At 66.3% G+C, this 111,710-nt stretch carries 109 protein-coding genes and 4 tRNA genes (1 of these 113 only partly in view); 82 read left to right on the top strand and 31 right to left on the bottom strand.

Annotated features, from left to right (window positions below; all coding sequences use genetic code 11):
* The first annotated feature begins 92 nt into the window (after window positions 1-92).
* Both AC1RP5_RS23185 and AC1RP5_RS23180 read left to right on the top strand, forming a co-directional pair.
* Window positions 93-512, top strand: coding sequence for a (R)-mandelonitrile lyase (locus AC1RP5_RS23185; protein ID WP_493115249.1), 420 nt, complete (start codon window positions 93-95; stop codon window positions 510-512).
* Between the two features lie 400 nt (window positions 513-912).
* On the top strand, window positions 913-9,159 hold the full coding sequence (locus AC1RP5_RS23180; protein WP_493114639.1) for a M10 family metallopeptidase C-terminal domain-containing protein: 8,247 nt from the start codon (window positions 913-915) through the stop codon (window positions 9,157-9,159).
* A gap of 17 nt (window positions 9,160-9,176) precedes the next feature.
* On the opposite strand, the gene AC1RP5_RS23175 is transcribed toward AC1RP5_RS23180, so the two are convergent.
* Window positions 9,177-9,251: transfer RNA gene (locus AC1RP5_RS23175), tRNA-Thr, on the bottom strand.
* 178 nt (window positions 9,252-9,429) lie between these two features.
* Between AC1RP5_RS23175 and AC1RP5_RS23170 the strand changes: the two genes are divergently transcribed.
* A complete protein-coding gene (locus AC1RP5_RS23170; protein WP_493114637.1) occupies window positions 9,430-10,161 on the top strand; it encodes a sulfotransferase family protein in 732 nt (243 codons plus the stop codon).
* A 7-nt stretch (window positions 10,162-10,168) separates the two neighbouring features.
* On the opposite strand, the gene AC1RP5_RS23165 is transcribed toward AC1RP5_RS23170, so the two are convergent.
* The gene (locus AC1RP5_RS23165) at window positions 10,169-11,260 is read right to left on the bottom strand and encodes a hypothetical protein (RefSeq protein WP_493114635.1); all 1,092 of its coding nucleotides are present in this window, start codon (window positions 11,258-11,260) and stop codon (window positions 10,169-10,171) included.
* Between the two features lie 158 nt (window positions 11,261-11,418).
* Between AC1RP5_RS23165 and AC1RP5_RS23160 the strand changes: the two genes are divergently transcribed.
* Window positions 11,419-12,192, top strand: coding sequence for a hypothetical protein (locus AC1RP5_RS23160; RefSeq protein ID WP_493114633.1), 774 nt, complete (start codon window positions 11,419-11,421; stop codon window positions 12,190-12,192).
* Between the two features lie 12 nt (window positions 12,193-12,204).
* Here the strand turns inward: AC1RP5_RS23160 and AC1RP5_RS23155 are convergent, their stop codons facing one another.
* The gene (locus tag AC1RP5_RS23155) at window positions 12,205-12,921 is read right to left on the bottom strand and encodes an alpha/beta fold hydrolase domain-containing protein (protein WP_493114631.1); all 717 of its coding nucleotides are present in this window, start codon (window positions 12,919-12,921) and stop codon (window positions 12,205-12,207) included.
* 11 nt (window positions 12,922-12,932) lie between these two features.
* A complete protein-coding gene (gene rlmB, locus AC1RP5_RS23150) occupies window positions 12,933-13,694 on the bottom strand; it encodes a 23S rRNA (guanosine(2251)-2'-O)-methyltransferase RlmB (protein ID WP_493114630.1) in 762 nt (253 codons plus the stop codon).
* 226 nt (window positions 13,695-13,920) lie between these two features.
* Here rlmB and AC1RP5_RS23145 point away from each other — a divergent pair.
* From AC1RP5_RS23145 to AC1RP5_RS22920, 46 genes are all read left to right on the top strand, one after another.
* Window positions 13,921-14,007 (top strand) — tRNA-Tyr (locus AC1RP5_RS23145).
* A 37-nt stretch (window positions 14,008-14,044) separates the two neighbouring features.
* Window positions 14,045-14,118, top strand: a tRNA-Gly gene (locus AC1RP5_RS23140).
* Between the two features lie 70 nt (window positions 14,119-14,188).
* Window positions 14,189-15,379, top strand: coding sequence for an elongation factor Tu (gene tuf, locus AC1RP5_RS23135; protein WP_493114628.1), 1,191 nt, complete (start codon window positions 14,189-14,191; stop codon window positions 15,377-15,379).
* A 45-nt stretch (window positions 15,380-15,424) separates the two neighbouring features.
* A tRNA-Trp gene (locus tag AC1RP5_RS23130) sits at window positions 15,425-15,500 on the top strand.
* A gap of 20 nt (window positions 15,501-15,520) precedes the next feature.
* Window positions 15,521-15,715, top strand: a complete 195-nt coding sequence (gene secE, locus AC1RP5_RS23125) for a preprotein translocase subunit SecE (RefSeq protein ID WP_493114627.1) — start codon at window positions 15,521-15,523, stop codon at window positions 15,713-15,715.
* A 1-nt stretch (window position 15,716) separates the two neighbouring features.
* Window positions 15,717-16,253, top strand: a complete 537-nt coding sequence (gene nusG / locus AC1RP5_RS23120) for a transcription termination/antitermination protein NusG (RefSeq protein WP_493114625.1) — start codon at window positions 15,717-15,719, stop codon at window positions 16,251-16,253.
* Between the two features lie 60 nt (window positions 16,254-16,313).
* Entirely contained in the window at window positions 16,314-16,970 is a 657-nt protein-coding gene (locus tag AC1RP5_RS23115; RefSeq protein ID WP_493114623.1) for a hypothetical protein, read from the top strand.
* Window positions 16,971-17,181: 211 nt separating this feature from the next.
* Window positions 17,182-17,610 carry a 50S ribosomal protein L11 gene (rplK, locus tag AC1RP5_RS23110; protein ID WP_493114621.1) on the top strand — a complete coding sequence of 143 codons (429 nt, stop codon included), beginning with the start codon at window positions 17,182-17,184 and terminating at the stop codon, window positions 17,608-17,610.
* A 4-nt stretch (window positions 17,611-17,614) separates the two neighbouring features.
* The gene (gene rplA, locus AC1RP5_RS23105; protein ID WP_493114620.1) at window positions 17,615-18,310 is read left to right on the top strand and encodes a 50S ribosomal protein L1; all 696 of its coding nucleotides are present in this window, start codon (window positions 17,615-17,617) and stop codon (window positions 18,308-18,310) included.
* Window positions 18,311-18,640: 330 nt separating this feature from the next.
* A complete protein-coding gene (rplJ, locus tag AC1RP5_RS23100; RefSeq protein WP_493114618.1) occupies window positions 18,641-19,168 on the top strand; it encodes a 50S ribosomal protein L10 in 528 nt (175 codons plus the stop codon).
* Window positions 19,169-19,222: 54 nt separating this feature from the next.
* Entirely contained in the window at window positions 19,223-19,594 is a 372-nt protein-coding gene (rplL, locus tag AC1RP5_RS23095) for a 50S ribosomal protein L7/L12 (protein ID WP_493114616.1), read from the top strand.
* A gap of 194 nt (window positions 19,595-19,788) precedes the next feature.
* Window positions 19,789-23,958: a DNA-directed RNA polymerase subunit beta gene (rpoB, locus tag AC1RP5_RS23090; protein ID WP_493114614.1), complete on the top strand. Its 4,170-nt coding sequence runs from the start codon at window positions 19,789-19,791 to the stop codon at window positions 23,956-23,958.
* A gap of 54 nt (window positions 23,959-24,012) precedes the next feature.
* Window positions 24,013-28,185: a DNA-directed RNA polymerase subunit beta' gene (gene rpoC, locus AC1RP5_RS23085; protein WP_493114613.1), complete on the top strand. Its 4,173-nt coding sequence runs from the start codon at window positions 24,013-24,015 to the stop codon at window positions 28,183-28,185.
* Between the two features lie 432 nt (window positions 28,186-28,617).
* Window positions 28,618-28,989: a 30S ribosomal protein S12 gene (gene rpsL, locus AC1RP5_RS23080; protein WP_295145785.1), complete on the top strand. Its 372-nt coding sequence runs from the start codon at window positions 28,618-28,620 to the stop codon at window positions 28,987-28,989.
* A 16-nt stretch (window positions 28,990-29,005) separates the two neighbouring features.
* A complete protein-coding gene (rpsG, locus tag AC1RP5_RS23075; RefSeq protein WP_425065024.1) occupies window positions 29,006-29,476 on the top strand; it encodes a 30S ribosomal protein S7 in 471 nt (156 codons plus the stop codon).
* A gap of 36 nt (window positions 29,477-29,512) precedes the next feature.
* On the top strand, window positions 29,513-31,618 hold the full coding sequence (gene fusA / locus AC1RP5_RS23070; protein WP_493114611.1) for an elongation factor G: 2,106 nt from the start codon (window positions 29,513-29,515) through the stop codon (window positions 31,616-31,618).
* A 28-nt stretch (window positions 31,619-31,646) separates the two neighbouring features.
* Window positions 31,647-32,837, top strand: a complete 1,191-nt coding sequence (gene tuf, locus AC1RP5_RS23065; protein WP_493114609.1) for an elongation factor Tu — start codon at window positions 31,647-31,649, stop codon at window positions 32,835-32,837.
* 34 nt (window positions 32,838-32,871) lie between these two features.
* Window positions 32,872-33,186, top strand: coding sequence for a 30S ribosomal protein S10 (gene rpsJ / locus AC1RP5_RS23060; RefSeq protein WP_068198221.1), 315 nt, complete (start codon window positions 32,872-32,874; stop codon window positions 33,184-33,186).
* Between the two features lie 28 nt (window positions 33,187-33,214).
* Window positions 33,215-33,934, top strand: a complete 720-nt coding sequence (gene rplC / locus AC1RP5_RS23055; RefSeq protein WP_068198224.1) for a 50S ribosomal protein L3 — start codon at window positions 33,215-33,217, stop codon at window positions 33,932-33,934.
* Between the two features lie 10 nt (window positions 33,935-33,944).
* A complete protein-coding gene (gene rplD, locus AC1RP5_RS23050) occupies window positions 33,945-34,565 on the top strand; it encodes a 50S ribosomal protein L4 (protein ID WP_493114607.1) in 621 nt (206 codons plus the stop codon).
* Complete coding sequence (locus AC1RP5_RS23045; RefSeq protein ID WP_493114605.1) at window positions 34,562-34,885, top strand: 50S ribosomal protein L23; 324 nt, start codon at window positions 34,562-34,564, stop codon at window positions 34,883-34,885. Before rplD ends, AC1RP5_RS23045 begins: the two co-directional genes overlap by 4 nt.
* A 16-nt stretch (window positions 34,886-34,901) precedes the next feature.
* On the top strand, window positions 34,902-35,732 hold the full coding sequence (gene rplB / locus AC1RP5_RS23040) for a 50S ribosomal protein L2 (protein ID WP_493114604.1): 831 nt from the start codon (window positions 34,902-34,904) through the stop codon (window positions 35,730-35,732).
* 11 nt (window positions 35,733-35,743) lie between these two features.
* Window positions 35,744-36,022: a 30S ribosomal protein S19 gene (rpsS, locus tag AC1RP5_RS23035; protein ID WP_493114602.1), complete on the top strand. Its 279-nt coding sequence runs from the start codon at window positions 35,744-35,746 to the stop codon at window positions 36,020-36,022.
* Between the two features lie 6 nt (window positions 36,023-36,028).
* Window positions 36,029-36,415 carry a 50S ribosomal protein L22 gene (gene rplV / locus AC1RP5_RS23030; RefSeq protein ID WP_493114601.1) on the top strand — a complete coding sequence of 129 codons (387 nt, stop codon included), beginning with the start codon at window positions 36,029-36,031 and terminating at the stop codon, window positions 36,413-36,415.
* Window positions 36,415-37,134: a 30S ribosomal protein S3 gene (gene rpsC, locus AC1RP5_RS23025; protein ID WP_493114599.1), complete on the top strand. Its 720-nt coding sequence runs from the start codon at window positions 36,415-36,417 to the stop codon at window positions 37,132-37,134. The genes rplV and rpsC overlap by 1 nt, the downstream gene beginning before the upstream one ends.
* Before the next feature lie 6 nt (window positions 37,135-37,140).
* Entirely contained in the window at window positions 37,141-37,560 is a 420-nt protein-coding gene (rplP, locus tag AC1RP5_RS23020; protein WP_216961714.1) for a 50S ribosomal protein L16, read from the top strand.
* 10 nt (window positions 37,561-37,570) lie between these two features.
* Window positions 37,571-37,762 (top strand): 50S ribosomal protein L29, encoded by a 192-nt coding sequence (gene rpmC / locus AC1RP5_RS23015; RefSeq protein ID WP_493114597.1) that lies wholly within the window; start codon window positions 37,571-37,573, stop codon window positions 37,760-37,762.
* A 10-nt stretch (window positions 37,763-37,772) separates the two neighbouring features.
* Window positions 37,773-38,021 (top strand): 30S ribosomal protein S17, encoded by a 249-nt coding sequence (gene rpsQ, locus AC1RP5_RS23010; RefSeq protein WP_298313447.1) that lies wholly within the window; start codon window positions 37,773-37,775, stop codon window positions 38,019-38,021.
* 18 nt (window positions 38,022-38,039) lie between these two features.
* Entirely contained in the window at window positions 38,040-38,408 is a 369-nt protein-coding gene (rplN, locus tag AC1RP5_RS23005) for a 50S ribosomal protein L14 (RefSeq protein ID WP_068188012.1), read from the top strand.
* Between the two features lie 2 nt (window positions 38,409-38,410).
* A complete protein-coding gene (rplX, locus tag AC1RP5_RS23000) occupies window positions 38,411-38,734 on the top strand; it encodes a 50S ribosomal protein L24 (RefSeq protein ID WP_493114595.1) in 324 nt (107 codons plus the stop codon).
* 11 nt (window positions 38,735-38,745) lie between these two features.
* Window positions 38,746-39,288: a 50S ribosomal protein L5 gene (gene rplE / locus AC1RP5_RS22995; protein ID WP_493114594.1), complete on the top strand. Its 543-nt coding sequence runs from the start codon at window positions 38,746-38,748 to the stop codon at window positions 39,286-39,288.
* Between the two features lie 14 nt (window positions 39,289-39,302).
* Window positions 39,303-39,608 carry a 30S ribosomal protein S14 gene (gene rpsN, locus AC1RP5_RS22990; protein ID WP_493114592.1) on the top strand — a complete coding sequence of 102 codons (306 nt, stop codon included), beginning with the start codon at window positions 39,303-39,305 and terminating at the stop codon, window positions 39,606-39,608.
* Window positions 39,609-39,624: 16 nt separating this feature from the next.
* Window positions 39,625-40,023: a 30S ribosomal protein S8 gene (gene rpsH, locus AC1RP5_RS22985; protein WP_493114590.1), complete on the top strand. Its 399-nt coding sequence runs from the start codon at window positions 39,625-39,627 to the stop codon at window positions 40,021-40,023.
* Between the two features lie 2 nt (window positions 40,024-40,025).
* A complete protein-coding gene (rplF, locus tag AC1RP5_RS22980) occupies window positions 40,026-40,559 on the top strand; it encodes a 50S ribosomal protein L6 (RefSeq protein ID WP_493114589.1) in 534 nt (177 codons plus the stop codon).
* Window positions 40,560-40,572: 13 nt separating this feature from the next.
* Window positions 40,573-40,935, top strand: coding sequence for a 50S ribosomal protein L18 (gene rplR / locus AC1RP5_RS22975; protein WP_493114587.1), 363 nt, complete (start codon window positions 40,573-40,575; stop codon window positions 40,933-40,935).
* 14 nt (window positions 40,936-40,949) lie between these two features.
* Complete coding sequence (gene rpsE, locus AC1RP5_RS22970) at window positions 40,950-41,540, top strand: 30S ribosomal protein S5 (protein ID WP_493114585.1); 591 nt, start codon at window positions 40,950-40,952, stop codon at window positions 41,538-41,540.
* 12 nt (window positions 41,541-41,552) lie between these two features.
* A complete protein-coding gene (rpmD, locus tag AC1RP5_RS22965) occupies window positions 41,553-41,741 on the top strand; it encodes a 50S ribosomal protein L30 (RefSeq protein ID WP_068188024.1) in 189 nt (62 codons plus the stop codon).
* A 33-nt stretch (window positions 41,742-41,774) separates the two neighbouring features.
* Window positions 41,775-42,254 carry a 50S ribosomal protein L15 gene (gene rplO, locus AC1RP5_RS22960; RefSeq protein WP_493114583.1) on the top strand — a complete coding sequence of 160 codons (480 nt, stop codon included), beginning with the start codon at window positions 41,775-41,777 and terminating at the stop codon, window positions 42,252-42,254.
* Between the two features lie 59 nt (window positions 42,255-42,313).
* Entirely contained in the window at window positions 42,314-43,660 is a 1,347-nt protein-coding gene (gene secY / locus AC1RP5_RS22955; protein WP_493114582.1) for a preprotein translocase subunit SecY, read from the top strand.
* Window positions 43,657-44,307 (top strand): adenylate kinase, encoded by a 651-nt coding sequence (locus AC1RP5_RS22950; RefSeq protein WP_493114581.1) that lies wholly within the window; start codon window positions 43,657-43,659, stop codon window positions 44,305-44,307. The genes secY and AC1RP5_RS22950 overlap by 4 nt, the downstream gene beginning before the upstream one ends.
* A gap of 121 nt (window positions 44,308-44,428) precedes the next feature.
* The gene (rpsM, locus tag AC1RP5_RS22945) at window positions 44,429-44,806 is read left to right on the top strand and encodes a 30S ribosomal protein S13 (RefSeq protein WP_493114580.1); all 378 of its coding nucleotides are present in this window, start codon (window positions 44,429-44,431) and stop codon (window positions 44,804-44,806) included.
* A gap of 12 nt (window positions 44,807-44,818) precedes the next feature.
* Window positions 44,819-45,226, top strand: coding sequence for a 30S ribosomal protein S11 (rpsK, locus tag AC1RP5_RS22940; protein WP_428664929.1), 408 nt, complete (start codon window positions 44,819-44,821; stop codon window positions 45,224-45,226).
* 44 nt (window positions 45,227-45,270) lie between these two features.
* A complete protein-coding gene (locus AC1RP5_RS22935) occupies window positions 45,271-46,341 on the top strand; it encodes a DNA-directed RNA polymerase subunit alpha (RefSeq protein ID WP_493114578.1) in 1,071 nt (356 codons plus the stop codon).
* A 21-nt stretch (window positions 46,342-46,362) separates the two neighbouring features.
* A complete protein-coding gene (rplQ, locus tag AC1RP5_RS22930) occupies window positions 46,363-46,785 on the top strand; it encodes a 50S ribosomal protein L17 (protein ID WP_493114577.1) in 423 nt (140 codons plus the stop codon).
* Between the two features lie 158 nt (window positions 46,786-46,943).
* On the top strand, window positions 46,944-47,408 hold the full coding sequence (locus tag AC1RP5_RS22925) for a GNAT family N-acetyltransferase (protein ID WP_493114575.1): 465 nt from the start codon (window positions 46,944-46,946) through the stop codon (window positions 47,406-47,408).
* 76 nt (window positions 47,409-47,484) lie between these two features.
* Window positions 47,485-48,642, top strand: a complete 1,158-nt coding sequence (locus tag AC1RP5_RS22920; protein WP_493114573.1) for an MFS transporter — start codon at window positions 47,485-47,487, stop codon at window positions 48,640-48,642.
* On the opposite strand, the gene AC1RP5_RS22915 is transcribed toward AC1RP5_RS22920, so the two are convergent.
* Complete coding sequence (locus AC1RP5_RS22915) at window positions 48,593-50,383, bottom strand: acyl-CoA dehydrogenase (protein WP_493114571.1); 1,791 nt, start codon at window positions 50,381-50,383, stop codon at window positions 48,593-48,595. The two genes, AC1RP5_RS22920 and AC1RP5_RS22915, sit on opposite strands and share 50 nt — an antisense overlap.
* Before the next feature lie 73 nt (window positions 50,384-50,456).
* Here AC1RP5_RS22915 and AC1RP5_RS22910 point away from each other — a divergent pair, with 73 nt between their 5' ends.
* The 6 genes from AC1RP5_RS22910 to AC1RP5_RS22885 all read left to right on the top strand — a co-directional run bounded on the left by AC1RP5_RS22910 (window position 50,457) and on the right by AC1RP5_RS22885 (window position 55,994).
* Window positions 50,457-51,227 carry an enoyl-CoA hydratase/isomerase family protein gene (locus AC1RP5_RS22910; protein WP_493114570.1) on the top strand — a complete coding sequence of 257 codons (771 nt, stop codon included), beginning with the start codon at window positions 50,457-50,459 and terminating at the stop codon, window positions 51,225-51,227.
* Window positions 51,228-51,379: 152 nt separating this feature from the next.
* Window positions 51,380-52,264 carry an adenylate/guanylate cyclase domain-containing protein gene (locus AC1RP5_RS22905; protein WP_493114568.1) on the top strand — a complete coding sequence of 295 codons (885 nt, stop codon included), beginning with the start codon at window positions 51,380-51,382 and terminating at the stop codon, window positions 52,262-52,264.
* A gap of 15 nt (window positions 52,265-52,279) precedes the next feature.
* Window positions 52,280-54,157, top strand: coding sequence for a serine/threonine protein kinase (locus tag AC1RP5_RS22900; RefSeq protein WP_493114567.1), 1,878 nt, complete (start codon window positions 52,280-52,282; stop codon window positions 54,155-54,157).
* Entirely contained in the window at window positions 54,154-54,705 is a 552-nt protein-coding gene (locus AC1RP5_RS22895) for a YMGG-like glycine zipper-containing protein (RefSeq protein ID WP_493114565.1), read from the top strand. The genes AC1RP5_RS22900 and AC1RP5_RS22895 overlap by 4 nt, the downstream gene beginning before the upstream one ends.
* A gap of 117 nt (window positions 54,706-54,822) precedes the next feature.
* A complete protein-coding gene (locus AC1RP5_RS22890) occupies window positions 54,823-55,689 on the top strand; it encodes an isocitrate lyase/PEP mutase family protein (protein WP_493114563.1) in 867 nt (288 codons plus the stop codon).
* Window positions 55,686-55,994: a hypothetical protein gene (locus AC1RP5_RS22885; protein ID WP_493114561.1), complete on the top strand. Its 309-nt coding sequence runs from the start codon at window positions 55,686-55,688 to the stop codon at window positions 55,992-55,994. Before AC1RP5_RS22890 ends, AC1RP5_RS22885 begins: the two co-directional genes overlap by 4 nt.
* A 137-nt stretch (window positions 55,995-56,131) precedes the next feature.
* Here AC1RP5_RS22885 and AC1RP5_RS22880 read toward each other — a convergent pair whose 3' ends face one another.
* From AC1RP5_RS22880 to cysQ, 4 genes are read right to left on the bottom strand one after another with little or no spacing between them, the layout of a single operon-like run.
* Window positions 56,132-57,562: an FAD-binding oxidoreductase gene (locus tag AC1RP5_RS22880; protein WP_493114560.1), complete on the bottom strand. Its 1,431-nt coding sequence runs from the start codon at window positions 57,560-57,562 to the stop codon at window positions 56,132-56,134.
* Entirely contained in the window at window positions 57,562-59,031 is a 1,470-nt protein-coding gene (locus AC1RP5_RS22875; protein ID WP_493114559.1) for an FAD-binding oxidoreductase, read from the bottom strand. Before AC1RP5_RS22875 ends, AC1RP5_RS22880 begins: the two co-directional genes overlap by 1 nt.
* A 24-nt stretch (window positions 59,032-59,055) precedes the next feature.
* Window positions 59,056-60,033, bottom strand: a complete 978-nt coding sequence (locus tag AC1RP5_RS22870; protein ID WP_493114558.1) for an L-threonylcarbamoyladenylate synthase — start codon at window positions 60,031-60,033, stop codon at window positions 59,056-59,058.
* Window positions 60,030-60,824 (bottom strand): 3'(2'),5'-bisphosphate nucleotidase CysQ, encoded by a 795-nt coding sequence (gene cysQ, locus AC1RP5_RS22865; protein ID WP_493114556.1) that lies wholly within the window; start codon window positions 60,822-60,824, stop codon window positions 60,030-60,032. The genes AC1RP5_RS22870 and cysQ overlap by 4 nt, the downstream gene beginning before the upstream one ends.
* A gap of 104 nt (window positions 60,825-60,928) precedes the next feature.
* Here cysQ and AC1RP5_RS22860 point away from each other — a divergent pair, with 104 nt between their 5' ends.
* From AC1RP5_RS22860 to AC1RP5_RS22850, 3 genes are read left to right on the top strand one after another with little or no spacing between them, the layout of a single operon-like run.
* Window positions 60,929-62,005 carry an LLM class flavin-dependent oxidoreductase gene (locus AC1RP5_RS22860; RefSeq protein WP_493114555.1) on the top strand — a complete coding sequence of 359 codons (1,077 nt, stop codon included), beginning with the start codon at window positions 60,929-60,931 and terminating at the stop codon, window positions 62,003-62,005.
* Between the two features lie 49 nt (window positions 62,006-62,054).
* Window positions 62,055-63,038: a Bug family tripartite tricarboxylate transporter substrate binding protein gene (locus AC1RP5_RS22855; protein WP_493114553.1), complete on the top strand. Its 984-nt coding sequence runs from the start codon at window positions 62,055-62,057 to the stop codon at window positions 63,036-63,038.
* A gap of 28 nt (window positions 63,039-63,066) precedes the next feature.
* On the top strand, window positions 63,067-63,822 hold the full coding sequence (locus AC1RP5_RS22850) for an IclR family transcriptional regulator (protein ID WP_493114552.1): 756 nt from the start codon (window positions 63,067-63,069) through the stop codon (window positions 63,820-63,822).
* 3 nt (window positions 63,823-63,825) lie between these two features.
* On the opposite strand, the gene AC1RP5_RS22845 is transcribed toward AC1RP5_RS22850, so the two are convergent.
* Window positions 63,826-64,698, bottom strand: coding sequence for an S-methyl-5'-thioadenosine phosphorylase (locus tag AC1RP5_RS22845; RefSeq protein ID WP_493114550.1), 873 nt, complete (start codon window positions 64,696-64,698; stop codon window positions 63,826-63,828).
* Window positions 64,699-64,755: 57 nt separating this feature from the next.
* Between AC1RP5_RS22845 and AC1RP5_RS22840 the strand changes: the two genes are divergently transcribed.
* Window positions 64,756-65,601 (top strand): SDR family NAD(P)-dependent oxidoreductase, encoded by an 846-nt coding sequence (locus AC1RP5_RS22840; protein ID WP_493114549.1) that lies wholly within the window; start codon window positions 64,756-64,758, stop codon window positions 65,599-65,601.
* Between the two features lies 1 nt (window position 65,602).
* Window positions 65,603-66,334, top strand: coding sequence for an SDR family NAD(P)-dependent oxidoreductase (locus AC1RP5_RS22835; protein WP_493114547.1), 732 nt, complete (start codon window positions 65,603-65,605; stop codon window positions 66,332-66,334).
* Window positions 66,335-66,483: 149 nt separating this feature from the next.
* Here the strand turns inward: AC1RP5_RS22835 and gnd are convergent, their stop codons facing one another.
* Window positions 66,484-67,461, bottom strand: coding sequence for a phosphogluconate dehydrogenase (NAD(+)-dependent, decarboxylating) (gene gnd / locus AC1RP5_RS22830; RefSeq protein WP_493114545.1), 978 nt, complete (start codon window positions 67,459-67,461; stop codon window positions 66,484-66,486).
* A 52-nt stretch (window positions 67,462-67,513) separates the two neighbouring features.
* Between gnd and AC1RP5_RS22825 the strand changes: the two genes are divergently transcribed.
* Genes AC1RP5_RS22825 through AC1RP5_RS22815 form a run of 3 tightly spaced genes read left to right on the top strand, consistent with a single transcriptional unit; the run spans window position 67,514 to window position 69,593 of the window.
* Window positions 67,514-68,020 (top strand): gluconokinase, encoded by a 507-nt coding sequence (locus AC1RP5_RS22825; protein ID WP_493114543.1) that lies wholly within the window; start codon window positions 67,514-67,516, stop codon window positions 68,018-68,020.
* Window positions 68,014-68,610, top strand: a complete 597-nt coding sequence (locus AC1RP5_RS22820; RefSeq protein ID WP_493114541.1) for a glutathione S-transferase family protein — start codon at window positions 68,014-68,016, stop codon at window positions 68,608-68,610. Before AC1RP5_RS22825 ends, AC1RP5_RS22820 begins: the two co-directional genes overlap by 7 nt.
* A gap of 11 nt (window positions 68,611-68,621) precedes the next feature.
* A complete protein-coding gene (locus tag AC1RP5_RS22815) occupies window positions 68,622-69,593 on the top strand; it encodes a Bug family tripartite tricarboxylate transporter substrate binding protein (RefSeq protein WP_493114539.1) in 972 nt (323 codons plus the stop codon).
* Here AC1RP5_RS22815 and AC1RP5_RS22810 read toward each other — a convergent pair.
* The 3 genes from AC1RP5_RS22810 to AC1RP5_RS22800 are packed head-to-tail and all read right to left on the bottom strand — an operon-like array spanning window position 69,580 to window position 72,226.
* Complete coding sequence (locus AC1RP5_RS22810; protein WP_493114538.1) at window positions 69,580-70,929, bottom strand: MmgE/PrpD family protein; 1,350 nt, start codon at window positions 70,927-70,929, stop codon at window positions 69,580-69,582. The genes AC1RP5_RS22815 and AC1RP5_RS22810 overlap by 14 nt on opposite strands.
* Before the next feature lie 27 nt (window positions 70,930-70,956).
* Window positions 70,957-71,445 (bottom strand): hypothetical protein, encoded by a 489-nt coding sequence (locus AC1RP5_RS22805; RefSeq protein ID WP_493114537.1) that lies wholly within the window; start codon window positions 71,443-71,445, stop codon window positions 70,957-70,959.
* A 16-nt stretch (window positions 71,446-71,461) separates the two neighbouring features.
* On the bottom strand, window positions 71,462-72,226 hold the full coding sequence (locus tag AC1RP5_RS22800) for an SDR family NAD(P)-dependent oxidoreductase (protein ID WP_493114535.1): 765 nt from the start codon (window positions 72,224-72,226) through the stop codon (window positions 71,462-71,464).
* An 81-nt stretch (window positions 72,227-72,307) separates the two neighbouring features.
* Between AC1RP5_RS22800 and AC1RP5_RS22795 the strand changes: the two genes are divergently transcribed.
* Window positions 72,308-73,108, top strand: coding sequence for an SDR family NAD(P)-dependent oxidoreductase (locus tag AC1RP5_RS22795; protein WP_493114533.1), 801 nt, complete (start codon window positions 72,308-72,310; stop codon window positions 73,106-73,108).
* Window positions 73,109-73,126: 18 nt separating this feature from the next.
* On the opposite strand, the gene AC1RP5_RS22790 is transcribed toward AC1RP5_RS22795, so the two are convergent.
* The gene (locus tag AC1RP5_RS22790; protein WP_493114531.1) at window positions 73,127-73,885 is read right to left on the bottom strand and encodes a VOC family protein; all 759 of its coding nucleotides are present in this window, start codon (window positions 73,883-73,885) and stop codon (window positions 73,127-73,129) included.
* Between the two features lie 175 nt (window positions 73,886-74,060).
* Here AC1RP5_RS22790 and AC1RP5_RS22785 point away from each other — a divergent pair, with 175 nt between their 5' ends.
* Window positions 74,061-74,909: a CmcJ/NvfI family oxidoreductase gene (locus AC1RP5_RS22785; RefSeq protein ID WP_493114527.1), complete on the top strand. Its 849-nt coding sequence runs from the start codon at window positions 74,061-74,063 to the stop codon at window positions 74,907-74,909.
* 127 nt (window positions 74,910-75,036) lie between these two features.
* Here AC1RP5_RS22785 and AC1RP5_RS22780 read toward each other — a convergent pair whose 3' ends face one another.
* The 3 genes from AC1RP5_RS22780 to AC1RP5_RS22770 are packed head-to-tail and all read right to left on the bottom strand — an operon-like array spanning window position 75,037 to window position 77,198.
* Window positions 75,037-75,591: a tyrosine phosphatase family protein gene (locus AC1RP5_RS22780; protein ID WP_493114525.1), complete on the bottom strand. Its 555-nt coding sequence runs from the start codon at window positions 75,589-75,591 to the stop codon at window positions 75,037-75,039.
* Between the two features lie 9 nt (window positions 75,592-75,600).
* Entirely contained in the window at window positions 75,601-76,338 is a 738-nt protein-coding gene (locus tag AC1RP5_RS22775; protein ID WP_493114523.1) for a sulfite exporter TauE/SafE family protein, read from the bottom strand.
* The gene (locus AC1RP5_RS22770) at window positions 76,338-77,198 is read right to left on the bottom strand and encodes an alpha/beta fold hydrolase (RefSeq protein ID WP_493114521.1); all 861 of its coding nucleotides are present in this window, start codon (window positions 77,196-77,198) and stop codon (window positions 76,338-76,340) included. The genes AC1RP5_RS22775 and AC1RP5_RS22770 overlap by 1 nt, the downstream gene beginning before the upstream one ends.
* A 436-nt stretch (window positions 77,199-77,634) precedes the next feature.
* Between AC1RP5_RS22770 and AC1RP5_RS22765 the strand changes: the two genes are divergently transcribed.
* From AC1RP5_RS22765 to AC1RP5_RS22755, 3 genes are read left to right on the top strand one after another with little or no spacing between them, the layout of a single operon-like run.
* On the top strand, window positions 77,635-80,433 hold the full coding sequence (locus tag AC1RP5_RS22765; protein WP_493114520.1) for a glycosyltransferase: 2,799 nt from the start codon (window positions 77,635-77,637) through the stop codon (window positions 80,431-80,433).
* A gap of 53 nt (window positions 80,434-80,486) precedes the next feature.
* On the top strand, window positions 80,487-81,107 hold the full coding sequence (locus AC1RP5_RS22760) for a class I SAM-dependent methyltransferase (RefSeq protein ID WP_493114519.1): 621 nt from the start codon (window positions 80,487-80,489) through the stop codon (window positions 81,105-81,107).
* On the top strand, window positions 81,104-81,733 hold the full coding sequence (locus AC1RP5_RS22755) for an NUDIX hydrolase (RefSeq protein ID WP_493114517.1): 630 nt from the start codon (window positions 81,104-81,106) through the stop codon (window positions 81,731-81,733). Before AC1RP5_RS22760 ends, AC1RP5_RS22755 begins: the two co-directional genes overlap by 4 nt.
* On the opposite strand, the gene AC1RP5_RS22750 is transcribed toward AC1RP5_RS22755, so the two are convergent.
* Together AC1RP5_RS22750 and AC1RP5_RS22745 are read right to left on the bottom strand one after the other, a co-directional pair.
* Window positions 81,730-82,182, bottom strand: a complete 453-nt coding sequence (locus AC1RP5_RS22750; RefSeq protein WP_493114515.1) for a MaoC family dehydratase — start codon at window positions 82,180-82,182, stop codon at window positions 81,730-81,732. The two genes, AC1RP5_RS22755 and AC1RP5_RS22750, sit on opposite strands and share 4 nt — an antisense overlap.
* Window positions 82,179-82,673, bottom strand: a complete 495-nt coding sequence (locus AC1RP5_RS22745; protein WP_493114513.1) for a GNAT family N-acetyltransferase — start codon at window positions 82,671-82,673, stop codon at window positions 82,179-82,181. Before AC1RP5_RS22745 ends, AC1RP5_RS22750 begins: the two co-directional genes overlap by 4 nt.
* A gap of 61 nt (window positions 82,674-82,734) precedes the next feature.
* Between AC1RP5_RS22745 and AC1RP5_RS22740 the strand changes: the two genes are divergently transcribed.
* The gene (locus AC1RP5_RS22740; protein ID WP_493114512.1) at window positions 82,735-83,730 is read left to right on the top strand and encodes a Bug family tripartite tricarboxylate transporter substrate binding protein; all 996 of its coding nucleotides are present in this window, start codon (window positions 82,735-82,737) and stop codon (window positions 83,728-83,730) included.
* A 150-nt stretch (window positions 83,731-83,880) separates the two neighbouring features.
* On the opposite strand, the gene AC1RP5_RS22735 is transcribed toward AC1RP5_RS22740, so the two are convergent.
* Genes AC1RP5_RS22735 through AC1RP5_RS22725 form a run of 3 tightly spaced genes read right to left on the bottom strand, consistent with a single transcriptional unit; the run spans window position 83,881 to window position 85,972 of the window.
* Window positions 83,881-84,936, bottom strand: coding sequence for a YeiH family protein (locus AC1RP5_RS22735; RefSeq protein WP_493114510.1), 1,056 nt, complete (start codon window positions 84,934-84,936; stop codon window positions 83,881-83,883).
* Complete coding sequence (locus AC1RP5_RS22730; protein WP_493114508.1) at window positions 84,929-85,150, bottom strand: biotin/lipoyl-binding carrier protein; 222 nt, start codon at window positions 85,148-85,150, stop codon at window positions 84,929-84,931. The genes AC1RP5_RS22735 and AC1RP5_RS22730 overlap by 8 nt, the downstream gene beginning before the upstream one ends.
* Window positions 85,151-85,174: 24 nt before the next feature.
* Window positions 85,175-85,972 carry a hypothetical protein gene (locus AC1RP5_RS22725; RefSeq protein WP_493114506.1) on the bottom strand — a complete coding sequence of 266 codons (798 nt, stop codon included), beginning with the start codon at window positions 85,970-85,972 and terminating at the stop codon, window positions 85,175-85,177.
* Window positions 85,973-86,007: 35 nt separating this feature from the next.
* Between AC1RP5_RS22725 and AC1RP5_RS22720 the strand changes: the two genes are divergently transcribed.
* The 4 genes from AC1RP5_RS22720 (at window position 86,008) to AC1RP5_RS22705 (ending at window position 90,764) form a co-directional block, all read left to right on the top strand.
* On the top strand, window positions 86,008-86,616 hold the full coding sequence (locus tag AC1RP5_RS22720) for a tRNA-uridine aminocarboxypropyltransferase (RefSeq protein WP_493114505.1): 609 nt from the start codon (window positions 86,008-86,010) through the stop codon (window positions 86,614-86,616).
* 20 nt (window positions 86,617-86,636) lie between these two features.
* On the top strand, window positions 86,637-88,790 hold the full coding sequence (locus AC1RP5_RS22715) for a thiamine pyrophosphate-dependent enzyme (protein ID WP_493114503.1): 2,154 nt from the start codon (window positions 86,637-86,639) through the stop codon (window positions 88,788-88,790).
* Window positions 88,791-88,863: 73 nt separating this feature from the next.
* Window positions 88,864-90,366, top strand: coding sequence for an indolepyruvate oxidoreductase subunit beta family protein (locus tag AC1RP5_RS22710; RefSeq protein WP_493114502.1), 1,503 nt, complete (start codon window positions 88,864-88,866; stop codon window positions 90,364-90,366).
* A complete protein-coding gene (locus AC1RP5_RS22705; protein WP_493114500.1) occupies window positions 90,363-90,764 on the top strand; it encodes a PaaI family thioesterase in 402 nt (133 codons plus the stop codon). Before AC1RP5_RS22710 ends, AC1RP5_RS22705 begins: the two co-directional genes overlap by 4 nt.
* Window positions 90,765-90,773: 9 nt before the next feature.
* Here AC1RP5_RS22705 and AC1RP5_RS22700 read toward each other — a convergent pair whose 3' ends face one another.
* On the bottom strand, window positions 90,774-92,369 hold the full coding sequence (locus tag AC1RP5_RS22700; protein WP_493114498.1) for a GMC family oxidoreductase: 1,596 nt from the start codon (window positions 92,367-92,369) through the stop codon (window positions 90,774-90,776).
* 164 nt (window positions 92,370-92,533) lie between these two features.
* On the opposite strand from AC1RP5_RS22700, the gene AC1RP5_RS22695 reads away from it, so the two are divergent.
* Genes AC1RP5_RS22695 through AC1RP5_RS22680 form a run of 4 tightly spaced genes read left to right on the top strand, consistent with a single transcriptional unit; the run spans window position 92,534 to window position 99,788 of the window.
* Entirely contained in the window at window positions 92,534-95,734 is a 3,201-nt protein-coding gene (locus AC1RP5_RS22695) for an efflux RND transporter permease subunit (RefSeq protein ID WP_493114496.1), read from the top strand.
* Window positions 95,724-96,905: an efflux RND transporter periplasmic adaptor subunit gene (locus AC1RP5_RS22690; RefSeq protein ID WP_493114494.1), complete on the top strand. Its 1,182-nt coding sequence runs from the start codon at window positions 95,724-95,726 to the stop codon at window positions 96,903-96,905. Before AC1RP5_RS22695 ends, AC1RP5_RS22690 begins: the two co-directional genes overlap by 11 nt.
* Before the next feature lie 33 nt (window positions 96,906-96,938).
* Window positions 96,939-98,039, top strand: a complete 1,101-nt coding sequence (locus tag AC1RP5_RS22685) for an AI-2E family transporter (protein WP_493114492.1) — start codon at window positions 96,939-96,941, stop codon at window positions 98,037-98,039.
* Between the two features lie 57 nt (window positions 98,040-98,096).
* Window positions 98,097-99,788, top strand: a complete 1,692-nt coding sequence (locus AC1RP5_RS22680; RefSeq protein WP_493114490.1) for a vWA domain-containing protein — start codon at window positions 98,097-98,099, stop codon at window positions 99,786-99,788.
* Between the two features lie 146 nt (window positions 99,789-99,934).
* On the opposite strand, the gene AC1RP5_RS22675 is transcribed toward AC1RP5_RS22680, so the two are convergent.
* A complete protein-coding gene (locus tag AC1RP5_RS22675; protein ID WP_493114488.1) occupies window positions 99,935-101,140 on the bottom strand; it encodes a CaiB/BaiF CoA transferase family protein in 1,206 nt (401 codons plus the stop codon).
* Window positions 101,141-101,257: 117 nt separating this feature from the next.
* Here AC1RP5_RS22675 and AC1RP5_RS22670 point away from each other — a divergent pair, with 117 nt between their 5' ends.
* From AC1RP5_RS22670 to AC1RP5_RS22660, 3 genes are all read left to right on the top strand, one after another.
* The gene (locus tag AC1RP5_RS22670) at window positions 101,258-101,959 is read left to right on the top strand and encodes a dienelactone hydrolase family protein (RefSeq protein WP_493114486.1); all 702 of its coding nucleotides are present in this window, start codon (window positions 101,258-101,260) and stop codon (window positions 101,957-101,959) included.
* Between the two features lie 126 nt (window positions 101,960-102,085).
* Window positions 102,086-103,261 (top strand): iron-containing alcohol dehydrogenase, encoded by a 1,176-nt coding sequence (locus AC1RP5_RS22665; RefSeq protein WP_493114484.1) that lies wholly within the window; start codon window positions 102,086-102,088, stop codon window positions 103,259-103,261.
* Between the two features lie 102 nt (window positions 103,262-103,363).
* Window positions 103,364-104,218: a CmcJ/NvfI family oxidoreductase gene (locus AC1RP5_RS22660; RefSeq protein ID WP_493114483.1), complete on the top strand. Its 855-nt coding sequence runs from the start codon at window positions 103,364-103,366 to the stop codon at window positions 104,216-104,218.
* Between the two features lie 138 nt (window positions 104,219-104,356).
* Here the strand turns inward: AC1RP5_RS22660 and AC1RP5_RS22655 are convergent, their stop codons facing one another.
* Window positions 104,357-105,076, bottom strand: a complete 720-nt coding sequence (locus AC1RP5_RS22655) for an alpha/beta fold hydrolase (protein ID WP_493114482.1) — start codon at window positions 105,074-105,076, stop codon at window positions 104,357-104,359.
* A gap of 3 nt (window positions 105,077-105,079) precedes the next feature.
* Window positions 105,080-105,934, bottom strand: a complete 855-nt coding sequence (locus tag AC1RP5_RS22650; RefSeq protein ID WP_493114481.1) for an SDR family oxidoreductase — start codon at window positions 105,932-105,934, stop codon at window positions 105,080-105,082.
* Between the two features lie 138 nt (window positions 105,935-106,072).
* On the opposite strand from AC1RP5_RS22650, the gene AC1RP5_RS22645 reads away from it, so the two are divergent.
* Window positions 106,073-107,461: an amidase gene (locus tag AC1RP5_RS22645; protein WP_493114479.1), complete on the top strand. Its 1,389-nt coding sequence runs from the start codon at window positions 106,073-106,075 to the stop codon at window positions 107,459-107,461.
* Between the two features lie 141 nt (window positions 107,462-107,602).
* Here the strand turns inward: AC1RP5_RS22645 and AC1RP5_RS22640 are convergent, their stop codons facing one another.
* The 4 genes in view from AC1RP5_RS22640 to AC1RP5_RS22625 are tightly spaced (at most 43 nt apart) and all read right to left on the bottom strand, a layout consistent with a single transcriptional unit that may run on beyond the window.
* Entirely contained in the window at window positions 107,603-108,574 is a 972-nt protein-coding gene (locus AC1RP5_RS22640) for a Bug family tripartite tricarboxylate transporter substrate binding protein (protein ID WP_493114477.1), read from the bottom strand.
* A gap of 43 nt (window positions 108,575-108,617) precedes the next feature.
* Window positions 108,618-110,477, bottom strand: coding sequence for an acetyl/propionyl/methylcrotonyl-CoA carboxylase subunit alpha (locus AC1RP5_RS22635; RefSeq protein ID WP_493114476.1), 1,860 nt, complete (start codon window positions 110,475-110,477; stop codon window positions 108,618-108,620).
* A complete protein-coding gene (locus AC1RP5_RS22630) occupies window positions 110,477-111,295 on the bottom strand; it encodes an enoyl-CoA hydratase/isomerase family protein (protein WP_493114474.1) in 819 nt (272 codons plus the stop codon). The genes AC1RP5_RS22635 and AC1RP5_RS22630 overlap by 1 nt, the downstream gene beginning before the upstream one ends.
* 14 nt (window positions 111,296-111,309) lie before the next feature.
* A protein-coding gene (locus tag AC1RP5_RS22625) for an acyl-CoA dehydrogenase family protein (protein ID WP_493114472.1) crosses the window boundary here: on the bottom strand, window positions 111,310-111,710 show its final stretch. 760 nt of this gene lie beyond the right edge of the window; 401 of the gene's 1,161 nt are visible here — the last part of the coding sequence; its start codon lies off the right edge, out of view; the stop codon is at window positions 111,310-111,312.

Here is a 111,710-nt window from a genome sequence, read left to right as displayed (position 1 = left end):
TATGAGGGGCGGCGCTTCACGAAAGGGAATGACCCGTGAAATTCCTCGCCGCCACGCTCGCCTCGACCCTGACTTCTTTGCTGCCCTTTGCCGTGGCCGCTCAGGCCGAAGCCGGGCTCGAGATCAAACGCAATGGCTCCCAGCCCTCCGGGAAGGGGCCCGCCCAATTCTTCACCGGCACGGTGCGTGTCGATCCGCTGTTCCAGGGGGACGCGCCCTGGCAGTCGCGCGGCGGCGCGGTGACTTTCGAGCCCGGCGCCCGCACGGTCTGGCACACCCATCCGGTCGGCCAGATCCTGATCGTGACGGCCGGTGCGGGCCGCGTTCAGCGCTGGGGCAGTCCGGTGCAGGAGATCGGGCCGGGCGATGTCGTGTGGATTCCAGCCGGCGCGAAACATTGGCACGGCGCCGCGCCGACGACCGCGATGACACACATCGCCATCACCGAGGGCAAGGACGGCAAGGTCGTGGAGTGGCTGGAGGGGGTGACGGACGACCAGTACGGCAAATAGCTCGGGTCTTTGCGTCGAAGCCCGCCGCCGCAAACCACGAGAATTTTACTTTTCCGCCTGATCAATCGCTCGCCCGGTTCACAACTGGTCGACACGCCTGCCTGTAGTTTCGGCTCGGGAAGTCATTGGGTGTGCAGGGGAAAAGCGTCTGGGAAGCCGGATCGGCGGCGCTTTCTTGATTTGCACTGTATGTGAAAACGCGCCAGTCGCGTCAACCCGCATGGGTGAAGCGCGCTCGCGGCCTTGGGGTTGAGCGATGTGCATCTTTTGTGGTGACGACAGCAAGGGCCTCTCTCACTGGGGGTGGGGCAGCTTCGAGAATTTCGCCAGTTCGTCCACGGAATCTGCGGGCGGTTCCTCCTCCGCATCGCCAAAGGGACCGTCCCCTACGTCGGCGCCGGTGACCCCCAGCTTCGAGCAGGAAGTCACCTTCATCACCGGCGTGAACGCCGACGGTACGATATCGAACAACTCCTACTGGGGATCGACCGGTCGGACGGCCCACAAGTTCGGCGACACCACCGCCGGCACCGGCGCGACGATCACCTACGGGTTCGATGCGGCGTCGACCTGGACGGCAACGGAGAAGGCCACCTTCGTCACGGCGATGGACATGTGGTCGGCCATCGCCAACGTCACCTTCACCTTGGGCGTCGGCGGCGCCGACGTCCTGCTGGTGCGCGGACCGGAAGGCGCCGGTGCCAAGGCCGGTGGTCCCTTCACCGTGGGAAGCGGCAGCTCGCTCGGCCAAAGCAACGGCCAGTGGATCATCAACATGGAGACTTCGGTCTTCGGTTGGGATCTCAGCGGCTCGTTCGTCGAAGCGCAGGCCTACGGGCTGAACACGATCCTTCACGAGGTGGGACACGTGCTCGGGCTCGGGCATGGCGGCGCCTACAACATGTCGGCCGACGAATCGACGCAGCAGTTCAGCGCATATGACGAGCGCATGTGGACGTCGATGTCCTACATCGGCTGGGACAGCCGCTCCACGTCGCTTTACCGCGCCAGCTACGACTACACCAACACCCGCTGGGTGACCGACGGTAACGATACTATCGAAACCGGCTCGACCTGGATGCCGATCGACATCATCGCCATCCAGCGGCTCTACGGTACGGCCACGGATTCGCCGTTCGACGGCGGCGACGTGTTCGGCTTCAACACCAACATCACCGGCTCGATCGCCAAGTTCTTCGACTTCACGATCAACACCAATCCCGTCATCACGATCTATGACGAGGGCGTCCACAACACGCTCGACCTGTCGGGCTTCAACGACGCGGCCAGGGTCTCGCTTATCGACGGCAGCTTCAGCAGCGCCGGGGGCCTCACCAACAACATCGCCATCGCCTTCGGCACCGTGATCGAAACGGCGATCACCGGCGGCGGCAACGACACGCTGATCGGCAACGCTTCCGACAATTTCTTCGACGGCGGCGCCGGCGGCGACACGTTCGATGGCGGCGCGGGCAGCGACACGGTGACCTTCATCCGGTCCAATGCCGCCGTCGACATCGATCTCGGGCGCCAGGACACGCGTGCGCCGTCGGGCGGCCATGCCCAGGGCGACCATTTCACGTCCATCGAGAACCTGATCGGCAGCAACTTCGACGACCGGCTGGTTGCGGCCAGCGGCGTGGGCGGGGCCAAGCTCGAAGGCGTCAAGGGCAACGACACGCTGTTCGGCAGCGCCGAGAACGACGTCATTCGCGGCGGCCTCGGCAACGACGTGATCGTCGGCAATGAAGGCGACGACCATCTCTACGGCGCCGACACCAACCTGATCATCAACGGCGGCTTCGAAGTGGTGGCGCCGCCCACCATCGACGGCAACGGCTATTCGAACTACCTGCCCGACCTCGAGGGCTGGACGCTGCTGTCCGGCCCGGGCCGCGAACTGTTCACGTCGGCGGTGGTCGGTGCGGCGCCCTTCGAGGGCAAGTACGGCATCGACCTCGAAGGCAAGACGGTCGGCACTAATGTCAGCATCACCCAGAAAGTCGACAGGGCCGAGGACGGCGTCTCGTACCGCATCGCCTTCGAGGCGCGGAAGCTCGACGCCTCCACCGCGGCGCGCCTGGAAGTCTATTGGGGTGGCACCAAGCTCACCTGGTTCGAGAGTCACCAGACCTACGTCGATCCCACGACCGGCTACGTCACCTATTACATCGACGTGACCGGCGGCGCGGGCACGAGCACCGACAAGAACCGTCTCACCTTCGTCGAGATCGGCGGCGCCGACGGCAACGGCACCCTGCTGGACAATGTCCGCATGTATCGCGCCGACCACGCCACGGCGAAGGCCGACGACCAGGATCCCGGCAACGACGGCAACGACACGTTCTCGCCCGGCACCGGCTCGGACACGGTGTTCGGCCATGGCGGCGACGACCGCGTGACCTTCGACGACATCGGCGGCGGCAACGACCATTTTGACGGCGGCTCGGGCGTCGATACGCTGGTGATGGACTGGCACAACGCGACGACCTCGATCATCTATCGCGGGCTGAACGTCGCCAATTCGTCCGAAATCGGCATGGCGGAGAGCTATCAGCGCACGCCGGCCGTCATCGGCGACGCGGCGCAGAACCTGTTCTTCAAGGAAGTCGAGCGCTTCGAGCTGACCGGCGGCTCGGCCGGCGACACGCTGCGCGGCGGCGAGTTCAACGACATCCTGATCGGCAACGGCGGCGACGACGTTCTGCTGGGCGGCGGCGGTGTCGACATCCTGAACGGCGGCGCCGGGTTCGACCGCGCGGTCCTGAAACTGTCAGGCGGCAACAACACGATCCGCCTGGTCGACACGATGGGATCGGGCAGCGTCACGCTCGGCAACGGCACGCAGCTCATCTCGATCGAAGCGGTCAACCTCGAGGCGGGTGACGGCAACGACTATCTCGATGTGCGCGGGACGATCTCCAATCCGGTCGATCCCTACCAGAACCGCACGTCGACCTATTTCGCGGGCTTCGGGGGCGACGATACGCTGGCGGTCGATTTCGCGACGTCCTATGGCGCGACCTTCGACGGCGGCGCCGGCAGCAACGACCTGCTGATCATGGACTGGTCGGCGTCGCAGCGGGATATCTACCGCAACGTCGATGAGCCCAACATCTACCGGAGCTTCTCGCACACGGTCACGACCACCGTCGAGGGTGTCCCGTCGACGATTCACTACTACTACACGATGACGTTCAACAACGTCGAACGGTTCGAGCTGACCGGCGGCATGGGCAACGACACCCTGGCTGGCGGCGCGCTCGACGACGTGCTGAAGACGATCGGCGGCCGCGACACGCTGACGGCGGGTGCGGGTAACGATCTTCTCGTCGTCGACTGGTCGCAGATCGATCGCGGCATAGGGACCTACGATTCGACGGGCGTTGGTGGGGTGCCGCTGACGGGCTCACTGGCCGAAGGCTATTCGGGCATCTATTTCGGCGACCATCCGAGCTACTACAACCGCGTCGATTTCAGCGGCATCGAGCGTTTCGACATCAAGGGCGCCAACCGCAACGACGGCATCCTCACCGGCGACGGCGACGACATCGTGTCGAGCGCCGGCGGCAACGACTACATCAACACCGGCAAGGGCATCGACATCGTCGACGGTGGCGCGGACGCCGACCGCTGGGAAGCCGACAAGTCGTTCGCGACGGCGGCCCAGGCGATCAACATCGATCTCAACCAGGCGGGCGTGCAACTCAGCTACATGGGCGGCGCGACGGTGCGCGGCATCGAGATGCTGACGCTCAAGACCGGCGCGGCCAACGACACGATCCTCACCTATGCGACCGTAACCGGTATCACCGACACGTTCGGCTACAACGACGTGATCGAGACCAACGCCGGCAACGATGCGGTCACGATCACCGGCGGTCGTGACACCGTCTCGATGGGAACCGGTATCGACACGCTGACCGTCGACTGGTCGCTGATCGGTCGCTCCATGTCGACCTACGACGCGAACGGCGTCGGCGGCGTGGCGCTGACTGGCTCACTGGCGACCGGCTATTCGGGCATCTATTTCGGCGACCACCCGAGCTACTACAACCGGCTCGACTTCAGCGGCGTCGAGCACTTCATCATCAAGAGCGGCAGCGGCAACGACTATATCCGCACGGGCGACGGCAACGACACGGTCACCAGCGGCATCGGCGACGACTATCTCAGTACCGGCCAGGGCGTCGACACCATCGACGGTGGCGGGGGCAACGACCGCTGGGAGGCCGACAAGTCCTTCGCGACCGCGTCGCAGGCCATCAACATCGACCTCAAGTTGCCCGGCACCCAGCTCACCTACCTGGGCACCGCCACGGTGCGCGGCATCGAGATGCTGACGCTCAAGACCGGTGCGGGCAACGATACGATCCTGACCTCCGCGACGGTCATCGGCATCACCGACACGTTCGGCTACAACGACGTGATCGAGACCAATGCCGGCAACGACGCGGTCACTGTCACGGGCGGCCGCGACACCGTCTCCATGGGAACCGGCACCGACACGCTGACCGTCGACTGGTCGCTGATCGGCCGCGGCATGGGAAGCTACGACAGCACCGGTGCCGCCAACGTGGCGCTGACCGGATCGCTGGCGACCGGCTACTCGGGAATTTTCTACGGCGACAACCCGAACTACTACAACCGGGTCGACTTCAGCGGCGTCGAGCACTTCATCATCAGCACCGGTAGGGGCGGCGACGGCATCCGCACCGGCGACGGCGACGATACGGTCAGCAGCGGCGCGGGCAACGACTACATCAACACCGGCAAGGGCATCGATACCATCGACGGCGGCGACGGTGCGGACCGCTGGGAGGCCGACAAGTCCTACGCGACGGCGGCTCAGCCGGTCAGCATCAAGCTCGACCTCGCGGGCACGCAGCTTACCTACATGGGCCGCGCGACGGTGCGCGGCATCGAGATGCTGACCCTCAAGACCGGCGCGGGCGACGACATCATCCGCACGGCGCCGACGGTGCTGAGCGACACCGGGCGCTTCGGCTACGACGACCAGATCGAGACCAATGCCGGCAACGACGAGGTCACCGTCACCGGCGGCTGGGACACGGTCGCCATGGGCGCCGACACCGACACGCTGACCGTGGACTGGTCGCAGATCAATCGCGCGACCGTAACCCTGGACGCCACCGGCGCCGGTGGCGTGGCGCTGACCGGTTCGCTGGCGACGGGCTACTCGGGCATCTTCTACGGCGACCACCCGAGCTACTACAATCGCGTCGATTTCAGCGGCGTCGAGCACTTCATCATCAAGACCGGCAGCGGCGGCGACAGCATCCGCACCGGCGACGGCAACGACACGGTCGCGAGTGGCGACGGCAACGACTACATCAACACGGGCAAGGGCATCGATACCGTCGATGGCGGCCTCGGCGTCGATCGCTGGGAGGCCGACAAGTCCTTCACGACGGCGGCGCAGCCGCTCAGCATCAATCTCAACCTGGCGGGCACGCAGCTCAATTATCTCGGTGCCAAGGTCAGTGGCATCGAGGCGCTGACCCTGAAGACCGGCGCGGGCAACGACACGATCCAGACCCTGGCGACGGTCATCGGCATCACCAACACGTTCGGCTACGACGACGTGATCGAGACCAATGCCGGCAATGACGCCGTCACCGTCACCGGCGGCCGCGACACCGTGGCGATGGGCGCCGGAACCGACACGCTGACCGTCGACTGGTCGCTGATCAATCGCGCGGTCGGGACCTGCGACCCCATCGGCACCTGGATGACGCTGAGCGGCTCGCTGGCGACAGGCTATTCGGGCATCTACTACGGCGACGACAGCCGCTTCTACAATCGCGTCGACTTCAGCGACGTCGAGAACTTCGTTGTCCGCACCGGCGCGGGCAACGACAGCGTCCGCACCGGCGACGGCAACGACACCGTCTCGGGCGGCGACGGCAACGACTACCTGATGACCGGCAAGGGCACCGACATCGTCGATGGCGGTGCCGGCTTCGATCGCTGGGACGCCGACAAGTCGGCGGCGACGGCGGCGCAGGCGATCAAGATCAACCTCAACGCGACCGGAACGCAGCTCACCTACATGGGCACCGCCACGGTGCGCGGGATCGAGATGCTGACGCTTAAGACGGGCGCCGCCGCCGATACGGTCCTCACCTACGCGACCGATCTCGGCAACACGCAGACGCACGGCTACGACGACTTCATCGAGACCAATGCCGGCACCGACGCCGTCACGGTCACGGGCGGTCGCGACACCGTCAGCATGGGTACAGGCACCGACACGCTGACCATCGACTGGTCGCTGATCGATCGCCATGTCGGCACGCTCGACGTCACCGGCTCCGGTGCGGGGCTGACCGGCTCGCTGGCAGCGGGCTATTCGGGCATCCTCTACGGCGACGACAGCCGCTTCTACAATCGCGTCGACTTCAGCGGCGTCGAGAATTTCATCATCAAGACCGGCAACGGCAACGACTTCATTCGCACCGGCGACGGCAACGACACCGTCGTGAGCGGCGGCGGCAACGACCACCTGATCACCGGCAAAGGCATCGACATCGTCGATGGCGGCGCCGGCATCGATCGCTGGGAGGCCGACAAGTCGTTCGCCACGGCCGAGCAGGCGATCAACATCAACCTCGACCTGACCGGCGTGCAGCTCACCTACATGGGCAGCGCGACGGTGCGCGGGATCGAGTCGCTGACGCTCAAGACCGGCGACGGCAACGACAGGATCCAGACCCTGGCGACGGTCACGACCAACACGCAGACGCACGGCCATGACGACGTGATCGAGACCAATGCCGGCGACGATGCCGTCACGGTCACCGGCGGCCGCGACACCGTGGCGATGGGCACCGGCACCGACACCTTGACGGTCGACTGGTCGCTGATCGACCGGTCGATCTCGACCTGGGACGCCAGTGGCGCCAGCGGCGTGGCGCTTACGGGCTCGCTGCCACGAGGCTACTCCGGAGCCTTTTTCGGCGACAACCCGAACTACAACAACCGCGTCGATTTCAGCGGCGTCGAGAACTTCGTGTTCCGTGCCGGCGGCGGCAACGACGGCATCCGCACCGGCGACGGCAACGACTTCATCTACGGCGGCGCGGGCAACGATACGCTGAACGGGGCCGGCGGCGACGACTGGCTGATGGGTGGAGCCGGCAACGACGACCTGACCGGCGGCAGCGGCATCGATACCGCCGACTACAGCGACAAGACGGTCTCGGTTTCGGTCAAGCTCGCCGCATCGGCCTCCGTGGTCGTGAAGGTGGACGGTGTTGCCGAGGATACGATCAACCGCATCGAGAACCTGGTGGGCGGATCGGGCGACGATTCCTTCATCGGCGACAACCAGCTCAACCGCTTCGACGGCGGCGCGGGTAACGACATCCTGCAGGGTGGGGCGGCCGAGGACATGCTGCTGGGCGGCCTGGGCGACGACGTGCTGAAGGGCGGCACGGAGAATGACATCCTGGACGGCGGCGCGGGGATCGACACCGCCGACTACAGCGACAAGACCGTCTCGGTGGTCGCCACCCTCAACCGCGCGGCCCTGGTCAGTGTGATGGTCGGCGGCATCGCCGAGGACACGATCAACAACATCGAGAACCTGATCGGCGGCACGGGCGCGGACACGCTCACCGGCGACGTACTGGCCAACCGTCTCGATGGCGGAGCGGGCAACGACGTCCTGTGGGGCGGCGCCGGCGAAGACGTGCTGCTGGGCGGCACGGGCGACGACGTGCTGCGCGGCAGCACGGGCAACGACGTGCTGGACGGCGGCAGCGGCATCGACACAGCCGACTACAGCGACAAGCGGGTGGCGATCGCCGTCACGCTTAACGGATCGACCGCGGCGACCGTGACAATCGACGGCGTCGCCGAGGACACGGTCAGCAACGTCGAGAACGTGGTCGGCGGCTTCGGCAACGACGTCATCACCGGCGATGGCCTCGCCAACCGCTTCGACGGCGGCGCGGGCGACGACGTCCTGTCGGGCGGCGGCGGCGCCGATGTCCTGACGGGCGATGCCGGCGCCGACATCCTGAAGGGCGGTCTCGGCAACGACACGCTCGACGGCGGCACGGGCGTCGACACCGCCGACTACAGCGACAAGACGGCCTCGGTGAGCGTCACGCTCACGGGCGCTACGGTGGCCACCGTGAAGGTCAACGGCGTCGCCGAGGACACGGTCGTCAACGTCGAGAACGTGATCGGCGGCTCGGGCGCCGACACGCTGACCGGCGATACGCTGGCCAACCGCCTGGAGGGCGGCGCGGGCAACGACACGTTGGCGGGCGGAACCGGCAAGGACACGCTGGTCGGTGGCGACGGGAACGACACGTTCCTCTTCAACACCGCCGTGGCGACGAACAATGTCGACACGATCCTCGACTTCACGGTGGGCAGCGACCTGATCGCCCTCGACAAGGCGATCTTCACCGCCTTCGGCGCCGCCGGGGCGCTCGCCGCCGCGGCCTTCCATGCCGGCAGCGCCTCGCACGATGCCGACGACCGCATTCTCTACGACGCGGCCACCGGCAACGTGATGTACGACGCCGACGGCACCGGCTCGGGCGCGGCCAAGACCTTCGCCGTGATCTCGACCGGCCTTGCGCTGGACCACAACGCCTTCTTCGTCGTCTGATCGGAGGGGAAGAAGGCTGGTGCCGGGTGAGGGGATCGAACCCCCGACCTTCGGTTTACAAAACCGCTGCACTACCGCTGTGCTAACCCGGCATTTCCAGCATTGTCGTCATTTCCGGGCCACGTGGCGGCCCGACCGGGGCCCTTTTAGCGACCGGATCGGGCCAAGCCAATAAAAAGCCCGCTGTCGTTCCGGCGCGGCTTTTCGTTGCCCGGCCGGCTGGTCTATGGAACCTGCCGAACCGTTGCGACATCCATATCAGGCGGCCTTGTGTCTTCACCTCTGCTCATCGTCGGAGCGCCCCGCAGCGGTACGACCTTGCTGCTCAACCTGCTGCGCGGTCATCCAGATGTCGTTCATGCCGGTCCGGCGTCGCTTGGCCTCACGAATCGCGATCCGAAAAGCCTCGAGACCGCCGCGTTCGTCCCGGCCTCGGGCCTGTCGGACGAAGATCTGGTGCGCGCCTTCGAGACGCTCGGCCGGGCGAACCCGGGCAGGCGGATCGTCGAGAAGACGCCGGCGCACTTATTCCACCTGGAACGCGCGCGACGGCTCCTGCAGCCGGTCGTCCTGTGCACGGTCCGCGATCCGCTCGATGTCGTGGCCTCGCTCCTGAAGGCCGGCCGCGGTCCCGATCCCTGGTGGCCGGGCGCGCCGAAGACGGTCGATGCGGCGGCGAAGTTCGCGCGCCGGTTCCTGGCGGCCACGCTGGTGGCGCTCGACCATCCGGAGACGGTGCGGGTCCGGTATGGCGATCTCTATGGCGACACACGGAACTGCCTGGCTGCGCTGCAGAGCCGGGTCGGTCTTTCAAACGATCATCTCGACGCCCAGCAGGCCTTTGCCGGCGACCGCGGCAATCTTCCGTTCGAGGGCGTCTGGAACGACGGCACGCCGGGCGCCGGCGGACGCGACCTGTCGGAGAGCGAACGCGCCCGGGCGGGCAAGTTCATCGGCCTCGAATTGATGGCCGACATCCGCGCGATGTCGGACGCCGGTTAGGCGTAGGCTAGGCGGGTTGGCGCGCGGCGTTGGCGGCCGCCAGTTCAAGGGTCAGCTTGCCGTTCAGGAGAACCTGCTGGCGGGCGTACCGGGCCATCAGCCGCTCGCGCTCGACGGCGGGGCCCATCTGTTCGAGACGGGCGCGGCGGGTGTCGTTGCTGGTCGGGCTCTTCTGCACCAGTCGGTCGAGCTGGTGGGAGAGGCGAAAGGGCAGGAGCTGTTCGGGCGTGATCGATTCCGAGAAGCTTCGGCCGGCGGCATAGTTCTGCAGGATTTCGGCGGCCACCTCCTCGCCCGAGCGGATGTTGGTGGTGCAGCGGCCGGAGAAGTTGAAATCCGAAGCGCGCTGGAAGTTGGCCTTGTTGAGATAGCCCGGCCCGCCGAAGCGATCGTAGACGAACACCGGCGTATGCCCGGCGAGCGCGTACTGCACGGTCTTGCCGATGCTCACTACGAGATCGTGGGCCTGGATCATCGGCGGTATGACGGGAGCGATCTCGCTGCCGGACTGGCCAACATGCTTGACCTCGATCGACTGCTTGCGCAGCGCCTCGGCGGCTTCCAGCAGCGATGGCGTCTTGTGGTTGGACACGAAGAGCACCGACCGCGGCCGGCTGGTGGGGAGCTTGCGGCGGCGGGGCAGGTGGTAGGAGTCGGGCGCGGCGTTGTGGAAGATGTCGACCGGCAGGGCGTTGCCCGAAGCGGCAATGGCGTCGGCCGTCTCCTTCGAGTTGGCGAGCATGAGATCGCCCAGCGCCTGGTCGTGCGCCCAGCCAGAGGATTCGAGGAAGGTCGATCCCAGCCTGCCGAAAACGAAAAGCGAGGCCGCGCGATCGTCGACGTGCGACGCGTAGTCGAACAGGCCGGCGACCTGATGCTGCAGATATACGACGTCGAAGGAGAAGGGCCGGATCGCGTGCTGGTCCTTCAGCAACTGCATTTTGGCGCGGCGGAAGCGGATCTGCAGCGGATTGCGCACGCGGTTGGCAAAGACGACGACTTCGCAGCCCTTGTTCTGGAAGTGCTGGGCGAATTCGAAAGCGACGGTTCCCGAACCGGAAAGCAGGCAGATGTCGTGGGTGGCAATCAGGATGCGCAAGGTTCGGCCTTCGCCAGAGGGCGGATGTCGTTGTGATGATTGCTGGCGGGAAGGGGACTGGCAACCCTGAGCCGTCGCGGTCGCGTGCGCTGGAACGCTATTGCGTCATAGACCTGGATGGCTCAGGACATGAGTGGCGGATCGTGCGGAGGGAAGGGTTGCCCAGCAACAACCGGGTCGTCGTGTTTCCCCATGTGCCGAAGACCGGCGGCACGTCGTTCTATCTGGGGCTGAAGGAGCTGTTCAAGCCGGGCTTCCTCAGGCTGAAGCTCTTCGTCGAGACCCAGCAGCTCCAGGCGATTGCGCCGGAGAAGCGGGCGCGCATCACCTGCCTCAGCGGTCATTTCACCTTTGCCCATGCGCGCGATGAACTGGTGCCATTGATTGGCAAGGAGGCGGTCTTCGTCTGCACCGTGCGCGATCCGGTGACGCGAGCGCAGTCGATCTATTCCTACCTGCGTGCGACCTACGAGCGGCCCGAGGACCGGTCGAAGCGGCTGCGCGTACAATACGACGACGACATCAACGTCGTCATGCAGCGCTGGTTCGACGAAGGCGACGAGAAGATCTGGAACTCGCAGTGCCGCAACCTTTGCGGCACGACCGATCCCAAGGAAGCCGTGGTCTTCCTTGAGAAGAAGTATCTCGCCGCCGCGACGCCGGCGGCGATCAATCCGCTGCTGCAGGTGATGGCGTCGACCGTTGGCCGATCGCTGCCGGCCTTCCACATGAAGGAATCCAACTCGGCGCAATATGCGCTGCGCCCCGCCCTCGTGCGCCGGCTGCGCAAGGCCAACGCGGCGGATCAGTATCTCTACGACTGGGTCGGCGCCAACCAAGAGCGGATCATCGCCAGGGCAGCCGATGGTTTCGGGAGCGGCGAAGCCCGGCCCACGCGTAAGGCGCCTCAGAGCCACCTGTACGAGATGTGAGCGTCGCCCGGGCTAACGCCGGGCACGGGGCTCGTGGAAGCTGACGTCGATCTGCCGCTCCTTCATGAGGCCGGCAATCGCCTCGGCGCCTTCGTTCTGCACGAAAACCAGATCGAGTACCTCGGTCAGGCATCCGCGCTCCTTCAGGAGGTTCGCGGTCCCGTGCTTGGCGCCGTCGATCATGTAGAGCGCCATGCCGGGCAGGCGGTTGGCGAGATAGAGGTCGGCGTGGGCGATGTCGCCGCTGGGGCGGCCATAGAAGAGGTGCGCCTGGAGCGCGCTGCCTTCACCGGAGAGCGCGTGGGGGATCGGCCAGTCCGCGATCCCGTCGCGCCATTCCTTCCATCGCTTCTCTTTCGGCACGATCTCCGGATGCACCGAGTATTGCGCGCCGAACGCGACGGCGGCCGTGCATTTCGGAATCTGCCGCCCGAAGTAGATGGCGCCGAAGCCGCCCATCGAATTGCCGAGTGTAAAGACCTTGTCGAATTTCTCGAGCGACGGGGACAGCCGGTCGAGGATTTCCGGCGCCGTCGCGTTGTACCAGCTGCGCAACTTGTCGATGACGAAGAACTGGTCGTGCCGGTTGCCCGACAGGGTCTTCACGAATTCCTCCTGCGGGAGGCCGCCGAGCTGCAATCCGACGCCGGCAAAGGAGATCACGGCGCTGCCGGTGTTGCCCGCCCGATGCGAGATCGTCACCCGTGGACTGTCGTGGATGACATCCATGGCGCCGCCCCTCACTTCGGGCGCTGGCGGGCCCATTCGTAGGCCGCGACGGCGGCGGCGTTGGAGACGTTGAGGGCGGAGAGGGCGTCGCTGGTGGGAATTGTCACCAGCCGGTCGCATTTCTCGGCGGTCAGGCGGCGCAGGCCTTCGCCTTCGGCGCCGAGCACGATGCAGGTCCGGCCCTTGAGGTCGAGATTGCTGATGCTGGTGTCGCCCGACTCGGCCAGCCCGTAGGTCCAGAAACCAGCTTCCTTGAGCTGGTCCAGGGTGCGGGCGAGGTTGACGGCACGCACCAGCGGCACGACTTCGAGCGCGCCCGAGGCGGATTTGGCCAGGGTGCCGGTGTCGGACGGCGTATGGCGGTCGGTAACGATCACGCCGGCTGCGCCAAAGGCGGCCGCCGAGCGCAGGATGGCGCCGACGTTATGAGGATCGCTCACCTGGTCGAGCGCCAGGACCAGGGCGTCGTCGCCACAGCGGGCCAGGACGTCCTCGATGGCGGCATCTTCCAGCGGCGCCACGAGGGCCGCGATGCCCTGATGGACCGAGCCGTTGGGCAGGCGCTGGTTCAGGTCTTCGCGCGACGTGATGGTCATGGGCGTCTTGCCGATCTCGCCGGAGTGGGTGTCGGCCATATCCTTGATGGCGAACACCCGCTCGATGCGCCGGTCGGGGTTGGCGAGGGCGGCCAGCACCGCGTGACGGCCGAAAATCCAGATGGACTGGTTGCCGGTGCGGGACTGGCGGTGGGGACGATTGGGACGGGGAGCCATGCCGAGCCTTGTATGGTGCCGGCGGCAGGTGGGCAAATCCCCCTCCAAATTCTCCGGCGAATCACCGGGGATGCCGGTAAGATGCGGGTTGGAGGCTTTTCGGCATCCGCCAGAACCTTCCCCTTCCGTTCCTTGCCCGCGGTCTTGCAAGGAAGTGCTTGCAGCCGGTCGGGAGGCACTGTAAACCCGCGCGCCTACAGGCTTTTTCCGTTTTGCCCGTTGGGACGGAGGGGTGGCCGAGCGGTCAATGGCAGCAGACTGTAAATCTGCCGACTTCGCGTCTACGAAGGTTCGAATCCTTCCCCCTCCACCATCGGACCACAGCGCGGGATTGGTTCTGTTCGGGCGTTGCGGGTGTAGCTCAATGGTAGAGCAGAAGCCTTCCAAGCTTACGACAAGGGTTCGATTCCCTTCATCCGCTCCAGGTTTGGCTTAAGTCGGCCAGTCAAGTTGGTCTGTGTAGAAGCTGCAAGCATCACGAGGGTCGTGACACCATGGGCAAAGCTAAATTCGAGCGGAACAAGCCGCACTGCAACATCGGCACGATCGGTCACGTCGATCACGGCAAGACGTCTTTGACGGCGGCGATCACGAAGATCCTGGCGAAGACGGGTGGTGCCACGTTCACGGCGTACGACCAGATCGACAAGGCCCCGGAAGAGCGCGAGCGCGGAATCACGATCTCGACGGCGCATGTCGAGTACGAGACGCAGAACCGCCACTACGCGCACGTGGATTGCCCCGGACACGCCGACTACGTGAAGAACATGATCACGGGCGCGGCGCAGATGGACGGCGCGATCCTGGTCGTGTCGGCTGCCGATGGCCCGATGCCGCAGACCCGCGAGCACATCCTGCTGGCGCGCCAGGTCGGCGTTCCGGCGCTGGTCGTGTTCATGAACAAGTGCGACATGGTCGACGATCCGGAGCTCCTGGACCTCGTTGAGCTGGAAGTGCGCGAGCTGCTGAAGAGCTACCAGTTCCCGGGCGATGACCTGCCGGTGATCCGCGGTTCGGCGCTGATGGCGCTGGAAGACAAGTCGCCGGAGCTGGGCGAGCAGGCCGTTCTGAAGCTGATGGAAGAGGTCGACAAGTACATTCCGCAGCCGGCGCGCGACAAGGACAAGCCGTTCCTGATGCCGATCGAGGACGTGTTCTCGATCTCGGGCCGCGGCACGGTGGTGACGGGTCGCGTCGAGCGCGGCATCGTGAAGGTCGGCGAGGAAGTCGAGATCGTCGGTCTGAAGGCCACGACCAAGACGACGGTGACCGGCGTCGAGATGTTCCGCAAGCTGCTGGACTCGGGCGAGGCGGGCGACAACATCGGCGCGCTGCTGCGCGGCGTTGGCCGTGAAGACGTGGAGCGCGGCCAGGTTCTGTCGAAGCCGGGCGCGATCACGCCGCACACCAACTTCGAGGCGGAAGCCTACATCCTGAACAAGGAAGAGGGCGGCCGTCACACGCCGTTCTTCACGAACTACCGTCCGCAGTTCTATTTCCGCACGACGGACGTGACGGGTGTGGTGACCCTGCCGGAAGGCACGGAGATGGTGATGCCGGGCGACAACGCCCGCCTGATCGTCGAGCTGATCCAGCCGATCGCGATGGACGAAGGCCTGCGTTTCGCGATCCGCGAAGGCGGTCGCACCGTCGGCGCCGGCGTCGTCACCAAAGTCGTAAAGTAGTGCTATAGAGGCTCACCGCCGTCACCAAACGGCGGTGATTTCTGCAGGAGTGTAGCTCAGTTGGTAGAGCATCGGTCTCCAAAACCGAGGGTCGGGGGTTCGAGCCCCTCCGCTCCTGCCATTTTTTGAAGATTGGCGATCATGACGACAAAGAATCCGATCGAGTTCGCCCGGGAAGTCAGGGCCGAAGTGGCCCGGGTGTCCTGGCCGACGCGACGCGAGACGATGATCACCACCAGCATGGTGTTCATCTTCGTCGTCATTTCCTCGCTGTTCTTCCTCGTGGCCGACAAGGTCATTGGCTTCGTCGTGAAGCTTCTGCTCGGGGTTTCCTGACATGGCTCATCGCTGGTACGTCGTTCACGCCTACTCGGGCTTCGAGAACAAGGTCGCCCAGTCGATCCGCGAACAGGCCGGAAAGAAGGGCCTCGACGACGAAATCACCGAGGTCATCGTGCCGACCGAGGAAGTCGTGGAAATCCGCCGCGGCGCCAAGGTGAACACCGAGCGCAAGTTCTTCCCGGGCTACGTGCTCGTGAAAATGGACCTCACGGACGACTCCTGGCACCTGGTCAAGAACACGGCCAAGGTCACGGGCTTCCTGGGCGGCGGTGGCCGCGGCAAGCCGGTGCCGATCTCCGATGGCGAGGCCAATCGCATCCTGAAGCAGGTTCAGGAAGGCGTTGAGCGTCCCAAGCCCGCCGTCAGCTTCGAGATCGGCGAGCAGGTGAAGGTGGCCGACGGCCCGTTCGCCTCGTTCAACGGCACGGTCGAGGATGTGGACGAGGAGCGCGCCCGCCTGAAGGTCGCCGTCTCGATCTTCGGCCGCTCGACCCCCGTCGAACTCGACTACGCGCAGGTCGAGAAGATCTGATTTCCTGCTACCTCCGGGTGGAATGGCTGTAGGCTGTTCCCCCATTCCGGGAGGTGGTTCGTGCGCTCCAGCATTCTTGCGGTCGTTTTCGCCCTGATGGGCACGGCATCGGCGTGGGCCGATGCCCAGAGCGACCTGGCCAGGTTCCTGAACACGCCGGGCGAGCAGCAGGCGGTCCGTGAAGCCGCGATCGCCGACTGGAACCTGACCTCCGCGCCCTGTCCGACGGCCCAGGGAAGCGTGGTCGACGTCGCCTTCTACAAGATGCCGACCTTCAACGCGGCGGGGGCCCCCACGTCGGGCGTCTGGAAGCTGGCGACCAAATGGACCGGCTGCGGCAAGTCCAGGATCGTCAATCTGTTCTACAACATCGTGCCGGGCGGCCAGTCGTCCCGGACGACCCTGCTGTCGGGGACGACCATCGCCGATCCGCTGCTGCAGCGGGACGGCATCGCCTATGCGAAGCTGTCCGCGGAGGCCAACAACGCCAAGCCGCCGGGCTGCAACACCCTTCGGGTCGTCGACACCGCCTTTGGGGCCTATGGCGAGGCCTCGCCGAAGGTCCGGCCCGGGGTCGACCCGAGGTCGTGGACCGAGAAGTGGACGGTCGATGCCTGCGGGACCGCCACCATCGTGACGGTCAGGTTCTTGCCGGATGCCACCGGCACCACCATATCCACCAGCGTGGACAGGGCAGGGAAGCCCCCGGCCCGTTAGGCCGGGCCTGTATGATTCAGGGAAATCAGGGGGTTGTGGCGCACCGGGGAGTTTGCTAAACCCCGCGCCCTTGAGGGGCTGGCCGCGTGCCAGCCTTTTCTCATGCGGTAGGTTGAGGCCAAAAATCCTTATGGATCAAGGGCTTGACCATAGTTTGGTGCGGGAGGCCTGCCATGGCCGGACCGCGCCACCCACAGTGTAAGGGGTATGCATGGCTAAAAAGATCCAAGCCTACGTCAAGCTGCAAGTGCCGGCTGGCAAGGCCAATCCGTCTCCGCCGATCGGGCCTGCGCTCGGTCAGCAGGGCGTCAACATCATGGAATTCTGCAAGCAGTTCAACGCGAAGACGCAGAAGATGGAACCGGGCATGCCGATCCCGGTCGTCATCACCGTTTTCCAGGACCGCAGCTTCACGTTCGTCACCAAGACGCCGCCGGTGACCTACTTCCTCAAGAAGGCCGCCGGCATCGAGTCGGGCGCCAAGACGGTCGGCACGCAGATTGTCGGCAAGGTCACGAAGAAGCAGGTTAAGGAGATCGCCGAGCAGAAGATGCCCGATCTCAACTGCGACAGCGTCGAGTCGGCGATGGCCCAGATCGTGGGTTCGGCCCGCTCGATGGGCCTCCAGGTGGTGGAGTAGGACCATGACCCAGGGCAAGCGTTACAAGACGGCCTCGGCCACGGTCGACCGCGAGAAGATGTACCCGCTCGATGAGGCGGTGAAGATCGTCAAGGCGAACGCCAAGGCGAAGTTCGACGAGACCATCGAGGTCGCGATGAACCTCGGCATCGATCCGCGCCACGCTGACCAGGCGGTGCGCGGCATGATCGAGCTGCCGAACGGCACCGGCAAGTCGGTGCGCGTGGCGGTGTTTGCTCGCGGCCCGAAGGCCGACGAGGCGAAGGCCGCCGGCGCCGATCTGGTGGGCGCCGAGGACCTCGCCGAGAAGATCAACGGCGGCGAGATGGCGTTCGAGCGCTGCATCGCCACGCCGGACATGATGGGCATCGTCGGCCGTCTCGGTAAGGTGCTGGGCCCGCGCGGCCTGATGCCGAACCCGAAGCTCGGCACGGTGACGCAGGACGTGACCGCCGCGGTGAAGGCCGCCAAGGCCGGCTCGATCGAGTTCCGCGCCGAGAAGGCTGGCATCATTCATGCTGGCGTCGGCAAGGCCTCGTTCAGCGAGGAGGCGATCGCCGCCAACGTCAAGGCGTTGGTGTCGGCCATCAACCGCGCCAAGCCGTCGGGCGCCAAGGGTACCTTCATCAAGAAGGTCTCGCTGAGCTCGACGATGGGTCCGGGCATCAAGCTCGACCCGGCCACCGCCCTCACGACCTGAGGCGCGGCTAAAGAGTTTTAGAGTTTCCGCCGTAGGCTGAAAGGCCCGCGGCGGAGGGAGCGAAGAGACCGCAAGGTTTCGAGCTCCACCTGTCCGAGACCGCCGGTACTTGTCCTTCGGGGCAAGTCTAATGGGGAAACCCGCCAGCGCAGACGGGGGCAAGGGAATCGACGCTGCATCTTTCGATGCGCGCACGCGCCCGAACTTCCGGGGCAGGCGAACCGGACCGCAAGGTCTCCGTTCGCGCTAACCCGCAACGGAGGCTGCGCAGTCTGTAACGCAGCCGGTCTGGCCTGGATCCCCCGGGTTGGACCTTAGTTGGAGAAAGCCGTGAATCGTTCGGAAAAGGCCGAAGCGATCGTCGAGCTGAACCAGATCTTCAAGGACGCCAGCCTGATGGTGATTACTCGCCAGTCCGGTCTGACCGTCCAGGAAGTGACGGACCTGCGTCGCAAGATCAGGGCAGCCGGCGCTAGCTACAAGGTCACGAAGAACCGGCTCACGCTCCGTGCCCTCGAGGGTACGGCCTTCACGGCGCTCGGTCCCATGTTCACGGGTCCGACTGCCATCGCTTATTCCAAGGATCCGGTCGCAGCGGCGAAAGTCGTCGCGGCCTATGCCAAGGGCAACGAAAAGCTGACGATCGTCGGCGGTTCTCTGGATGGTGAGACATTGGACGTCGCTGGCGTCCAGGCCCTCGCCACCCTGCCGTCCCTCGACGCTCTGCGCGGCAAGATCATCGGTCTCCTGCAGGCTCCCGCGACCAAGGTCGCTGGTGTTCTGGTGGCGCCGGCCGGTCAGCTCGCTCGTGTGTTCGGGGCTTACGGAGCCAAGGAAGACGGCGCGAAGGCGGCGTAAGTCGCTATCAAATCGACGTCACGAAATCGAAGTTCGGGTTACTAGGAGACTAAAATGGCTAATCTCGAGAAGCTGGTCGAAGAATTGTCGGCCCTGACGGTCCTCGAGGCCGCTCAGCTCAGCAAGTTGCTTGAAGAGAAGTGGGGCGTCAGCGCCGCCGCTCCGGTCGCCGTCGCCGCCGCTGGTGGCGCTGCTGCCGCTCCGGCCGAGGTGAAGGACGAGTTCAGCGTCGTTCTCGCCGCCGCCGGCGACAAGAAGATCAACGTCATCAAGGTGGTCCGCGAGATCACCGGCCTCGGCCTCAAGGAAGCCAAGGATCTGGTCGAGGCCGCGCCGAAGCCGATCAAGGAAGGCGTGCCGAAGGCCGATGCCGAGAAGCTCAAGGCGAAGCTCGAGGCCGAAGGCGCCAAGGTCGAGCTCAAGTAAGAACGTTTACCGGCCGGGCCGGCTTCCTTCGGGAGGTCGGCCCGTTCGGGCCTCTTTTCCGAACGGACGTCCCTCGGGATGTCCTTTCCGACAAGTGGCCCTCTGCGACGGATGGGGCGAACGGCTGGCGGGCCGGGAGCTCCGAGAAAGCAGCGGGTGTTTATCTCCGCCCTTGAACCTATCGAGGACGCAGGATGGCCACGGCCTTCAATACGCGCAAAAGGATTCGTCGTTTCTTCGGCCACATCGAATCGGTGGCGCCGATGCCGAACCTCATCGAGGTCCAGAAGAGCTCCTACGAGAGCTTCCTCCAGCGCGTAACGCCGGCTCCCAAGCGCACCCAGTCGGGCCTCCAGGAGGTCTTCCGCGGTGTGTTCCCGATCAAGGACTTCGCCGAGCGCGCCAGCCTCGAGTTCGTCAAGTACGAGTTCGAAGAGCCCAAGTACGACGTCGAGGAGTGCCAGCAGCGCGGCATCACCTACGCCGCGCCGCTGAAGGTCACCCTGCAGCTCGTCGTGTGGGATATCGACGAGGAAGCCGGCTCGCGCTCGATCCGCGATATCAAGGAGCAGGACGTCTACATGGGCGACATGCCGCTCATGACCGACAACGGCACCTTCATCGTGAACGGCACCGAGCGCGTGATCGTCTCGCAGATGCATCGTTCGCCGGGCGTCTTCTTCGACCACGACAAGGGCAAGACCCACAGCTCGGGCAAGTACCTGTTCGCCGCCCGCATCATCCCGTATCGCGGCTCCTGGCTCGACTTCGAGTTCGACGCCAAGGACCTGATCCACGTCCGCATCGACCGTCGCCGCAAGATCCCGGTGACGACGCTGCTGCTGGCGCTCGACAACGACGCGACGTGGAAGAAGCGCGCCGCCGCCGTCGCCAAGAACCAGACGCTCGACCCCAGCGAGGCCCAGGGCCTGTCGCCGGAAGAGATCCTGTCGGCGTTCTACGGCCAGGTCGTCTACACGCGTGAGAAGGACGGCTGGAACACGCCGTTCGAGGCCGAGTCGATGCGCGGCGTGAAGCTGACGCACGACCTGGTGAACGGCAAGACCGGCAAGTCGGTCGCCGATGCCGGCACCAAGATGACGCCGCGCCTGCTGAACAAGCTCAAGGAAGCGGGCCTCAAGGACATCCGCGTCTCGCCGGAAGAGCTGATCGGCCGCTACGCCGCGCTCGACGTCATCAACGAGAAGACGGGCGAGATCTACGTCGAGGCCGGCCAGGAGATCACCGAGGCGGTGCTCGAGCTGTTCAACGAGAACGACATCGACCTGCTGCCGACGCTCGCGATCGACCACGTCAATGTCGGCCCGTACATCCGCAACACGCTGGCCGCCGACAAGAACTCGAACCGCGAAGAAGCGCTGCTCGACATCTATCGCGTCATGCGTCCGGGCGAGCCGCCGACGCTGGAGCAGGCCGAGACCCTGTTCCAGGGCCTGCTGTTCGACATCGACCGCTACGACCTGTCGCCGGTCGGCCGCGTGAAGATGAACATGCGCCTCGAGTTCGAGAATGTCCCCGACACGCAGCGCACGCTGCGCCGCGAGGACATCCTGGCGGTGGTCAAGGTCCTGCACGGCCTCAAGGACGGCCGCGGCGAGATCGACGACATCGACCATCTCGGCAACCGCCGCGTCCGTTCGGTCGGCGAGCTGATGGAGAACCAGTACCGCGTCGGCCTGCTGCGCATGGAGCGGGCGATCCGCGAGCGCATGAGTTCGATCGACATCGACACCGTGATGCCGCACGACCTGATCAACGCCAAGCCGGCGGCGGCGGCGGTGCGCGAGTTCTTCGGATCCTCGCAGCTCTCGCAGTTCATGGACCAGACCAACCCGCTGTCGGAAGTCACCCACAAGCGTCGTCTCTCGGCGCTTGGACCGGGCGGTCTGACGCGCGAGCGCGCCGGCTTCGAGGTGCGCGACGTGCATCCGACGCATTACGGCCGCATCTGCCCGATCGAGACGCCGGAAGGCCCGAACATCGGTCTGATCAACTCGCTGGCGACCTACGCGCGCGTGAACCAGTACGGCTTCATCGAAAGCCCGTACCGCAAGGTCACGGCCGGCCGCGTCAGCGACGAGGTCGTCTATCTGTCGGCGATGGAGGAGGGCCGCTACACGGTCGCCCAGGCCAACGCCGAGATCGACGCCAAGGGCAAGTTCGTGTCCGAGCTGGTGCAGTGCCGCAAGGGCGGCGAGTACATTCTCGGCCGTCCCGAGACGATCGACTTCGTCGACGTCTCGCCCAAGCAGATCGTGTCGGTCGCCGCGGCGCTCATCCCGTTCCTCGAGAACGACGACGCCAACCGCGCGCTGATGGGCTCGAACATGCAGCGCCAGGCGGTGCCGCTCATCCAGGCCGAATCGCCGCTCGTCGGCACCGGCATGGAAGAGGTCGTCGCCCGTGACTCGGGTGTGGCCATCTCGGCCCGCCGCAGCGGCATCGTCGACCAGGTCGACGCGATGCGTATCGTGGTGCGCGCCACCGACGACGTCGGCCCGAACCGGCCGGCGGTCGACATCTACAACCTGCTGAAGTTCCAGCGCTCCAACCAGAGCACCTGCATCACCCAGAAGCCGCTCGTTCGCGTCGGCGACCAGGTGAAGAAGGGCGACATCGTGGCCGACGGCCCGTCGACGCAGAACGGCGAGCTCGCGCTCGGCCGCAACGTGCTCGTCGCGTTCATGCCGTGGAATGGCTACAACTTCGAGGACTCGATCCTCCTTTCCGAGCGCATCGTGCGCGATGACGTCTTCACCTCGATCCACATCGAGGAGTTCGAGGTCATGGCTCGCGACACCAAGCTCGGCCAGGAGGAAATCAGCCGCGACATCCCGAACGTCGGCGAGGAAGCCCTCAAGAACCTCGACGAGGCGGGCATCGTCTACATCGGCGCCGAGGTGAAGGCGGGCGACATCCTGGTCGGCAAGGTGACGCCGAAGGGCGAGAGCCCGATGACCCCGGAAGAGAAGCTGCTGCGCGCCATCTTCGGCGAAAAGGCCGCCGACGTTCGCGACACCTCGCTCAAGGTGCCGCCGGGCGTCGAGGGCACCGTCGTCGAGGTCCGCGTGTTCAACCGCCGCGGCGTCGACAAGGACGAGCGCGCGCTGGCGATCGAGCGTGACGAGATCGAGCGTCTCGCCAAGGACCGTGACGACGAAAAGGCCATCCTCGAGCGCAGCTTCTACAGCCAGCTCCAGGAAATGCTGATGAACCAGGTGGTGGCGGGCGGCCTCAAGGGCCTGAAGCCGGGCACCAAGATCATCGACAAGGTGCTGGGCGAGTACACGCCGGGCCAGTGGCGCCAGATCGCCGTCAAGACGGACAAGAAGCAGTCCGAGATCGAGGCGTTGAACAAGCAGTTCGACGAGTCGATGAAGCGCCTGCAGGACCGGTTCGACAGCAAGGTCGACAAGCTGCAGCGTGGCGACGAGCTGCCGCCGGGCGTGATGAAGATGGTCAAGGTCTTCGTCGCGACCAAGCGCAAGCTGCAGCCGGGCGACAAGATGGCCGGCCGTCACGGCAACAAGGGCGTCATCTCGCGCATCATGCCGCTGGAAGACATGCCGTACCTCGAGGAGGGCGGCCCGGTCGACATCGTGCTGAACCCGCTCGGCGTGCCGTCGCGCATGAACGTCGGTCAGATCCTCGAAACCCATCTCGGCTGGGCCGCGTCGGGTCTCGGCAAGAAGATCGGCAAGATGCTGGAGGATGCCCGCGAGGTCTCCGTCGCGCAGATCAAGAAGCAGCTGCGAGAGGTTTACGGCGAGAAGGCGTTCAAGAACGACATCGCCGACCTCACGGACGAGCAGACGATCGAGCTCGCCCGCAACCTCAGCAAGGGCGTGCCCTTCGCGTCGCCGGTGTTCGACGGCGCGCACGAACCCGACATCGTCGAGATGCTGGAGATGGCCGGTCTCGACCGTTCGGGCCAGGTCACCCTGGTCGACGGCCGCACCGGCGAGCCGTTCGATCGCAAGGTGACCGTCGGCTACATCTACATGCTGAAGCTGCACCATCTCGTGGACGACAAGATCCACGCACGCTCCATCGGCCCGTACTCGCTCGTTACCCAGCAGCCGTTGGGCGGCAAGGCGCAGTTCGGCGGACAGCGCTTCGGCGAAATGGAAGTGTGGGCGCTCGAGGCCTACGGCGCGGCCTACACGCTGCAGGAGATCCTCACCGTCAAGTCGGACGACGTGGCCGGCCGCACCAAGGTCTACGAGGCCATCGTGCGCGGCGACGACACGTTCGAGGCGGGTATCCCGGAATCCTTCAACGTGCTGGTCAAGGAGCTGCGCTCCCTCGGCCTCAACGTCGAACTGAACCAGTCGGCCACCTGAGGGTGGCCGGCCTCCTGACTTCGCGAATTACGTCCACCGAACAGTAGGACAACAATGACCGACCTTATCAACGTACTGGGCCAGCCTCAGGGCACTCCGACCTTCGACGAGATCCGCATCTCGATCGCCAGCCCCGAGCGCATCCGCGCCTGGAGCCACGGCGAGATCAAGAAGCCGGAGACCATCAACTACCGCACGTTCAAGCCGGAGCGTGACGGCCTGTTCTGCGCGCGCATCTTCGGACCGATCAAGGACTACGAGTGCCTGTGCGGCAAGTACAAGCGCATGAAGTTCCGCGGCATCACCTGCGAAAAGTGCGGCGTCGAAGTGACCCTCACCAAGGTGCGCCGCGAACGCATGGGCCATATCGAGCTGGCCTCGCCGGTCGCCCACATCTGGTTCCTGAAGTCGCTGCCGAGCCGCATCGGCCTGCTGCTCGACATGACGCTGCGCGACCTCGAGCGCATCCTGTATTTCGAAAACTACGTCGTCAGCAATCCCGGCCTGACGCCGCTCAAGTACCGTGAGCTGCTGAACGAAGAGCAGTATCTCAACGCGCTCGACGAGTATGGCGAGGGCTCCTTCGAGGCCGAGATCGGCGCCGAGGCGATCCGCGGCATGCTGCAGGCGATCGACCTCAACGAGGAGCGCCCGCGCCTGCGCGAGGAACTCCGCGAGACGACGTCGGAAGCCAAGCGCAAGAAGCTGGTGAAGCGCCTGAAGCTCTGCGAGAACTTCATCGAGTCCGGCGCCCGCCCGGAGTGGATGATCCTCGAGCTGGTTCCGGTCATTCCGCCCGAGCTGCGCCCGCTGGTGCCGCTCGACGGCGGCCGCTTCGCGACGTCGGACCTCAACGACCTGTACCGCCGCGTCATCAACCGCAACAACCGCCTCAAGCGGCTGATCGAGCTGCGCGCGCCCGACATCATCGTGCGCAACGAGAAGCGCATGCTGCAGGAGTCGGTCGACGCCCTGTTCGACAACGGCCGTCGCGGCCGCGTCATCACCGGCGCCAACAAGCGCCCGCTGAAGTCGCTGTCGGACATGCTGAAGGGCAAGCAAGGCCGCTTCCGCCAGAACCTGCTCGGCAAGCGCGTCGACTACTCGGGCCGTTCGGTCATCGTGGTCGGTCCGGAGCTCAAGCTGCACCAGTGCGGCCTGCCGAAGAAGATGGCGCTCGAGCTGTTCAAGCCGTTCATCTACTCGCGCCTGCAGAACTACGGCATGGCCAACACCATCAAGGCCGCCAAGCGCATGGTCGAGAAGGAGCGGCCGGAGGTCTGGGACATCCTCGAGGAGGTCATCCGTGAGCATCCCGTCCTGCTGAACCGCGCGCCGACGCTGCATCGCCTGGGCATCCAGGCGTTCGAGCCGGTGCTGATCGAGGGCAAGGCGATCCAGCTGCATCCGCTGGTCTGCACGGCCTTCAACGCCGACTTCGACGGTGACCAGATGGCGGTGCACGTGCCGCTGTCGCTGGAAGCCCAGCTCGAGGCGCGCGTCCTGATGATGTCGACCAACAACATCCTGTCGCCGGCGTCGGGCAAGCCGATCATCGTGCCGTCGCAGGACATCGTGCTCGGCATCTACTACATCACGCTCGAGCGCGAAGGTGATCCGGGCGAGGGCTCGCTGTTCTCCGACATGGGCGATCTCGAGCACGCGCTGCACAGCCGCAAGCTGTCGATGCATGCCCGCATCAAGATGCGTCTGGAGACGTATGACGACAAGGGCGTGCTCGCCAGCCGCGTGGTCGAGACCACGCCCGGCCGCGTCCTGCTCGCGCAGATCCTGCCCAAGCACGAGAACCTGCCGTTCTCGCTGATCAACCGCCTGCTGACCAAGAAGGACCTGCAGAACGTCATCGACTCCGTCTACCGCCACTGCGGCCAGAAGGAGACGGTGATTTTCGCGGATCGCCTGATGGGTCTCGGCTTCTATCACGCGTGCCGTGCCGGCATCTCGTTCGGCAAGGACGACCTCGTCATCCCCGCCGCCAAGGTGAAGCTGGTTGCCCAGACCACCAAGGAAGTGAAGGAGTACGAGCAGCAGTACCAGGACGGCCTGATCACCTCGGGCGAGAAGTACAACAAGGTCGTCGACGCCTGGTCGCGTTGCTCGGACCGCGTTGCCGAGGAAATGATGAAGGGCATCTCGACGCCGCTGCCGGGCAAGCCGGTCAACGCGGTGTGGATGATGGCGCACTCCGGTGCCCGTGGTTCGGCCACGCAGATGAAGCAGCTCGCGGGCATGCGCGGCCTGATGACCAAGCCTTCGGGCGAGATCATCGAGACGCCGATTCTGTCGAACTTCAAGGAAGGCCTGTCGGTGCTCGAGTACTTCAACTCGACCCACGGCGCCCGCAAGGGACTGGCCGACACCGCGCTCAAGACGGCGAACTCGGGTTACCTGACCCGCCGTCTGGTCGACGTGGCGCAGGACTGCATCATCATCGAGGAGGATTGCGGCACCGAACGCGGCCTCACGATGCGCGCGGTCGTCGACGGTGGCGACGTGATCGAGCCGCTCTCCGAGCGCGTCCTCGGCCGCTCGTCGCTGGACGACATCGTCGATCCGCTGACGGGCGTGGTGATCAGCAAGGCCGGCGAACTCATCGACGAGGTCAAGGTCGAGCAGATCGACAAGGCCGGCATCGAGGAGCTTCGCATCCGCTCGGTGCTGACCTGCGACACCAAGATCGGCGTCTGCGGCAAGTGCTACGGCCGCGACCTGGCCCGCGGCACTCCGGTGAACATCGGCGAAGCGGTGGGCGTCATCGCCGCCCAGTCGATCGGCGAGCCGGGCACGCAGCTGACCATGCGTACCTTCCACATCGGCGGCGCCGCGCAGCGTGGTGCGGAGCAGTCGAACATCGAAGCGAGCCATGACGGCACCATCCAGGTGCGCAACCGCAACGTCGTGATCAACAGCTCGGGCGTGCCGGTCGTGATGGGCCGCAACACCGAGATGGTCCTGATCGACGGCGCCCAGCGCGAGCGTGCCAAGCATCGCGTGCCCTACGGCGCGCGCCTGCTGGTCGACAGCGACACTCCCGTCTCGAAGGGCCAGAAGCTCGCCGAATGGGATCCGTACACCCTGCCGATCATCACTGAAAAGGCGGGTAAGGCGGTCTATGTCGATCTCGTCGAGGGCGTGTCGATGCGCGAGGTGATCGACGACTCGACGGGTATCTCGAACCGCGTCGTGGTCGACTGGAAGGGCCAGCCGCGCGGTGGCGACCTGCGTCCGCGCATCGCCATCCACGATGCCGACGGCAACCCGATCATGCTGGCCAACGGCCAGGAGGCCCGGTACCTGCTGTCGCTCGACTCGGTCCTCTCGGTCGAGAACGGACAGGACGTCAATGCCGGCGACATCCTCGCGCGTATCCCGCGCGAGGGCGGCAAGAACCGCGACATCACGGGCGGTCTACCGCGCGTGGCGGAGCTGTTCGAAGCCCGCAAGCCCAAGGATTTCGCGATCATCTGCGACATCTCGGGCCGCATCGAGTTCGGCAAGGACTACAAGAGCAAGCGCCGCATCCTGATCGTGCCGGAAGGCGAGGGTGCGGAGCCGGTCGAGTACCTGATTCCGAAGGGCAAGCGCATTGCCGTCCAGGAAGGCGACTTCGTTGAGCGCGGCGACCTGCTGATCGACGGCAACCCGGTTCCGCACGACATCCTGCGCGTGCTGGGCATCGAGAAGCTGGCCGAGTACCTGGTGAACGAGATCCAGGAGGTCTATCGACTGCAGGGCGTGAAGATCAACGACAAGCACATCGAGACGATCGCGCGTCAGATGCTGCAGAAGGTCGAGATCACCGAAGCCGGCGATTCGACCTTCCTGATCGGCGAACAGGTCGACAAGGCCGAGTTCGAGATCGAGAACGCCAAGATCGTCGCGGAGAAGCTGAAGCCTGCGAAGGCCGACCCGGTGCTGCTCGGCATCACCAAGGCGTCCTTGCAGACCAAGTCGTTCATCTCGGCCGCCTCCTTCCAGGAGACCACCCGCGTGCTGACCGAGGCGGCCGTCAGCGGCCGCGTCGATACGCTGCAGGGCCTCAAGGAGAACGTCATCGTCGGCCGCCTGATCCCGGCGGGTACCGGCGGCGTCGTGAACCGTCTCAAGGCGATTGCGGCGCAGCGCGACCGGGCGATCCTGGCCGCCGGCGCCGACGGCGAGGACCAGCCGGTCCCGACGCTCGAGGAAGAGCGCGCGGCCGACTGATCCCGGTCGAAGATCGACGAAGAAGTGGAAGGCCGCCCTCGCAAGGGGCGGCCTTCTTCAATTGTGGCTCTCGCGCCACAATGCCACCAGATATGGTTGTTAGATTCTTGCTCCCCTCGCGGCATGCGAGTCAGGAACGAGTCGATTCCAGGCGACTCAGAAATAACCAACGATATCAATGCGAAAAGCACCGGAGCGTGCTTGACGCATAGGAATGGCGGCCATATAAGCGCGCCACCTCGTCGAGGGGCTGGTGGTTGGTGGAAGCCAAAACGCAGCCTGACGCCGAGGACCGCTACAAGTCAGGCCACCAGGCCACAAAGCTATCATCCCGCGCGGGGCAGTGCGTTAGCCGCTATGCCCGCGCATGTGCTTTGTGCCTACGCGTCGATTTGGGCGGACCCGAGACGGCGTTAAGGAAACCGGAAATCAATGCCGACTATTAACCAGTTGATCCGCAAGCAGCGCCACGGCCTGAAGGCCCACAACAAGGTGCCGGCGCTCGAGGCTTGCCCGCAGAAGCGCGGTGTTTGCACCCGCGTGTACACGACGACCCCGAAGAAGCCGAACTCGGCGCTTCGCAAGGTCGCCAAGGTGCGCCTCACCAACGCCTACGAGGTGGTGAGCTACATTCCGGGCGAGGGTCACAATCTTCAGGAGCATTCGGTGGTCATGATCCGCGGTGGTCGCGTGAAGGACCTTCCGGGCGTTCGCTATCACATCATTCGCGGCACCCTCGATACGCAGGGTGTCAAGGACCGCAAGCAACGCCGTTCGAAGTACGGCGCGAAGCGTCCGAAGTAGGCGAGGGAGAAGCAGCATGTCCCGTCGTCGCGCAGCCGAAAAGCGTGAAGTCCTGCCGGACGCCAAGTTCGGCGATATCGTTCTCAGCAAGTTCATGAACACGCTGATGGAACGTGGCAAGAAGTCGGTCGCCGAGCACATCGTCTATGGTGCGCTTGATGAGGTCGAATCCAAGCTCAAGCAGGATCCGGTCCCGGCCTTCCACGAGGCGCTCGAGAACGTAAAGCCCGCCGTCGAAGTGCGTTCGCGCCGCGTCGGTGGCGCCACCTACCAGGTTCCGGTCGAAGTCCGCCCCGAGCGCCGTCAGGCGCTGGCGATCCGCTGGATCATCCAGGCCGCCCGTGACCGGTCGGGCCACAGCATGACCGAGAAGCTCTCCGCCGAGCTGCTCGACGCCTTCAATCGCCGCGGCAACGCGGTGAAGAAGCGCGAGGACACCCACAAGATGGCCGACGCCAACAAGGCGTTCGCTCACTACCGCTGGTAAGCGCCTTCCAGGCACCCTCCAAGAAAGCCCCGTTCCATGGCTCGTACTACTCCCATCGCCGACTACCGTAACATCGGTATCATGGCGCACATCGACGCCGGCAAGACGACGACGACCGAGCGCATCCTGTACTACACCGGCAAGTCGCATAAGATCGGCGAAGTCCATGACGGCGCCGCGACGATGGACTGGATGGAGCAGGAGCAGGAGCGCGGAATCACGATCACGTCCGCCGCCACGACCTGCTTCTGGAAGGTCGAGTCGGGTCCCTACAAGGACGTCAGCTACCGCGTGAACATCATCGACACGCCCGGACACGTCGACTTCACGATCGAAGTCGAGCGTTCGCTGCGCGTGCTCGACGGTGCCGTCTGCGTGTTCGACTCGGTGGCCGGCGTGGAGCCGCAGTCCGAGACCGTGTGGCGCCAGGCCGACAAGTACGGCGTGCCGCGCATCTGCTTCGTCAACAAGATGGACCGCACGGGCGCCAACTTCTATCGCACCGTCGACATGATCGTTGACCGCCTCGGCGCCAAGCCGCTGGTGACGCAGCTCCCGATCGGTTCGGAGAGCGACTACAAGGGCCTGGTCGACCTGGTTTCCAACAAGGCGATCATCTGGCTGGAAGAGACCCTCGGCGCGAAGTTCGAGGTCGTCGAGATCCCGGCCGACATGAAGGAGAAGGCCGCGGAATACCGCGCCAAGCTGCTCGACATGGCCGTCGAGCAGGACGACGACGCCATGCAGAAGTTCCTCGACGGCGAGGAGCCCGACTACGACACGCTGATCAAGTGCATCCGCAAGGGCACGATCAACTACTCGTTCGTTCCGATCCTGTGCGGCTCGGCGTTCAAGAACAAGGGCGTGCAGCCCATGCTCGACGCCGTCGTGAACTACCTGCCCGCGCCGAACGACGTCGAAGACGTCAAGGGCGTGAAGATGGGTTCCGACGAGCCGATCACGCTACCGTCGAGCGACGATGCGCCGATGTCGGCGCTGGCGTTCAAGATCATGACCGACCCGTTCGTGGGCTCGCTCACCTTCGCGCGCGTCTACTCGGGTGTGCTCCAGTCGGCGACCGGCGTGCTGAACAGCACGAAGGACCGCAAGGAGCGTATCGGCCGCATGCTGCTCATGCATGCCAACGATCGTGAGGACGTGAAGGAAGCGCGCGCCGGCGACATCATCGCCCTCGCGGGCCTGAAGAGCGTCACGACCGGCGACACGCTGTGCGATCCGGACAACGCTGTGATCCTCGAGCGCATGGACTTCCCGGATCCGGTCATCGAGCTCGCCATCGAGCCGAAGTCGAAGGCCGACCAGGAGAAGCTCGGCCAGGCGCTGGGCCGTCTCGTCCAGGAAGACCCGACGTTCCGCGTCTCGACCGACCAGGAAACCGGCCAGACCGTCATCAAGGGCATGGGCGAGCTCCATCTCGAGATCAAGGTCGACATCCTGCGCCGCACCTACAAGGTCGACGCCAACGTCGGCGCTCCGCAGGTTGCCTATCGCGAGACGCTCGGCCGCAAGGCCGATATCGACTACACCCACAAGAAGCAGTCCGGCGGCTCGGGCCAGTTCGCCCGCGTCAAGCTGACCTTCGAGCCGGGTGAAGCCGGATCGGGCTACTCGTTCGAGAACAAGATCGTCGGCGGTTCGATCCCCAAGGAATTCATCCCGGGCGTCGAAAAGGGTCTCGAAGCCTCACGCGAGACCGGCGTTCTCGCCGGCTTCCCGGTGATCGACTTCAAGGTCACGCTGACCGACGGCAACTACCATGACGTCGACTCCAGCGTGCTTGCCTTCGAAATCGCCGCCCGCGCGGCATTCAAGGAAGGCCTTCAGAAGGCTCAGTGCAAGTTGCTCGAGCCGATCATGAAGGTCGAAGTGGTGACGCCCGACGACTACATGGGCGACTGCATCGGCGACTTGAACAGCCGCCGCGGCCAGATCCAGGGCATGAATGCTCGCGGCAACGCGCAGGTCATCGATGCCATGGTGCCGCTGGCCAACATGTTCGGCTACGTGAACACGCTGCGTTCGATGACGCAGGGTCGCGCGGCCTACAGCATGACGTTCGACCACTACGCTCCTGTGCCGCAGGCCGAGGCCGACAAGGTCGTCGCCAAGCTGGCTGGCTAGCAAACCGATTTAAGTAAGGAAGACGAACATGGGTAAAGCTAAATTCGAGCGGAACAAGCCGCACTGCAACATCGGCACGATCGGTCACGTCGATCACGGCAAGACGTCTTTGACGGCGGCGATCACGAAGATCCTGGCGAAGACCGGTGGTGCGACGTTCACGGCGTACGACCAGATCGACAAGGCCCCGGAAGAGCGCGAGCGCGGCATCACGATCTCGACGGCGCACGTCGAGTATGAGACGCAGAACCGCCACTACGCGCACGTGGATTGCCCCGGACACGCCGACTACGTGAAGAACATGATCACGGGCGCGGCGCAGATGGACGGCGCGATCCTGGTCGTGTCTGCCGCCGATGGCCCGATGCCGCAGACCCGCGAGCACATCCTGCTGGCCCGCCAGGTCGGCGTCCCGGCGCTGGTCGTGTTCATGAACAAGTGCGACATGGTCGACGATCCGGAGCTCCTGGACCTCGTTGAGCTGGAAGTGCGCGAGCTGCTGAAGAGCTACCAGTTCCCGGGCGACGACCTGCCGGTGATCCGCGGTTCGGCGCTGATGGCGCTGGAAGACAAGAACCCGGAGCTGGGCGAGCAGGCCGTTCTGAAGCTGATGGAAGAGGTCGACAAGTACATTCCGCAGCCGGCGCGCGACAAGGACAAGCCGTTCCTGATGCCGATCGAGGACGTGTTCTCGATCTCGGGCCGCGGCACGGTGGTGACGGGTCGCGTGGAGCGCGGCATCGTCAAGGTCGGCGAGGAAGTCGAGATCGTGGGCCTGAAGGCCACGACCAAGACGACGGTGACCGGCGTCGAGATGTTCCGCAAGCTGCTGGACTCGGGCGAGGCGGGCGACAACATCGGCGCACTGCTGCGCGGCGTTGGCCGTGAGGACGTCGAGCGCGGCCAGGTTCTGTCGAAGCCGGGCGCGATCACGCCGCACACCAACTTCGAGGCGGAAGCCTACATCCTGACGAAGGAAGAGGGCGGCCGTCACACGCCGTTCTTCACGAACTACCGTCCGCAGTTCTACTTCCGCACGACCGACGTGACGGGCGTGGTGACCTTGCCGGAAGGCACGGAGATGGTGATGCCGGGCGACAATGCCCGCCTGGTGGTCGAGCTGATCCAGCCGATCGCGATGGACGAGGGCCTGCGTTTCGCGATCCGCGAAGGCGGCCGCACCGTCGGCGCCGGCGTCGTCACCAAAGTCGTAAAGTAAACGTAACCGACGCGACAAGGCGAATATCATGGCCATGGACAACACAAACATCCGGATCCGGCTGAAGGCCTTCGATCATCGCGTGCTCGATTCGTCGACCAGCGAGATCGTGAGCACGGCCAAGCGGACGGGCGCGCAGGTGCGCGGGCCCATCCCGCTGCCGACCGGAATCGAGAAGTTCACGGTCAACCGCTCGCCGCACATCGACAAGAAGTCGCGTGAGCAGTTCGAAATCCGCACGCACAAGCGTGTGCTCGATATCGTCGATCCGACGCCGCAGACCGTGGACGCGCTGATGAAGCTCGACCTCGCCTCCGGCGTGGACGTCGAAATCAAGCTCGGCGCCTAAGAGCGGACCAGGAAGAAGGAAGAAGACCATGCGTTGCGGTCTCGTCACCCAGAAGGTCGGCATGACCCGCGTCTTCAACGACGCCGGGGAACATGTGCCCGTCACCGTTCTGAAGGTGGATCAGCTGCAGGTTGTTGCTGTCCGCTCTGAAGAGAAGGACAAGTACGTCGCCGTGCAGCTCGGCTACGGCAAGGCCAAGGTTAAGAACGTGACGCAGCCGATGCGCGGTCACTTCGCCAAGGCCAAGGTCGAGCCGAAGAAGAAGCTCGTCGAGTTCCGGGTCGCGAAGGACGCCGTCCTCGAAGTCGGCGCCGAGCTGGTGCCCAGCCACTTCGTGCCGGGCCAGTTCGTCGACGTCGTCGGCACCACGATCGGCCGCGGCTTCACCGGCTCGATGGTCCGTTGGAACTTCCACGGCCTCGAAGCGTCCCACGGCGTGTCGGTCTCGCACCGTTCGCACGGTTCGACCGGTAACCGCCAGGATCCGGGTCGTACGTTCCCGGGCAAGAAGATGGCCGGCCATTACGGCAGCGAGCGCGTGACCACGCAGAACCTGAAGGTCGTCGCCGTCGACGACGAAAAGGGCCTGCTGCTGGTGTCGGGCGCCGTTCCCGGCCCGGCCAACGGCTACATCATCGTCAAGGACGCCTCCAAGCGCGCCCGTCACAAGGATGCCCCGTACCCGGCCGGCCTGCGCAAGGCTGCTGGCGAGGCGGCTCCGGCGGCTGAAGCCGCTCCGCAGGCTTAAGGATCAGGTCATGAAGATCGCGGTCAAGACCATTGAAGGCGGCAGCGCCGGCGAGATCGATCTCGCCGATGCGGTGTTCGCCGTTCCCGTCCGCAAGGACATCCTGCAGCGTTGCGTCGTCTGGCAGCTCTCGCACCGCCAGCAGGGCACGCACAAGTCGAAGGGTCGCGCCGAAGTGACGGCGACGGCCAAGAAGATGTACGCCCAGAAGGGTACCGGCCGCGCCCGTCACGGCAACGAGGCGGCCCCGCAGTTCCGTGGCGGTGGCAAGGCGTTCGGTCCGGTCGTGCGCAGCCATGCCAGCGACCTGCCCAAGAAGGTCCGCAAGCTTGCGCTGCGTACCGCGCTGTCGGCCAAGGCGGCCGAGGGCAAGCTGATCGTTGTCGAGGCGGCGGCTCTGGCCGAGCCGAAGACCTCGCAGCTCAAGGGCCACTTCGGCGCGCTCGGCGTCACCAGCGTCCTGGTGATCGGCGGCGCCGAGATCGACACCAACTTCGCCCGCGCGGCGGCCAACATCGCCCATGTCGATGTGCTGCCGCAGCAGGGCGCGAACGTCTACGACATCCTGCGCCGCGACACGCTGGTGCTCACCAAGGATGCCGTGAAGCACCTCGAGGAGCGTCTGCAATGAGCGCCAAGCGGTACATCCCCGCAACCGTCTCGCGTTCGCGAATGTACGAAGTGATTCGTGCGCCGCTGATCACCGAAAAGACGACCAACGGTTCGGAGCACAGCCAGGTGACCTTCAAGGTCGCGGCCGATGCCACCAAGCCCGAGATCAAGCAGGCCATCGAAGGTCTGTTCAAGGTCAAGGTCAAGGCGATCAACACCGTTACGGTGAAGGGTAAGAGCAAGGTTTTCCGCGGCCGTCCCGGCGTGCGGAGCGACTGGAAGAAGGCGATCGTCTCGCTGGTCGAGGGTCACAAGATCGACGTGACCACGGGCCTGTAGGACGGGAGACAGAACAATGGCCTTGAAGACATACAAGCCGATCACGCCGTCCCTGCGACAGCTGGTCATCGTCGACCGCACCGGCCTCTGGAAGGGCAAGCCGGTCAAGGAACTGACGCGCGGCAAGCACAACACCGGCGGCCGAAACAACCACGGTCACATCACCAGCTACCACATGGGTGGCGGTCACAAGCGTCGCCTGCGCATCATCGACTTCAAGCGTCGCAAGTTCGACGTGACGGCGACGGTCGAGCGCCTGGAGTACGATCCGAACCGCACGGCGTTCATCGCCCTGGTCAAGTACACCGACGGCGAGCAGGCCTACATCCTGGCCCCGCAGCGCCTGAAGGCGGGCGACGAGATCGTCTCGGGCGAGCGCGTCGACATCAAGCCGGGCAATGCCATGCCGCTCGCCAACATGCCGGTCGGCACGATCGTGCATAACGTCGAGCTGAAGAAGGGCCGCGGCGGCCAGCTGGCCCGTTCGGCTGGCAACTACGCCCAGCTCGTCGGCAAGGACGCGGGCTACGCCCAGATCAAGCTGAGCTCGGGCGAACTGCGCCTGGTGCCGGGCGAGTGCCTGGCCACCGTCGGCGCGGTGTCGAACCCCGACAACCAGAACATCGTCATCGGCAAGGCCGGCCGTCAGCGCTGGCTCGGCCGTCGCCCGACTGTCCGCGGCGTCGTGATGAACCCGGTCGATCATCCGCATGGCGGCGGCGAAGGCCGCACCTCGGGTGGCCGTCATCCGGTCACGCCGTGGGGCAAGCCGACCAAGGGCAAGAAGACCCGCAAGAACAAGGCAACGGACAAGCTGATCATCCGTCGCCGGCATGCGACGCGCTAGGAGATAGGACAGTGGCACGTTCCGTTTGGAAGGGCCCCTTCGTTGAAGGCAGCCTGATCAAGAAGGCCGAGAAGTCGCGCGGGACCGTCCGCAGCGAAGTGATCAAGACGTGGTCGCGTCGTTCGACGATCCTGCCGCAGTTCGTCGGTCTGACGTTCGGCGTCTACAACGGCAAGAAGTTCATCCCGGTGAACGTCACCGAGGAAATGGTCGGTCACAAGCTCGGCGAATTCTCGCCGACCCGCACCTTCACCGGTCACTCCGGTGACAAGAAAGTTTCGAAGGATTAACGCGCGATGAGCAAGCCATCCGCTCCCCGCCGCGAGGCGGACAACGAAGCCAAGGCTGTCCTGCGCTCGGTGCGCATCAGCCCGCGTAAGCTCGACCTGGTTGCCGCGACGATCCGCGGCAAGAAGGCGGCGACCGCCGTGAACGAACTCACCTTCTCCAAGAAGCGGATCGCCCGCGACGTGAAGAAGGCCCTGAATTCGGCCATCGCCAACGCCGAGAACAACCACAACCTCGACGTCGACCGCCTGGTCGTCTCCGAGGCGTCGGTCGGCAAGGGACTGGTCATGAAGCGTTTCCAGACGCGCGGCCGCGGCCGTGCGGCCGGCATCGTCAAGCCGTTCGCTCATCTCACCATCGTGGTGCGCGAGCGCGCCGAGGCGGAGGACAAGTAATGGGTCAGAAGGTCAACCCGATCGGCCTGCGGCTCGGTATCAACCGGACCTGGGACTCGCGCTGGTACGCCGAAGGCGCCGAGTACTCGAAGATGCTCCATGAGGACATCCACATCCGCAAGGTGCTGCGCGAGCGGCTGTCCCAGGCGGGTGTCGCGAAGATCGTCATCGAGCGTCCGGCCAAGCGCGCCCGCGTCACGATCCATACCGCCCGTCCGGGCGTCGTGATCGGCCGCAAGGGTGTCGACATCGAGAAGCTGCGTTCCGACCTCGCCAAGATGACCAAGGGTGAAGTGGCCCTGAACATCGTCGAGATCCGCAAGCCCGAGATCGATGCCACGCTGATCGCCGAGAACATCGCCCAGCAGCTGGAGCGCCGCGTCGCCTTCCGTCGCGCCATGAAGCGCGCCGTGCAGTCGTCGATGCGCCTGGGCGCTCTCGGCATCCGCATCAACTGCTCGGGCCGCCTCGGCGGTTCGGAAATCGCCCGCATGGAATGGTATCGCGAAGGTCGCGTGCCGCTGCACACGCTGCGCGCCGACATCGACTATGGCACCGCCACTGCGTTCACCACCTTCGGCACCTGCGGCGTGAAGGTCTGGGTGTTCAAGGGCGAGATCATGGCGCACGACCCGATGGCGCACGACAAGCGCGCCGAGGAAGCCGCGCCGCAACGTACGTCGGCTCGCCCGGAGCGCGCCGAGCAGAGGGACGCGTAAACCACCATGCTGCAACCCAAGCGCACCAAGTACCGCAAGGCCTTCAAGGGCCGTATCAGCGGCGCTGCCAAGGGCGGCTTCAACCTCGACTTCGGCTCCTACGGACTGAAGGCGATGGAGCCGGATCGCCTGACCGCGCGCCAGATCGAAGCGGCCCGCCGCGCCATCACGCGTCACATGAAGCGTGCCGGCCGCGTCTGGATCCGCGTGTTCCCGGACGTGCCGGTGTCGAAGAAGCCGGCCGAAGTCCGCATGGGCTCCGGCAAGGGCGCGCCCGAGTTCTGGGCGGCGCGCGTCAAGCCGGGCCGCATCCTGTTCGAACTCGAGGGCGTGTCGGGCGTGATCGCCAAGGAAGCGCTGGCGCTCGGCGCCGCGAAGCTGCCGATCAAGACCCGCTTCGTCAGCCGCGTCGGCGCCGAAGGTTAGGGAGAACGACATGAAAGCCACCGATCTCCGCCCCAAGACCAATGACGAGCTGAAGAACGAGCTCGGCAACCTCCGCAAGGAAGCGTTCAACTTGCGCTTCCAGAAGGCTGGGGGCCAACTGCAGAAGACTTCCCGTGCGCGCCAGATTCGTCGCGACATCGCCCGCATCAAGACGGTGCAGGGCGAAAAGGCCGCCGGTTAAGGAGCACGAAATGCCGAAGCGTATCCTGGAAGGCGTCGTCGTCAGCGACAAGATGGACAAGACCATCGTCGTGAAGGTCGAGCGCCGCATTCAGCATCCGATCTACAAGAAGTTCATTCGTAAATCGAAGAAGTATCACGCGCACGACGAGGCCAATGCCTACAAGGGCAAGATCGGCGAAATCGTGCGTATCCGCGAGTGCCGTCCGCTGTCCAAGACCAAGAGCTGGGAAGTTCTTGTCGAAGGCGCGAAGGCTTAAGCGGGTCGGAGCACAGTCATGATTCAGATGCGAACCAACCTCGAGGTCGCCGACAATTCGGGTGCCCGTCGAGTCCAGTGCATCAAGGTGCTGGGCGGCTCGCGCCGCAAGTATGCGAGCGTGGGCGACGTGATCGTGGTGTCGATCAAGGAAGCCATTCCGCGCGGCAAGGTGAAGAAGGGCGAGGTGCATCGCGCCGTCGTCGTCCGCACCTCGTTCGCCCTGCGCCGCCCCGACGGCAGCGCCATCCGTTTCGACCGCAACGCCGCCGTGCTCATCAGCAAGCAGGACGAGCCGATCGGCACTCGTATCTTCGGACCGGTGACGCGCGAGCTGCGCGCCAAGAAGTTCATGAAGATCATCTCGCTTGCGCCTGAGGTGCTCTAGCCATGGCAACGAAACTCAAGATCAAGAAGGGCGACCGGGTGAAGGTCATCACCGGTGGCAGCAAGGGCAAGGTGGGCGACGTCCTGAAGGTTCTCCCCAAGGAGAATCGCGTGGTCGTTTCCGGCGTGAACATGATGAAGCGCCACACCAAGCCCAGCCGCGCGGAAGCCGGCGGCATCATCGAACGCGAGGCCACGATCCACGTCTCCAACGTGGCCCTGCTGGATCCCAAATCGGACAAGCCGACGAAAGTCGGGTTCCGGTTCCTGGAAGACGGCCGCAAGGTGCGCGTTGCGCGCGCCTCCGGCGAGACCATCGACCGTTAGGAGAACGGGCCATGCCCGCGCGTCTGCAAGAACACTACACCAAGACCGTGCGTGAAGCGCTGATCAAGGAGTTCTCCTACCAGAACCCCTTCCAGGTGCCGAAGCTCGACAAGATCGTGATCAACATGGGCGTCGGCGAGGCGGTCAACGACCGCAAGGCCGTCGATGGCGCCGTGGCCGACCTTACGGCGATCACCGGCCAGAAGCCGGTCATCACCCGGTCGCGCAAGTCGATCGCGACCTTCAAGCTGCGCGAAGGCATGGCGATCGGCGCCAAGGTCACGCTGCGCCGCGACCGCATGTACGAGTTCATCGATCGCCTGATCACCATCGCCCTGCCGCGCGTCCGCGACTTCCGCGGGCTGAATGGCAAGTCGTTCGACGGCAATGGCAACTACGCCATGGGCCTGAAGGAGCAGATCGTGTTTCCCGAGATCGACTACGACAAGGTCGACCAGGTGCGCGGTATGGACATCATCATCTGCACGACTGCGAAGACGGACGCGGAAGCCAGGTCGCTTCTCCGCGCTTTCGACTTCCCGTTCGTGAACTGAGGCCGGAGACCCGCATGGCCAAGACGAGTTCCATTGAGAAGAACAACCGGCGCGCAAAGATGGCGAAGCAATTCGCCGGCAAGCGCGCCAAGCTGAAGGCGATGGCTGTCGACGACAAGTTGACGCCAGGAGAGCGCTTCGAGGCCCGGCTGAAGCTGGCCGAGCTGCCGCGCAACTCCTCGCCGACGCGCATCCGCAACCGGTGCGAGCTCACGGGCCGTCCGCGCGCGGTGTACCGCAAGTTCAAGCTGTCGCGCATTGCGCTGCGCCAGCTCGCGTCGCTGGGCGCTCTGCCCGGCGTCGTGAAGTCGAGCTGGTAACGGGGGACCGTAGACCATGGCGATGACAGATCCCGTCGGCGATTTGCTGACCCGCATCCGTAACGGCCAGTCGGCGCGCCTCGAAAGCGTGACGGCCCCGGCTTCGCGGCTGCGTTCGAGTGTTCTCGATGTGCTCCAGCGCGAGGGTTACATCCGCGGCTGGTACGAGGAAGAGCTTCGTGCCGGCGTGAAGGAACTCCGTATCGAGCTCAAGTATGACAACGGCCGTCCGGTCATCAAGGAGATCAAGCGCGTCTCCACCCCGGGCCGTCGCGTCTACTCCAAGATCCGCGAGCTGCCGCGCCACTTCAATGGCCTGGGCATCTCGATCCTGTCCACGCCGCGCGGCGTCATGTCCGACGCCGAGGCGCGTGCCGCCAATGTCGGCGGCGAAGTCATCTGCAAGGTATTCTGACCATGTCGCGCGTCGGCAAAAATCCGGTCGTCATCCCGGCCGGTGTCACCATCGAGCTCAAGGGCCAGCACCTCAAGGCCAAGGGCAAGCGGGGCGAACTGCAGCTCACCGTCCATGACGACGTCTCCGTCGCCAAGGAAGGCGAGTCGCTGGTCTTCAAGCCGCGTACTGAAAGCCGCCGCGCCCGCATGCAGTGGGGCACGGCGCGCAACCTGGCGAGCAACGTCGTCCGCGGCGTTTCCGACGGGTTCACGATCAACCTCGAGATCAACGGCGTCGGTTATCGCGCCGCGGCCGATGCCAAGATGCTGAAGATGCAGCTTGGCTTCAGCCACGATGTCGAGATCCCCATTCCCGCCGGCATCCAGATCAAGGCGCTCAAGCCGACCGAGATCGAGATTTCCGGAGCCGATCGTCAGCGCGTTGGCCAGATTGCGTCCGAGATTCGCAGCCTGCGCCCGCCCGAGCCGTACAAGGGCAAGGGCATCAAGTACTCGACGGAGACGATCCGGCGCAAGGAAGGCAAGAAGAAGTAGAGGCGAGAGAATCATGTCCGACCGCAATGCTCTTTTCGCCCGCCGCCAGCGGCGCACGCGCTACGCGCTGCGCCAGGCTGGTGGTGGCCGTCCTCGCCTCAGCGTTTTCCGCTCGGGCAAGCACATCTATGCCCAGGTCATCGACGACCGTAAGGGCGTGACCCTCGCCGCCGCCTCGTCGCTCGACAAGGACGTCCGGGGTTCGCTCAAGACCGGCGCCGACAAGGGCGCCGCCGCCGAAGTTGGCAAGCTCCTGGCCGCCCGCGCTGTCGCGGCCGGCGTCAAGGAAGTCATCTTCGACCGCGGTGGCTACACGTATCACGGCCGCGTCGCTGCGCTGGCCAATGCCGCCCGTGAGGGCGGTCTGTCGTTCTGATCGGGAGTTAGAATATGGCTCGTTCACCCGGTGGTTCCGGCCGTTCCCCGCGCGATCGCGATCGGGGCCATAGCCGCGACCGCGACGAGGAAAATGAACTGACCGACAAGCTGGTCACGATCAATCGCGTCGCGAAGGTCGTGAAGGGCGGTCGTCGCTTCGCCTTTGCCGCCATCGTCGTCGTCGGCGACCAGCGCGGTCGTGTCGGCCACGGCGCCGGCAAGGCCCGTGAGGTTCCCGAGGCGATCCGCAAGGCCACGGAAGCCGCCAAGCGCGGTCTGGTCCGTGTGCCGCTGCGCGACGGTCGCACGCTGCATCACGACGTCAAGGGTCGCTTCGGCGCCGGCAAGGTGACGCTGCGCGCGGCTCCGGCCGGTACCGGCATCATCGCCGGCGGCCCGATGCGCGCCGTCTTCGAGACGCTGGGCATCAAGGACATCGTTGCGAAGTCGGTCGGCACGTCCAACCCGCACAACATGATCAAGGCGACGTTCAAGGCGCTCGAGCAGCTCAACTCGCCGCGCATGGTCGCCACCCGCCGCGGCAAGAAGGTCGGTGACCTGCTCGGCCGTCGTGACGAGACCACCGCGGAAGCGGCGGCTTAAGGAACCCTGACCATGGCCAAGACCGTCAAGATCACTCAGACCGGCAGCCATATCGGCCGTACGGACGATCAGCGCGCGACGCTGATCGGCCTGGGACTGAACAAGCGCCACCGCACCCGCGAGCTCGTGGATACGCCCGAAGTGCGCGGCATGATCAACAAGGTGCGCCATCTCGTGCGCGTCGAAGAGGAAGCGCGCTAAGGCCCCAGGGCTGCGGCGCGGAGGTATAGGACCATGAGACTGAACCAGATCTCCGACAATCCGGGCGCCCGCAAGGGTCGCATGCGCGTCGGCCGTGGCATCGGCTCCGGCAAGGGCAAGACCGCGGGTCGCGGCGTCAAGGGCCAGAAGTCGCGTACTGGCGTCGCCATCAAGGGTTTCGAGGGCGGCCAGATGCCGCTCTACCGGCGCATCCCGAAGCGTGGCTTCCGTCCGCCGCACCAGAAGAGCTACCAGGTCATCAACCTGGGCACGCTGCAGAAGGCGATCGACGACAAGAAGCTCGACGCCGCCAAGGTGATCGACGCCGAGGCGATGCTGGCCGCGGGCCTGTTCAAGAATGCCGCGGACGGTGTCCGCCTCCTTGGCAAGGGCGAGATCAAGACCAAGATCGAAGTGAAGGTTGCGGGCGCCTCGGCGTCGGCGATCGCCGCGGTCGAGAAGGCCGGCGGCAAGGTCGAACTGCCGCCCCAGCCCGTGGCCGAAGCGGCCTGATCCGAACGGCGTCAACGGGGGCGTCGTTTCCCCCTTGTGTCGTTCACGCGTGAGGTTACATGGCATCCGCCGCCGAGCAACTTGCATCCAACCTGAACTGGGGTTCGATCGGTAGGGCGACCGAGCTGAAGAAGCGGCTGTGGTTCACTGTGGCCGCGCTCGTCGTCTTCCGCATCGGCGCCTATATCCCGGTCCCCGGTGTGGATCCGGCCGCCCTGGCCGAGATCTTCAAGCAGAATGCCGGTGGCATCGCAGGCTTGCTCGACGTGTTCTCCGGCGGCTCGATCGGCCGCATGTCGGTGCTGGCGCTCAGCATCATGCCGTACATCTCGGCCTCCATCATCATGCAGATCCTGACGACGGTCGTGCCGTCGCTCGAGGCGCTGAAGAAGGAAGGCGAGGCGGGCCGCAAGAAGATCAACCAGTACACCCGCTACGGCACGGTGATCCTGGCGGCCTTCCAAGCCTACGGCATCGCGGTCGGCCTGGAGAGCCAGGTGGCGGCAGCCGGTCCGGTCGTGATCGATCCGGGCGTGTTCTTCCGTTTCGTCACCATCGTCACCCTGATCGGCGGCACCCTGTTCCTGATGTGGCTGGGCGAGCAGATCACCGCGCGCGGCGTCGGCAACGGCGTCTCGTTGATCATCTTCGCCGGTATCGTCGCGGCCCTGCCGGACGCCCTGGTCCAGACCCTCGAACTCGGCCGCACTGGCGCCCTGTCGGCGCTGTTCATCATCGCGCTGGTCGTGGGCATCGTGTTGGTCGTGGCGGTCGTGGTCTTCGTCGAGACCGCGCAGCGACGGATCGTGGTCCAGTATCCCAAGCGCCAGGTCGGCAACCGCATGTATGGCGGCGAGGCCTCGCATCTGCCGCTCAAGATCAACACCGCCGGCGTCATCCCGCCGATCTTTGCTTCCTCGCTGCTGCTGTTCCCGGCGACCATCGCGTCGTTCCAGGGCAATGCCGGCGAGCCGGGTTGGCTACAGTGGATCTCGACCTATCTGGGCCACGGCCAGCCGCTCTACCTGGTGGCCTATATCGGCCTCATCGTGTTCTTCTGCTTCTTCTACACGACCGTTGTGTTCAATCCGACCGACACGGCCGACAATCTGAAGAAGAACGGCGGCTTCATTCCCGGCATCCGTCCCGGCAAGAACACGGCCGAGTACCTGGAGTACATCCTCAATCGCCTCACGGTGATCGGTGCGCTCTACCTCTCGGCGGTCTGTATCCTGCCCGAACTGCTGATCGCCCGCGGCGGCGTGCCCTTCTACTTCGGCGGCACCAGCCTCCTGATCGTGGTCTCGGTGACGCTCGACACGGTGACCCAGGTGCAGGCGCACCTGCTCGCCCACCAATATGAAGGCCTGATCAAGAAGGCCCGGCTGCGGGGCAAGAATCGATGAACGTCATCCTCCTTGGACCGCCGGGCGCCGGCAAGGGCACCCAGGCCCAGCGGCTGCAGCAGGAGCGGGGCCTGATCCAGCTCTCGACCGGCGACATGCTGCGCGCGGCCGTGGCGTCGGGCAGCGAGCTGGGCCAGAAGGCCAAGGGCATCATGGAGCGGGGCGAACTGGTTCCCGACGAGCTGATGGTCGGCCTGATCAAGGACCGGATCGCCCAGCCGGACTGCGCCAAGGGCTTCATCCTGGACGGTTTTCCGCGTACCGAGGCCCAGGCCAAGGCGCTGGACAAGATGCTGGCCGAATCGGCCAAGAAGCTCGACCGGGTGATCGAGATGGAAGTCGACGAAAAGGCGCTTACCGAGCGCGTCGTCGGCCGGTTTTCCTGCGCCAAGTGCGGCACGGGTTACCACGACAAGTTCAAGCGGCCGAAGGCCGACGGTGTCTGCGACGTCTGCGGGTCGAAGGAATTCACCCGCCGCAAGGACGATAATGCAGAGACCATGAAGACTCGCATGGCCGCCTACCGGGCTCAGACCGAGCCCTTGCTGCCCTACTACAGCGCCCGTGGGGTGCTGCGGAAGGTCGACGGGATGGCCGCGATGGACGAAGTTTACCGCCAGATCACGGGGGTCTTGGCGGGGACTTGACAAGGGTGAGTTCCATTGACTCGGGGGCGCGGGTACATATAATCGCGCGCTTTTCCGGGGCCAGCGGAACGTGTGACGGGCGCGCGCAAGCGCGCCATAAGTCTTTGAAGGAGTTGGGACTTTGGCTCGTATAGCCGGTGTGAACATTCCGACCGCCAAGCGTGTCGTGATCGGGCTGCAATACATCCACGGGATCGGCGCGGCGAAAGCCAAGGAGATCTGTGGAAAAGTTGGGATCGACGAGTCGCGTCGCGTGAACACGCTGAGCGACGACGAGGTCATCCGCATCCGCGAGACGATCGACCACGACTACACCGTCGAGGGCGATCTGCGCCGCGAGGTGGCGATGAACATCAAGCGATTGATGGACCTCGCCTGCTACCGTGGCCTGCGGCATCGCCGCGGCCTGCCGGTCCATGGCCAGCGCACGCATACCAATGCGCGCACCCGCAAGGGTCCGGCCAAGCCGATCGCCGGCAAGAAAAAAGTGACGAAGTAAGGGGATCTGGTCATGGCAAAAGCTGCTGCAGCCGCCACCGGCGCCGCGCGTCCCCGTCGCAAGGAACGCAAGAACATCATCGCGGGCGTCGCTCACGTGAACGCCTCGTTCAACAACACGATCGTCACGATCACCGACGCGCAGGGCAATGCGATTGCCTGGTCGTCGTCGGGCCAGCAGGGTTTCAAGGGTTCGCGCAAGTCGACCCCGTTCGCCGCGCAGATGGCCGCCGAAGGCGCCGGTCGCAAGGCGATGGAACACGGCATGCGCACGATCGAGATCCTCGTGCGCGGTCCGGGTTCGGGCCGCGAGTCGGCGCTGCGCGCGCTGCAGGCCGTCGGCCTCGCCGTGACGTCGATCCGCGACGTGACGCCGATCCCGCACAACGGCTGCCGTCCGCCGAAGCGTCGTCGCGTCTGATTTCGAGCAGAGGCGGCGCTCACCGCGCCGCCCGCTCTTAGAGAATGTGTGGCGAGTCCCGAGGGGCTCGCCTGAACCGGTCTAGAGGGGTAGCCCAAGTGCTTCAGAAGAACTGGCAGGACCTGATCAAGCCGGAGAAGCTTGTCACCGAAGCCGGCGTCGATCCCGGTCGCGTTGCGACCATCGTCGCCGAGCCGCTCGAGCGCGGTTTCGGTCTCACTCTCGGCAATGCGCTGCGTCGCGTCCTGTTGTCGTCGCTGCAGGGTGCCGCCGTCACGTCGATCAAGATCGACAACGTGCTGCATGAATTCTCGTCGATTCCCGGCGTCCGCGAGGACGTGGTCGACATCGTGCTGAACATCAAGGCGATGGCCGTGAAGATGCAGGGCGACCGCCCGCAGCGTCTGTACCTGCGCGCCGTCGGCCCTGGCGAAGTCACCGCCGGCATGATCGAGCTCCCGGGCGACGTCCAGATCATGGACCCGAAGCACCTGATCTGCACGCTCGACGACGGCGCCTCGATCTCGATGGAACTGATGGTCGCCACCGGCAAGGGCTACATCCCGGCCTCGGCGAACCGTCCGGAAGATGCGCCGATCGGCCTGATCCCGGTCGACTCGGTGTTCAGCCCGGTCAAGCGCGTCTCGTACAAGATCGAGAACAGCCGCGTCGGCCAGGTCACCGACTACGATCGCCTGTCGATGACGGTCGAGACCAACGGCACGACGATGCCGGCCGATGCCGTGGCGCTCGCCGCCCGCATCCTGCAGGACCAGCTGCAGCTCTTCATCAACTTCGAAGAGCCGCGCGAAGTCCGCAAGGAAGAGCAGCAGGACGACTTCCCGTTCAACCGCAACCTGCTGCGCAAGGTCGACGAGCTCGAGCTTTCGGTGCGTTCGGCCAACTGCCTGAAGAACGACAACATCATCTACATCGGCGATCTGGTTCAGAAGACCGAGGCGGAGATGCTGCGTACGCCGAACTTCGGCCGCAAGTCGCTGAACGAGATCAAGGAAGTGCTGGCCGGCATGGGCCTCCACCTGGGTATGGAAATCCCGGGCTGGCCGCCGGACAACATCGAGGAAATGGCCAAGCGGCTGGAAGAGCCGTACTAGGCCGGCAGAAGGAAATAAGTCATGCGTCACAATAATCGCGGCCGGAAATTCCACCGCACGGCTGAGCATCGCAAGGCGATGTTCATGAATCTCGCGGGTGCTCTCATCAAGCACGAGCAGATCACGACCACGCTGCACAAGGCGAAGGACCTGCGTCCGATCGTCGAGAAGCTGGTCACGCTCGGCAAGCGCGGCGGTCTGCACGCGCGTCGCCAGGCGATCGGCTTCCTGCGCGATGCCTACATCGCCGACAAGCTGTTCACCACGCTGGGCCCGCGCTACTCCAAGCGCAACGGTGGCTACCTGCGCGTCCTCAAGGCCGGCTACCGCTTCGGCGACGCCGCCGAGATGGCCGTGATCGAGTTCGTCGAGCGCGACACCTCGGCCAAGGGCCAGGACAGCGGTCCGTCGGCCGACAAGGCCGAGCAGCAGGAAGCGGCGTAAAGCCTCTTTCTCCGCATCCAAATCAGAAACGCCCGGTCGAAAGATCGGGCGTTTTCTTTTTGGACCGCGGGCCTCCAGGCCCGCTCATGACTCTGATGCGGGCCTGGAGGCCCGGTCCCCATGAGGACGCGCCGCTAGCGGAGAGCTAATCTCGCGCCATGACCTTCACCTTCCGCCTCGCTCTTCCTTCCGAGTCCGCCGACGCCGACCGCGTCCTGCGCGCGGCGTTCACGCCCTACATGCACAGGTTGGGGCGAGAGATTCCGGCCGACTACTACAAGTGGCTGCCGGCCTCGATCGAACGCGGCGACTTGTTCGTGGCCGAAGAGGGCGGTGCGATCGTCGGCGTCGCGGCGACAGAACGGCGGGAAGCGGGTCTCTACCTCGATCGGCTGGCCGTGGATCCGGCGAAGCAGGGCACAGGTCTTGGACGCTTCCTTCTCCAGAGGCTCGACGAGATCGCCCGTGCGCGCGGCGACCGTACCTTGTCGCTGATTACCGCCGAGATGATGGACCATCTCATCAAGCTCTACCGCAGCCACGGCATGGAGATCGTCCATCGCGGCCTGCCGGACCACGGCAGGGACGCGCACATGCGTGTCCATATGGTGAAGACGCTGTAATACGCTGCAACGATCGGTAACGCGCGGCAATGATTTGTGTTTTCCCTGCCGTGCGCGTTCGGTCGACGCTGAGCGCGTGCAGTCGGCTATCGTCCTGTTCGCGGTCTTCGCGGCCACCATGGCCAACGGCGCCGTCTTCGCAACGCTCGGCCTGTTCGGCCGCGAGATCGGCCTCGGCGAATTCGAGGTCGGCACGATCTTCGCCTCCTCCGGAGTGCTGTTCTTCCTGACCGCATCGTCCTGGGGCCGGCTGTCGGATCGCTTCGGCCGGGTGCCGGTCATGGCGGCGGGACTCACCGCGACCGCGCTGTCGCTCGCCCTGTTCGCAAGCATCTACGTGACGCGCTGGCCTTATGCTTTCCTTTGGCTGCTTGTCGCCCGCATCGTCTACGGCCTGTTCGCGGGTGGCCTCCAGCCGGCGGCGATCGCCTGGACGGTCGATGTGACGCCGCGCGAGCGACGGCAGGGCGGCATCGCCCTGGTCGGCGCGGCGGTGAGCGTCGGCAGCGTGCTGGGGCCGGCCTTCGTGGCGCTTCTGGTGGGCCTGGGCTTCGCCTGGCCGGTGGGCTTTGCCGCGCTGCTGGTCGTGTTGGCCGCCCTGGCGATGGCCGGCGTGGGCGAGGGCGTCCGGCCTGTCGCAACGGCGCAGGTCGAGGCCGCACCGGTCGAGGGTCTTGCGGGATATGCGCTGCTCGCCTTCGTGATGGTCCTGGGCTTCGGCGCGCTGCAGCCGACGATGGCTTTTTACGTTCAGGACCGCTTCGGGCTCGAGACCGCCGCCGCGATCCGCACGACGGGCTTCGCCTCCGCGGCCTTTGCCGCCGGGGCATTCGTGATGCAGGCCTTCGGCGTGCGGGCTCTCGCGCTGGCCACGAAGGACCTGATGGCGCTGGGCTTCGTCACTTGCCTGGCCGGCGTCGCGGGATCCCTGGTGACGCGGAGCCCGGAGGTGCTGATCGCGGCCTTTGCGGTCCTCGGCATCGGCTACGGGATGGCGCAGGCGGGCCTGATGACCGAAGCCGCGCGGCTGGGCGGCGAGCACCGGCAGGGGCTGGTCGCGGGCCGGCTACATTCGGCCATGGCAGCGGGATGGATCGCCGGGGCGTTGGGCAGCACCGCCCTCTATGGCCTGTCGACCCGCGCGCCGCTGCTGATCGCGGGCGGCGCGCTGGCCTTGTGTGCGCTTAAAACTGTTCTTCCGAGAGCACGAACACCGTCCGCCCCGCCGCCTTGAGCGGGCCGAGCTGGGCCAGGGCCGGCGGCAGGATCACCTCGGCGTAGAAGCGCGCGGTCACCAGCTTGGCCTCGAGGAAGGCCGGATCGCCATCGCGTGAGCCGAGCTTCGTCTGGGCCACCAGGGCACTGCGGGCGAGCAACCAGCCGCCCAGTGCCGTGCCGGCCAGCCGCAGGAAGGGCACCGAGCCCGCCAGCGCGTTGACCAGCTCGGCCTTGACCGACTGGGCCACCCATTTCGTGGCATCTTCCAGTGCATCGGCGGCGGCCACCAGGCCGTTGCGGATCGCTTCGAGATCGTCGCCCGGCGCGGCCTTCATCTCCTCGGCCGTGGCGCGCATTTCGGCGACCAGCGCCAGCATGGTCTCGCCGCCGTCCTTGGCCACCTTGCGGCCAACCAGGTCGCGCGCCTGGATGCCGTTGGTGCCCTCGTAGATCGGCAGGATGCGGGCGTCGCGCAGGTGCTGGGCGGCGCCGGTCTCCTCGATGAAGCCCATGCCGCCGTGGATCTGCACGCCGGTCGAGGCGATCTCGTTGCCGAGGTCGGTGAACCAGGCTTTCACGATCGGGATCAGCAGGTCGACGCGATCCTGGATCTTGCGGCCGGCTTCCTTGTCGGGCTGCTTCAGCGCGCCGTCGATGCCGGCGGCGGTGTAGTAGCCCAGCGCGCGCATCGCCTCGATCTGGGAACGCATGCTCATCAGCATGCGGCGCACGTCGGCATGATGGACGATCGCCACCGACGCGGGCTTGGGGCTGCCGTCATCCTTCGACTGCACGCGGGTGCGCGCGAAGGCGGCGGCCTGCTGGTAGGCGCGCTCGGCGATCGCGAGACCCTGGATGCCGACCGAGAGGCGGGCATTGTTCATCATGGTGAACATGTAGGAGAGGCCGCGGCCTTCCTCGCCGACGAGGTAGCCGACCGCGCCGCCATCGTCCCCGAACGACATCACGCAGGTCGGGCTCGCATGGATGCCGAGCTTGTGCTCGAGCGACACGCAGCGCAGGTCGTTGCGCTTGCCCGGCGTGCCGTCCTCGTTGGGCAAATATTTCGGAACGATGAACAGCGAGATGCCGCGCACGCCGGCCGGCGCGTCGGGCGTGCGCGCCAGCACGAGGTGCACGATGTTCTCGGCCATATCGTGCTCGCCGTAGGTGATGAAGATCTTCTGGCCGGTGACGAGATAGTGGTCGCCGTCCTTCACCGCGCGGCTCTTGAGCTGGCCGAGGTCAGAGCCGGCCTGTGGCTCCGTGAGGTTCATCGTGCCGGTCCATTCGCCGGAGATCATCTTGGGCAGGTAGGCGGCCTTCTGCGCCGCCGAGCCGTGATGATGGATGGCGTCGATCGCGCCCTGGTTCAGCAGCAGCACCAGGCCGAAGCCCATATTAGCGGCCTGCCACATCTCCTGCACCGTGGTCGCCAGCAGCCACGGCATGCCCTGGCCGCCGAATTCCGGATCGAAGGGGAGCGAGTTCCAGCCGCCCTCGACGAATTCCTTGTAGATCGCGGCAAAGCCGGGAGCGGTGCGCACCACGCCGTTCTCCAGCTGGGCGCCGACCTTGTCGCCCTCGCGGTTGAGCGGGGCCAGGCCATTGCCGGCCAGTTTGGCGGCTTCCTCGAGCACGGCGTCGATCGTGTCGTCCGTCGCATGCTCGTAACCCGGCAGGGCGGCGACGCCGGCGAGGCCGGCCACTTCGCGCAGCGCGAAACGCATGTCGGCCAGCGGGGCAGTGTAAGTCATGTGATTTCCTCCGGTCCGCAATATGCCGCGCTCGGTCGCTTTTGGCGACCGGCTCGGCTATTTTGGAGCCATCATGACAAACACAGTTCTGCTCGCCATCGACGGCCCCGTGGCCACCATCACCCTGAACGATCCCGCCAAGCACAATCGGCTCAATCCCGAGGGACTGAAGCTGCTGCGCGAGGCGGTCGAGACGGCCGACGCCAATCCCGCCGTGCGTGCGACGGTGATCACTGGCACGGGCGAGAAGACCTTCTGCTCGGGCTACGATCTCGGTTCGATCCCGGCGACCGAGCGCCGCGAGGAGAGCGACGAGAACAGCTTCGAGAAGGTCATGGACAAGATCGAGGCGATGCGGATGCCGACCCTGTGCGCGCTGAACGGCAGCGTCTATGGCGGCGCCACCGATCTGGCGCTGGCCTGCGACTTCCGTCTCGGCGTGAAGGGCATGCGGTTCTTCATGCCGGCCGCGCGGTTCGGGCTGCATTATTACGCGAGCGGCCTGCGCCGCTATACACAGAAGGTGAGTCCGAGCTTCGCCAAGCGCGCTTTCCTGCTGTCCGAGGATTTCAACGACACTGAATTGCTGGCCGTCGGCTATCTCGACTGGCTGGTCGAGCGGTCCGAGTTCAAGGACAAGGTGACGGAGAAGGCGGCGCGTCTCGCCGGCCTGGCGCCGCTGTCGCTCTCGGGCATGAAGAACGCCATCAACCAGTTCGCCCAGGCGAGCCCCGACCTGCCGGCGATCCGCGCGGGCGCCCGCGTCTGTGCGACGTCCGACGACCTCAAAGAAGGGCTGGCGGCGCTGGGCGAGCGTCGCACGCCGGCCTTCAAGGGGCGCTGAATGGCCGGCATCGGTGGTGATACCGGTGCCATAAAGTTTGCCAAATCTTCGCGCATGGATTGGGCAACATCCGACCCGTGCCGAAACCCCATCGGCAGTGTAACTTGCAGACCGGCGGCAAATCGATATATGGCCGCACTACCGAAGACATCATGCAACGCCGCCTAGCCGCCATCGTCCATGCCGACCTCGCCGGGTTCACCCGGATGATGGAAGGTGCCGAGACGCGCACGTTCCGTCATCTCAAGTCGGCGCAGATCGAGGTCTGGCGTCCGGCGATCGATTCCGGCCGCGGCCGGCTGGTCGGCACCGCGGGCGACGCCATGCTGGCCGAGTTCGGCTCGGCCGTGTCGGCGGTCGCCGCCGCGATCGACATTCAGGAACGGATGGCCCGCTTCAACGAGGCCCTGAGCGAGGAGCAGCGCATGCTGTTCCGCATCGGCGTGCATCTCGGCGAAGTCATCATCGACGACGAGGACCAGAACATCTTCGGCGACGGCGTGAACCTCGCTGCGCGCATCCAGACCCTGGCGGAGCCGGGCGGCATCGCCGTGTCGCGCGCGGTGCGTGACCTGGTCGAGCTGCGCGTTGAATACGTCTTCCACGACGGCGGCGAGCATCAGCTGAAGAACGTGAGCCGCGCCGTGCAGGTGTTCCACGTGCGGCAGGCCAAGCTGCTGGCGCCGGGCACGACGACGCGCATGGTGCCGCAGATCACGCTGCGCTTCGAGGGACCGGATTCGGCGGGACGGAAGCACACGTTCGAAGTGTCGTTTGAGAAGCTGGTCGGGCAGTCGGGCGGCATGTTCATCGGTCGCGCCGCCGATCAGTGCGAACTCGTGGTGCCGCATCCGACAGTGTCGCGGCGGCATGCGAAGCTCAGCGTCGCGGGCGAGGCACTGCAGGTCGAGGACCTCGGCTCGACCAACGGTTCGGCGGTCAACGGCACGGTCCTCAAGGCCGGCGCGCCGGTGGCCCTGCAGGCGGGATCGAAGCTGCGGCTCGGCGACGTCGAGCTGATCGTTCATCATACATAGCGGCGTGCAACGCCCATGAACGATCCCACGACAATCGCCGGCGCCACTCCGCCCGAGGTCGACTATGTCTCGCTGAAGGCCGGCCAGACGATCGGCCGCTACGAGATCGTATCGGTGCTGGGACAAGGCGGCTTCGGCATCACCTATCGCGCCCGCGACATCCAGCTCGGCCGCGAAGTGGCGATCAAGGAGTATCTGCCTTCGGCCCTGGCCGTGCGCCAGGACGGTTCGACCGTGCTGCCGCGCACCACCAAGATGGCCGACGATTTCGGCTGGGGTCGCGACCGCTTCGTCACCGAGGGCCGGACGCTGGCCAGCCTCCATCGCGTGCCGGCCATCGTGCAGGTCTTCGACTTCCTCGAAGCCAACGGCACGGCCTACATCGTGATGGAGCTGCTGAGCGGCGCCACGCTCGAGGATCGCATCAACACCGGCGGCAGGCTGAAGCCCGAGGAAGTCGACCGCATCCTGTGGCCGCTGCTCGACGGGCTGGAGCAGGTCCACGCGGCGGGCTTCCTGCATCGCGACATCAAGCCGGCCAATATCCTGCTCGACGCCACGGGCAATCCGACCCTGATCGATTTCGGCGCATCGCGCGCGGCCATGGTCGGCCGCACGGCGGCGATGACGGCGATCTTCACGCCGGGCTATGCCGCGGCCGAACAGATGACGTCGGCCAAGCAGGGGCCGTGGACCGATATCTACGGCCTCGCGGCCACGATCTATCACGCGGTCGCCGGCAAGGCGCCGCCCAACGCGTTCGACCGCATGCTGGACGACGGCTACGAGCCGCTCGGCAAGATGGCGCCGGCGGGCTTCTCACCGGGCATCCTCGCGGGTGTCGATGCGGGCCTCACCGTCGCCGCGCGCGACCGGCCGCAATCGATTGCGGGTTGGCGCCCGATCCTCGGCATGACTGCGGCGCCCGAACCCGGCGCCACGATGGTCATGGGCAAGAGCGAGGAGGCGCCGGCCGGCCGCGTCTCCGTGCTGGGGCCCGCGACCACGGCGCCGTCGCTGTCTTCGCCGCCGCCCGCGCCGAAGAGCAAGACGGGATTGTGGATCGGCATTGCCGCGCTCGTGCTGCTGGCGATCGGCGGCGGTGGTTACTACGCGATGGCCACGCGCGGTCCGGATCCGGAGATGCTGAAGGCGCGCGCCGCGACGGAAGCGGCGGAGGAAGCCCGGCGCAAGGCCGCCGAGGAAGCCGACAAGCTGCGTGCCGAGAAGGCCGAACAGGAAGCCAAGGCGAAGGCCGAGCAGGACGCGAAGGCCAAGGCCGACCTCGAGGCGAAGCAAAAGGCCGAGGCCGATGCCGCGCGGCGCCAGTTCGAGGACGATACGCGCCGCAAGGTCGAGGCCGAGATCGCGGAGAAGAAGCGCGCCGACGAGGAAGCGCAGCGCAAGGCCACCGAGGAAGCCGCCGCGCGCCAGAAGGCGATCGAGGATGCACGCAAAGCGACCGAGAACGTCGCCGGCAACTTCGATCATTTCGGCAAGACGCTGATGCTGATCGGCTTGAAAGACCGCAATGGCGAGATCAGGCTGCAGGGCGTGGACAGTGTCGACGATCCCGCGCTGCACAAGCTCGCCGCCGATTCGCTGGCCGCGCAGCCGCGCAACCTGCGCTGCCGTCAGACCGATCGCCTGACCGACGGCACGCCGCTCTATCGTTGCCTGATCACCAAGCGTACCGCCAAGGATCCGCTGGCGGACATCCCCGATTCGGACCGCGACGATCTCGCATTGGTTCTGGTCCGGACTGGCCTGCTGCTGGCCTCGTGCGACGCGCCGCGCTCCTATGCCGACGCCGAGGATGATGCCCGTGGCAGCAAACAATACCTTTGGGGTAGAGTGACCGTCCCAGATTACAAACGGAGATGCGCCAAATGACTGCATTGACTGCTGACTCGGCTTTCTTCTCTGGCAGGAAGATCGCGCTGCGTATCGTGGGCGTGATCGCGGCGCTCGGCCTTGTCGCGGCCTGCACGGACGATCGCGGTCAGCCGACCAACCAGACGACCGGCACCGTCGTGGGCGCAGGCCTGGGCGGTCTCGTGGGCGGCCTGGCTTTCGGGTCGGTCGGTGGTGTCGTCGGCGGTGCGCTGATCGGCGGACTGGCCGGCAATCTCGTGGGCCGTGCGCTCGACGATCAGGAGCGCCGTCGCCTGGCCGAAGCCACGCAGAACGCCTTCGTCGCCCAGAACAACGTCGCGACCACCTACACGGTCGAGCCGACCAAGACTTCCTCGTCGTCCTCGACGACCGCGCCGCCGACCGTTGTCAGCGCCAAGCCGGTCGGTGCGGCCAGCAGCCGTGCCGACGGCAGCACCTGCCGCCCGATCGAACTGACGGCGACCAAGAACGGTCAGACCACGACCGAGACCACGACCTTCTGCAAGGCGGCGGGCTCGCAGGAACTGAAGCCCGTCTCCGTCTGATCGGCTGACACTTTCGAGAACGAACGGCCGGCGGTCCCTGATCGCCGGCCGTTTTCGTTGCAGTGGGACTGGTCCGGGCGACACAACTCCGTCATTTTCCTGGGCGAGGAGAGAGACATGGCAGGCAATCGACAAGCAACGAAGCTGCGGGACCTCCTGGCGCGAGGCGAGTTCATCCTGGCGCCCGGCATCTATGACGGCATCTCGGCGCGCGTCGCCGACCGCATGGGCTTTCCGGCGCTCTACATGACCGGCTACGGCGCTACCGCTTCGATGCTCGGGCTGCCGGATGCAGGTCTCGCGACTTACTCGGATATGCTGGGCCGCGCCGAGATGATCTGCTCGGTGGTGGAGACGCCGCTGATCGCCGATGCCGACACCGGCTATGGCGGCCTCCTGAACGTGCAGCGCACAATCCGCGGCTACGAGGCGGCGGGCGTCGCGGCGATCCAGATCGAAGACCAGGAGATGCCCAAGAAGTGCGGTCACACGCCGGGACGGCGGGTCGTGCCGGCCGAGGACATGGCGACGAAGCTGCGTGTCGCATCAGACGCGCGCCGCCACGAGGAGACGCTGATCGTGGCGCGCACCGATGCGCGCACGGCGCTCGGGCTCGACGAGGCGCTGCGTCGCGCCAAGCTCTATGAAGAAGCTGGCGCCGATATCATCTTCGTCGAATCGCCGGAGAGCGAAGCCGAGCTGGAACGCATCGGGAAGGAAGTGAGCAAGCCGCTGCTCGCCAACATGGTCGAGTTCGGCAAGACGCCGCGCGCCGAGGTTGACCGGCTGAAGAAGTGGGGTTTTAACCTCGCGATCTATCCGGTCCTCGGGCTTACCGTGGCGGCGGAGGCGATGCGTCAGTCGTTCGCGCACCTCAAGGCGGCCGGCACCAGCGTCGGCGACAAGGCTCCGCAGTATGACGATATCCACGGGCTGATGGGCTTCCCCGAGGTCTGGGACTTCGAGAAGCGCTGGGCGACATGAACGGCAAGCAGTTCCTGGAGATGCTGTCGCGCCTGCCGCCCCGCGTCTGGATCCAGGCGATCCTGGGCCTGATCGGCTTCGTCGTGCTGGCGGTCCTGGGCTTCGCCGTGATCGCGGGCGTCGCCGCGGTCCTGCTGGTGCTGCTGCTGGCCTTCAGGGCCAAGCGCTGGATCATGAGCTTCTTCCGCCGCGATCTTCAGCCCGCGCCGCCTCCGGCGCCGGCTCGTCACCATCACGACGGCCCGGTGACCGACGTCCAGTTCGAGATCGTCGATCGCTCCAACGATCGCACGCCGAGGCCGTAAATCCCGTCGTCTCGACCGGAGCGCCGCAGGCGCGGAGTGGAGAGACCTTCTCTCCACTAAAAGCCGCCTATTCGTAGAAAGAAGGTCTCTCCGCTGCGCCTCGCTTCGCGAGGCTCCGGTCGAGACGACGGGTTTTTTTAGACCCTGACGATCTTCCCCGGGTTCATCAGGTTCTGCGGATCGAGCGCGCGCTTGATGGTGCGCATCGTGTCGATCTCGACCTTGCTGCGATAGTGGGCGAGCTCGTCGACCTTGAGCAGGCCGATGCCGTGCTCGGCCGAGATCGATCCGCCATAGCTCACGACCAGGTCGTACACCGCCGCATTCACCGCATGGGTGTGCGGCAGGAAGCGCGCCTTGTCCCAGCCGGCCGGCGCCTGGCAATTGAAGTGGAGATTGCCGTCGCCGACATGGCCGAAGGTGACCGGCCGGCATTCCGGCAGCGCCTTCCTCATTGCCGCGAGTCCCTCGGTGACGAAGGAGGGGATCTTGCTCACCGCGACGGAGATGTCGTGCTTCACGGACGGGCCTTCCTTCTTGGAGGCCTCCGTATGGTTCTCGCGCAGGCTCCACAGCGCACGGGCCTGGGTCTCGTTCTGGGCGATGGTCGCGTCGAGCACGAGGCCGTTTTCCATCGCCTCGCCGAGATAGGCTTCCATCTTTTCGCGCAAGCCGCCCGCATTCTCACCATCGCGGCGCGCGCGGGTCGAGGACCATTCGAGCAGCACGTACCAGTCGTGCTTCTCCGCCAGCGGATCGGTGGCGCCCGGAATGTGCTGTAGCACCAGGTCGATGCCCTGGCGACCCATCAGCTCGCAGGAGGTGACATTGTCCTCGGAGGCGGCATGCGCGCCGCTCAGCAGGGTGACGGCGGCCTCGGGTGAGGTGACGGCGACCCATGCGGTCGCGATGTCCTTGGGCTTGGGCCACAGCTTCAGCACCGCGCGGGTGATGATGCCCAGGGTGCCCTCGGCGCCGAGATAGAGGTCGCGCAGGTCGTAGCCGGTATTGTCCTTCTTGAGCGCGCGCAAGCCGTTCCAGATCTCGCCCTGGGGCGTCACGACCTCGAGGCCGAGCACGAGCTGGCGGGCATTGCCGTAGTGCAGCACCTGCACGCCGCCGGCGTTGGTCGAGAGATTGCCGCCAATGGTGCAGCTTCCCTCGGCCGCCAGCGACAGCGGGAACAGACGGTCGTTGGCCGAAGCGGTCTCCTGGATGGTCTTCAGGATGACGCCCGCCTCGACCGTCATCGAATAGCCGATCAGGTCGATGTCGGTGATGCGCGTCATGCGGTTGAGCGACAGCACGATCTCGCGGCCCTTTTCGTTGGGCGTGCCGCCACCCACCAGGCCCGTATTGCCGCCCTGGGGAACGACCGCGACCTTCTCGGCCGCGCAGAGCTTCACGACGTCGGCCACTTCCTGGGTGTTGGCCGGCCGCACGACGGCCAGCGCGCCGCCCACGAAGCTTTCGCGCCAGTCGGTGACGTAGGGATGCTTGCCCTGCTCGTCGGTGATCAGGCCTTTGTCGCCAACGATGGCGCGCAGCTTTTCAACGAAATCGGTCATCAGACGCGCAGTACCTTGCCGGGGTTCATGATGTTCTTCGGATCGAGCGCGCGCTTGATGGTGCGCATCGTGTCGAGTTCGATCCGGCTGCGGTAGTGGGCAAGCTCGTCGAGCTTGTCGATGCCGATGCCGTGCTCGGCCGAGATCGAGCCGTCGAGGCTGGTCACCAGGTCGTTCACCGCGCGCGTGATCGCCGGCGAATACTGGCTGAGTGTCGGGCGATCCATTCCCTTCGGTCCCATGAAGGAGAAGTGGATGTTGCCGTCGCCGATATGGCCGAGCGGGTAGGGGCGGATGCTGGGCAGGATGTCGAGGGCAGCCTTCAGGCCACGCTCGATGAACTCCGGCACCTTCGAGATCGAGACCGAGATGTCGTAGCTGAGGCCGGGCCCTTCGGCGCGCGACGCGGGCGCGACCGATTCACGGATCACCCACATGTTGCGCGCCTGCGCCTCGCTCTGGGCGATCACGGCGTCGAGCACGCGGCCGGCTTCCATCTGGTCGGCGAGGAACTGCTCCATCTTCTCCGACATGCCCTCGGTGCCCTCCACCTTGGGGCGCGCCGAGGTCCATTCGAGCAGCAGGAACCACTGCGTGTCGGCCTTCAGCGGATCCTGCGTGCCGGGAATGTTGCGCAGGACCATGTCGGTGCAGGTCCGGCTCATCAGCTCGCACGAGCCGACATTGTCCTCGGAGGCGGCATGCGCCTCGGACAGGATTTCTATGGCGGCCTGCGGATCGCGGATGGCGAGCCAGGCGGTGGCGGTGTCCTTGGCGGCCGGCCACAGCTTCAGCACCGCCTTGGTGATGATGCCGAGCGTGCCTTCGGCACCCATGAACAGGTGCTTCAGGTCGTAGCCGGTATTGTCCTTCTTGAGCGCACGCAGGCCGTTCCAGATGTCGCCGTTCGGCAGCACGACTTCGAGGCCCATCACGAGGTTGCGCGCATTGCCGTAGCGCAGCACCTGCACGCCGCCGGCGTTGGTCGAGAGATTGCCGCCGATCATGCAGGAGCCCTGGGCGCCGAGGAACAGCGGGAAGAAGCGGTCGTGGCTGGCCGCGGTCTCCTGCAGCGTCTGCAGCACGCAGCCCGACTCGACGGTCATCGAGTAGCCGACGGTATCGACGTTCAGGACCTTGTTCATGCGACCGACCGACAGGACGATGCCGGTGTGCGTGGGCCACGGCGTTGCGCCACCCATCAGGCCGGTGTTGCCCGCCTGCGGCACGATGGCGATGCCATTGTCGTGGCAGAGCTTCACGACCTTGGAGACTTCCTCGACATTCCCCGGCCGCACGACGACCGCGGCATTGCCCACGATCGAGCCGCGCCAGTCGGTGACGAAGGGCTGCTTGCCCTGGTCGTCGGCGATCAGGCCCTTGTCGCCCACGATGGCACGCAGGCTGTCGAGGATCGCGGACGTGACGGGCGCGGTCGGAATGGTCGGGATGATGGCGGTATCGGGCATTGTTTCCTCTGCTTTTGCGGCAGACTAGCGCTGCCTGTCGGTGCCGTCATCCGCAGCGGCGCGACGGAGCCGGTCGTTGATCGCGAGGCCGAGGCCGGTGTGCGGAATGGGCATCACGGCGATGCGGCCGATGCCCGGCCGGTCGAGCGATCGCATCATGGCGAACAGGTTGGCGGCGGCCTCGCCGAGATTGCCGGTCGGGCTGAGGTTCATCGTCAGCATGGCGCCGGACGGCATGTCCCGACCGAAGGCGAGCAGGCCTTCGTCGGGCGTGACGGACGTCGCCTCGAGCCGCACGGGACGCGACGGCGCGTAGTGGCTTTCGAGCTGGCCCGGCGACTTGCGCGCGGCATCGCCGCTCGGGATTGCGTCGCTCAGCGCAATCGGGCCAATGACGGCTTCGATCGCTTCGCGCGTCGCGCCGCCGGGACGCAGCAGAATGGGAGTCGCCGTCGTGAGATCGAGCACTGTCGATTCGACCCCGACGAGGCAGGGACCGCCATCGAGAATGGTGGGAGCGCGTGAGCCGAGCGATTGCGCGACATGCTCGGGCCGCGTCGGACTCACCTCGCCGCTGCGATTGGCAGACGGCGCGGCGATCGGCCGGCCGGTCGCGCGCATCAGCGCCTGCGCCACGGGATGCGAGGGCGCGCGGATCGCGACCGTGTCGAGGCCGGCGGTTGCCAGTAGCGCGATAGGCGATCCCTCGGCCCGCGGCAGCACCAGCGTGAGCGGGCCCGGCCAGAAACGGGCCGCGAGCTTCTCCGCCGTGTCGCTCCAGCGCACGAAGGCGCGGGCACCGGCGGCATCGAGCACGTGGCTGATCAGCGGATTGAACTGCGGGCGGCCCTTGGCCTCGAAGATCGCGGCGACCGCGCTCTCGTTGGTGGCGTCGCCGCCCAGCCCGTAGACGGTCTCGGTCGGAAAGGCGACGAGACCGCCGTCGCGCAGCGTTGCCGCGGCCTCGGCGATCGACTGCGCCGTCGCCTCGACCACGCTCATCGCGCCGCCAGGCTGCGGGCGATGAAGTGCGGGTTGGAGAAGCGCGGCTTGCCGTAGAGCAAGGGCGCGCCGTCGACCGTGACGACTTCGCCGCCCGCTGCCTCGAGCACACCCTGGGCCGCCGCGGTGTCCCACTCGTTGGTCGGTCCGAAGCGCGGATAGATGTCGGCCTTGCCCTCGGCGATCAGGCAGAACTTCAGCGACGAGCCTGCCTGCACGCGATCGGCGACGGTGAGGTTGTTGTTGCGGAACCAGATGTCGAGGTCGCTGTAGATCGCGTGGCTGCGGCTCGCGCAGGCGGTCAGGCCCTCGGGCGGCGGCGTGCGCGTGCGGATCGTCTCGAAGGCGCTGTTGCCCTGGCGCTTGTCGGCGCCAAGGCCTTTGGCGCCGCGCCACAGCGTCTCGGTGGCCGGCGCCAGCACGATGCCGAGGGTCGGATGGCCGTCCTCGATCAGCGCGATGTTCACCGTGAACTCGCCGTTCCTCTTGATGAACTCCTTGGTGCCGTCGAGCGGGTCGACCAGCCAGAACGGGCCGCCGTTCAGCGTAGGCACGCGGCCGGCCGCCATCTCCTCTTCGGCGATGATCACCGTGCCCGGCGCCAGCTTACGCAGGCCGGCTAGAATCACTGCCTCGGCGGCGTGGTCGGCGTCGGTGACGGGGCTCTTGTCGGCCTTGTCACGGGCGCCGAGATCGCCCGCATAGATGCGCATGATCTCGCGCGCGGCCTCCTCGGCGATGGTGGTGCAGGCGTCCCGGAGGGTTTCGAAGGGGGGCAGGGAATGGGTCATGGCGCGGCTCTTATAGACGCTGGCGGCTTCGGCTTGACAGCAAACTTGAGCATCGCGAATATATTGGAACGACGTTCCAATATTTAGAATAACCGGAGGAAGCGATGCCCGTCAAAGTGATCGGAATGATCGGCGTGGCCCCGCCGCAGGGGACTGCGCTGCACGTGATCGCCGGTGGCATCTCGCCGACCTTCCTGCGCGAGTTCTCGCAGGCTCATGAGGCCGCGGGCTTTGACTACGTGCTGGTCGGCTACTACGCGTCGTCGGCCGAGGGCTTCAACGTTGCGAGCTACGCGGCCTGCCAGACCAAGACGCTCTCCTACCTGATCGCCCATCGCCCGGGCGTCGTGGCGCCGACCATCGCGGCACGCGCCGCGGCGACGCTCGACCAGCTCTCCGGCGGTCGCCTGGCGCTGCACATCATCGTGGGCAACAGCGACGCTGACCAGCAGCGCGAGGGCGACTTCTCGCCGAAGGAAGAGCGCTACGTGCGCGCCGCCGAGTATCTCGACGTGATGCGCAAGGTCTGGACCTCGACCAAACCGTTCGACTACGAGGGCAAGTTCTACCGCTTCAAGGACGTGTTCTCGGAAGCCAAGCCCTTCCAGCAGCCTTACCCGCCGCTGTTCTTCGGCGGCTCCTCGCCGGGCGCGATGGAGATGGGCGCGCAGCATTGCGATGCCTTCGCGATGTTCGGCGAACCGCTTGCCGAGACCGCCGAGCGCATCGCCCAGTTCCGCGCCATGACCAAGCCGTTCGGCCGCACGCCGCGCTTCAACGTCTCGTTCCGGCCGATCATCGCCGAGACCGAAGGCAAGGCGTGGGACAAGGCGAAGAAGATCCTCGACGAGCTGAAGTCGAGCGGCACGATGCCCACCAAGGCGCAGGACAAGTCGGCCGAGCGCCTGGTCGAACTGGCAAAGCGCGGCGACGTGCATGACGAGCGGCTGTGGATGCCGGTCGCCGGTGCTGCCGCCGGCAAGGGCAACACCTCGTGCCTCGTCGGCACGCCGGAGCAGGTCGCCGAGGCGATGCTGAAGTACTACCGGATGGGCGTGGCCTCGTTCCTGATCCGCGGTTTCGACCCGCTGGGCGACGTCACGGACTTCGGGCGTGAGCTGATCCCGCGCCTCAAGGCGGGTGCTCTCGAGATCGATCAGAAGCTCGCGGCGGCGGCCTGAGGCCGTCCGTCGCGCAAGACGGAAGACAAGAGTTCAAACAGGAGGAAACGTGTTCAGGAAGCAATTTTGCGCCGCTCTCGCGGGCGTCGCGGCCCTTTCGCTCGGCTTCGCCGGGGCGGTGTCGGCGCAGCAGTATCCCGACAAGCCGATCAAGCTGATCGTGCCCTATCCGCCGGGCGCCACGAACGACCTGTTGGCGCGCGTGCTGGCCGAGCCGCTGTCCAAGGAACTGGGCCAGCCGGTGATCGTCGACAACAAGGGCGGTGCCGCGACGGCGATCGGTGCGACGGCGGCCGCCAATGCGCCGGCCGACGGCTACACGATGCTGCTGGGCACGGGCACGACCTATACGCTCAACCCGCTGCTGAAGAAGGGCCTGGCCTACGACACCGACCGCGACTTCAAGATGGTGTCGATCATCGCCGAGGTGCCGGTGGTGTTCATCGTCAATCCGAAGTTCCCGGCCAAGACGCTGTCGGAGTTCGTGGCCTACGCGAAGGCCAACCCCGGCAAGGTGAACTTCTCTTCCTCGGGCCTCGGCTCCTCGCTGCATCTCGCGGCCGAGCTGTTCGCCCTGCAGGCCGGCATCAAGATGACGCACGTCCCGTATCCCGGCAGCGCCGGCGCCATGCGCGCCCTGCTGGCGGACGAAGTGCAGATGTTCTCCGAGGTCGTCTCCGGCGCCCTGCCGCAGATCGCGCAGAAGACGGTCGTGCCGCTCGCCATCACCAGCGCGAAGCGCCTGGCCGTCGAGCCCTCGATCCCGACGGTGGCCGAGAGCGGCTATCCCGGCTTCGAGGCGCTGGGCTGGTACGCGCTGGCCGTCCCGAAGGCGACGCCGGCCGCCGTGGTTACGCGCATCGAGACCGCGATCAACAAGATCCTGGCCTCGGGCGTCCTGCAGGCGCGCTTCGAGCCGCTGGCGATCGTGATCCCCGGTCCGCAGGAGCCGGGCTCGGCCGACAAGTACATGGCGAAGGACCGCGCGCTCTGGGAGCCGCTGGTCCGCTCGCTGAACATCACGCTCGACTGACGGGCGTCGGATAACGAAGGTAGGCGGCATGGATACGACGGTCGTCAAGGCACTCACGGTGCTGGAAGCCTTGGCCTCCAGCAAGGCGCCGCTCGGCGTCACCGAGCTCGCCATGAAGCTCGGCCTGTCGAAGAGCAACGTGCATCGGCTGCTGCAGACCTTGGGAAGCCGGGGCTACGTCACCCAGATCGACCAACGCTACACCGTCACGACCCGGCTGTGGGAGCTGGGCGCGATGATCATCAGCCGGCTCGATGTCGCCCAGGTCGCCACGCCGGTGATGCAGCGTCTCGTCGCTGAGGTCGACGAGACCGCGCATCTCTCCATCCTCGACATGGCCACCTGCGAGGTCGTCTCGATCCACAATGTCGAGAGCACCCAGCCGGTACGTGCCTATTCGCGCATCGGCCAGCGCACGCCGGCGCATTGCGTGGCAACGGGGAAGGCGCTGCTGTCGGTACAGCCGCCCGAGGCGCTGCTGGCCTTGCCGGAGGAATTGCCGCGCTTCACGCCGCATACGCTCTACCGGCGCGACGATCTGCTGGCGGCGCTGGAGAAGATCCGGCTCGACGGTTATTCGACGAATGCCGGCGAGTGGCGAGAGCAGGTGGGCGGCGCTGCGGCGGCGATCTTCGACCATGCCGGCCGGCCGGTTGCCGCGATCGGGCTGACGGTGCCGGTCGAGCGGCTCACGCCCGACATCCTGAGCCGCTACATCCCGCTGCTGACCGCAGCGGCGGACGAGATCTCGCGACTCATGGGCGCGCCGCCTCGCGCGCGATAAGATTTACTTCTTCAGGACGCGGCCGGCGACGGCATCGAGCTTCGCGACCATTTCGGCCGATCGCACGGCCGGCGATGTGATGAGTGCGTTCTCGAGCGCGTGATCGCAGCCAGCAGGACAGGGGGCGGGACGCGATGTCTTGAGGCGCGGGGCGATCATGGCGACCAGCGACTTGGCCTTCTCCGCGTTCTCCAGCAGCACGCGCACGATGTCGCCGACCTGCACATGCTCGTGGTCGGGATGCCAGCAGTCGAAGTCGGTGACCATGGCGACGGTCACGTAACAAATCTCCGCTTCGCGGGCGAGCTTGGCCTCCGGCATGTTGGTCATGCCGATCACGTCGCAGCCCCAGCTCCGGTAGAGCTTCGATTCGGCGAGGCTGGAGAATTGCGGGCCTTCCATCGCGATGTAGGTGCCACCCATCCTGATCGGGAAGCCGGCCTTCTGCGCACAGTCGTACGCAACCTCGGCCAGGCGATTGCAGGTCGGCTGCGCCATCGAGACATGGGCCACCAGCCCTTCGCCGAAGAAGCTCTTCTCGCGGGCTAAGGTGCGGTCGATGAACTGGTCGACCACGACGAAATGACCCGGCGGCAGGTCCTCGCGCAGCGAGCCGCAGGCCGACAGTGACAGGATGTCGGTGACGCCGCTGCGCTTCAGCGCGTCGATGTTGGCGCGGTAGTTGATCGAGGTCGGGGAATGGCGGTGGCCGCGGCCGTGACGCGGCACGAACACGACGTCGAGCCCGTCGAGCACGCCGAACAGGAATTCGTCGGAAGTCTCGCCGAACGGCGAGGCGACCCGGCGCCATTCCGCGTTCTTGAGGCCGGCCATGTCGTAGACGCCGCTGCCGCCCAGAATACCCAACACCGTCATATGCTTCTCCCGGTTGGCGGTGGTGTATCATTCCCCCTCGGCAAAGGGGAGACATCCATGGGCAAGCTCGACGGCAAGATCACCATCGTTACCGGCGCGACCAGCGGCATCGGACGGCGCACTGTCGAGCTGTTCGTCGCGGAGGGCGCGAAAGTCGTCGCCACCGGACGGCGCGAGGAGCTGGGGCGCACGCTGGAAGCGGCCCTCGGCAAGGACAATTGCATTTTCGTGACGGCGGATGCCACGAACGAAGCGGACGTGAAGAGCATGTTCGACGCCTGCCTGTCGAAGTGGGGCCGGGTCGACTGCCTGTTCAACAATGCCGGCGGGCCGGCACCGGTCGGCGGCATCGAGGCGGTGCCGGTCGAGGGCTTTGACGCCGCGATGGCGACGCTGGTGCGGTCGGTGATGCTCGGCATGAAGCACGCCGCGCCGCTCATGATGGCGCAGGGCTCGGGCAGCATCATCAACAACGGCAGCGTCGCGGCGCGCCGCGCGGGTTACTCGACCTCGATGATCTATGGGGCTGCCAAGGCGGCGGTGAACCATCTCACCGTCTGCGTCGCCATGCAGCTCGGCGAGAAGAACGTGCGGGTGAATTCGATCTCGCCGGGCGGCATCGCCACCGGCATCTTCGCCAAGGCGCTGGGCCTGCCGCCGGACAAGGCCGATTCCTATGCCGAGGCGATGAAGGCCAGCATGGCCAAGAACCAGCCGGTCCCACGTGCCGGCATCGTCGACGACATCGCCAAGGCCGCCATCTTCCTGGCCTCGGACGATTCCACCTTCATCAACGGCCACGATCTCGTGGTCGATGGCGGCCTGGTCGGCGGCCGCCTGTGGACGCCGCACCAGGAAGGCGTGAAGGCGATGCGCCAGGCCTTCGGCGTCGACGAGATCTGACGTGGCTTCGCTCGCCAACAGGATTGCCCTCGTGACCGGCGCGTCGCGCGGCATCGGCCGTGCGGTGGCGCTTTCGCTCGCGCAGGAGGGCGCCGCCGTCGCCGTGAACTATCGCGAGCGGGCGGCCGATGCGGATGAAGTGGTCGCTGCCATCAGGAACGCGGGCGGCAAGTCGATCGCGGTCGCTGCCGACGTATCCGACAGCGTGGCCGTCGCCCGGATGGTCGCGACGGTGGAGCGGGAGCTGGGGCCGGTCGATGTGCTGGTGAACAATGCCGGGCTTGCCATCATGACCGGCATCGATGATCTCACCGAGGAAGATTTCGACCGCACCATCGCGGTCAACCTGAAGTCGGCGTTCCTTTGCACCAAAGCGGTGCTGCCCGGCATGCGGGCGCGCAAGTGGGGCCGCATCGTCAACATCTCCTCGGGTGCGGCGCGCGGGGCCGGTGGTATCGGCCCGCACTACAACGCCTCGAAGGCGGGCATGGAAGGACTGACGCGCGGCTACGCGGCACGCGTCGTGAAGGACGGCGTCACCGTCAACGCCGTGGCGCCGTCGCTGATCGAGACGGACATGGTCAAGTCGGGTCTCGCCTCGTCGCCCGACCGCATCCCGCTTGGCCGCTTCGGCACGTCGGAGGAATGCGCGCAGGCGGTCCTGATGGTGATCGGCAACGCCTACATGACCGGCCAGACGGTGGCGCTGAGCGGCGGGATGTCGTTCCTGTAGAAATATTCATGAAACTATCCGTCGTCCTGAGCGCAGCCACCCGAAGGGTGGCGTAGTCGAAGGACCTCTTTTCCGACGCACGGTGTGTGGATACGAAAAGAGGTCCTTCGACTTCGCGCCTTTGGCGCTGCGCTCAGGACGACGGGATACTACTTCTTCGGCTCCACATGGCCGCCGAAGGCATGGCGCATGGCGGACAGGAGCTTGTTGGCGGTACCTTCGCGGTCGCGCGAGCGGAAGCGGGCATAGAGCGCGGCCGAGAGGACGTCGGCCGGCACGGCTTCCTCGATGGCGGCATTGATGGTCCAGCGGCCTTCGCCGGAATCTTCCACGAAGCCGGAATACTTCGAGAGCGCGGGATCCTCCGCCAGCGCCGAGGAGGTGAGGTCGAGCAGCCAGGAGCTGACGACGCTGCCGCGCCGCCAGACTTCGGCGATGTCGGCGAGGTCGAGATCGTAGCGGCGTTCGGCCGGCACGGCCTCGGATGAGACCTTGCGTAGGATCTCGAAGCCCTCGGCATAGGCCTGCATCAGCCCGTACTCGATGCCGTTGTGCACCATCTTCACGAAATGGCCGGCGCCGCTCGGGCCGCAATGGAGATAGCCGCGCTCGACGCGGGGATCGCGCGTCTCGCGGCGCGGCGTCTTCGCGATTGTGCCTTCGCCGGGGCTGAGGGCGGCGAAGATCGGATCGAGCCGTTCGACGGCCTCCTTGTCGCCGCCGATCATCAGGCAGTAGCCGCGCTCCAGGCCCCAGACGCCGCCGCTGGTGCCGCAGTCGAGATAGTGAATGCCCTTGCTCTTCATCTCGCGGGCGCGGCGCACGTCGTCCTGGAAGAAGGCGTTGCCGCCGTCGATGATCGTGTCGCCCGGTGCGAGCAGCCGGCCCAGCTCGGCCACGGTCTGCTCCGTGATCTCGCCCGCCGGCAGCATCACCCAGACGTTGCGCGGCTTGGAGAGCTTGCCGACCAGATCCGCGAGGTTCGCGGCGCCGGCGATGTTCGGCCCGGCCAGGCCCGCGACCGTTTCGGAGTTCTGGTCGAAGACGACGCAATCGTGGCCCTGCCGGACCAGCCGGCGCACGAGGTTGGCGCCCATCCGTCCCAGGCCGATCATCCCGAGCTGCATTCTTCTCTCCCGTTCGTTTCCTGATCCCTGCCGCATGATAAGCTGACCGGCAATGAAGACCATCGTCGTCGTGATGGGTGTCTCGGGATCGGGAAAAACCACCGTCGCCAGCCTGCTGGCCGAACGGCTCTGCTGCGCGTTCCAGGACGGCGACGACCTCCACCCACGCGCGAATGTGGAGAAGATGCGCAGCGGCACGCCGCTCACCGACGCCGACCGCCTGCCCTGGCTGCAGGCGATTGCCGGGCATATCGACGGCTGGCGGGAGAGGGGCGAGGCGGGCGTCGTCACCTGTTCCTCGCTGAAGCGGGCCTATCGTGACATCATCGTCGGCGGGCGGCCCGACACGAACCTGGTCTATCTCAAGGGAACGCAGGCGCTGATCCACGGCCGCCTGACCGCGCGCACCTCGCACTTCATGCCGGTCGGCCTGCTCGAGAGCCAGTTGGCCACCCTGCAGGAGCCGGTGGAGGAGGAGCGACCCATCGTCGTCGACATCGGCCCGGAACCCGGGGCGATCGTCGACGAGATCGTGCGACGGCTCGCGAGCCGATGCTGAGGATCCTCGGCAAGGCGAGTTCGATCAACGTGCGCAAGGTCCTGTGGGCCTGCGAGGAGATCGGCATTGCCTATGTACGCACAGACGAGGGACCAGCGCTCGCGCGGAATCCCAATGGGCTCGTGCCGGTCATCGTCGATGGCGACTTCGTGCTGTGGGAGAGCAATACGATCCTGCGTTACCTCGCCCACAAGTGGTCGGCCGAAGCGTTGCTGCCGCGCGAGCCGCGACGGCGTGCCGAGGTCGAGCGCTGGATCGACTGGCAGGCGACCGAGTTCAACACCGCGTGGCGTTATGCCTTCTCCGCCCTCGTGCGGCGCAATCCGGCCTTCGCCGACGCAGCGCAGATCGAGACCTCGCGGCGCGACTGGAACCGCATGGCGGGAATCGTCGAGGCGCAGCTTCGCGCGACCGGCGGCTACATCGCGAGCGACGCGTTCACGCTCGCCGACATTCCCATCGCGCTTTCGATCAATCGCTGGATGATGACGCCGATGGACAAGCCGTCGCTGCCGGCGGTCGACGCCTACTATGAAAGGCTGGCATCACGGCCGGCTTTCCTCAAACATGGGCGCAACGGAATTCCCTGAGGGAGGAAACAATGAAGACGATGATGCGGCGCGCCGCTTGCGCGCTGATCCTGGCTGCGGCCGCCACGCCCGCCTTCGCGCAGGACTTCCCCTCGCGGCCGATCAAGCTGGTCGTGCCCTATGCGCCCGGCGGCGGCGCCGATTCGGTGGCGCGCATCGTGGCCAAGAAGGTCTCCGAGAATATCGGCCAGCCCATCGTGATCGAGAACAAGGGTGGCGCCGGCTCGATCGTCGGCACTGATCTCGTCGCCAAGGCCGAGCCCGACGGTTACACGCTGCTGCTCGGCCAGTCCGGTCCGATCTCGATCAATCCCGCCGTCTACAAGTCGCTGCCCTACGATCCGGTGAAGGATTTCGCGCCCATCACCATGACGACGGCCTATCCCTACATCCTCGTCGTCAATGCCGACTCGCCCGCGAAGAACCTGCAGGAGTTCGTTGCGCTGGCGAAGAGCAAGCCGGGCGCGCTCAACTACGGCTCGACCGGCGTCGGTGCGGCGAACCATCTCGTCGCCGAGCTGTTCAACAGCAAGGCAGGCCTCAAGATGACCCACGTGCCCTATCGCGGCACGGCGCTGGCCGTCGGCGACCTTCTAAGCGGCACCCTGAACGTCGTGTTCGGCGATCCGATCAGTGTCCTGCCGCACATCAAGTCGGGCAAGCTGCGGGCGCTGGCCGTCACCAGCCTTGAGCGTTCGCCGGTCGCGCCCGAGGTGCCGACCGTCGCCGAGAGCGGCTATCCCGGTTTCGAGGCGCTGGCCTGGCATGGCATCCTGGCGCCAGCCAAGACTCCGCCCGCGATCGTGAACAAGCTGAACGCGGAGATCGTGAAGGCGCTGGCCGATCCGGCCACCAAGGAGTTGCTGGTCAACCAGGCCATGCAGACCGTCGGCAACTCGCCGGAGGCCTTCGCCGCCTTCATCCAGAAGGACATCGCGACCTGGAAGGCGGTCGCGGCGTCCGCCAACGTCACCGTCGAGTAGGCACTGCCAGAGCCAGCAGCGAGGAGACATCCTCGCTGCGGTCGAGCGCCCATACGGCATCGATCAGCGGCTGGATGTCGTGGCCGGGCTCCCAGCGCTTCGCCTCGTCGCGTAGCTTCGATTCGATCTCGGCATCTTTCAGCGGGTTCGACGAACTGCCGCGCGCTGCCTGGGTCGAGAGCGCGTGCTTCTTGCCGTCGACCGTCCAGATGTCCATCTCGGCGGCGATGGTCGAGATGCTGTCGTCGCTCGCGCACTCGAACTTGCCGCGCAGCGCCTTGATCGCGGGGTCAGCGACGCAGGCGTCGGTCAACTGCTCGAGGCCCGCCTTGCCGAGGATCAGCGCCGCGGCCACGCAATGCTGCAGGCTGACCTGCGCCTCGCGGCCGGTAGCGATGTCGGCGCGATCGGTGCGCTGCAGGAGGAGCGGATTGCCGCGCACCGCAATGCGCTCGACTCCCAGGTCGGGATGGGCGCGCCGCCAGTCGAGCGCCAGGTCGAGCAGCGGATGGATTACGAAGCCCGCGGCATAGGGCTTGATCGAGTTGTTGTTGACCTGCCAGCTCTTGCCGAGCCCGTCGAGTAGCGCCGCCCAGTTCGGCGGCTCGCCCATGGCGGCGAGGAAACCCTGCGCGCCGGCGATCGGCTCGGGCGGGCCGGCAAAGCCCTTCTCGGCCAGCAGAGCAGAGAACAGGCCGTTGCGCGCGGCGTTGCCGACGCTGACGCTCTTGGCCGGCCAACCCAGGCACTCGCAGAGGCCCGCCGACTGTGTCGAGGCACTGCCCAGCGCCCAGACAGTGCGCTCGGCGTCGAGCCCCAGCAGCTTGGCCGCGCCTGCCGCCGACCCGAAGACGCCGCAGGTGGAGGTGATGTGCCAACCTTGAGGGTAGTGGCCGGGCGAGACCGCGCCGCCGACGCGGCATTCGATCTCGAAACCCAGCGCGAAGGCGAGCAACAGCTCGGGGCCGCTCACCTTGCGGATCTCCGACAGGGCAAGCAGCGCCGGCGCCAGCGGCGAGGTCGGATGCACGACGGTCGGCAGATGGGTGTCGCAATAGTCGAAGACGTTGGCGCCGGCAGCGTTGAGGAAAGTCGCCGTCAGGGGATCGATGCGCTCGGGCCGGCCGACGATGGTGGCCTGCCGGCCGCCGGAGAACTCACCGAGCGTGCGCAACGCCAGTTCGACCGGCTGGGTGCGGCAGCCCGCGATCGCCACCGCGAAGAAGTTCATCAGCGCGCGCTTGGCTTCGTGGCGCGCCTGCTCGGGCAGGTCGTCCCACCTGGTATCGACGACGAAGCGGGCGAGTTCGGGCGTTACGCCTTGTCTGGGAAGCATGGGTACTCTTTCGGTGAGGAGAAACGTCTATTCGCGAACCGGATTGCCTTCGAGCTTGAGCGCGGCGTCGACGGCAGGCTTGATGCCTTCGTCGAGCCGCAGGCAGCCGGCGTTCAGCCCGTCGCCCGGCTTCTTGTCGACCGGCGCGATGAACAATGCGGTGACCTTGATGTCGCCGACGGCCAGCCGCGCCTCGCTCAGCCAGCGCGTGGCACGGATCGAGGCGCCGCCCTTGTCGAGCGGGACCCAGCCGCACATCACGGTCCGCTCGCCCGACGGGTCTATGCGGATGTGGGCCGTGTCGCTGCCCTTGAAGCTGCCGGCGGCGCTGGTCACCTGCCATTCGAAGGGAACGGCGCGATAGAGCTTCGCATCGTCGGCCGAGACGTCGATGGTGCCGACATAGTCGGCCTTCGCCAGCGAGGGATCGCGGATCCAGCCCAGCGACGCCGCGACGGCGTAGAGCGCGAGAGCGGCGGCGAGCAGAAGCATCGCCCAACGCGGAACACCGGTCATGATCGGGCCCGTCCGCTCAGGCGAGGATCGGCGAGAGGCCGCCGTCGATCACCAGCGTGTGGCCGGTGATGTAGGAGCCGGCATCCGACGCCAGCAGCAGAAGCGCGCCGCGCAGGTCCTCCTGCTTGCCCCAGCGCGCGACGGCGGTGCGGCTTTCGAGCATGGCGTTGAAGTCCTTGTTCTGCTGCAGCGGCACGTTGAGTTCGGTGCGGATGTAGCCGGGCGCGATCGCGTTCGCGGTGACGTGTGGCCCGAACTCCGCGGCCAGGTTCTTGGTGAGGCCGATCAGCCCGTGCTTGGCCGAGACATAGCCCGCGACCGAGGCGCGGCCGACGACGCCCAGGACCGAGGAGATGTTGACGACGCGGCCGTACTGGCGCGCCAGCATGTGGCGGCCGACCTCGCGGGAGACGACGAACTGCGAGATCAGGTTGGTCTCGATCACCTTGCGGAAATCCGGCGTCGCGGTGTCGACGATGTCCTGTCGGTGGATGATGCCGGCATTGTTCACCAGTGCGTCGATGCGGCGGTGCTTCGAGATGATGCCGCGGACCTTGGCCACCACGTCAGCCTCGTCGGTGATGTCGATCGGCACGACATGCGCCTTGCCGCCCTTGCGGGCGATGGCGCGGGCGGTCTGGTCGAGCTCTTTCACGGAGCGGCCGGCGCACAACACGGTGGCGCCGGCGCCCGCCAGGGCCAGCGCCATGTCGCGGCCCAGCCCGCGCGAGGCGCCGGTGAGCAGCACCACGCGATTCTTCATCGAAAACAGATCGGCCATGTTCCCGCCTGATGTGCGTTTCTTTGCCTTGGGGGGCGATCCTAGCCTATGAAAGGTGCCGCAGATATCGGGAGAAGCGACATGGCGAAATCGAACAAGGTGGCGATCGTGACGGGCTCGGCGACCGGACTGGGCGCTTCGTGCGCGCTCGACCTGGCGGAGCGCGGCTGGAACGTCGCGATCAACTACACCAAGAGCAAGAAAGAGGCGGACGAGACCTACGAGGCGGTGAAGGCCAAGGGCGTCGAGGCGATCCTCGTGCAGGCCGACATGGGCCAGGACGCCGATTGCAAGAAGCTCGCCGCCGAGACCATGAAGAAGTGGGACCGTATCGACGGCCTCATCAACAATGCCGGCACCACCAAGTTCCAGAACCAGGGCGACCTCGACGGCGTCGGGCCGGAGGACTTCGACCGCATCATGCGGGTCAACGTCACCGGTCCCTACATGATGAGCCGCGCCGTCTTCCCGGTCATGAAGAAGCAGTGGGAAACCGACCAGAGCCGCGGGTCGATCGTGAACATCTCCTCGATCGCCGGTGTCATGGGCGTCGGTAGCTCGATCCCCTATGCCTGCTCCAAGGGCGCGCTCAACACGCTGACGCTCACGCTCGCGCGCTGGCTGTCTCCGGCGGTCAGGGTCAACACGGTGTGCCCGGGCTTCATCCAGACGCGCTGGCTGCTGGGCGGCATGGGCGAAGAGAACTACAACAAGATGAAGCAGGGCCAGGAGCAGAACACGCCGCTGCGCCAGGCCGGTACGCCCGAGCAGATGGCCGAGGCGGTGCTCTTCTTCCTGACCAGCGCCAGCAACATCACCGGCGAGTTCCTGATCGTCGATGCCGGCACTCACCTCGCCAGCCTGCCGATGAAGGCGAGGTAGCGGGAGGGCGGCGCGGGATCAGCGCTGCCGGAATTCCAGCCAGAAGCCGTGGGTCTCGACCCACAGGCTCTTGCGGGCACAACCCGCGACTTCCCTGACGGCGACATGGTTCGCGATCAGGACCTGCCGGGTCACCGCAAGGTTTTTGACGCTGACCGTCGCGCCGACGATCGGGCGTCCGGGCACGATCTGCGCATTCGCCGGCAGAAGGACGATCTCTCCTTCCTTCAGCGCGATGACGCGCCGGCTCGAACCGAAGGGGGCACAGGCTTCCCCGGACGTGAGTTCTCCCGCCGGGAGATCGATGATCTGCCGTTCCGCCGGACTGCCGGCCAGCCAGACGGCCGACAGGTTCTCGGCGCCGTTGGGATGCGCGAAATGCTCTGGCCGATCCGTGGGTGAGCGCTGTCGTTTGTCGAAGAATACGCCGGGCAACGCCGTCGCCTGAGCGCCCGGCCGGTAGAGGCCGAAGGAGACCGGGCCGTCGCCCGTCTTCAGCCAATCGACATATTGGCTCGACAGCGCATCCTCCGCGGTCCCGGCCGTGATCAGCTCGATCTCGGTGCCATCGGCGAACTTCGCGTGCTCGTTACGCAGCCCGTTGGCATGCGGCCGGCCGGGCTTCAGGGCGAAGCCCAGCGCCTCGAAATCGGACTTCGCGCGTTCGAGGTCTCGCACCACCACGGGAATGTGGTCGAGCCCCTGAACGGCCGACTGGGCACGAGCCGACACGGTCGCGGCGAGAGTCAGAAGCAGGGCGAGGCAGAGGCGAATCATGCTGGTTCAATAGTATCACTGTCGAAACAGCAGGAACGTGCCGTCTCGCCGTTTCCCAAGCGAAGAGATTTTCCTTTCGGATAACGTCTCTTCATGCGGCCGCGCACTTCTTCTCCATGGCGCCAAAAGGCAGCGCGCCCAAGATCATCCGAACAATCTTCGGAGGTCGCAGACCATGACGCTTCAAGAACAACTCGACGTCTTCTCCAACCTGTCGAGCGTCGTCGCCGACATGAACTATCTCGCGCCGATGGCGGAGCGGCCGCGCAACTATACGTTCGACCCGCCGCCGGGCATCCCGCGCAGCAACGCCGAACACGAGGCGCGTGCCGTCTCGATCCGTGATGCGCGTCCTATTGCCGACAGGGTCTCGCTCGACGCCAACGGCTTCGCGCTGGTCCGGCATCGCAGCGCCGTAAAGGACTTCTTCGACGACGAGGAAGTGCGTCGCGTCTATTACCCCGAGGTCGAGCGCCTGGTGCGCGAGGCGACCGGCGCGGACCGCGTGCACATCTTCGACCACACGACGCGCCGCCGCGTGCCCGACGCCGAGAGCCAGGCGGATGCGCCGCGCCAGCCGGTGCGCCGCGTCCATATCGACCATACGGCGCGCTCGGGTCCGCAGCGGGTGCGCGATCTGCTGCCCGACGAAGCCGGCGAGTTGTTGAAGGGGCGGGTGCAGGTCGTGAACCTGTGGCGGCCGATCAAGGGGCCGCTGCTCGATTCACCGCTCGCGGTGTGCGACGCGACGACCATCGCGCTCGACGATCTCGTGCCGTCGGATCTCGTCTATCCGCACCGCGTCGGCGAGACCTATTCGGTGAAGTTCAATCCGGCGCATCGCTGGTATTACGTGCCGCAGATGCGGACCGACGAGGCGTTGCTGCTGAAGTGCTCCGACACATCGACCGGCGTCCCGGCGCGCTTCACGCCGCACAGCGCCTTCACCGATCCGACGGCGCCCGCCGACGCACCGCCGCGCGAGAGCATCGAGGTCAGGACGCTGGTGTTTCACCGGTCTTGACGACCTCCGTCGCCCTGAGCGGAGCGCAGCGTAGTCGAAGGGCCTCTTTTCTCTTCGACAGTTTGTGCGCCGGAAAAAAGGTCCTTCGACTGCGCCGCCCTTCGGGCGGCTTCGCTCAGGACGACGATTACGTCGGAATTTCGTGGCCGCGGCCGATGTTGCGGACGACGTCCTTGAGGTGCGGCTTCACTTCGAGCAGCGCCTTGCGGTAGGCGACCAGGCCCCGGAGCATCGCGCCGTCGCGCTTCAGCAGGGTGTCGGCGAACTCGACCATGCGGGTGTTGGGCCAGCCGTGTTTGCGCAGGTCCAGGAGCTTCAGGAAGGCCTCTTCCTCGGTGCCCGGCGCGAACTGCGTCATCAGGATGGCGGCGGCTGCGGTCGAGCGCGAGATGCCGGCGTGGCAATGGACCAGCACATGGCCGTCGGGCCGCGCATGCACGCGCTCGCCGAACGCCAGCACCTTCTCGATGTGAGCGGGCGTGCAGGCCTCGAAGCCGGGATACTCGGCCACCACGTCGTCGAAGCGGATCAGCTCGTGGTCGATGCCGGGATAGGTGTCGAGCGCTGCCGGGCGCGGCTCGTGGGTGTCGATGATCGACAGGACGTGACTGACGCCGACAGCGCAGTGCTGCGGCAGCTCGGGAATGCCGCAGATCGTGACTTTAAAGGGAGGGAGTGCCATGGCGCGACCCTACAGCAAGCCACGCGCCATGTGCAGTCCGATGCCCAACAGACCGACGAGGAAGACGCGGCGGAACATCTCGGGCGACAACGCATTGCGCGACTTCTGACCGAGCCACACGCCGATCGATGTCGGCACGACGGCGGCAACGCCACCGATCACGTTGGTGACGTCGAACGCGCCCTGGCGCAGCAGCGCGATGCTGAGCGCCGCGGTGATGAAGATGAACAGGATGCCCAGCGCCTGTACGAGGTCGTCCTTGTTGATCTCGAGCGACTGCATGTAGGGCAGGAACGGGACCGCTGCGATGCCGGTGATGCCGGCGACGAAGCCGCTGGCGACGCCCATCAGCGGATTCATCCAGCGTTCGGTCTCCCTCGTCACATGCGGACGCCAGGCGAGCAGGGCGACGGTCGAGTAGAGCACCAGCATGACGCCCAGCCACATCGTGGCCTTGGCCGAGCCGAGCTGGCCCAGGGTCGCGGCGATGATGATCAGCGTGACGGTCGCGGTGGCGGCAAGCGTCCAGAAGCGGCGGAACAGGCGGCCCAGCCCATGGCCGTAGATCGCCTGCCAGATGTTCGTGACGAGCGTCGGGATCGTCATGATCGCGAGCGCATCCTCGAGCGGGATGGCCAGCGTCATCAGGCCGACTGCAATCGGCGGCAGGCCGATGCCGATCGCGCCCTTGGCGATGCCGGCGACGATGAACGCGCCGGCAATCACCAGCATCTGTATTTCGGTCATCAGCCCAGCACGCCTTTCGCCAGCCGATCGAAAGCCTCCCAGAACAGGGTCTGGATCTCGTCGGTCTCCATCATGATCTCGTGCCGCGCATGGCCGATCGTGAAATGCTCGCCGTGCTTCAGCCGGGTGACCAGCGGCGCATGGCTGCGCGGGTCGATCAGGCGGTCCTCGCCGGCGGTGATCAGGAGCAGGGGAATGTTGATGCGCTCGAGGTAGCCCGGCGCATGGACGACGGCCATCGAGCGGATCGCCTGGCGGGACCATCCGATCGTCGGTCCGCCCAGCGAGAGGCGGGGATCGGCCGTGAACCACTCCTCGGTGAAGCGGTAGCGCCGCTCGTCGTGGGTGACGAAGTTGGAGGCGAACTCGCGCGCCAGCAGGATGAAGGGCCCGGTGCCGAACAGGTAGCGGTCCTCGACCGCCGGGACCTCCGGCATGATCATCAGGACCGACCGCAGCATGGCTTCGCGCCGCAGCGCGGTCATGGGCGAGACGAACAGGGCGGCCGAGAAGGGGCCGGTCCCGTTCTCCGCCATCTCCCGCATCACGATATGGCCGCCCATCGAATGGCAGAGGGCCAGGACCGGGCGCGGCGCCTCGGGCGCGACGACGGTTTCGACGAACAGCTTGAAGTCGGCCATGTAGGTCGAGAAATTGTCGATATGGCCCTTGCCGGGGTCGGCCAGCGGCCGGTCCGACAGGCCCTGGCCGCGCCAATCCATAGCGGCCACGGCAAACCCGCGCTCCAAAAGCTCGCCCACCACCTCGGTGGCGTACTTCTCAATGAACTCGCCGCGCCCCGTCAGGACGACGACGGTACCGCGGGGAGCCCCCAGGGCATTCCACCAAGCGTACCGCACGCGCACACCGTCCCGGACAAGAAAGCCGTAACGGTCAGCCGGTCGATAGGTTGCGGTGAGAGAGGAGGGTATCTCCCGGGGCGCCGCAGTTGGGTCCTGATCGGTCATGGTTTGTGGCGTTTTGGCGAAGGACGGGCGTCAAGGCCAGCAAAGAATTGGGCATTTTAGCCATCATCGCATTGGGTCTCTTTACCGTACCCGGAGGCACGGCTATAGACCCATCGTCGCCTCACCGCCTGCGAAGGGTCGCAGTCGAGGAAATCGGGCGCAAGGAAACCTCGAAGAGGTCCGCCGCACTGCGTGGTAGTCGGCTCGCTTGGAGAGTCGATCCGGGCACGGTCCTTGCGTCGACGCTAGTCGTCCGCAGGAGACTTGCGACCGCGATCCCGAAGCGAGCGTTCTCCACCGGCGGATTTGCCGGAGCAATCGTCTCTTCATGATGCGTAGAGGCCTGGTTCTTCTCATTGTCGTGGCGGCCACTCTGGTGGGCTGGCGTCTGCTGGACAGCCGAATGTCGGCGGCCGACGTCGAGGGCACGCTGCACGGCGTCACCTACGCCCCCTGGGCCAAGGATCAGGATCCGCTGGAGGGCAAGGCGAGCGGCCTGTGGAGCTTCCTGAGCACCGCGGTGAACGAGGCCCCCACGCCGCAGATCAAGCCGCGCAAGGAGCAGATGGAGCGCGACTTCGCCATGCTGAGTGGCAAGGTCAACTACGTCCGTACCTACCGCACCACCGACGGCGGCGACGTGATGCCGGCGCTGGCCGCCAAGTACGGCCTGAAGCTGGTGCCCGGCGCCTGGATCTACAGCCCCAACGAAGCCAAGCTGCAGTTCGGCCGCGAGTCGAGCGAGGTCAACGCCGAGGAGACCGGCGCGCTGATCCGCATGGCCAACCAGAACCCGAACATCGAGCGCATCCTCGTCGGCAACGAGAACATCCTGCGCTTCGACGGCCAGAAGGACCTGCGCGACCCCAACGCGACCAGCCCGGCCCAGCTCATCCGCGAGATCCGCAACGTCAAGCGCAACGTCAAGGTGCCGGTCAGCACGGCCGAGCCGTGGCACGTCTGGGAGCGCTATCCCGAACTGGCGCGCGAGGTCGACTATCTGGCCGTCCATATCCTGCCCTACTGGGACGAGCAGTCGAACTCGACGCCGCTCGAGTACGTGAAGGAAAAGATCGGGCTGCTGCGCAAGCTCTACCCGAACAAGAACATCATCGTGACCGAGGTCGGCTGGCCCTCGAACGGCGCTTCGCGTCGCAGCCCCGGCTCGGGCGTCGTGAAGTACGCCACGCCGGCCGAGCAGGCCAAGAACGTGCGCGACATGGTGGCGTGGCTGCGCTCGCAGAACATCGACACCTTCGTCGTCGAAGCCGTCGACCAGCCGTGGAAGTCCTACGATCTCGAGGGCAAGGCGGGTGGCTACTGGGGCCTCTGGAACGCCGACCGCCAGCAGAAGTTCGCCTGGACCGGCTCGATCGAGAGCTTCCCGCAATGGTTCTCCTGTGCGGCCTGGTCGCTCGCGGCCTCGCTGCCGCTGATGCTGTTGTTCCTGTGGCGCTGGCCGCGACTCGGCATGGCTGGGCAGGTGGGCTTCTGCGCGCTGTTGGCCCTGTCGGCGAGCGCCGTCACCTATGGCGGGTCGGTCGCGGCCGGGACCTACATGGTCACTTCCGAGAAGGTGGGCTGGGCCGTGCTCGCCTTCTTCCTGATCTCAAGCCTCGGCATGGCGCTGATCCAGGCGCTGGAGATGGCGGAGACGATCTGGCGTGGCCGCTGGACGCGCGAAGCGCTGCCCGCCGCCGAGATGATCGCGCTGCAACCCGCCAACCGCGACTGGCCCAAGGTCTCGTTGCATGTGGCGATCTGCAACGAGCCGCCGTCGATGGTCATGCAGACCCTCGATTCACTGGCCGGCCTCGACTATCCGAACTTCGAAGTCATCGTCATCGACAACAACACCAAGGACCCCGCGGTGTGGCGTCCGGTGCAGGACTACTGCGCTCAGCTCGGCGAGCGCTTCAAGTTCTTCCACTTCGACGTCATGAAGGGCTTCAAGGCTGGCGCGCTGAACTTCGTGCTGAGCCAGACCGCGCCCGACGCCAAGGTGATCGGTGTCATCGACAGCGACTACATGGTGCGGCCGGACTGGCTGAAGGCGCTGGTGCCGTACTTCGACGACGCCAAGATCAGCTACGTGCAGGCGCCGCAGGATCACCGCGACTGGCGCGGCGACCGGTTCAAGGAAATGCTGAACTGGGAATATGCCGGCTTCTTCGACATCGGCATGTGCCTGCGCAACGAGTACGACGCCATCATCCAGCATGGCACGATGACGCTGGTGCGCCGCTCCTGCATGGAGGAGATGGGCGGCTGGGCGACCTGGTGCATCACCGAGGATACCGAGCTCGGCCTGCGCCTGATGGAGAAGGGCTACGGCGCGATGTACAGCCGTGAGCGCTTCGGCCACGGCCTGACGCCCGACCATTTCTCCGGCTACAAGAAGCAGCGCTTCCGCTGGGCCTACGGCGCCATGCAGATCATGAAGGCGCATGCCGGCAAGATGTTCTTCGGCGATACCAAGCTGACCTTCTGGCAGAAGTACCACTTCGTCGCCGGCTGGCTGCCGTGGTTCGCCGATGCGCTGAACCTGATCTTCACCTGGGCGGGCCTCGCGTGGGTGGCGGCCGTCGTGCTGCCGCCGCTGTTCGGCATGAAGCCGGTCGGCCTGCCGCCGTCGGAATTCATTGCGCCCACCATCGGCATCTTCGTCTTCAAGCTGCTCTACTCGTTCGGGCTCTACTTCGATCGCGTGCGCTGCACATTCCGCCAGAGCATCGGCGCCTCGCTGGCCGGCCTCGCGCTTACCTACACGGTGGGCCGGGCGGTGATCTATGGCCTGGCGACCAGCCGCCTGCCGTTCATGCGGACTCCGAAGATGGACGAGCGCGCCACGCTCAGCATGGCGCTCGGCATGGCGCGCGGCGAGGCGGTGCTCGCCGTGCTGCTGTGGGTCGCCGCGGCGGTGCTGTGGTTCGGCAGCGGTGTCGTCGATCCTGAAGCCCGCCTGTGGTCGCTGTTCATGATCGTGCAGTCGCTGCCGTATGTCGCGGCGGTCTACGTCTCCATGGTCAATGCAGTCGAGCAGATGCGGCACGCCCAGACGGTGTTCGAGGCACCGGCCCCGACGCCGCCGGCCGCCGCAGCACCTGCCATGCAACCCGCGCAATAGGGAGCGGCCGCTTTTTCCTGTCGACTTGGAAAAGCGTCTGTTAGCGTTTCGCCATGCCTCCGATCGAGTCTCGTGCCGGTCTCGACTCGCGCGCCGGTACCGCCCTTTTCCTGAAGCGCTGGCTGCGCAATCCCTTCTCGATGGGCGCGGTCGTGCCGAGCGGACGGCTGCTGGCCGAAGCCATGGCGCGCGCGACGCTTGCCGAGATGAAAGGCCGCGACGGCCACGTCATCGAGCTGGGCGCCGGCACGGGCGAGGTCACCAAGGCGCTGCTGGCGGCCGGCATTCCGGCTGACCGGCTGGCGCTGGTCGAGCGCGAGCCCGAACTCGCATCCTTCCTGCGCCGTCACTTCGTCGGGCCACAGATCGTCGAGGGCGACGCCACGCGCCTGCAGAAGATCCTGGCGGAGCAGGGGATCACCAAGGTCTCCGCCATCGTGTCGAGCCTGCCGCTCCTCTCGCTACCCGCCGAGGTCGTGCGCGGCATCGTGCATGGCGTGTTCGACGCCCTGCCACGCGGGGCGGCGCTGGTGCAGTTCACCTATGGCCCCTCGCAGCCCGTGCCGCGGGCGCTGAGCCAGGAACTGCGACTCGTCGCCTCGCGCGGCTCGCGCATCTGGCGCAACGTGCCGCCCGCCGTGGTCTGGACTTTCCGGAGACCCGCCGGCGCGTGAAGTCCTTTCCGTTAAATCAGGCGCTGCGCGCCGACGTCACGGCCCATCTCGGCCGCTTCGATCTCCGCCGGCAGGCTGACCCCGGCAGTCTGAAGCGTGCTGCGGTGGCCATCGTCATCGCCGAGGCCGATCAGCCCGGCGAGGCGGCCTTCCTGCTGACTAAGCGCACCCCGAAGCTGCGTGCCCATGGCGGCCAGTGGGCTCTGCCGGGGGGCCGGGTCGATCCCGGCGAGACCATCGAGCAGACCGCGCTGCGCGAGCTGCACGAGGAGCTGGGCGTGCTGGCCTCGACCGACGATATCCTGGGCACGCTCGACGACTATCCGACCCGCTCGGGCTACCTGATCGCGCCGGTCGTCGTGTGGGCGCCGGGCGTCACGCTGACGCCCAATCCGTCCGAGGTCGCGGGCGCCTACCGCATCGCCTGCGGCGAACTCTTCCGCGACGGCTCTCCCGAGATCGTGGCGATCGAGGAATCCGACCGCCCGATCATCCGCCTGCCGCTTCCCGTGGCGACGGTGAACGCGCCGACGGCGGCGGTGCTGTTCCAGTTCCGCGAAGTGGCGCTGGCCGGCCGCGACACCCGCGTCGACCATTACGAGCAGCCCGTCTTCGCCTGGCGTTAAGCCGCCGCGCGCTTCTTCAGGAAGACCGTCGTCTCCTGTTCCATCACCTGCTCGCCGAACTGGTTGATCGTGACCTGACGCAGGCGGGCGATGCCACGGTCGGGCTTGGAGGCGGAGGGACGCAGTTCGACGATGTCGGACACCACACGCAACGTGTCGCCCGGCCGGACGGGACGCGGGAACTGGACCTCGCCGATGCCGGGCGAGCCCAGGCTGCAGGCGCGGAAGACGCCGAGGTCGAGCCACAGGCGCAAGGTCGCGCCCATCGTGTGAAGGCCCGACGCGATCAGGCCGCCAAACGTCCACTTCGCCGCGAACTCGGGATCGGTGTGGAAAGGCTGCGGATCCCACTGCCGGGCGAAGTCGATGATGGCGGCTTCGGTGATCGTCATCCCGCCGCTCATGAATCGGTCGCCGACCTTGAAATCCTCGTAGAAGCGATCGGTCAAAGGACCAGCTCCATGTACACGGTGCCGGGCACCGGGCTCGGGTAATAGGGCGCGATCTCGGTGAAGCCCATCGAGCGATAGAGCTTGATCGCGGCCTCCATTTTGGGACCGATTGTGTCGAGTCTGAGACGGCTGTGCCCACAGGCGCGCGCCGCCTCGACGATGCGATGGGCCAGCACGCGGCCGATGGAATTTCCGTCGTCGAGTCGCTCCTTGCGGAACGCCGGCCGGACATAGAGCCGCTTCATCTCGCCGATGTCCGGCTCGAGCTGCCGCAGCGCCACGGTGCCGGCGGCGGCGCCGTCGACGCGAGCCAGCAGCAGCGCGCCACCCGGCGGCGCGTACTTCGCCGCGAGGTCGGCGAGCTCGGCCTCGAAATCCTGGTAGTCGAGCGAGAAGCCGAGCGACCCGGCATATTCCCGAACCAGTCCGGCGATGGCGTCGTGGTCCGCGGCATCGCGTGGCGGAGCGATCTGTATTCTGCCTGTCATGCGGCCATTTTCAGGGGCCTGTGCTACCCTGTCATCCGAAACGAACTGGGAGGTTCAAGAAATGAATCCGACGCGTCGCCAGGCCTTGGCGCTCGCCGGCGCGGCGGGCGCTGCGCTGGCCGCACCGCTTGCTGCACCGGCCATCGCGCAGTCGCCGTGGCCCAACAAGCCCGTGCGCTTCATCGTGCCGTTCCCGCCCGGCCAGGCGGCCGACATCTTTGCGCGCCTGATGGCCGAGAAGCTGACCGACATCTGGAAGCAGCAGGTCATCGTCGAGAACAAGGGCGGCGGCAGCGGCATCCCGGCGACCGAGTACGGCAAGGCGGCCGCGCCCGACGGCTACACGCTGATGGTCGTGTCGAGCGGTACGTTCGGCGTCAATCCGAGCCTCTATCCCGACCTGCCGTACAAGCCGCTGACCGACTTCCTGCCGATCTCCAACATCTTCCTGGTGCCGCTGGTGATCGTGGCGCATCCAAGCCTGCCGGTGAACACGCTGGCCGAGCTGATCGCGCTGGCCAAGAAGGAGCCGGGCCAGCTCTCCTACGCCTCGGCCGGGCCGGGCACGTCGCAGCATCTCAGCATGGAGCTGTTCAAGCTGAAGGCCGGCGTCGACATCGTGCACATTCCCTACAAGGGCAGCGGCCCGGCGATGGCCGACCTTTTAGGCGGCCACGTGAAGCTGATGATGGACAGCACGGCCGCCGCGCTGAACCACATCAAGGACGGGCGCATCAAGGCGCTGGGCGTGACGACCTCGCGGCCCGCGCCGCCGCCGCTCGAGAAGATCCCGCTGATCGCGGCCACCCTGCCGGGCTTCAACGCCGCCGGCTGGTCGGGCCTCGCCGCGCCCGCGCGTACGCCGCTGGAGATCGTGGCCAAGGTCAGCAAGGACATGCAGACGCTGCTGAACGACGACGCGGTGATCAAGCAGATCGAGCAGCGCGCTGCCCTGCCAGCGCCCGGCACGCCCATTCAGTTCGCCGAGTTCATCAAGAACGAGATCGACACCTGGGGCGCGGTGGTGAAGGCCACCGGCACGAAGCCGGGGACCTGAGCAGGGGAAAAGAAACCCGTCGTCTCGACCGGAGCGCCGCAGGCGCGTAGCGGAGAGACCTTCTCTCCACGAATAAGTGGCTTTTAGTGGAGAGAAGGTCTCTCCACTACACCTCGCTGCGCGAGGCTCCGGTCGAGACGACGGAGCCTTCTACAGCCCGAAGCTCCGCATGCCGTAGATCAGGCCGACGACCAGCAGGCCGACGAAGATCGTCTCGGTGATCAGCAGCATCACCGGGGCCATGCCGATGCGCACCAGCGCCAGCAGCGACGTCTTCATGCCCAGCGCCGCGATGGCGGTGATGATCAGGAAGGCCGAGATCTGGCCGACCGCGTCGCGCACGGCGGCCGGGATGAGGCCCAGCGAGTTCAGCGCCGCGAGCGCCAGGAAGCCGAACAGGAAGACCGGCGGGGTCGGCCGCGCCGAGCTCTGCGGGCCGCCGCTCTTGGCGACCCACCAGGCGATGCCGGCGATGGCCGGCAGCAGGGCCGCCACGCGCAGCAGCTTGGTGATGACCGCGTCGCTCAGCACCTGCGGGCCCATCGTCTGGCCCGCGCCTGCGACCTGCGCCACGTCGTGGATCGCACCGCCCAGGAACACGCCCATCTCGAACAGCGAGAAGCCCAGCGCCTCGCGCAGGGTGGGATAGATCACCATCACCACCGTGCTGAGGAAGTTGACGCCCATCACGGTGAAAGCGAGGTCGCGGTCGGAATTCTCATGCTTGGGCAGCACGGCTGAGGCGGCCATCGCCGCCGCCGCGCCGCAAACGCCGGTGGCGCAGCCGGTCAGCAGACCGAAATTCTGGTTTAGGCCGAACAGGCGCGAGGCCCAGGCGCCGAACACGATGGTGCAGCCGACGGCGGCCACCGCGACCACGATCGGCAAAGCGCCGCCCTCGACGAGATTGCCGAGCGTCAGGCGCGCGCCCAGCAGGGCGACTCCGATGCGAAGCAGGGTGCGGCCGGCGAATTCGAGGCCGGGCTTCAGCGCGGGCCGGGCCGACAGCGGCTGCAGCGCCATGCCGATGACCAGGGTGAGGATCAGCGGCGGGACCCAGACGGCGCCGAAGCGCAGCAGGCTGCGCGTATCGGCGTAGTAGGCGACCGCGGCGATGACGGCGCAGAGGGCGATGCCGGGTGCGGAGCGGCGGAGATTGTCGGGAGCCCAGAGCTTGGCGAGGTCGGCGGCGACGGCGCTACGCATCGAGCACGGCCACGAGCTGGCCTTCGCCGATTGCCTCGCCTTCGTTGACCTTGAGTTCCTTGATGACGCCCGCCTTGGGCGACAGGACCGGGATTTCCATCTTCATCGATTCGAGGATCATGATCTCGCCGTCGGCCTCGATCCGATCGCCCGCCTTGACCTGGATCTTCCAGACATTGCCGGCGATCTCCGACTTCACATTGACGACGGCCATGCCCCAAGCGTCTCCCGTATTTCGTTACCGATCTTTTTCGGCCAGCGTGCGCGCGAGTGCAAGCGCGGAGCCTCCGACCCTTGCGCCGAGCCGGTATGCGGTTGTGTTGACGTCTGAAATCGCCCCGTCCTGCAATGTGGAACGGCCATCGCCGATGCGTGCGGATTGCGTTGCGACTGCGATGGCGGCGAGGCCTTCCTTGTCGAGTTTGGGCAGGGCCAGCACGCCGCCGCGATCGGCGCCGAAGCCCGCGTCGTTAAACATCAGCAGGAGCGTCCGGAAGGGCGCAGTTGCCCGGTAGGAGTTGAGCGCACCGTGGCTGCCGGTGGCGACGATGCGGCCGCGATCCTCCGGCAGCAGCAGCGTCGCAGAGTCCGCGCAGATGGTGCCATCGATCGTGTAGCGGCTCTCGCCCTTGGCCGGCGGCATCGTGTGCGGCCACGGCGCCTGCTTCAGCAACTCGGCCGCCTCGCGCGCGCTCATGCCCGGCACGACGCCGCAAGCAGTGGCGAGCGCATTGGCGCGGCTGATGATGCCGCGGGCCTGCAGGTCGGCGCCGTCGCCGATGCGGGCACTCGCCGTCGCGACCGCCGCCATCGCCATGCCGAGCCCGTCGGCATAGGCGAGGCCGCTGACACCCGCCTCGTCCTTGCCGATGCCGGCATCGTGGTGGATCGCGGCGCGGCAGCCGAACTTGGCGGACATGTAGGCGGCGTAGACCGCGCCATGGCTGGCGCCGATTACGACCGCGCCGTCGGCTTCGGGCGGCAGCTTGGTCACGCTGTCGAAGACGAGGACGGGAACGGGAGCAGGGACGGGCATCGCGCGAACCTAGCCGGGAGGCTATACCCTCGGCCATGTCTCAACCGGTGGACAACAAGGTCGCGATCCTCGTCCTGCAGCACCCGCAGGAGCAGGACCGTGTGCTGGGCACGGCCGGCCTGCTGGCGGGCGGGCTAGCGAACGCCAAGGTGGTCGTCGGCCTGTCTTGGCGAAACCTCGCGCATGCACTGGGCACACCGGCCGAGTCGCGCGACTGGGGCGTGCTCTATCTCGGCTCGACGCAGGCCAAGGCGGCCGCGAAAGGGCAGACGCCGTTGGTCGCGGTGGATGCCAAGGGCGAGGTGATGCCCGACCAGGACGCGGCGCGGGCCGGCCTCAAGGGGCTCATAGCGCTCGACGGCAACTGGGCGCAGGCCAAGGCGCTGTGGTGGCGCAATGCCTGGCTGACCAAGCTGCGCCGCTTCGTCGTCGTGCCGGACGGACCATCGCTCTATGGCGATCTGCGGCGCGAGGCACGGCCCGATGCGGTCTCGACCCTGGAAGCGGTGGCGCTGTCGTTGCAGGTGCTGGAAGGCGATGCTGCGGTGCGGGAGAAACTCCTCGTGCCGTTCCGGGCGTTGCTCGCAAAGGCGCGGCGCGAGGGCGTGCGCGATTCCAAACGGGATCGTCGCGTCCGGCGTTAGCCGCCCCTATACTTCCCGCCATGCTCGACCAGCCGGCGGCCCAACTTCCCGTATCCCAGCGGACCAATCCGGAACGCTCCTTCACGGAAGAGGTGCGCGCGCTGCGACTGGGCGAAGGCGAGGTCTTCCGCGGCGAGGGCATCCTCGCGGTCACCAAGGCGATCCTGCAATCAGGCGTGTCCTATGTCGGCGGCTACCAGGGCGCGCCGGTCTCGCACCTGGTCGACGTGCTGGTTGAATCGCAGGATCTGCTCGACGAGCTTGGCGTCCATCTCGAAACCTGCACCAACGAATCCTCGGCGGCGGCGCTGCTCGGCGCCTCGATCAACTATCCGATGCGCGGCTGCGTGACGTGGAAGTCGATCGTCGGCACCAATGTTGCGGCCGATGCGCTCTCCAACCTCGCGTCGCCCGGCGTGATCGGCGGTGCGCTGATCGTGGTCGGCGAGGATTACGGCGAGGGCGCCTCGGTCATCCAGGAGCGGACGCAGGCCTATGCGCTGAAATCCTCGGTCTGGCTGATGGACCCGCGTCCATCGCTGCCGACCATCGTGCGCTGCACGGAGAAGGCGTTCGAGCTGTCGGAAGCGACCAACACGCCGGTGATGATGGAGCTACGCATCCGCGCCTGCCACGTCACGGGTGAATTCGTGGCCAAGGACAACGTGCCGCCCGCCGTGTCGCGCAACCGGCGGCTGGCGGAGCCGGCGGCGCACAATTACGACCGCATCTCGCATCCGCCATCGACCTATGCGCACGAGAAGATCAAGGTCGAGGTCCGCCAGCCCGCGGCCGAGCGCTTTATCGTCGAAAATGGCCTGAACGAGATCCTGCCGGGCGAGCGCTCCGATCTCGGCATCATCGTGCAGGGCGGCATCACCAACGTGCTGGTGCGCGGCCTCGACCGGCTGGAGGTCGAGGGCAAGATCCCGACCCTGGTGCTGAACGTCACGCATCCGCTGGCGCCCGACCAGATTGCCGATTTCTGCAAGGGCAAGCGCGCGGTGCTGGTGGTCGAGGAGGGCGCGCCCGACTACGTCGAGCAGGCGATCCACGTCCTGCTGCGCAAGCGCGACATCGACACCAAGGTCTACGGCAAGGACGTGCTGCCGATGGCGGGTGAGTACACCGCCGAGGTGGTGACCGAGGGCCTGCTGAAGTTCTTCGCGCAGTCGGCCAACGACATCGACCTCAGCAAGCCGCGCGAGCGGTTCGAAGCGGCGCGCGCCGGCCGCGCCGAGGCGCAGCGCCTGCTGGGCGGGCCGTTGCCGCTTCGTCCGCCGGGCTTCTGCACCGGCTGTCCCGAACGGCCGGTCTTCTCGGCGATCAAGCTGCTCGAGCGTGAGGTGGGCAAGGTCCACATTTCGAGCGACATCGGCTGCCATTCGTTCGCCACCCTGGCGCCGTTCAACCTCGGCAACTCGATCCTGGGCTTCGGCATGTCGCTGGCGGCGGCCGGCGCGGTGGCGCCGGTGATGCAGAAGCGGACAATCTCCGTGATGGGCGATGGCGGCTTCTGGCACAACGGCCTTTTAAGCGGCGTCGCCTCGTCGATGTTCAATCGTGGCGATCGCGTGCTGGTCATCATGCAGAACGGCTACACCTCGGCCACCGGCGCGCAGTTCATTCCCAACACCTCGGGCAATCGCCGTGACGGCGAGACGACCTCGGACATCGCCGCCACCCTGAAGGCGATGGGCGTGGGCTGGCTGCGGACCATCCGCACCTACAATGTCGGCATCATGCTCAAGACGCTGCGCGAGGCGATGGGCACCGACCACAAGGGCTTGAAGGTCATCGTGGCCGACGGTGAATGCCAGCTCGCGCGCCAGCGCCGCATCCGTCCGCAGATCGCCGCCCAGCTGAAGCGCGGCGAGCGAGTCGTGCGCACGCGCTACGGCGTCGACGACGAGGTCTGCACCGGCGACCATTCCTGCATCCGACTCTCGGGCTGCCCCTCGCTGGTCGTGAAGCCCAGCCCCGATCCGCTGCGCAGCGATCCGGTGGCGAGCGTAAACAATGGCTGCGTTGGCTGCGGCCTGTGCGGCGAGGTGGCCGATGCCGCCGTGCTATGCCCATCCTTCTACAAGGCCGACATCGTGCAGAACGCGACCTGGTGGGATCGCCTGAAGTGGCGCCTCCGCTCGAAGGTGATCGGAGCCATGGCATGTTGAGGTCATGTGGACCGCGGGCCTCCAGGCCCGCTCATGATACCGAGGCGGGCCTGGAGGCCCGCGGTCCGGAAGAATGAAGCCCATCACCATCCTGATCGGCGCGCTGGGCGGCGATGGCGGCGGCGTGCTGTGCGACTGGATCGTCGCGGCGGCGCAGAGCCGGGGTCTTGCTGTGCAGGCGACGCAGATCCCGGGCGTGGCGCAGCGCACCGGCGCCACGACCTACTATGTCGAGGTGATGCCGTCGGGCGCGCCGGTCTCTTCCGTGCTGGCGCTCAATCCGGCGATCGGCGAAGTCGATGTGGCTCTGGCGACCGAGCTGCTCGAAGCCGGCCGGATGATCTTCAACGGCTTCGTGACACCCGACCGCACGACCCTGATCGCCTCGACGCACCGCGTTCTGGCGATCGGCGAGCGCATGGCGATGGGCGACGGCAGCTTCGATGTCGGCCGATTGCTGCGCGCCGTGAAGGAGCGCAGCCGCGAGCAGATCCTGTTCGACATGGATCAGGCGGCCGAAGAATCCGGCGGCGTCATCAACGCCGTGCTGCTGGGCGCACTGGCGGGCTCGGGCAAGCTGCCGATCCCCGACAGCGCCTTCGAGGCCGCGATCCGCCATGCCGGCAAATCCGTCGATACCAATCTGGCAGCCTTCGCCTTCGGCCGCGGTCATGCGCGCGGCGAGCTGGAGCAGGCCGTGCGCGAACATCGCAAGCGGCAGACGGCAGTGCGCGGCGTCGAGGACCTGATCGAGCGCGCCCGTACAAGCTATCCGCTGCCGAGCCTAGACATCGTGGAGGAGGGCATCCGGCGCCTCGCGGTCTATCAGGACCGTGCCTATGCCGCGCTCTATCTCGACCGTCTCGACGCGATCCAGGCGCTGGGCTCGACCGACCTGTTGCGCGAAGTCGCGCGCCATCTCGCGGTGCGCATGTCGTTCGAGGACGTGATCCGCGTGGCCCAAGCCAAGACCTCGGCCGAGCGGGTGGCGCGAGTGCGAGCCGAGGTTCGCGCGAAGGATCACGAGCCGCTGGAGATTACCGAGCACTTCAAGCCAGGCATCGAGGAGATCGCCGCGATCCTGCCGCCATCGCTGGCGCGCCGCCTGATCGGCTGGGGCGAGCGCAGCGGGCGGCTGGGCAAGACCTACTTCTCGATGCACCTCCGCACCTCGACGATCCTGGGCTTTGCCCGCCTCCGTCTCGTGGCCGGCCTGCGCTGGTGGCGGCCGCGCACCTTCCGCTATGTCGAGGAGCAGGCCGAAATCGAGCGCTGGCTGGGTAAGATTCGCGCCGCCGCGCCGCTGGGCCTCGACTTCGCCCGCGAAATCGCGGAGTCGGCGCGCCTCATCAAGGGCTATGGCGACACCTACAAACGCGGCCTCGGCAACTATCGCCGCATTGCGGACGAGGTGATCGCGCCCGCGCTTGCGGGTCGCATGAATGCGCGGGCCGCGGCCGATGCCGTCGCCAATGCGCGGGTGGCGGCGCTGGCCGATCCCGAGGGCGAGTCGCTGTCGAAGACTCTGGCCGCGATCGCTTCCGCAACGTCCACCCTGCGGCAAGCCGCGGAATGATCGACGTCGCTGCTCTCGCACGTCGCGATGCGTTTACGGGCGCGCTGGGGATCGAATTCGTCGAGGCTTCGCTCGGCCGCGCGGTGACGCGGGTCACGATCGAGGAGCGTCATCTCAACTTCAACGGCGTCGGCCATGGTGGCCTGACGTTCACCTTGGCGGACGCCGCCTTCGGTTATGCCTGCAACTCGCAGGGCGTCATCTCGGGCAGTATCGATGCCCACATCATCTACAGCGTGGCCGTGCGCCTGGGCGATGTGCTGACGGCCACCGCCATCGAGATCTCGCGCTCCAGCAAGGCCTCGAACTACCGCATCGACGTCGTTCGCGCCGACGGCAAGCTCGTCGCCGCGATGACCGGCACCGCCCTCATCAGCGGCAAGCCGGTCGTCGTCTAGCCGCGCTGCTCAGGCCGCGCCCTTCAGAATATCCGCCATCTTCTCACCGACCATGATCGACGGCGCATTCGTGTTGCCGGACGGCATGGTCGGGAAGATCGAGGCGTCGGCGATGCGCAGGCCCTGGATGCCGTGGACCCGGAGTTTGTCGTCGACCACGGTGTTCTGGCCCTCGGGGCCCATGCGGCAGGTGCCGATCGGGTGATAGGCGGTCTGCGAGTTGTTGCGAATCCAGGTCAGGATCTCCTCGTCGGACTGCACCGACGGGCCGGGCGAGAACTCCTCGTCGCGATAGACGTCCATCGGCTTGGCGTCGACGATGCGGCGCATCATGCGGAAGCCGGCGGTCATCGCATCCTGGTCGATCTTGTCGGCCAGGAAGTTGAAGCGGATCGCCGGATGGGCCTTGGGATCGGCCGAGCGGATGTGGATCGAGCCCAGGCTCTCGGGACGGAGCTGGTAGCAGGCGATCGTCATCGACGGGAAGTCCTGCAGCTTGCGGGTCTTCGGGTCCTTGATCGAGTAGGGCACGAGATGCATCTGCACGTCGGGCGTCTCGAGTTCGGGCCGCGTCTTCAGGAAGCCCAGCAGCGGCGCCGAGGGCAGGCTCATGAAGCCGCCGCCGGTCGCGAGATACTTCATCATCTGCGTCACGGCGCCGAGGCCGCGCGCCATGTGATTGTAGGAGACGTTGGCCACCTTCAGGCGCCAGATGATACGGGCGTTGATGTGGTCGCGGAAATTTTCGCCGACCGCCTTCAGCTCGTGCTTCACCTCGATGCCGTGCTTCTTCAGGAGCTCCGGCTGGCCGATGCCGGAGAGTTCGAGGATCTGCGGGCTGGCGACGCCGCCGGCCGACAGGATCGTCTCCTTCGCCTTGGCCTGTACGGTCTTGCCCTCCTTCTCGTACTCGACGCCGACGCAGCGCTTGCCGTCCAGCAGGACGCGCAACGTGTGGGCGTTGGTGACGACATGCAGGTTCGGCCGCTTCATCGCCGGTTCGATGTAGCAGTGGGCCACGCTCATGCGCCGGCCCTTGTAGATCGAGGTCTGCGTCTTCACGACGCCTTCCTGGTCCTCGCTGTTGTAGTCCGGGTTGGTCTTGAAGCCGGCCGCTTTCGAAGCCTCGAACAGCGCGTCGTAGAGCGGGTTCTGGTCGGGCACGGTCGAGACCTTGAGCGGCCCGTCGGTGCCGCGGCCGTTCGAGCCGTCGCCGTCGACGAAGTTCTCCATGCGGGTGAAGAGCGGAGCGACGTCGCGCCAGCTCCAGCCGCGACAGCCCATCTGGGCCCAGGTGTCGAAGTCGAGCGGCTGGCCGCGCACCCAGACCAGGCCGTTGATCGAGCTCGACCCGCCGAGCACTTTTCCGCGAGGAACCGGGATCACCCGGTTGGCCGTGTTGGGTTCCGGCTCGGACTGGTAGAGCCAATTGGCGGCCGGGCTGTCGATCAGCAGGCCGAAGGACAGCGGCATGCGGGAGTAGGGATGGCTGGCTGCACCTGCCTCCAGCAGAAGCACTTTGTTGGTGGGCACTTCGGTCAGTCGCGCCGCCAGGGTGCCGCCCGCCGAACCGGCGCCAATGATGATGTAGTCGTACTCGGCCATTTCCCCTGATCCCCCGGGTATTTGTTGTCATGCAAGCGTAGCGCACCGCCATGCGGATGACAGGGGCAATCTCGCCTCGACAGGCCTGCGTCTGCGTGTTCCGATAGGCGGTCGCCGGAGCTGGGGAGCTGGGCGACTCACACACGAGTGGAAGTACGGCCAGAATGTTGGGTTTGGTCCGGGTCGCCCTAAAGCGTCCCTATACGTTCGTCGTCATGGCGTTGCTTATCCTGATCGTCGGGCCGCTGGCGGCCCTTCGAACGCCGGTCGATATTTTCCCCGAAATCCGCATCCCCGTCATCGCCGTGGTCTGGCAGTACACCGGTCTGCCGCCCGACCAGATGTCGGGCCGCGTGATGCTGAACTTCCAGCGTTCGCTTACCACCACCGTCAACGACATCGAGCATATCGAGGGCACGTCCTACACGGGCGTCGGCATCGTGAAGGTCTTCTTCCAGCCCGGCGTCGACATCAGCATCGCCAACGCGCAGGTCACGGCCATCTCGCAGACCGTGCTGAAGCAGATGCCGCCCAACATCACGCCGCCGCTGATCCTGAACTACAACGCCGCGACCGTGCCGATCATCCAGCTGGCGCTCGCCGGCAAGGGCGTGTCGGAGCAGGCGGTGTTCGACCTCGCCATCAACACGGTCCGCACGCCGCTGGTCACCGTGCCGGGCGCCGCCATCCCGTTCCCGTTCGGCGGCAAGTTCCGCCAGATCCAGATCGACCTCGATCCGGCCGCCATGCAGGCCCGCGGCCTGTCGGCCAACGACGTGGCCAATGCGCTGGCGGCCCAGAACCTGCTGACGCCGGCCGGCACGCAGAAGATCGGCAACCACGAATACGCGATCCAGCTCAACAACGCGCCGGTCGACTTCAACGCGCTTTCCGACCTGCCGGTGTTCGCCGCCAACGGCACGGTCGTCTACCTGCGCGACGTGGCGCAGGTGCGCGACGGCAATCCCCCGCAGCAGAACATCGTGCATGTCGACGGCGGCAAGTCGGTCCTGCTGGCCGTGCTGAAGAACGGCGCGACCTCGACGCTCGCGATCATCGAAGGCATCAAGGAACGCGTGGCCGAGCTGAAGCGCTCCCTGCCCGAGAACGTGTCGCTGGCCATCCTGGGCGACCAGTCGCTGTTCGTCGAAGGGGCGGTGTCAGGCGTGGCGCACGAGGCGGTGCTGGCGGCGGTGCTGACCAGCCTGATGATCCTGCTGTTCCTGGGAAGCTGGCGCTCGACGGTGATCATCGCGATCTCGATCCCGCTGGCGATCCTGGGCTCGATCGCGCTGCTGGCGGCGTTCGGCGAGACGCTCAACATCATGACCTTGGGCGGCCTGGCGCTGGCCGTCGGCATCCTGGTCGACGACGCCACGGTCACCATCGAGAACATCAACTGGCACCTGGAGCAGGGCAAGGACGTCGAGACGTCCATCATGGACGGCGCGCAGCAGATCGTGGCGCCGGCCTTCGTGTCGCTGCTCTGCATCTGCATCGTGTTCGTGCCGATGTTCTTCCTCGAGGGCGTGGCGCGCTTCCTGTTCGTGCCGATGGCCATGGCGGTGATGTTCGCGATGGTCTGCTCGTTCATCCTGTCGCGTACCCTGGTGCCGACGATGGCGAACTACCTGCTGAAGCCGCATGTCATGCATGCCGAGGGCCATGCGCCACCGCCCTCGCGCAATCCGCTGGTGCGGTTCCAGCGCGGCTTCGAGGTGCAGTTCGAGAAGCTGCGCGCCGTCTATCACGACCTGCTCGGGCTGGCGCTCCGCCATCGGCCGACGTTCATCATCTGCTTCATGGCCTTTGTGCTGGGCTCGTTCGCGCTGGTGCCGTTCCTCGGCCGCAACTTCTTCCCGAGCGTCGATTCCGGCCAGATCCTGATGCATGTGCGCGGACCGATCGGCACGCGCGTCGAGGAGACAGCCAACCAGTTCGTGGCGATCCAGAAGGCGATCCGCACCATCATCCCGTCGAACCAGATCGCGACGATGGCCGACAATGTCGGCATGCCGGTCTCCGGCATCAACATGGCCTACAACAACACCGGCACGATCGGGCCGCAGGATGGCGACATCCAGATCAAGCTGACGCCCGACCACAAGCCGACCGACGAATACGTGGCCGAGCTGCGGCAGCGCCTGCCCGAGATGTTCCCGGGCTTCACCTTCTCGTTCCTGCCCGCCGACATCATCAGCCAGATCCTGAACTTCGGCGCACCGTCGCCGATCGACGTGCAGGTCCGTACCTCCGATCTCAACGCCGGCTTCGAGCACGCCAACAGGCTGCTGGCACGCATCCGCAAGATCCCCGGCATTGTCGACGCGCGCATCCAGCAGTCGCGCGGCTCGCCGGTCTTCGCCGTCGATATCGACCGCTCGCGTGCCCAGACCGTGGGCCTGACGACGCGCGACGTCACCAATTCGCTGGTCGTCAACCTCGCCGGCTCCAGCCAGGTGGCGCCGACCTACTGGCTTAATCCGGCCAACGGCGTGACCTACAACATCGTCATGCAGACGCCGCAGTACCGGCTGGATTCGCTGGCCTCGCTCAGCAACCTGCCGATCATGGCGCCGGCGGCCTCGCAGCTCCAGGTGCTGGGCGGTATCGCCGACATCAAGCGCGACACCGCCAACGCCGTGGTCTCGCAGTACGACCTCCAGGGCATGGTGCAGGTCTATGCCGCCGTGCAGGGCCGTGATCTGGGATCGGTGGCCGCCGACGTGCGCAAGGTCGTTGCCGAGCTGGCGCCGCAGCAGTCGCCGCGCATCCGCTCGATCAAGGTCCAGGGCCAGGTGAAGACGATGGAATCGGCCTTCTCGGGCCTGCTGTTCGGCTTGCTGGGCGCGGTGGTGCTGATCTACCTGCTGATCGTCGTGAACTTCCAGTCGTGGAGCGACCCGTTCGTCATCATCACCGCGCTGCCGGCCGCGCTCGCGGGCATCGTGTGGATGCTGTTCGCCACCGGCACCACGGCCTCGGTGCCGGCGCTGACCGGCGCGATCATGTGCATGGGCGTGGCGACCGCCAATTCCGTACTGGTGATCTCCTTTGCCCGCGAGCGGCTGGTCGAGCTGGGCGACGCCACGGCGGCGGCACTGGACGCCGGCTTCGTGCGCTTCCGCCCCGTCATCATGACTGCACTCGCCATGATCATCGGCATGGCGCCCATGGCGCTGGGCCTGGGTGAGGGCGGCGAGCAGAACGCCCCGCTCGGAAGGGCGGTCATCGGCGGCCTCATTTTTGCTACGATAGCCACGTTGATCTTCGTCCCCGTGGTCTTCAGCGTCGTCCATCGCAATCACGGCAAGGCGGCCCCCAAAGCGCCCGCCGCCGTACCCGGAGCGCCTCATGTCGCCTGAAACCCCTCCCGCCGCCCCGAAGCCGAGGTCCCGTCGCGGCCTCGCCCTGTTTGGCATCGCCGCCGCGCTGGGCCTGAGCGCGGTCGTCGTCAACGGCATCTGGAGCCGCCAGGCCAGCGAAGCCAAGCTGAAGGAGTGGACCGACGTCCAGGCCGTGCCGACGGTCAGCGTCATCAACCCGACCACCGGCGCGAACAAGACCTCGCTCGACCTGCCGGGGCGTCTGGAAGCCTATTCCCGTGCGCCCATCTATGCCCGCGTCGGCGGCTTCCTGAAGGCCTTCTATGTCGACATGGGCGCGCCTGTGAAAGCCGGCCAGCTTCTGGCCGAGATCGAGGCGCCCGATCTCGACCAGCAGCTCCTGCAGGCCAAGGCCTCGCTCGCCAGCGCCCAGGCGGCCGAGCAGTTGGCCTCCGTGACGGCAGGCCGTTGGCAGCAGCTCGGTGGCGCCAACACCGTGTCGCGCCAGACGGTGGACGAGAAGACCAACGATTTTCTGGTGAAGCAGTCGCTGACCAAGGCGGCTAAGGCTGCGGTCGATCGGCTCGAAGTCCTCTCGGACTTCAAGCGCATCATCTCGCCGTTCGACGGCATCGTGACGACCCGTAACACCGATATCGGCGCGCTCATCGGCGCGGAATCGAGTTCCGGCCTGGCGCTGTTCGTTATTTCAGACGTCAAGAAGCTGCGCCTCAACGTCAGCATCCCGCAGAACTACGTGCCCGCTGTGAAGCTGAACAGCAACGTTCAGATCACGGTCCCGGAATATCCCGGCAAGATCTACAACGGCACGGTCGAGGCCTCGGCCCGCTCGGTCGACGCCCAGACCGGCACGACCCGCATGCAGGTCGTCGTGGACAATACCAACGGCGAGCTGATGCCCGGCGCCTTCGCCAACACCCGCATCGAGCTGCCGTCCAGCATGCAGTCGCTGGCCGTGCCTTCGGGCGCGCTGATCTTCGATCAGAAGGGCCTGCGCGTCGCCACCGTCGACGCCAACAGCAAGGTCGTGCTGAAGCCGATCACGATCGCCCGCGATCTCGGCCAGATCGTCGAGATCGGCAGCGGCCTCACCGCCCAGGATCGCGTCATCGACAGCCCGCCGGACGGCCTGTCCAACGGTGACGCCGTCCGCGTGGTGGATACCGCCAAGCCTGCCGCCGTGCGATAAACGCCCTCCGCCACGGGGGCGGCGGAGACGGCGATGATCGAGACGGAAAAGGGCAGGGCCGAGGTCACCCGGTTCACGATCGACCTGGCGATCCGGATCGGCCTGATCGCGACCATCGTCTATGTGAGCCTGCTGCTCCTTAAGCCGATCGCGGCCCTGATGATGTGGGCCGTCATCCTGTCGGTGGCCGTCTATCCGCTGTTCAACCTGGTCCGCCGTCGCCTGCATGTGCGCGACGGCATCGCGGCCGCGCTGCTTTCGCTCCTCCTGCTCCTGCTGCTGCTGACGCCGGTCGTCATCCTCGCGGGCTCGGCCATCGAGAGCCTCGACGACTATGCGCGGCTGCTGCTGCGGGGTGGGCATGTCGTGCCGCCGCCGCCGGAGTCGGTCAAGGACTGGCCGATGGTCGGCGCGCGCGTCTATGACTTCTGGCTGAACGCTTCGAACGACCTGCGCGCGCTGCTGGGGGCGCATGTGGAGCAGCTCACCTCGGCCGGCCGCTGGATCGGCCGCATCGCGGCGGGTGTCTTCCTCGAAGTGCTTCAGTTCGCCGGCGCGATCATCGTGGCAGGCGTTCTGCTGGCCTATTCGGACGAGCTTGCCGGCACGTTGCGCGATCTTGCGGCCCGGGCAGCCGACACCCGCGGCCGGCACTTCCTGGAGATCGCCGGCTCCACCATCCGCAACGTCTCGCAGGGCGTCATCGGCATCGCTTTGCTGCAGTCGGCCCTGCTGGGCATCGGCATGCTGGTGGCGGACGTGCCCTTCGCGGGCGCCATCACCTTCGTCTGCCTGGTGCTGGCGATCGTGCAGGTCGGGCCCAACATCGTCATGATCCCGGTGGTCATCTGGGCCTGGATGTACCTGCCGGCGCTGCATGCCGGCCTGTTCACGATCTACACCGCGCCGCTACTGCTGCTTGATAATGTGCTGCGGCCGATCCTGATGGCGCGGGGCCTGGCAACGCCCATGGCGGTGATCCTGGCGGGCGTCATTTGCGGCACGCTGGCCGGCGGCCTGATCGGCCTGTTCGTCGGACCCGTCGTGCTTTCCGTATTCTACGATCTGCTGGTCGCGTGGATCGCCGCCGGCAGGAAGATCGAGGAGGGCGACGCCTCAGCCCCGTCGCCCTGACCAGCCGGCCGACCCCGCATCCTGCGGGGAGCGGAGTCGTTAGCGCAGGTATTTCATATGTATCGGCTCGTCTCGAAGCTTCTGTGCGGTCTTGGCCTCGCGATGGCTGCCTTGTCTGGCGGTGGGGCCTTCGCCCAGACGGCGGACGGCGCCCGTGTCTATCTCGTGCTCGACGCCTCGGGATCGATGTGGGGGCGGGTGGGCAACCAGACCAAGATCGAGGTGGCGCGGGAGACGATCCGCTCGCTGCTCAAGGACTGGCGGCCCGAGGACCAGCTCGGCCTCGTGACCTACGGCCATCGTCGCAAGGGCGACTGCGGCGACATCGAGATCCTGAAGCCGGTCGGGAAGGTCGATGCCGCGGCGCTGATGGCGCAGGTGAATGGTATCTCGCCCAAGGGCATGACGCCGATGACCGCCTCGGTGAAGATGGCGGCCGAGCAGCTCAAGGCCAATGAAGGCGTGACCAGCGTCATCCTCGTCTCCGACGGCGTCGAGACCTGCAAGGCCGATCCCTGTTCGGTCGCGGCGGAGCTCAAGAAGGCCGACGTGAAGCTGGTCGTCCATACGGTCGGCTTCGACATTCAGGATCGCCAGGCCGTGAAGCAACTCGAATGCATGGCGGCCGCGACCGGTGGTCTTGCCCTGTCAGCCAGCAATGCCGGCGAACTCGGAACGGCCATAGGAAAGGCAGTCGAAGCCTCGCGCGTGAAGACGCCGCCGCCTCCGCCGCCGCCCGCGCCGCAGAAGGCGGAACCCAGGCCCGAGTGGAACCTCGAAGGCTCGGCGCGACTGGCTGAAGGTGACGATCCGCTGCCGGGCAAGGATTTCGTGGTCTGGATCTTCAGCAAACCGATGCCGGCCGGCGTCGATCCCGAATATGTCTCGACCTCCAGCAAGAGCGGCATCGAGGCCGAGCTGGCTCCGGGCGACTATCTGGTCGACGTCGATGTCGGCGCGGTGAAATACAAGACGAAGGTGACCATCGTCGCCGGCAAGATGAACCGGCTCGATGTCGTGCTGAACGCCGGTCGCCTCGGCCTGCGTGCCAAGCGGACGGCCGACGAGAACCAGAAGGGCGATGCCTTCTGGGAGGTCGTGAGCCGCGACGGCTCGACGGTCTTCAATTCCTACGATCCCGAGACCTCGACCATCCTGCCGGCGGGCAAGTACACGGTCTCGGTGAGCATCGGCGCGGCCAAGCAGTCGCGCGAGGTCGAGATCGTGGCGGGCGACACCACGGCGGTCGAGATCATCGCGGGTGTCGGTCGCCTGCAGGGCACCATTGTCTTCGCCAATGGCGGGCCGGCGGTGCGCGATCCCTTCATCGAGTTTTTCGCCGGCGCCGAGCCGGTCGACAACGAATCGTCGGTGACCAACGGTTACGGCAATGCGCCGAAGTTCGACCTGGCGGCGGGCGTCTATCGTGCCCGCATCAAGACCGACGCGATCGACCGCACCTTCCCGCTGGAGATCAAGGCGGGGCAGCGGCTCGACATGGAGTTCGCGCTGGACGGCGGCATCGCGGCCTTCGAAGCGCCCGGCGCCACGGCGGTCGAGATCAAGGGCGTGGGAACGGACATCTACGGCGAGCGCACCGACATCACCACGCTCTATCCGGCGTTTCCGAACTTTGCCCTCCCGGCCGGCAAATACGTCGCCGTGGCCGTGAAGGGCGACACCAGGAAAGAAGCCGAGTTCGAGATCACCGCCGGGAAGCGCACCGTGACGCGGATTGCGGTGCCTTAGGGCGACGCGACAGACGTAAATGTCATCCTGAGCGTAGCGAAGGATCTCACCTCCGCTACGCCGTCGTCTGGTCGTTCCGTGAGGTCCTTCGCTGCGCTCAGGACGACAACCTATTCAGAAGCGCGGGAGCGCTACTTCTTCTTCGCCTACTTCTTGATCTCGGTGAGCGCGATGCCGGAGGCGACGAGCTTGTCGATCTCGGCGGCGGAGTAGCCGGCTTCTTGCAGCACGGCCTTGGTGTCGGTGCCGAACTTCTTGGGCTTGGTGCGTGCCTCGGGCGGGGTGCGCGAGAGCTTCACGGGATTGCCGACATTCCGCCAGCCGTCCTTCTCCCACACCATGCCGCGATGCTTCGTGTGCGGCGCTTCCATGACGTCGGAGACTTCCAGCACGGCGGCCGAGGGCACGCCGCCCTTCATCAGCTCCTGCGAGAACTCGTTGGCGTCGCGGTCCTTCAGCAGCTCGCGCAGCTCGGCCTCGAGCTCGGCGCGATGGGCGACGCGGTCCTTGTTGGTCTTGAAGCGCGGGTCGCTCGCCAGCTCCGGCTTGCCCAGCATCTGCGTCAGCTTGCGGAACTGACCGTCATTGCCGGCGCCAACCACGATGTTGCGCGTCTTCGTGGGGAAGTTGGAGTAGGGCACGAGGCTCGCATGGCTGTTGCCGACGAGCTTGGGCTTGAGGCCGGCCATGAAGTAGTTCGGCGCATGCGGCTGGTGCAGCGCGATGGCGCTGTCGTACAGCGTCGCGTCGACGAACTGGCCCTTGCCGGAGCGGTTGCGCTCGTAGAGCGCCATCATGATGCCGATCGTGGCGTTCATGCCGGTCGACAGATCGACCACCGGCACGCCGATGCGCACCTGGCCACCCTCAGGGGAGCCGTTGACCGAGACCAGGCCGGCCGAGGCCTGGACCATGGCGTCATAGCCCGGGAAGCCGCCCAAAGGGCCGTCGGCGCCGAAGCCCGAGACGCGGGCATGGACCAGCCGCGGGAACTTCGCGGCCAGCACGTCGTGGTAGCCGATGCCCCACTTCTCCATCGTGCCGGTCTTGAAGTTGTCGATCAGCACGTCGGCCGTCTCGAGCAGCTTCAGCAGGACCTCCCGGCCTTCCGGCTTGGAGAGATCGAGCGCAATCGTGCGCTTGTTGCGGTTGATGCCGGCGAAGTAGGCCGAGATGCCCTCGTCGTCGAACGGAGGGCCCCAGGTGCGGGTCTCGTCGCCCTGCGGCGGCTCGACCTTGATCACGTCGGCGCCGTGGTCGGCCAGCATCTGGCCGCAATAGGGACCACCCAGCACACGCGACAGGTCGATCACTTTCAGGCCGTCGAGCGCGCCCCCGTTTGCCACCGGCATTTTCGTTCCACTCCTCGGATTGAGACACGAGGCGGGGTTATAGACCATGGGCCGGAGGCCCGGTACCGTCCGGGCATGATCGAACGCGAACTGGATATCGCCACGCAAGATGGCGCCATGAACACTTACACGGTGCGGCCCGACGACGGTGGGCCGCTACCGGTCGTCATCATGCTGATGGATGCGCCGGGCGTGCGGGAGGGCCTGCGCGAAATCTGCCGGCGGATTGCGCAGTCCGGCTACTACGTGCTGCTGCCCAATCTCTACTATCGCAGCACGCGCGAATTCGTCTGCGGGCCGACGCGCAACCATCCCGACGGCGAGGCCAACCTGAAGCGCATGTTCGGCCTGATGGAGACGCTCTCCAACGCCAAGGTCGCGGCGGACACGGGCGCGGTGCTCGACGTGTTGCCGACCCTGCCCGACGCCAAGTCCGGCAAGGTGGGGCTGGTCGGCTACTGCATGAGCGGCGCCTTCGTCACGGCGGCGGCGGCCCGGCATCCCGACCGCATCGGCTGCTTCGCGTCCTACTACGGAACGCGCCTGATCACCGACAAGCCCGACTCGCCGCACCTGATGCTGGGCGACATCACCGCCGAGGGCTATTACGCCTTCGCCGAGCACGACACCTACGTGCCGCTGTCCGACGTCGCGAAGTTCGAGAAGCTGCTGGCCTCCGCGCCGTTTCCATCGAAGTCCGAGACCGAGGCCGGCACGCATCACGGCTACGCCTTCTCCGACCGCGGCAACCTGAACGAAGCTGCCCGCGAAAAGCACTACGAACGCATGCTGGCGCTTTATCGTCGGCATCTAAGCTAAGCGCACCGCCTCACCCTGAGGAGCGGCCACCGGCCGCGTCTCGAAGGGTGGGCTACAGTCTTGTCGTTGCCCATCCTTCGAGACGGCGCTGGCGCGCCTCCTCAGGATGAGGAAGGGGAGTTGAACATGCTGAGCGGCATCCACGGGCATCAGGACATCGAGCGCGTCGTCTACGGCAAGCCGGCAGGCGCCGCGCTGCGGGCCGAGGCCGAGCGGCTGGGTGCGAAGAAGGTATTCGTCACCACCTCGAAGTCGGTGGCACAGAGCGCGCTGCTGGCCTCGGTGATCGACGGTCTTGGCGACCTGCACGCGGGTACCTATGCCGGCATCACCGCGCATTCGCCGCGGCCCTGCGTGGTCGAGGGTGCCGAGATGGCGCGCAAGGCCGGCGCCGACCTGATCGTCGCCGTGGGTGGCGGTTCGGTGATCGACGCCACCAAGACGATCCTGATCGCGCTGTGGCAGAACGTGACCGACGTCGATCAGCTCGATGCATACCGCGCTGGCCGCCCGAAGGAAGGCGCCGCGCCGCCGTCGGAGGCCATCAAGCCGCCGGCCGATGCGATCCGCATGATTGCCGTTCCGACCACGCTCTCGGCCGCCGAGTTCAACGCCTTTGCCGGCATCTCCGATCCGCGCAAGGGCATCAAGGAGAGCTTCGGCCATCGCCTGATCGTGCCGCGGGTCATCGTGCTCGATCCCGCCGCCACCCTGGCGACGCCGATGGACCTGATGCTCTCGACTGGCCTCAAGGCGGTCGACCATGCGGTCGAGCGGCTGTGCTCGCAGCAGGCTAATCCGTTCGCGTTGGGCACTTCCACCGAGGCGCTGAAGCTGCTCGCCCGCGCGCTGCCCGCGCACAAGGCCAATCCCGACGACATGGCGACGCGGCTCGACCTGCAGTTCGGCATGTGGCTGTCGATCGGCGCCGGCACCTCGGGTGTCGGCGTGGGCGCGAGCCACGGGATCGGCCACGTGCTGGGCGCGGCCTGCCACGTGCCGCACGGCCATACCTCCTGCGTGATGCTGCCGTCGGTGCTGCGCTGGAACCTGCCGGCCAACGCCGAGCGTCAGAAGCGGGTGGGCGAGGCGTTCGGCAAGCCCGAGGCAGCGGCCGGTGACCTGGTCGAAGGGCTGGTGAAGTCGCTTGGACTGCCGGGACGCTTGTCCGAGGTCGGTGTCGGCAAGGACCGGTTCCGTGAGATCGCGGAGAAGTCGATGCACGACCGTGCGGTGCTGAACAATCCGCGGCCGATCAAGGGGCCGGAGCAGGTCATGGAGATACTCGAACTGGCGGCGTGACGCGGGAATGACCCCATGAATTCTTCTCGTGAGCCCGAGGGGTGTTAAGCGGCTAAAGCCACACGACCTAAAGGGAGCCAACGCAAAGTCACGGGTGAAACCATGGTCGAAGTCAGGACTGCCGAAGCCGCCGTTGCACGACCGCCGCTCGCCGGTTGGGTCGATGCGCCGGTGAACTACCTCGCCGATCTCAGCATCAAGCCGGTGACCTACAATCCGCCGCACGGCACGGGCGTGCCGCGGCGCGACGGCAACTACCGCGACTTCACGGTGCGGGTCCACGATGCCCGGCCGATCGCGCGCGATCTCTCGCTCGACCGCCAGGCCTTCATCCTGACGCATCACGACACAAAGGTGCGCGACTTCTACGACGAAGAGGAAGTGCGCACGAAGTATCACGCTGAGGTCGAGGCGCTGATCAAGCGCGAGACCGGCGCGTCGAAGGTCGTGGTGTTCGATCACACGGTCCGTACCGCCGACCGCGCCGTCGAGCGCGGCCTCAGGACACCGGTGCGCAGCGTCCATTGCGACTACACGGAAAAGTCGGGGCCGAAGCGTGTGCGCGACCTGCTGCCGCCCGAGGAGGCCGAGCAGCGCCTCAGGAAGCGCTTCGCCGAGTTCAACGTCTGGCGCAGCATCGCCGACGAGCCGGTCGAGATGACGCCGCTGGGCTTGGTCGATTCCGAAAGCCTGGCGTCACGCGACCTCGCGGTCTGCGACCTCGTCTATGCCGACCGTACCGGCGAGATCTACCAGGGCGTCTACAACGCCGATCACCGCTGGTTCTACTTCCCGAAGATGACGCGCGACGAGGCGATCCTGATCAAGTGCTACGACTCGATGAAGGACGGCCGCGCGCGATTCTCGCTGCACTCAGCCTTCGATGACCCGACGACGCCGGCGAATCCGAAGCCGCGGCAGAGCATTGAAGCGCGCGCATTTGCGTTTTTCGATTAGGCGCACTGGCGCTCGTCGCGCGCACGATTCAAATTGCGCACCTCATGTCATCCTGAGCGCAGCGAAGGATCTCACGCGAGAAACGGAGTACTTCGGTCGATCCGCTAGGTCCTTCGCTGCGCTCAGGACGACAAAGGGCTAACTCGCGGCAATCGCCTCGAGATGCTCCACCAGTTCCTCGGGATTGCTGAAGAATGGCGAGTGCCCGCACTCTAGTCGCAGCACCTTGCACGGCGTCGACTTCACCATTGTGCGCTGCAGGTTGATGCGGATGGCGTTGTCGTGGGTGCACTCGATGTACCAGCGCGGCACCGAACCGAAGCGTTCCTCGGTCAGGGTCACCGGCGTCGTCGAGATGGAAAGCGGCTGCGGCCGCAGGCGCTCCATCGCCTTGTAGCGGTCCTCCGGCGAGACGTCGGCATAGAAAAGGCCCGGCAGCTTGTCGCGCGAGAAGGTGTAGGTCTTGCCGTCGGGGCTGACCTGGCGAGACAGCCGGAACATCGCGTCGGGTTCGAGCGCGGTCATGTCCTTGCCGCTCTTGCCCGAGGTCGGGAGCAGGGCACAGAGATAGACCAGCGCCTTCAGCTTGCGCCGCCGCGCCTCGGCGAGCTGGCTGATCGTGATGCCGCCCAGCGAATGGCCGACCAGGATGACCTGCTCCTCCATCTTGTCGAGGAGGCGCGCCAGCTTCTCCGTATTGTCGGCGAGCGTGACGTTGGCGGGCGGCGTCTGATCCTTGCCCATGCCGGGCAGGTCGGGTGCGCAGACCTTGTGACCCGCCGCTTCCAGCAGCGGCACGACCTTCTCCCAGCACCAGCCTCCGGTGCAGGCGCCATGAACCAGCAGGAACGTCGCCACGCTCTAGGCCTTCCCGACGACGGTGCGCGCGCCGGGGGCGGGCACGAAGAAGTCGGGCATCAGCGGCGTGCCCGGCGAGACGGCATACTTGTCGAAGTTCGTGACGCCCTCGGCGGCCAGAACTTCGTCATCGATGAAGAAGTTGCTGGTGCAGTCACGGGCCGGCCGGTTGAAGATCGCATAAGCGGCATCGGCCATGATTTCGGGCTTGCGACACTGCTTCATGCCTTCGTCGCCGCCCAGGATGTTCTGGATCGCCGAGGTGGCGATGGCGGTTCGCGGCCACAGGCAGTTGAAGGCCAGGCCCTTGTCCTTGAATTCCGCGCTCATCGCCCAGGCGAAGACCGACATGCCGTACTTGGCCAGCGTATAGGCCGCATGGTTGGCGAACCACTTCACGTCGAAGTCGAGCGGCGGCGACAGGTTCAGCACATGCGGGTTGGCGGCCTTCAGCAGGTGCGGGATGCACTTCTGCGAGACCATGAAGGTGCCGCGCGCGTTGATCTGGTGCATCAGGTCGTAGCGCTTCATCGGCGTCGACAGCGTGCCGGTCAGGCTGATCGCGCTGGCATTGTTCACCAGGATGTCGATGCCGCCGAACTTCGCGACGGTCTCGGCCACGGCCTTGTCGACGCTCTGCTCGTCGCGGATGTCGCAAGCGAGCGGCAGTGCCTTGCCACCGGCCTTCTCGATCTCCTCGGCGGCCGTGAAGATCGTGCCCGGCAGGCGCGGGTCGGGCGTCACCGTCTTCGCGGCGATGGCAATGTTGGCGCCGTCGCGTGCAGCACGCAGCGCGATCGCCAGTCCGATGCCCCGGCTTCCGCCGGTCACGAACAAGGTTTTGTTAGCCAAGCTCATGGCGTCCCCAAGAAATCCTCGGGCTCTATAGCCGGGGCAGGGTAGCGGCGGCTAGTCTCGCTACACTCAGGGGAGGCATGCATGAATCCGTGCTTTGAAACTGCCACTCGACTTGCCCGCGCCATACGAAACGGACGGTTGAGTTCGGTCGAGGCGACGACGGCGCATCTCGACAGGATCGCGCGGCTGAACGGGGACGTGAATGCACTCGTGCTGGTCGATCGGGACGGCGCGATGAAGGCCGCGCGGGCGGCCGACCGCGCACGCACCGCGAAAAAGCCGCTCGGCCCGCTGCACGGCGTGCCCATCACCATCAAGGAAGCGTTCGACGTCGCGGGCCTCAAGACGACTTCGAGCCATCCGCCGCTGAAGGACAATGTCGCCCGTGGGGATGCGAGCCTCGTCGCGCGGCTGCGCGCGGCCGGCGCCGTCATCCTGGGCAAAACCAATGTGCCCGAACTGTGCGCAGACTTTCAGACCGAGAGCCCGATTTTTGGCACCACGAAGAATGCCTGGGACGAACGCCGGACGGCGGGCGGCTCGACCGGGGGCGGCGGCGTCGCGGTCGCGGCCCGCCTGTCGCCGCTGGAGCTGGGTAGCGACATCGGCGGCTCGGTGCGCAATCCCGCGCACTACAACGGCATCTTCTCCCTGAAGCCCACCGAATGGCGCGTGCCGGCACACGGTCATGTACCCGACCTGCCGGGCCAGACCCGCAGCACCCGCTACATGGGCACGTTCGGCCCGCTGGCGCGCTCGGTCGACGATCTCGAGACGGCGCTGCGGATCATCGCTGGCCCGGACGGCTACGAGGCCGAAGCCGCGCCGGTGCCGCTCGGATCCACGCCGAAGCTCGAGGCAAAGGGCCTGCGCATCGCGGTGCTGACCAGCAATCCGCTGGTACCGGTCTCGGCCGATACGGCAGCGGTGGTGCAGGCGACCGCAAAGCTCCTGTCGAAGGCCGGCGCGAAGGTGAAAGAGACCGGACCGGAAGGCCTCGACTGGCAGCAGGGCTGGGACGATTGGGCCGATCTCTTCCAGTACATGATCATGAACGCCCAACCGCTCTCCGAGCGCGAGCGGCATTTCGACAAGCTCAACTCGCCCGATCCCACGGCCCGGTCGGTCGCCCGCGCGGCGCGGCTCAGCATGGCGCAGTTCTTCGCGCTCCTCGACCGGCGCGACCAGATTGCTCGTCGGTGCGAGAGCTTCCTCGACGACTACGACGCCTGGCTGATGCCGGTGATGCCGGATGCGGCCTTCATCCGTCAGTCGCAGAAGCTGCCGCTCACGGTCGACGGCGTCGACCATCCGTATTTCTTCGCCGGCACCGCCTACAACTTCCTGGCCAACCTCACGGGCCAGCCGTCGATCGTGCTGCCCTGTGGTTTCTCGAAGGAGGGCCTGCCGATCGGTCTGCAGCTCACCGGCAAGCGCTGGGGCGAGGCGAAGCTGCTCGGCGTCGCGAAGGCGCTGGAGAAGCTTTTACCGCCGTGTCCTGTGCCGCCAGGTTTTGCGCGGGCATAAAACCTCCGTCGTCTTGAGCGGAGCGCCGAAGGCGCGCAGTCGAAAGACCTCTTCTCCGGCGCACGGCGTGTAGAAGCGAAAAGAGATCCTTCGACTGCGTTCGCTTCGCTCACTCCGCTCAGGACGACGGGAGGAAATACCTCACTCAGCCTTCACGCCGGCCTTGTCGATGATCGGCTTCCATTTGGCGAACTCCGCCTTCTGATAGGCGCCGAAGACGTCGGCCTTCATCTGTTCGGGCGTCGGGATGTCCTGGCCGAGATCCTCTAGCTTGCGGCGGATCTCGGGATCCTGAAGCGTCTTGATCGCGGCGGCGTTCAGCTTCTCGATGATTTCCTTCGGCGTGCCCTTAGGCGCCCAGAGCCCGTGCCAGATCGCGACCTCGATGCCGGGGAAGCCGGCTTCGGCGGTGGTGGGGATCTCAGGTGCGGCCGCGGTGCGCTGCTTGGCGGTCACGGCATAGACCTTGAGCTTGCCCGCACGGATATGCGGCAGGGAGTTCGAGGATTGGTCGATCATGACCTGGATCTGGTTGGCGATCAGGTCCTGCACGGCCGGGCCGGTGCCGCGATAGGGCACGAGCTGGTAGTTGGTGCCGGTGACGGCGAAGAAGGCGAGGGCACCGATGTGCGAGCCCGAGCCGAGGCCTGCGGTGCCGCCCGAGATCTTGTCGGCATTGGCCTTGAGATAGGCGACCAGGTCCCTGAGGTCCTTGGCCGGCACCTGGTTCGAGGTCACGACCAGCAGCGGATTGGACGGCAGCAAGGCGATCGGCTCTAGGTCGTTGATCAGATCGTAGTTCAGGTTCTTGTAGATCGCGCCGTTCACGACGTTGGTCCCGAGGTGGCCGATGCCGATCGTGTAACCGTCGGGCGTCGAGCGGGCGAGCTTGCCCATGGCGATCGAGCCCGCCGCGCCGGTGACGTTGTCGATGACGAACTGCTGGCCGAGCTCCTTACCCATCCGCTCACCGACGATGCGCGCCATGACGTCGGTCGGCCCACCGGCGGCAAAAGGCACGATCAGGTTGATCGGCTTGTTGGGATAGGCTTGGCCGAAAGCGGGGCCGGCAGCGGCCACCGCGAGCAAGGCGAGCGCAACTCTACGCAACATGGCAATTCCTCCCTGAACTTCTCTTGTTGGGAGGAGCCTAGCGTCAACCCGCGGCGGGCTCCATCGTCACGAGCACGGTCCGGTTGGAGACCTGCTGGCCTTCCTGGACGGAGACCCCCTCGACCCTGGCGTCGAGGGCGGCCTTGAGCTGGTGCTGGATCTTCATCGCTTCCAGCACGATCAGGGTCTGGCCACGGCTGACCGTCTCGCCCGGCGCCACCTTGATCGATACGATGCGGCCGTCCATCGGCGCGCGCAGCTTGCCGTCGCTGCCGGCTGCCGCCGTCTCGGGCGGGGCGTAGGTCTTGTCGGTGAAGCGTACCGTGAGCGCGTCGAGGTCGACCACGATGTCGTTGCCGTCGATATGGAACGGCGCCTCGACCGGATCGGCGGCACGGACCAGCATGAGGCGCTCGGTGCCGCCAGCGGCCAGGCGGACCGGCGTCGGCTCAGGATTGGAGTTGCGCCAGCCGCGCATCGACACCGGATAATTCTGCGCCGACGCCTGCCACAGGAGGTTGGCGGCAGCGGTCCAGTGCGCCTCGGTGATCTCGGGCGCGGGGAACTGGTGCTTCACGAGGAAGGAGGTCGTCGCTTCGCCGGCCGCGAAGTCGGGATGCTCCAGCAGGCGGATCAGGAAGTGCCGGTTGGTCGTCGGCCCCAGCACGACCGTCTCGGCGAGCGCCCGGATCAGGCGCACCCGCGCTTCCTCGCGCGTCGCGCCATGGGCGATCACCTTGGCGATCATCGGATCGTAGTAGGGCGAGATAGCGAGCCCGTCCTTCATGCCGTGATCGATGCGCACGCCGGGGCCGGTCGCAGGCCGCCACACGTCGATGCGGCCGGTCTGCGGGAGGAAACCGCCATAGGCGTCCTCGGCATAGAGCCGGACCTCGATGGCGTGGCCGCTGAACGTCACCTGTTCCTGCGTGAGCGGCAACGCCTCGCCTCGCGCGACGCGGAGCTGCCATTCGACGAGGTCGAGACCGGTGATCGCCTCGGTCACCGGATGCTCGACCTGCAGGCGGGTGTTCATTTCGAGGAAGTAGAAGACGCCGTCGGCACCCAGCAGGAATTCGACCGTGCCGGCGCCGCGATAGCCGATGGTGCGGGCGGCAGCGACGGCCGCGGCGCCCATGCGATCGCGCAGGCCGGCATCGACGGAGGGCGAGGGCGCTTCCTCGATCACCTTCTGATGGCGGCGCTGGACCGAGCAGTCGCGCTCACCCAGATGGATGACGTTGCCATGGGCGTCGGCGAAGACCTGGATCTCGACGTGGCGCGCGTCGACGACGGCCTTTTCGAGGATCAGCTCACCCGAGCCGAAGGCGCTTTCGGCCTCGGTGCGGGCGGTGCGGATCGCCTCCAGCAGGTCGTCCTCGCGCTCGACGAGGCGCATGCCGCGCCCGCCGCCGCCGGCCGCGGCCTTGACCATCACGGGGAGACCGATCTTGCGTGCCTCGGCTTCCAGATTGGCATCGCTCTGATCGGCGCCCTGGTAGCCCGGCACGCAGGGCACGCCGGCATCGATCATGCGCTGCTTGGCGGCGGCCTTGTTGCCCATCGCGGCGATGGCGGCGGGGGGAGGGCCGATGAAGGTGAGGCCGGCCTTTTCGCAGGCGGTCGCGAAGGCTTCGTTCTCCGAAAGGAATCCGTAGCCCGGATGGATCGCATCGGCGCCGCTCTTGTGCGCGGCTTCAAGGATGCGGTCGATGCTGAGATAGCTCTCGCCGACCGGCGGCGGCCCGATGCGCACCGCCTCGTCGGCGAAGGTGACGTGCGGCGCGTCTTTGTCGGCGTCGGAATAGACCGCGACGGTGCGATAGCCCATCGCCCTGGCGGTGCGCATGACCCTCCAGGCGATCTCGCCGCGGTTGGCGACCAGGACCTTGCTGAAGTTCATTACTCGACGGCCCAGCGCGGCGGCCGCTTCTCGGCGAAGGCGCGCAGGCCTTCGCCGGCCTCGGGTCCGCGGCGCGCCTCGGCGAACTTGTCGGCGGCAAAGTCGAGCACGGCGGACAGGGGCTCGCTGCCGACCTTCATCACCACCTGCTTCGTGAGTGCGTTGGCGATCGGCGCGCACTTGTCGATCTGCTTCAGCACTTCCTCGAGCTTGGCGTCGAGAGCGGCCGAATCGGCCACGAGATAGTGGGCGATGCCGAGCCGCAGGGCTTCCGGACCCTTGAACCGCGCGGCGGTCAGCGCAAGGTGCCGGGTCTGCGGCACGCCGATGCGCTCGGCGACAAAGGGCGCGATCTGGGCGGGGACGATGCCGATGGCGGTCTCGCTCATGGCGAAGCCCGCGCCCTCGGTGCAGATCGCCACGTCGGAGACGCAGAGGATGCCGAAGCCGCCGGCGATGGCATAGCCCTCGACCGCCGCGACGACGACCTGCGGCGTGGTGTTCACCATCTCGAGGAAGGCGCCGAACTGGCGGTTCCAGACCGCGATCGGATCCTTCTCGCCGGGCTTGGGCGTGTCGGTGAAGCTCTGCTCCATGTTCTTGAGGTCGGCGCCGGCGCAGAAGGTGCCGCCCGCGCCGCGCAGGATCACGACCTTGATGTCGCGCCGGTCCTTCAGGATCGCGAACACCGACTTCAGTTCGCCGATCAGCGTCGGATTCAGCGCGTTCTTCACCTCGGGGCGGTTGAGGGTGACATAGAGGCGCGACCGCTCGCGGCGGAGGATGAGGGCTTCGTACTTGTCGGCAAACTCGGCCATGGAAACTCCGGCGCTCAGCGGTTTTCGAGACGGGGCAGGGTGCCCATGTGCTTGGAGATGATCTGCAGCATGACCTCGTCGGCGCCGCCGCCGATCGAGGCGAGGCGGGAATCGCGGAAGGCGCGGGCGGTGGGCGATTCCCAGAGATAGCCGGCGCCACCCCAGTATTGCAGGCAGCCATCGGTGACGAGGCGCACCATGCGGCCGGCCTTCAGCTTGGCCATCGAGGCCAGCATCGTGACGTCGGTGCCGTCGAGATATTCCTCGCAGGCGCGATAGCAGAGCGAGCGCACCAGCTCGATCTCGGTGCGCAGCTCGGCCAGCTTGAAATGGATCACCTGATTATCGAGCAGCGGCCGTCCGAACACCTTGCGCTCACGCGTATATTCGATCGTCTGGTCGATCAGCCGCTCCA

This window comes from Reyranella sp. GW821-FHT12G01 (assembly GCF_058806575.1).
The sequence above is the reverse complement of the archived record's forward strand: the minus strand, read 5'-3'. Positions and strand labels throughout refer to the sequence as shown.

Bases quoted from the DNA above. Each gene is read 5' to 3' on its own strand.
- AC1RP5_RS23155 (WP_493114631.1), bottom strand. From the start codon at position 12,921: ATGGATGTCATCCACGACAGTCCACGGGTGACGATCTCGCATCGGGCG.
- rlmB (WP_493114630.1), bottom strand. From the start codon at position 13,694: ATGGCTCCCCGTCCCAATCGTCCCCACCGCCAGTCCCGCACCGGCAAC.
- tuf (WP_493114628.1), top strand. From the start codon at position 14,189: ATGGGCAAAGCTAAATTCGAGCGGAACAAGCCGCACTGCAACATCGGC.
- secE (WP_493114627.1), top strand. From the start codon at position 15,521: ATGACGACAAAGAATCCGATCGAGTTCGCCCGGGAAGTCAGGGCCGAA.
- nusG (WP_493114625.1), top strand. From the start codon at position 15,717: ATGGCTCATCGCTGGTACGTCGTTCACGCCTACTCGGGCTTCGAGAAC.
- rplK (WP_493114621.1), top strand. From the start codon at position 17,182: ATGGCTAAAAAGATCCAAGCCTACGTCAAGCTGCAAGTGCCGGCTGGC.
- rplA (WP_493114620.1), top strand. From the start codon at position 17,615: ATGACCCAGGGCAAGCGTTACAAGACGGCCTCGGCCACGGTCGACCGC.
- rplL (WP_493114616.1), top strand. From the start codon at position 19,223: ATGGCTAATCTCGAGAAGCTGGTCGAAGAATTGTCGGCCCTGACGGTC.
- rpoB (WP_493114614.1), top strand. From the start codon at position 19,789: ATGGCCACGGCCTTCAATACGCGCAAAAGGATTCGTCGTTTCTTCGGC.
- rpoC (WP_493114613.1), top strand. From the start codon at position 24,013: ATGACCGACCTTATCAACGTACTGGGCCAGCCTCAGGGCACTCCGACC.
- rpsL (WP_295145785.1), top strand. From the start codon at position 28,618: ATGCCGACTATTAACCAGTTGATCCGCAAGCAGCGCCACGGCCTGAAG.
- rpsG (WP_425065024.1), top strand. From the start codon at position 29,006: ATGTCCCGTCGTCGCGCAGCCGAAAAGCGTGAAGTCCTGCCGGACGCC.
- fusA (WP_493114611.1), top strand. From the start codon at position 29,513: ATGGCTCGTACTACTCCCATCGCCGACTACCGTAACATCGGTATCATG.
- tuf (WP_493114609.1), top strand. From the start codon at position 31,647: ATGGGTAAAGCTAAATTCGAGCGGAACAAGCCGCACTGCAACATCGGC.
- rpsJ (WP_068198221.1), top strand. From the start codon at position 32,872: ATGGACAACACAAACATCCGGATCCGGCTGAAGGCCTTCGATCATCGC.
- rplC (WP_068198224.1), top strand. From the start codon at position 33,215: ATGCGTTGCGGTCTCGTCACCCAGAAGGTCGGCATGACCCGCGTCTTC.
- rplD (WP_493114607.1), top strand. From the start codon at position 33,945: ATGAAGATCGCGGTCAAGACCATTGAAGGCGGCAGCGCCGGCGAGATC.
- AC1RP5_RS23045 (WP_493114605.1), top strand. From the start codon at position 34,562: ATGAGCGCCAAGCGGTACATCCCCGCAACCGTCTCGCGTTCGCGAATG.
- rplB (WP_493114604.1), top strand. From the start codon at position 34,902: ATGGCCTTGAAGACATACAAGCCGATCACGCCGTCCCTGCGACAGCTG.
- rplV (WP_493114601.1), top strand. From the start codon at position 36,029: ATGAGCAAGCCATCCGCTCCCCGCCGCGAGGCGGACAACGAAGCCAAG.
- rpsC (WP_493114599.1), top strand. From the start codon at position 36,415: ATGGGTCAGAAGGTCAACCCGATCGGCCTGCGGCTCGGTATCAACCGG.
- rplP (WP_216961714.1), top strand. From the start codon at position 37,141: ATGCTGCAACCCAAGCGCACCAAGTACCGCAAGGCCTTCAAGGGCCGT.
- rpmC (WP_493114597.1), top strand. From the start codon at position 37,571: ATGAAAGCCACCGATCTCCGCCCCAAGACCAATGACGAGCTGAAGAAC.
- rpsQ (WP_298313447.1), top strand. From the start codon at position 37,773: ATGCCGAAGCGTATCCTGGAAGGCGTCGTCGTCAGCGACAAGATGGAC.
- rplN (WP_068188012.1), top strand. From the start codon at position 38,040: ATGATTCAGATGCGAACCAACCTCGAGGTCGCCGACAATTCGGGTGCC.
- rplX (WP_493114595.1), top strand. From the start codon at position 38,411: ATGGCAACGAAACTCAAGATCAAGAAGGGCGACCGGGTGAAGGTCATC.
- rplE (WP_493114594.1), top strand. From the start codon at position 38,746: ATGCCCGCGCGTCTGCAAGAACACTACACCAAGACCGTGCGTGAAGCG.
- rpsN (WP_493114592.1), top strand. From the start codon at position 39,303: ATGGCCAAGACGAGTTCCATTGAGAAGAACAACCGGCGCGCAAAGATG.
- rpsH (WP_493114590.1), top strand. From the start codon at position 39,625: ATGGCGATGACAGATCCCGTCGGCGATTTGCTGACCCGCATCCGTAAC.
- rplF (WP_493114589.1), top strand. From the start codon at position 40,026: ATGTCGCGCGTCGGCAAAAATCCGGTCGTCATCCCGGCCGGTGTCACC.
- rplR (WP_493114587.1), top strand. From the start codon at position 40,573: ATGTCCGACCGCAATGCTCTTTTCGCCCGCCGCCAGCGGCGCACGCGC.
- rpsE (WP_493114585.1), top strand. From the start codon at position 40,950: ATGGCTCGTTCACCCGGTGGTTCCGGCCGTTCCCCGCGCGATCGCGAT.
- rpmD (WP_068188024.1), top strand. From the start codon at position 41,553: ATGGCCAAGACCGTCAAGATCACTCAGACCGGCAGCCATATCGGCCGT.
- rplO (WP_493114583.1), top strand. From the start codon at position 41,775: ATGAGACTGAACCAGATCTCCGACAATCCGGGCGCCCGCAAGGGTCGC.
- secY (WP_493114582.1), top strand. From the start codon at position 42,314: ATGGCATCCGCCGCCGAGCAACTTGCATCCAACCTGAACTGGGGTTCG.
- AC1RP5_RS22950 (WP_493114581.1), top strand. From the start codon at position 43,657: ATGAACGTCATCCTCCTTGGACCGCCGGGCGCCGGCAAGGGCACCCAG.
- rpsK (WP_428664929.1), top strand. From the start codon at position 44,819: ATGGCAAAAGCTGCTGCAGCCGCCACCGGCGCCGCGCGTCCCCGTCGC.
- AC1RP5_RS22935 (WP_493114578.1), top strand. From the start codon at position 45,271: ATGTGTGGCGAGTCCCGAGGGGCTCGCCTGAACCGGTCTAGAGGGGTA.
- rplQ (WP_493114577.1), top strand. From the start codon at position 46,363: ATGCGTCACAATAATCGCGGCCGGAAATTCCACCGCACGGCTGAGCAT.
- AC1RP5_RS22925 (WP_493114575.1), top strand. From the start codon at position 46,944: ATGACCTTCACCTTCCGCCTCGCTCTTCCTTCCGAGTCCGCCGACGCC.
- AC1RP5_RS22915 (WP_493114571.1), bottom strand. From the start codon at position 50,383: ATGACTTACACTGCCCCGCTGGCCGACATGCGTTTCGCGCTGCGCGAA.
- AC1RP5_RS22910 (WP_493114570.1), top strand. From the start codon at position 50,457: ATGACAAACACAGTTCTGCTCGCCATCGACGGCCCCGTGGCCACCATC.
- AC1RP5_RS22905 (WP_493114568.1), top strand. From the start codon at position 51,380: ATGCAACGCCGCCTAGCCGCCATCGTCCATGCCGACCTCGCCGGGTTC.
- AC1RP5_RS22900 (WP_493114567.1), top strand. From the start codon at position 52,280: ATGAACGATCCCACGACAATCGCCGGCGCCACTCCGCCCGAGGTCGAC.
- AC1RP5_RS22895 (WP_493114565.1), top strand. From the start codon at position 54,154: ATGACTGCATTGACTGCTGACTCGGCTTTCTTCTCTGGCAGGAAGATC.
- AC1RP5_RS22890 (WP_493114563.1), top strand. From the start codon at position 54,823: ATGGCAGGCAATCGACAAGCAACGAAGCTGCGGGACCTCCTGGCGCGA.
- AC1RP5_RS22885 (WP_493114561.1), top strand. From the start codon at position 55,686: ATGAACGGCAAGCAGTTCCTGGAGATGCTGTCGCGCCTGCCGCCCCGC.
- AC1RP5_RS22880 (WP_493114560.1), bottom strand. From the start codon at position 57,562: ATGACCGATTTCGTTGAAAAGCTGCGCGCCATCGTTGGCGACAAAGGC.
- AC1RP5_RS22875 (WP_493114559.1), bottom strand. From the start codon at position 59,031: ATGCCCGATACCGCCATCATCCCGACCATTCCGACCGCGCCCGTCACG.
- AC1RP5_RS22870 (WP_493114558.1), bottom strand. From the start codon at position 60,033: ATGAGCGTGGTCGAGGCGACGGCGCAGTCGATCGCCGAGGCCGCGGCA.
- cysQ (WP_493114556.1), bottom strand. From the start codon at position 60,824: ATGACCCATTCCCTGCCCCCCTTCGAAACCCTCCGGGACGCCTGCACC.
- AC1RP5_RS22860 (WP_493114555.1), top strand. From the start codon at position 60,929: ATGCCCGTCAAAGTGATCGGAATGATCGGCGTGGCCCCGCCGCAGGGG.
- AC1RP5_RS22850 (WP_493114552.1), top strand. From the start codon at position 63,067: ATGGATACGACGGTCGTCAAGGCACTCACGGTGCTGGAAGCCTTGGCC.
- AC1RP5_RS22845 (WP_493114550.1), bottom strand. From the start codon at position 64,698: ATGACGGTGTTGGGTATTCTGGGCGGCAGCGGCGTCTACGACATGGCC.
- AC1RP5_RS22840 (WP_493114549.1), top strand. From the start codon at position 64,756: ATGGGCAAGCTCGACGGCAAGATCACCATCGTTACCGGCGCGACCAGC.
- gnd (WP_493114545.1), bottom strand. From the start codon at position 67,461: ATGCAGCTCGGGATGATCGGCCTGGGACGGATGGGCGCCAACCTCGTG.
- AC1RP5_RS22825 (WP_493114543.1), top strand. From the start codon at position 67,514: ATGAAGACCATCGTCGTCGTGATGGGTGTCTCGGGATCGGGAAAAACC.
- AC1RP5_RS22820 (WP_493114541.1), top strand. From the start codon at position 68,014: ATGCTGAGGATCCTCGGCAAGGCGAGTTCGATCAACGTGCGCAAGGTC.
- AC1RP5_RS22815 (WP_493114539.1), top strand. From the start codon at position 68,622: ATGAAGACGATGATGCGGCGCGCCGCTTGCGCGCTGATCCTGGCTGCG.
- AC1RP5_RS22810 (WP_493114538.1), bottom strand. From the start codon at position 70,929: ATGCTTCCCAGACAAGGCGTAACGCCCGAACTCGCCCGCTTCGTCGTC.
- AC1RP5_RS22805 (WP_493114537.1), bottom strand. From the start codon at position 71,445: ATGACCGGTGTTCCGCGTTGGGCGATGCTTCTGCTCGCCGCCGCTCTC.
- AC1RP5_RS22800 (WP_493114535.1), bottom strand. From the start codon at position 72,226: ATGGCCGATCTGTTTTCGATGAAGAATCGCGTGGTGCTGCTCACCGGC.
- AC1RP5_RS22795 (WP_493114533.1), top strand. From the start codon at position 72,308: ATGGCGAAATCGAACAAGGTGGCGATCGTGACGGGCTCGGCGACCGGA.
- AC1RP5_RS22790 (WP_493114531.1), bottom strand. From the start codon at position 73,885: ATGATTCGCCTCTGCCTCGCCCTGCTTCTGACTCTCGCCGCGACCGTG.
- AC1RP5_RS22785 (WP_493114527.1), top strand. From the start codon at position 74,061: ATGACGCTTCAAGAACAACTCGACGTCTTCTCCAACCTGTCGAGCGTC.
- AC1RP5_RS22780 (WP_493114525.1), bottom strand. From the start codon at position 75,591: ATGGCACTCCCTCCCTTTAAAGTCACGATCTGCGGCATTCCCGAGCTG.
- AC1RP5_RS22775 (WP_493114523.1), bottom strand. From the start codon at position 76,338: ATGACCGAAATACAGATGCTGGTGATTGCCGGCGCGTTCATCGTCGCC.
- AC1RP5_RS22765 (WP_493114520.1), top strand. From the start codon at position 77,635: ATGATGCGTAGAGGCCTGGTTCTTCTCATTGTCGTGGCGGCCACTCTG.
- AC1RP5_RS22760 (WP_493114519.1), top strand. From the start codon at position 80,487: ATGCCTCCGATCGAGTCTCGTGCCGGTCTCGACTCGCGCGCCGGTACC.
- AC1RP5_RS22745 (WP_493114513.1), bottom strand. From the start codon at position 82,673: ATGACAGGCAGAATACAGATCGCTCCGCCACGCGATGCCGCGGACCAC.
- AC1RP5_RS22740 (WP_493114512.1), top strand. From the start codon at position 82,735: ATGAATCCGACGCGTCGCCAGGCCTTGGCGCTCGCCGGCGCGGCGGGC.
- AC1RP5_RS22735 (WP_493114510.1), bottom strand. From the start codon at position 84,936: ATGCGTAGCGCCGTCGCCGCCGACCTCGCCAAGCTCTGGGCTCCCGAC.
- AC1RP5_RS22730 (WP_493114508.1), bottom strand. From the start codon at position 85,150: ATGGCCGTCGTCAATGTGAAGTCGGAGATCGCCGGCAATGTCTGGAAG.
- AC1RP5_RS22725 (WP_493114506.1), bottom strand. From the start codon at position 85,972: ATGCCCGTCCCTGCTCCCGTTCCCGTCCTCGTCTTCGACAGCGTGACC.
- AC1RP5_RS22720 (WP_493114505.1), top strand. From the start codon at position 86,008: ATGTCTCAACCGGTGGACAACAAGGTCGCGATCCTCGTCCTGCAGCAC.
- AC1RP5_RS22715 (WP_493114503.1), top strand. From the start codon at position 86,637: ATGCTCGACCAGCCGGCGGCCCAACTTCCCGTATCCCAGCGGACCAAT.
- AC1RP5_RS22710 (WP_493114502.1), top strand. From the start codon at position 88,864: ATGAAGCCCATCACCATCCTGATCGGCGCGCTGGGCGGCGATGGCGGC.
- AC1RP5_RS22705 (WP_493114500.1), top strand. From the start codon at position 90,363: ATGATCGACGTCGCTGCTCTCGCACGTCGCGATGCGTTTACGGGCGCG.
- AC1RP5_RS22700 (WP_493114498.1), bottom strand. From the start codon at position 92,369: ATGGCCGAGTACGACTACATCATCATTGGCGCCGGTTCGGCGGGCGGC.
- AC1RP5_RS22695 (WP_493114496.1), top strand. From the start codon at position 92,534: ATGTTGGGTTTGGTCCGGGTCGCCCTAAAGCGTCCCTATACGTTCGTC.
- AC1RP5_RS22690 (WP_493114494.1), top strand. From the start codon at position 95,724: ATGTCGCCTGAAACCCCTCCCGCCGCCCCGAAGCCGAGGTCCCGTCGC.
- AC1RP5_RS22685 (WP_493114492.1), top strand. From the start codon at position 96,939: ATGATCGAGACGGAAAAGGGCAGGGCCGAGGTCACCCGGTTCACGATC.
- AC1RP5_RS22680 (WP_493114490.1), top strand. From the start codon at position 98,097: ATGTATCGGCTCGTCTCGAAGCTTCTGTGCGGTCTTGGCCTCGCGATG.
- AC1RP5_RS22675 (WP_493114488.1), bottom strand. From the start codon at position 101,140: ATGCCGGTGGCAAACGGGGGCGCGCTCGACGGCCTGAAAGTGATCGAC.
- AC1RP5_RS22670 (WP_493114486.1), top strand. From the start codon at position 101,258: ATGAACACTTACACGGTGCGGCCCGACGACGGTGGGCCGCTACCGGTC.
- AC1RP5_RS22665 (WP_493114484.1), top strand. From the start codon at position 102,086: ATGCTGAGCGGCATCCACGGGCATCAGGACATCGAGCGCGTCGTCTAC.
- AC1RP5_RS22660 (WP_493114483.1), top strand. From the start codon at position 103,364: ATGGTCGAAGTCAGGACTGCCGAAGCCGCCGTTGCACGACCGCCGCTC.
- AC1RP5_RS22650 (WP_493114481.1), bottom strand. From the start codon at position 105,934: ATGAGCTTGGCTAACAAAACCTTGTTCGTGACCGGCGGAAGCCGGGGC.
- AC1RP5_RS22640 (WP_493114477.1), bottom strand. From the start codon at position 108,574: ATGTTGCGTAGAGTTGCGCTCGCCTTGCTCGCGGTGGCCGCTGCCGGC.
- AC1RP5_RS22635 (WP_493114476.1), bottom strand. From the start codon at position 110,477: ATGAACTTCAGCAAGGTCCTGGTCGCCAACCGCGGCGAGATCGCCTGG.
- AC1RP5_RS22630 (WP_493114474.1), bottom strand. From the start codon at position 111,295: ATGGCCGAGTTTGCCGACAAGTACGAAGCCCTCATCCTCCGCCGCGAG.